The following is a 110,900-nucleotide window of genomic DNA, read 5'->3' as shown; positions in this document are numbered from 1 at the left end:
GCCTTCCGGCTGGCGGCGCTGCTGGACCGCTCGGCGGTCGGCGGCGACCCCGCGGCCACCGGCACCGGCTTCAGCTCGGGGACGCGGTTCCCGGTCGCGCCGGACGACGGCTCGGTGCCCGAGTACGAGGAGTGGTACGAGCGGGCGGCCCGCCAGGGCCACCGGCGCGCCCAGGTGCGCGTCGGCATGCTCGCGGCCGCCAGGGGCGAGGTGGTCGAGGCCGCCCGCTGGTACCGGATGGCCGCCGAGGCGGGCAGCAGCAACGGCGCGTTCAACCTCGGGCTGCTGCTGGCCCGCGAGGGCAGCGAGCCTGAGGCCGCCCTGTGGTGGACGCGCGCGGCCGGGGCCGGGCACGGCCGGGCCGCGCTGCGCCTGGCGCTGCTCGCGGCCCGCCGCGGCGCGCTGGCCGAGGGGCAGCGGTGGTGCGCCCGGGCGGTCGAGCTGGGCCCGGCGGAGGTCGCCGAGCGGGCGGCCCGGCTGCGGGACGCGCTCCAGCAGGAGCTGACCGCGTAGATCCGGGCGAGGACCGGGCGGCGGGGGCGTCGCGGGTGACGTCCGGGTAACCGGTTTGCTCCTGGCGTTGGCCTCGGGTTAAAGTTGTTCCACACCGACGCGGGGTGGAGCAGCTCGGTAGCTCGCTGGGCTCATAACCCAGAGGTCGCAGGTTCAAATCCTGTCCCCGCTACGAGAACGAAGGCCCGGATCTTCCGAGATCCGGGCCTTCGTCATGTCTGATCCGTCGTGTCCGGTCCCGAGAACGAAGAACCCCCGGCAGGCGCCACACGGCACCTCCGGGGGTTCTCTCGGGCCGTCAGGCCGCGCAGTCGGGGCAGATCCCGCGGTACGTCACCTCGGCCGCGGAGACCGCGAAGCCGAAGCGCTCGTGCGCGGGCAGGTCGGCCAGCGGGTCGCCGGCCGGGTGGACGTCGCGGATCGTGCCGCAGCGCGCGCACACCAGGTGCTGGTGCGCATGGTGCGCGTTCGGGTCGTAACGCTTCGCCCGGCCGTCCGTGCTGACCTCGATCACCTCGCCGAGCGAGACCAGCTCGCCGAGGGTGTTGTACACGGTCGCGCGGGAGATCTCGGGCAGCCGCTCGGCCGCCAGGGCGTGAACCTCGTCGGCGGTGTAGTGCACGTGGTCCCCGTCGAGGACCTCGGCGACGACACGCCGCTGCGCGGTCAGCCGCCAGCTACGCCCCCGGAGTCGTTTCAGCAGGTCACTCATGCCATTCACCTATCAGTCAGATAAGGACAGCGTAGCAGTGGCCTGATCCATGACCGGATCGGGTATCAGTCTCCAGATGATCTCGACTTGGACGAAGTCCAAGGTGTGATGTTCGGCATGCGATCGGGGGTCAGGCCAGCGCGGGCTGGGGCGCCGGGGTCCAGCAGCGGATGATGTCGCGCACCGACACCACCCCGACCGGGTCACCCGCCTCCAGCACGATGAGATGGCGGAAGCCGCCCTGGCTCATCGTGCGGGCCGCCTCCTCCAGGGTCCACCCGGGGGTGGCGAAGACGGCGTCGGCGGTGGTGTGGGCGTGCGCGGTCTCGTGGTCCGGGTCCTGGCCCGCGCCGAGGGAGTTGAGGATGTCCCGCTCGGTGAGGATGCCGAGGCCGCTGGTGTCGGGGTCGAGCACGATGGCCGATCCCACTCGGCGGGCGGACATCAGCCGGGCGGCCTGGCGGAGCGTATGGGCGGGGCCGATGGTGAGGACCACCGAGCTCATGGCGTCACGGACGTGCATGGGCATGGGGCACCTTCCTTGGAGGGAATCCGTCGAGCGCGCTCAAGTGAGCGCACTGGGGCGAGCGCACTCGAGAACGGATTCACAAGTTCACAAGGCTCTGGATTCTCATGTTCACATGCTCCGGTGGACACAACAAGGGCGCGCGGAAGCCGATCTTCGGCTCAGCGCGCCCGTACGCTCCGGTTGACAGCCCCTACGGCCGCAGGTAATCCAGCATCGCCCCGTGCAGCAGCCCGTTGGACGCCGCCGCGTCGCCGCTGTTCGGGCCGGGTACGCCGTCGAGTCCGGTGAAGCGGCCGCCCGCCTCCTGGACGATCACCGCGTTGGCCGCCATGTCCCACAGCGACAGTTCCGGTTCGGCGCACAGGTCCACCGACCCCTCGGCGACCATCATGTACGGCCAGAAGTCTCCGTAGCCGCGGGTGCGCCAGCAGGCCCGGCCCAGGTCGAGGAAGCCGTTCAGCATGCCGCGCTCCTCCCAGCCGCTGAGCGAGGAGTAGGCGAACGACGCGTCCTCCAGCGAGGCCACCTTCGAGACGTGCAGCCGGCTCGCCGACGACAGGCTCCGGCCGCTGTACGCCCCGAGCCCCTCGGCGGCCCACCAGCGGCGGCCCAGCGCCGGTGCCGAGACCACGCCGACCACCGGCCGGTCGCCGCCCGCGCCGCGCTCCATGAGTGCGATCAGGGTGGCCCAGACCGGAACCCCGCGCACATAGTTCTTGGTGCCGTCGATCGGGTCGATCACCCAGCGGCGCGGGCCGGTGCCCTCGCTGCCGAATTCCTCGCCGAGCACCGCGTCCCGCGGGCGGGCGCGCTGGAGCTGGGAGCGGATCAGCTCCTCGGCCGCCTTGTCGGCCTCGCTCACCGGCGTCATGTCGGGTTTCGTCTCGACCTTGAGATCGAGCGCCTTGAACCGCTCCATGGTCTGGGCGTCGGCGGCGTCGGCCAATACATGGGCGAAACGCAGGTCATCGTGGTAGTCGGCCATGGCCGAACAGTATCGATCCGCAACCGGGCGATCCACAGGAGGCTCTTGACACCATCTGGCGGGCCGTCAATTCTGTGCACCCACGGGGTCCGGGAGGCGATGATGCCCGCAGCGCGTGAATCCTTGCTCGACGCGGCCCTCGCCGCCCTCGCGCGCCGCCCGTGGCCCAGGATCCGGATGACCGACGTCGCCGCGTCGGCCGGGGTGTCGCGGCAGACCCTCTACAACGAGTTCGGTGGCAAGGACGGCCTCGCGCGCGCCCTGGTGCGGCGCGAGGCCGAGGCGTACCTCGACGGCGTCGAGCGGGCCCTGACCGGGGTGCCGGGCGCCGCCGGGCCCGGTGAGCGGCTGGCGGCGGCGGCCGTGTGGACGGTCCGGACCGGGACCGAGAATCCCCTCGTACGGGCGGTGCTCACCGGATGCTGGAGCGAACGGCTGCCGTCCGCCATGCACCGCCCGGTCCCGCCCGGCGGCCCGCCGCGCTCACGCCGCTCCGCCGTCGTCGAGCCGCTGCCGTCGCCCGGCGACCTGCTGGGCCAGGCGCGGGACCGGGCGGTGCGGCTGCTGGAGGCGGAGTGGCCGCCGGGCGGGCCCGTGGAGCTGGCCCGGGCCTGCGAGACGGCCGCGCGGCTGGCGCTGTCGTACGTCCTGGTGCCCGTGCCCGCCGTGGACGTGGCGAGCGCGGTGCGCGGCGCCCTCGGCACCCAGCCGGTCAGTGCCCCGAGCCGGAGAGCTGGAGGCCCACCACGCCGATGATCACCAGCGTGATGGAGACGATCTTCAGCACGGAGACCAGGTCGTTGAGGAAGACCATGCCGTAGATCGCCGTCCCGGCCGCCCCGATGCCCGTCCACACCGCGTACGCGGGCCCCACGTCGAGCTTCTTCAGGGACAGCGTCAGCAGTCCGAAGCTGCCGAGCGCGAACGCGCAGAACGCGATCGTCGGCCACAGCCTGGTGAAGCCGTGCGAGAGCTTGAGGCAGACGGCGAAGCCCGTTTCCAGGATCCCGGCGACCACGACCAGCAGCCACGCCATGACAGATGTCCTCCCGTACCGCTGACGGCTGCCTTCGCCTGGGTTGCCCTACGCCCGGGTTGTCTCGGTGGTGCGATTATCCCTTTACCTCACCGAGTGGGCGGCAAACGCGGCTTCGGCGGGGCGGCTCAGTCGCCCTCCCGGCGCTCACGGGTGGCGAGCAGCCGCCGCAGGGAGTACAGCCGGGCCGGGTCGGCATGGCCGTCCGTCACCCACTGGTCCAGGGCGCAGTCCGGCTCGTCGTGGCTGCACGCGCGCGGGCAGTCGTCGGTGCCCGGCTCCAGATCGGGGAAGGCGTGGATGACCCGCGTCGGGTCCACATGGTGCAGCCCGAAGGACCGCACGCCCGGCGTGTCGATCACCCATCCCTTGTCGTCCGGAAGGGGCAGCGCGAGCGCCGAGGTGGTGGTGTGGCGGCCGCGGCCGGTGACCGCGTTCACCCGTCCGGTGGCCCGCTTGCGCTCCGGCACCAGGGCGTTGACCAGGGTGGTCTTGCCGACGCCCGAGTGGCCGACGAAGACCGTGATCCGGTCCGTCAGCCGCTCCCGCACCCGGTCCGCTGCCTCCCTGTCGGCCAGTTCCTCGCGGTTGGTGACGACATAGGGCACGCCGAGCGTCCGATAGGTCTCCAACAGACTCTCGGCGGGCGCCAGATCGGACTTGGTGAGGACGAGCAGCGGATCGAGCCCCGCGTCGAACGCGGCCACCAGACAGCGGTCGATCAGCCGCGGCCTCGGCTCGGGGTCGGCCAGCGCGGTGACGATGGCCAGCTGCTCGGCGTTGGCGACGACCACCCGCTCGAACGGGTCGTCGTCATCGGCGGTCCGGCGCAGTACGGAGGACCGCTCCTCGACGCGGACCACGCGGGCCAGGGTGTCCTTGGCGCCGGACAGGTCGCCTACGACCGCGACCCGGTCGCCGACCACGACGCCCTTGCGGCCGAGTTCACGGGCCTTCATGGCGACGATGGTGCGGTCCTCGATGAGGACATGGAGACGGCCGCGGTCGACCGTCAGGACCATGCCCTCGGAGGCGTCCTCGTGTTTGGGGCGGATATGGGTACGCGGACGATTGCCCTTGCGGTTGGGGCGGACCCGTACGTCGTCCTCGTCGGTGTGCTTGCCGTAGCGGCGCATGGCGGAACGCTCTCAGGCTCTCCGCGCCGCGGCCGTTGTCGCGTCGAGCATTCCGGTCCACAGCCCGGGGAAGTCGGGCAGGGTCTTGGCCGTGGTCGCCACGTTCTCGACCTGCACGCCCTCGACGGCCAGGCCCAGGACGGCGGCGGCGGTGGCCAGCCGGTGGTCCTCGTAGGTGTGGAAGATGCCGCCGTGCAGCGGGCGCGGACGGATCCGCAGCCCGTCCTCGGTCTCCGAGACCTCGCCGCCGAGCTCGTTGATCTCCTTGGCGAGCGCGGCCAGCCGGTCGGTCTCGTGGAGCCGCAGATGGGCGATGCCGCGCAGGACGGACTCCGAGTCGGCCAGCGCCGCGACCGCCGCGATCACCGGGGTCAGCTCGCCGACCTCGTGCAGATCGGCGTCGATGCCGGTGATCCGGCCGGTGCCGGTGAAGGTCAGCCCGGCGTCGGTCAGCTCGCAGGAACCGCCCATGTCGGTGAAGATCCGGCGCAGCGCGTCACCGGGCTGGGTGGTGTGCTCCGGCCAGTCAGGGATGGTCACCCGGCCGCCGGTGACCAGGGCGGCGGCCAGGAACGGCGCCGCGTTGGACAGATCGGGCTCGACGACCAGGTCCCGGCCGAGCAGCGCGCTCGGCGCGACCCGCCATACGCCCGGCTCGCCGCCCGCCTCCGGGGTGTCGACCCGCGCGCCCGCCGCGCGCAGCATGTCGACGGTCATCCGGATGTGCGGCAGGGAGGGCAGCGCGGCGCCGATGTGGCGCACCTCGACCCCCTGGTTGAAGCGCGGCGCGGACAGCAGCAGCGCGCTGACGAACTGGGAGGACGCCGAGGCGTCGATGCGGACCGGGCCGCCGTCCAGCGCCCCGCCGCCGTGCACGGTCATCGGCAGCGCGCCGCGGCCGTCGTCGTCGATCCGGGCGCCGAGCGCGCGCAGCGCGTCGATCACGCCGTGCAGCGGCCGCTCGTGCGAGCGCGGGTCGCCGTCGAAGCGGACCGGGCCGTCGGCGAGGGAGGCGACCGGCGGCAGGAAGCGCATCACGGTGCCCGCGTTGCCGACGTCGATCGTGGCCGGGCCGTGCAGTCCGGCGGGGATGACCCGCCAGGCCTCGCCGCCGCCGGAGGAGCCGCCCGCGCCGAAGGCGCTGTCGGAGACCGTCTCCTCGATGCCGACGCCCATCGCGCGCAGCGCGTCGGCCATCAGCAGGGTGTCGCGGGAGCGCAGCGGCCGGCGCAGCCAGCCGGGCTCGGCGGCGAGCGCGGCCAGGATCAGACCGCGGTTGGTGACGGACTTCGATCCGGGCACGGTGACGGTCGCGTCGACCGCCCCGTCGGCGGTCGGGGCGGGCCAGAGGGCGGTGTCGTCGCCCGGGGAAGTCTCAATGCCGGTCATGGCTCTCACTTTAGTGGCTCACCGAGAGTGCGAATCTCGATCAAAAGTGGCGAAACCCAGTCGAAACACAGCGCTGGTACAGGGGTACGGGTCACAGCCGCAGCAGCCAGCGGCCGCCGCCGATGAGCGAGCACAGCGAGACGACGTGGAAGAGCAGCAGCCACACCACGGCCGGGACATTGGTGAGCCGGGCCAGCTGATCGGGGTCGGAGTCGTACGCCCCGCCGCGCCGCCGCTTGCCCTGGAGTTCGAACGGCGGACGGACGCCACCGATCAGCAGGAACCACACCACGCCGTACGCGAACGCCGCCTGGACGTCCGGTTCGGTCAGCCAGGAGACGAGGAAGAAGGCGGCCCCGGCGGTGACGACCGTGAGCATGCCGTACGCGTTGCGGATCATCACCAGCATCGCGGCGAGCAGCGCCGTCGTGCCCCACAGCAGCGCGGTGATGTGGTTCGCGGCCAGCAGCCAGGCGCCGAGCAGCCCGATCAGGGAGGGCGCGGTGTATCCGGCGGCCGCCGTGAGGACCATGCCGATACCGGTGGGCTTGCCGCGCGAGACGGTCAGCCCCGAGGTGTCCGAGTGCAGCCGGATGCCGTCCAGCCGCCGCCCGCTGAGCAGCGCGACCAGTCCGTGACCGCCCTCGTGGGCGATCGTGATCGCGTTGCGGGATATCCGCCAGGAGGTGCGGAAGACGACGACGGCGAGGGCTATCAGCCCGGTGGAGGCCACCAGCCACAGCGTGGGGTCGGGCTGGGCGCCGACGACGCGGTCCCACAGATCGGTGGCGTTCGTGTCCATGTGCGGGCGGCTCCTCGCGTCGGTTTGCGTCGTGGCAGTGTGGCACCTATGTGCGGTCGATACGCAGCGAGCCGGAGACCCGAGGATCTCGTCGGGACGTTCGGAGTGGAGAAGTGGGAGCCGGAGGAGACCCTGGCGCCCGACTGGAACGTCGCGCCCACCAAGGACGTGTACGCGGTGCTGGAACGCCCGCTCAAGGGCCCCGAGGCCGAGGCCGCCGGACCGCGTCCGGTGCGCCAGCTGCGGGCGCTGAAGTGGGGGCTCGTGCCGTCCTGGGCGAAGTCCCCCGAGGGCGGCGCGAAGATGATCAACGCCAGGGCCGAGACCGTGCACGAGAAGCCCTCGTACCGGCGCCCCTTCGCCTCGCGGCGCTGCATCCTGCCCGCCGACGGCTACTACGAGTGGGTCACCGCCTCGGGGGAGCGGCAGCTGGAGGAGAAGGGGAAGCGCAAACGGCCGCGCAAGCAGCCGTACTTCGTGACTCCGGTGGACGGTTCGGTCATGGCGATGGCCGGTCTGTACGAGTTCTGGCGGGACCGCACGCTGCCGGACGAGCATCCGCGCGCCTGGTGGGTGACCTGCACGGTGATCACCACCGAGGCGGAGCAGGAGCCGTTCGCGGGTGGCGCCGAGGGCGAGGGCCCGCGCTCGCTGGCCGAAATCCATCCGCGGATGCCGCTCGTCCTCACCGAGGACCGCTGGGACTCCTGGCTGGATCCGGCCCGTACCGACCCCGACGATCTGCGCCCGCTGCTCGCGCCGCCGCCCGCGGGGCTGCTGCGCGCGTACCCGGTCGCGACCGGGGTGAGCGATGTCCGCAACAACGGACCGGAGCTGCTTACGGAGCTGGAGGCCCCGGAAGAGGGCACCCTGTTCTGATGACGCGCACCCCTACGCCCGGCAGCACGCCCACCACCGAGACCGTGCCGACCCCGGCCGGTGACGCCCGGATCACCTGGCACCACGCCTCCGGCGCGCACACCGTGCTGGCCGTCTCGCACGGCGCGGGCGGCGGCATCGAGGCCCGTGACCTGCGGGCGCTGGCCGTCGAGCTGCCGCCGCGCGGAGTGAGCGTCGCGCTGGTCGAACAGCCGTGGCGGGTGGCGGGCAAGAAGGTCGCGCCCGCACCCAAGACCCTCGACACCGGCTGGCGCGCGCTGTGGCCCGCGCTGGAGCGGCCCGGCCTGCCGGTCGTCGCGGGCGGCCGCAGCGCCGGGGCGCGGGTGGCCTGCCGTACGGGGGCGGAGCTGGGCGCCCGCGCGGTGCTGGCGCTGTCCTTCCCGCTGCATCCGCCGGGCAAGCCGGAGAAGTCCCGCGCCGATGAGCTGCTGGCCACGGGCCTGCCGACGCTGGTCGTCCAGGGCGGCCGCGACCCCTTCGGCCGCCCCGGGGAGTTCCCGGCGCTGCCGGAGTCCACGGAGCTGGTCGAGGTACCCCACGGCGATCACGGCTTCGCCGTGCCGAAGTCGGCGGACATCACCGAACCGGAGGCCCTCGCCGTGATCACCGGAGCCGTCGTGGAGTGGCTGGCGCGGCTCGCGAGCTGAGCGCTGTGGGTGAGATCACGGGAATGCGACCCGGGGGGTCGGTGTTATACGCGTCGTAGGTATCGACCGCGTAAGAGGCACCAGCACGAGGAGAGGGAGTTCCCCGCATGGGTTCGCTTGCTTGCCCGGCCCGCCCGCACGCCGCTGACCTGGACTGGCGTCAGCTGGAGGCGGAGCAGACCGCGAAGATCGAGGCGGCGGGCGGACGGGATCGTCGTCTATTCTCCGATTCGAGCGGGTCCGCATCCGGATCCGTCGCGGAAACGGAGGAGGTGGGTCAGGTCACTGGGACCGACGCAGAGACCGACGGCGTCATCGACGGAGAGCGGGCCGAGCAGCGCCAGGAGACGTCCGCGGAGCGCAACGCGCGCTTCGAGCGGGACGCCCTGACGTTCCTCGACCAGATGTACTCTGCCGCGCTGCGCATGACCCGTAATCCGGCCGACGCAGAGGACCTCGTGCAGGAGACGTACGCGAAGGCGTACGGGTCCTTCCACCAATTCCGCGAGGGCACCAACCTCAAGGCGTGGCTGTACCGCATCCTCACCAACACCTTCATCAACTCGTACCGCAAGAAGCAGCGCGAACCGCAGCGCAGCGCGGCCGAGGAGATCGAGGACTGGCAGCTGGCGCGGGCCGAGTCGCACATGTCGACCGGGCTGCGGTCGGCCGAGTCCCAGGCCCTCGACCACCTTCCCGATTCGGATGTCAAGGAGGCCCTTCAGGCCATTCCCGAGGAGTTCCGGATCGCGGTCTACCTCGCGGATGTCGAGGGGTTTGCGTACAAGGAGATCGCCGACATCATGGGGACACCCATCGGTACGGTGATGTCCCGTCTGCACCGTGGGCGCCGTCAGCTGCGCGAACTGCTGGAGGACTACGCCCGTGGGCGCGGGCTCGTCCCGGCGGGCGCGTCCGGTGCTGCGGCGGACGAGTCGCACGATCGGAAAGGCGCGGACTCATGAGCTGCGGAGAGCCGCACGAGACGGATTGCTCCGAGGTCCTGGACCATCTCTACGAGTTCCTCGACCACGAGATGCCCGACCGCGACTGTGCCAAGTTCGAGGTGCACTTCGACGAGTGCTCCCCGTGCCTGGAGAAGTACGGCCTGGAGAAGGCCGTGAAGAAGCTGGTCAAGCGGTGCTGCGGGCAGGACGACGTGCCCAGTGACCTCCGCTCGAAGGTCATGGGCCGCATCGAGCTGATCCGCTCCGGGCACGCGGTGCCCGAGCGCGAACTCACCGCCGAGCCGGCGGACACCGGCGCGGACGCCGGCGCGCGGACCGCCGAGGCGCACTCGCCCACGACCGCCCAGGAGTAACCCCGGCCCTGGTGGCCGAAGCGGTCCGATCATCACCCGAAGGGGTGCAATCGGGCGGTCCATCCGGTCCCGCCCGCCGCATGCGGCCCTATTCTCCCCAAATCTGACCCGCCCCCGCCGGGGGCGGCGTCCCGATTGCGGATGGGGAGGAGGGCGGGTCGTTGCGGGCACTTCCTCTCGGGGCGCGCGCCTATGTGCTGTGCGCCGTGCTCGCCGGGGCGCTGTGCGCCGCCCCGGTGCTGCGGTCCCAGGCTGCCGTCCCGTGGGCCACGGTGATCCTGCTCGCCGCGGTGTACGCGGTGGGGTCCCGTACGGTGCGGGCCCCGTCCCCCGAATGGTGCAGCCCCGTCCTCCTGGCCGGGGCTTTTCTGCTGCCGCCCGCCGCGGCGGCGCTGGTCGCGGTGCCGGGGGCGCTGCTGGGCCGGGTCGAGCGGCACCCGGCGCCGGTGCGGCGCGCCTGGCGCGCCGCGCAGCTCTCACTGGCCGTCTGGGCCGCCGCGTACGCCTTCCGGGCCCTCGGCGGGGGCCTCGCGCCGCGGGCCGCCGAGAGCCCCGGTGTGCCCGGTTTTCCGGGTGCCCTGGCCGCCGCTCCGGCCGCCGCGCTCGTGCTGGGGCTGGTCACCGCCGTCCTGGAGGCCGGGGTGCTGGTCCTCGCCGAGCGCCGCTCGGCCCGCGCCGCCTGGCGCGGCCGCCACCTGAGCGCGCTGGCGCCCCAGCTGGTCCACGGGCCCGCCGGGCTCGCCATGGCGGTGCTGTGGACCAGCCCGTACGGACCGGCGGCCGCCCTGCTGGTGCTGCTGCCGATGTACGTCTGCGCGTGCGTCTTCGCGCTCTGCCACCGCGAGCGCGCCGCCCACCAGGCCACCATCCGCGCCCTCGTCCAGGCCGTCGACATCAAGGACCGCTACACCCGGGGCCACAGCGAGCGGGTCGGCCGCGCTTCCGTGCTGATCGCCCGCGAGCTGGGCATGAGCGGCGACCGGCTGGAGGCCCTGCGCATCGCGGGCATCCTGCACGACGTCGGCAAGCTCGGCGTCCCCACCCGGCTGCTGCGCAAGAACGGCCCGCTGACCCCCGAGGAGCGCCGCGTCATCGAGCTGCACCCCGAATACGGCCACGAGATGGTGCGCGGCATCCGCTTCCTGGGCGAGGCGCGGACGGCCATCCTGCACCACCACGAGCGGCTGGACGGCAGCGGCTACCCGTACGGGCTGGCCGGGGCGCAGATCCCGGAGTTCGCGCGGGTGGTGGCGGTCGCGGACGCGTTCGACGCGATGACCTCGACGCGTACGTACAGCAGGGCCCGCCCGGTGGAGACGGCGGTCGCGGAGCTGAAGCGGTGCGCGGGCTCGCAGTTCGACCCGCGCATGGTGAGCGCCCTGGCCCGCGCGCTGGACCGGCACGGCTGGCACGCGGCGGTCACCGCGGACGCCCGTACGGAGGTGCTGCCGGACGCCGCCGACGAGCGCGGAAACGTCCCGCCGCCCCCGCTCGTACGCGCCGCCACGGCGCCGGGCGCGGCCGATGGCGCCCCGCCGCCGCTGGACCCCCCACGCCCCGGCGGCGGCGCGTGACCCCCGCCCGGCGCCCCGGCGCACCCGGCCCGGAGGGCCGGGACCGGGACGTCCGGCCGACACGGGCTCACAGCGGTGACGAGTCGGGCCCAGCTGGCCGCCCCGGTCGGACGGCTGACCGGCGGGGAGGCGCGGACGAGGGCGCGCCCACCGGCCCCGGTCCCGGCGCGCCCAGCGGGAACGGTCCGGACGCCGCCCGAGCGTCTGGCGGCGCGGGCCGGGCGCCGGGCGGGGACACGTCCGCGCCTCGACGTGGGGCACAGGCCCCGCGGCCCGGCGGCCCGCCCGGCCCCTCCGTGGGGCGTGAGCCCGGCGGTCCGTTATCGCCGTCCGGCGGGGACCGGGAGCGCCGCGCGGGCCCGCCGCCCGGCCCGGAACTGGACCGGGACCGGAGCGCGGCGGCATGGGCCGCGCAGCGGTCGGGTGGGGGCGTGGAGGCGTCCGGCCGCGTCGACGGGCTGTCCGACGGGCTTCGGCGGCTCGCCGAGGCGCACGCGCGGGCCGTTCGGCGGGCGGGGCGTAGCCGCGGCGCGGGGCCGGGGCCGGTGGCGCGGCGGGGTGGTGGGGGCACCCTCGGGGCGGTGTACGGGGCCGCCGGGGTGCTTGCCGTGGTGGCGCTCGCGTGGACGGAGTGGCACGGGATACGCGAGCCGGGGGCGGCGCTCGCCTTCGGGCTGCTGATCGCCCTCGGGGAAGCCGTCCGGTGCTGCGACGCCCCGGCCGCGCTCCCGCGCGCGAGCGGGGCGCACGAGCAGCGCGGCGAGCCCACGCCCCTCGCCGCCGCGGCCGCCCTCGGCTACGCCCTGCTGGGGCGGCTGGGCGGGGAGCCGACCAGCCATGGGGTGCTCCAGGTCGTCACCGTCGTGGTGGCGGCCTCCCTGACGGGCCTGGTGCCGCGCATGGCGCTCGGGCGCCCGGCCGATCCGGGGCACACCGCCCGCCGCGTGCTGACCGTCGGGTTCGCGGCCACCTGCTTCCAACCGCTGCACCACACCGGCCGGTTGGGGGCCTGGCTGGGGCACGGCCCCGCCCTCGTCGGCTACTTGCTGGCCGTGCTGGCGCTGACCGCGCTGTGCGACGCGGTGCTCGCGGCGGCGCTGGCCCGGGCCCGTACCGGATGGCCGTACGGGCCGCTGCTGCGCGACGAACTGCGGGCGCTGAGCGGCATAGGGTCGGCGATCTGCGCGACCGGGGTGGTGATGGCGCTCACGGTGGCGGTCGCCGGGCTGTGGGCGCTGCCGGTGCTGGCGCTGCCGCCGCTGCTGATCCAGTACTCGTTCCGCCGGTACGCCGCGATCCGCGCCACCTGCCGTCAGACGATCGCCTCCCTGGCCCGTTCGACCGAGATCGCCGGGTATACCCCCGCGGGCCATGCCCGCAAGGTCGCGGGCCTGAGCCGGGCGGTCGGCCGTGAGCTGGGGCTTTCCGAGCCCGCCCTGACTGTGCTGGAATACGCGGCGCTGATGCACGACATCGGGCAGCTGTCCCTGGTGGACCCGGTACCGGCCGGGGCGACCGAGCCGCTGGCCCGCGCCGAGCAGCGGCGGATCGCGCTGCTGGGGGGTGCCGTGGTACGGCAGACGGGGGTGCCCGCGGAGGTCGCGGAGATCGTCGAACAACAGGCGGATCCGTACCGCGAACAGCCCCTGTCCGCGCGTATCGTGCGCGCGGTGAACGCGTACACCGAGGCGGCGGGCGGCCCGGCGGCCGCGGGACAGGGGGGAGCGGCGCCGCTGCGCGCCCTGGAACGGCTGCGGCTGGCCACCGCGCGGGAGTTCGATCCGGCGGTGGTCGAGGCGCTGGCGACGGTGCTGTCCCGCCCGGCGTACGGCCGTCCCCGGTGACGCGTGGGGAACTCGCGGGTAATGAGCGGGTCGCCCAAAAGGCATGGTTGGATGCGAGAGAGGGGTGTCGGGCCGATGGCCGGTGGCAAGGAGGTGTGGTGGGCATCGTCTCCCGGCCGAAGGGTGAGGGGCTGGGCTGAGATGTCCGCGGATGTGTGGCAGGTTGTCTCCCAGGGAGGGCGACGCCGTCCGCGTCAGGCTCTGGTACGGGACTACTTCGATACCGGCAGGCGGGAATCGTGAAGATCTTCGGCAAGGTACGGCACCGGCCGTCCGCCTCATGGCGGCAGGCCACGGACCGTGCGTTCACGCTCATCGGCGACGGCCGGTACGAGGACGCGGGAGCGCTGCTGACCCGCGCCGCCGACCTGGAGCCGTGGCTGTCGGAGTCCTGGTTCAACCTCGCGCTGCTGCACAAGTTCCGGCACGACTGGGAGCAGGCCCGGGCCGCCGGGCTGCGCGCGGTGGCGCTGCTGGACCGCGAGGCGGGCGCCCCCGACTGGTGGAACGTGGGCATCGCCGCGACCGCCCTCCAGGACTGGCCGCTGGCCCGCCGCGCCTGGCAGGCGTACGGGCTGAAGGTGCCCGGGGACGCGTCCGCTTCCGGTGAGCCGCTGGGCATGGAGCTGGGCAGCGCCGCCGTGCGGCTGTCGCCGGAGGGCGAGGCCGAGGTGGTCTGGGGCCGTCGGCTGGATCCGGCCCGGATCGAGGTGCTGTCGATCCCGCTGCCGTCCTCCGGGCGGCGCTGGGGCGAGGTCGTGCTGCACGACGGCGTTCCGCACGGTGAGCGGGTGACCTCCGCTGGCCCGGCCTACCCCGTCTTCGACGAGATCGAGCTGTGGGCGCCGTCCCCGGTGCCGACCTGGGTGGTGCTGCTGGAGGCGGCCACCGAGGCCGACCGGGACGCCCTGGAGCGGCTGGCGGCCGACGCGGGCTTCGCCGCCGAGGACTGGTCGTCGTCGGTGCGGCTGCTGTGCCGCTCCTGTTCGGAGAGCCGGATGCCCAGCGACGAGGGCGAGGGCGAGCACCTGGACCCGCACGACCACAGTGAGCCGGGTCACCCCGGGCCGCTGGGGCACCGCACGGCGGGCTCGGGCTCGCTGTGGGTCGCCGAGCGCGAATGCGGGATCGCCGCCCCCAGCGGTCTTGTGCGGGGGCTGCTGGACGGCTGGGTCGCCGACAGCCCGGACACCCGGGAGTGGCGGGACCTCGAAGAGGTCTGCTGAGGTCCGCTGAGGCCCGGAAAGGGCCACTGATCCCCCTGGCTTTCCGGGCGGGCCGTACCCTGTAGGGCGACGCATCACGGTTACAGGGAAGGCGTACGGCGGACGATGTCGCAGCAAGGGACCACGAAGCAGCAGGCGGACGACGAGTTCGTCGTGGACACGGAGGACTGCGAGGAGCGTGAGCGGGCGTACCGCGAGCGCGGCACCGCCCGCCCGATCACGGTCGTCGGCAACCCGGTGCTCCACAAGGAGTGCCAGGACGTCACGGAGTTCGGCGACGAGCTCGCGGCGCTGATCGACGACATGTTCGCCAGCCAGCGGGCCGCGGAGGGCGTGGGCCTGGCCGCCAACCAGATCGGCGTCGACCTCAAGGTCTTCGTCTACGACTGCATGGACGACGAGGGCGTGCGCCACGTCGGCGTGGTCTGCAACCCGGTGCTGGAGGAGCTGCCCGCCGACCGGCGCGTGCTGGACGACTCCAACGAGGGCTGCCTGTCGGTCCCCACCGCCTACTGCGAGCTGGCCCGCCCGGACTACGCGGTGGTGCGCGGCCAGGACGCCGAGGGCAAGCCGATCACCGTGCGCGGCACCGGCTACTTCGCGCGCTGCCTCCAGCACGAGACCGACCACCTCTACGGCTACCTCTACATCGACCGCCTCTCCAAGCGCGACCGCAAGGACGTCCTCCGGCAGATGGCCGAGGGCACCGCGCGCTACGAGACGGTGCCGAACGACTGACGTCGGCGCGCGCAGTACGGCGAAGGGCCGGACCCCGCCCGGGGTCCGGCCCTTCTTCCGTACGGATGCGCCGGGATCAGAAGTCGTCGTCGAAGGAGACCGAGCCCTCGACCGCGACCTGGTAGGCCGAGGCGCGGCGCTCGAAGAAGTTGGTCAGCTCCTGGACGTCCTGGAGCTCCATGAAGGAGAACGGGTTCTCCGAGCCGAAGACCGCGGGGAAGCCGAGCCGCGCCAGTCGCTGGTCGGCCACGCACTCCAGGTACGCGCGCATCGACTCGGTGTTCATGCCCGGCAGGCCGTCGCCGCACAGGTCGCGGGCGAACTGGAGTTCCGCCTCGACGGCCTCCTTCAGCATGTCGGTGACCTGGCGCTCCAGCTCGTCGTCGAAGAGGTCGGGCTCCTCCTCGCGGACGGTGTCCACGACGGAGAAGGCGAACTCCATGTGCATGGACTCGTCGCGGAACACCCAGTTGGTGCCGGTCGCCAGGCCGTGCAGCAGACCGCGCGAGCGGAACCAGTACACGTACGCGAAGGCGCCGTAGAAGAACAGGCCCTCGATGCACGCCGCGAAGCAGATCAGGTTGAGCAGGAAGCGGCGGCGGTCGGCCTTGGACTCCAGCCGGTCGATCTTCTCCACCGAGTCCATCCAGCGGAAGCAGAACTCCGCCTTCTCCCGGATGGAGGGGATGTTCTCGACCGCCGCGAAGGACGCCGCCCGGTCGTCCGGGTCGGGCAGGTAGGTGTCCAGCAGGGTCAGATAGAACTGGACGTGCACGGCCTCCTCGAAGAGCTGCCGCGACAGGTACAGCCGCGCCTCGGGGGAGTTGATGTGCTTGTAGAGCGTCAGCACCAGGTTGTTGGACACGATCGAGTCGCCGGTCGCGAAGAACGCCACCAGCCGGCTGATCATGTGCTGCTCACCCGGGGAGAGCTTGGCGAGGTCGGCGACGTCCGAGTGGAGGTCGACCTCCTCCACGGTCCAGGTGTTCTTGATCGCGTCCCGGTAGCGGTCGTAGAACTCCGGGTACCGCATCGGCCGCAGGGTCAGCTCGAACCCGGGATCCAGCAGGTTCTTGGCCTGGTCCGGCGCGGTGTTCGCGGTGGTCATCTCGGATGCGGTGGGCATTACTGGCAGGCCTCGCAGGACTCGGGGTTTTCCAGGGAGCAGGCGACCGCGTCGTCGTCGGCGGGCGCCTGCTGGACGGGGACGGTCGCCGTGGCGGCGCCACCGCGGGCGCTCTGGGCGATCCGGGTCGCCGGGCGCGAGCGCAGGTAGTACGTGGTCTTGATGCCGCGCTTCCAGGCGTACGCGTACATCGAGCTGAGCTTGCCGATGGTCGGCGCCGCCATGAAGAGGTTCAGCGACTGGCTCTGGTCGAGGTACGGGGTGCGGGCGGCCGCCATGTCGATCAGGGCGCGCTGCGGCACCTCCCACGCGGTCCGGTACAGGTCGCGGACGTCGGCGGGCACCCAGGAGAAGTCCTGGACCGAGCCGTTGGCCTCGCGCAGCGCGTCCCGGGTCTGGGCGTCCCAGACGCCGAGCTTCTTGAGGTCGTTCACCAGGTAGTTGTTGACCTGGAGGAACTCACCGCTGAGCGTTTCGCGCTTGAAGAGGTTGGAGACCTGCGGCTCGATGCACTCGTACACGCCCGCGATGGAGGCGATGGTGGCGGTCGGCGCGATGGCCAGGAGCAGCGAGTTCCGCATGCCGGTCGTCGCCATCCGCTGCCGCAGCGCCTCCCAGCGCTCGGGCCAGGTGGCGGTCGCGTCGGTGTAGTGGTCCGGGTGGAGCACACCGCGCGCGGTGCGGGTCTCGGCCCAGGCCGGGTGCGGACCGTGGCGCTCGGCGAGGTCGCAGGACGCCTCGTACGCGGCGAGCATGATGCGCTCGGAGATCCGGGTGGACAGCGCCTGCGCCTCGGCCGAGTCGAACGGCAGCCGCAGCCGGAAGAACACGTCCTGGAGGCCCATCAGCCCGAGCCCCACCGGCCGCCAGCGGGAGTTGGAGGCCCCGGCCTCTTCCGTGGGGTAGAAGTTGATGTCCACCACGCGGTCGAGGAAGGTCACGGCGGTGCGGACGGTGCGGTCCAGCCGCTCCCAGTCCATCTCGCCGTCCGCACCGAGGTGCGCGGCCAGGTTGACCGAGCCGAGGTTGCAGACGGCGGTCTCGCCGTCGTCGGTGACCTCCAGGATCTCGGTGCACAGGTTGGAGGAGTGGACGACCCGGCCCGGCTCGGCGGTCTGGTTGGCGGTGCGGTTGGCGGCGTCCTTGAACGTCATCCAGCCGTTGCCGGTCTGCGCGAGGGTGCGCATCATCCGCGCGTACAGCTGGCGCGCCGGGACCTTCTTGAGCGCCCGCCCCTCGGCCTCGAACCGGCGGTACGCGGTCTCGAACTCCTCGCCCCACAGGTCGACCAGCTCGGGCGCGTCCACCGGCGAGAACAGCGACCAGTCGGCGTCCGCCTCGACCCGGCGCATGAACTCGTCCGGGATCCAGTGCGCGATGTTGAGGTTGTGGGTGCGGCGGGCCTCTTCGCCCGTGTTGTCCCGCAGCTCCAGGAACTCCTCGATGTCCGCGTGCCAGGTCTCCAGGTAGACGCAGGCCGCGCCCTTGCGCCGGCCGCCCTGGTTGACGGCCGCCACCGAGGCGTCGAGCGTGCGCAGGAACGGCACGATGCCGTTGGAGTGCCCGTTGGTGCCGCGGATCAGCGAACCGCGGGCGCGGATGCGGGAGTACGACAGACCGATGCCGCCCGCGTGCTTCGAAAGCCGCGCCACCTGGTGGTAGCGGTTGTAGATCGAGTCCAGCTCGTCCAGCGGCGAGTCCAGCAGATAGCAGGACGACATCTGCGGGTGGCGGGTGCCGGAGTTGAACAGCGTGGGGGAGCTGGGCAGGTACGACAGCGTGCTGGTCATCCGGTACAGCTCGGCGACGTCCGCCAGCGCCCGCTCCGACAGGTCCTCGGCGAGCCCGCAGGCCACCCGCAGCAGGAAGTGCTGCGGGGTCTCGATCACCTGACGGGTGATGGGGTGGCGCAGCAGATAGCGGCTGTGCAGGGTGCGCAGCCCGAAGTAGCCGAAGCGGTCGTCGGCGCCGTCGGCCAGCGCCTGGTCCACCAGGCCGTCCAGCCGGGCGGTGTGGGCGGTCACGAACTCGGCGGTGGAGTCGGCGATCAGGCCCTCGCGGTGGCCCACGGCGACGGAGGCCGAGAAGGAGTCCGCGCCCTGCCCGGCCGCCTCCTCGGCGATCGCGCGGGTCAGCAGCCGCGCGGCCAGCTTGGAGTACTCCGGTTCCTCGCCGATGAGCCCGGCCGCCGCCTCGGTCGCCAGCGAGCGCAACTCCGCCTCGTCCGAACCGGGATGGCGGCCGCGCAGGGCGGCGGCCGCGACCTTGCCGGGGTCGGTGGCGGGCAGATCGGCGGTGAGCGCCGTCAGGGTCCGCAGCAGGGCGGTCCCGGGCGCGTCGGCCGCTGCCGCAGTATCCGCTGCCTCTGAAACCGGGTCGGCGGGCGCGATGGTCACTGAAGTGGTCTCCCTCGCTCGGCTGGGGGCCTTTCGAGGGCAGTGCGCGATGGCCGCTCGTGGGCATGCCGATTCCGCTCTACGGCACCCCACGCAGCGTCCATCGACCCACCCCGCGAGGCCCGGACGTATGCAGACGGCCATCGGCAGGTCATCGGACTCACGGGTACGCGAAAGCGCACACGTACACCGTTGCGGGACAGTTCCGGATTCGCACCGGATTCCCCTGCGGCGACAGCGGAGACGAGCATACATCTTGTGTCGCGGTGCGCACGCGCCCCCAGATGTTGTGTCGTCAGCTGGGAGAATTCGCACAGTTGTGCGCGTCGTGTCGGGTCTGGGCAGTGCCGGAATCCCAGGGAAAACTAGCTTCCCGCGCCGCTCCGCCGCCATTCGTCCAGGGCACGGGCGAGGCGGGCGCGGTAGCCCGCGTAGCCGTCCTCGTAGGCGTCGCGCAGCTCGCTCCGGGGCTCGACGGTACGGGACGCCGCGTGCCACCGGGACGCGTCCACGGGGTCGCCGAGCGAGGCCCAGGCGACCGCGACCGCGCCCCGCGCGCCGACCTCCGGCTCTTCGGGCACGACCACCGGCCGGCCCATGACGCTCGCGAAAATCTCCGTCCACGCGGCGGACCGCACGCCCCCGCCGCACAGCGCGAGCCGCCCCGAGAGCCCCGCCGCCTCCAGGCAGTGGCGGGCCGCGTAGGCGATGGCCTCGCACACGGCCCGTACGGAGTCGGCGCGGGTGCTGGCGAGGGTCAGGCCGTCCAACCGCCCCCGGGCGGCGGGCTCCACGAACGGCGCGCGCTCCCCGGCGCCCGACAGGAAGGGCAGCGCGGTCACGCCGTTCGCGCCCGGCGGACTCCCGGAAAGCAGGGTGTCCAGGTCGGCCGTGGTCGTCCCTGTGAGATCGAGCACCCAGTCCAGGGCGGCGGTGCCGACCATAGCGGGCATCGCGCGCAGCCAGCGGTCCGGATCGGGGGTGCACAGCCACATCCCGGCCGGACCGGCGGCCGGGTCCACCTCCGGGCGGTCGGTGAGGACTTGGCAGGCCAGCGTGGTGCCGACGATGAGCAGCCCGTCGCCCACGTCCCGCACCCCGCTGCCGATGGCGCACGCGGGGAGGTCGTACGGACCGGAGACGACGGGCAGTCCGCGCGGCAGCCCGGTCAGCCGGGCCCCTGCGTCGTCCAGCGCGAGGACGGTGCCGGGCGCGGCGGGCGGGGGCAACAGCCGGGCGTAATCGGACAGTCCGCACAGCTCCAGCGCGTCCGGCACATATGTGCGGGTGGTGACGTCGAGGAACGGCAGGGAGGCATCGGAGGCGTCCACGGTGATGACGCCGGTCAGCCGCTGGGCCACCGCGTCCACGCAGTAGCCCGCGACCGCCGCGCGCTCCAGCGCCTTTGGCTCGTGCTCGGCCAGCCAGCGCAGCAGCGGGGCGTGGCAGCCAGGGAACAGCCCCGAGCCGGTGCGGGCGTGGAGGGCGGCGAGCGTGCCGTCCGCGCTCCAGCGGGCGACGGTCCCGCCTCCCCGGCCGTCCAGCCAGGAGATCGGCGGGCGCACCGCCCGGCCCGCCTCGTCGCGCAGCCACAGACCGTCGCCCTGGCCGGTGAGCGCGAGCGCGGCGGGCGGGCCGGGGAGCGCCGCGGCCACCTCGCGGACGACCTCGGCGACCGTGCGCAGCACGTCCTCCAGGTCCTGTTCGACCAGGCCGCCTGGCAGCCGGTCCAGTCGGCTGGGGCGGGCCGCGGAGGCGAGCGCGACCCCGTCGCGGCCGAAGGCCACGGCCTTGGTGACGGAGGTGCCGACATCCACTCCGATGATCACGCGCATGCCCTGCCGCCCTCCGGAACCTCGGTGTCCCATCCCACATCACATGGGCGATGCTAGATTTAACACTCGCGACGTGATCAGGCAATGGCTGACGTACGCGGCTGACGCATATGGCTGGCATATCGAAAGGCCCCGGATGACCGCCCGACTGCTGCTCGTACGGCACGGAGAGACCGTGTGGCACGCGGAGAACCGGTACGCCGGGATCTCGGACATCGCGCTGACCGAGCGCGGCCACCGGCAGGCGCGGGCCCTCGCCCACTGGGTGCGGGGCCGCGGGATCGACGCGGTGGCCTGCTCCCCGCTCGGCCGGGCCCGGCACACCGCGGAACCGGCCGCCGCCGCGCTGTCCCTGGTGCCCGAAGTCGTCGAGGACCTGCGCGAGATGGACTTCGGCTGGGGCGAGGGCCGCACGATCGCCGAGATGGAGGCGGAGGACCCGGCGGCCGTCCGGGCCTTCCGCGCCGACCCCGAGGCCGGGGCCTTCCCCGGCTCGGAGCGCCCCGGCGAGGCCGCGGCCCGCGCCGTCGCCGCCCTGCGCGGGCTGGCCGCCGCGCACCGGGGTGGCACGGTGCTCGTCGTGGCCCACAACAGCCTGCTGCGGACCGCGCTGTGCACCCTGCTCGGCATCCCCGTCGGCCGCTACCGCGCGGTCTTCCCCCGGCTGGACAACGCGGCGGTGACCGAGATCGGGATCGACGGCGACGTCACGGCGCTGCGCTCGCTGAACGTGCCCACCGACGCCGCGACCGGAGGTGCCCGCCCATGACCACGGTCCGTTCGCAGGACGCCCGCAGACAGACCATCACCGACTACGTCCTCGCGCACTCCACCGCCACCGCGGCGGAGCTGGCCGACCTCACCGGCGTCAGCCTGATGACCGTGCACCGGGACCTGGACGAGCTGGCCAGGCTCGGCGTGCTGCGCAAGTTCAGGGGCGGGGTCTCCGCCCTGCCCACGTCGGTCTTCGAGTCCAGCCTCGCCTACCGGATGGGCGCTCACCGGGCCGAGAAGGAGGCGGTGGCCGCGGCCGCGGCGGAGCTGGTCGAGCCCGGGATGTCGCTGATGCTTGACGACTCCACGACCGTCCTCGCGCTCGCCCCGCTGCTGGTGGAGTCCGCCCCGCTGACGGTGGTGACCAACGCCCGGCGGGTGATCGAGGTCTTCGCCGGGGTGCCCCGCATCCGGCTCATCGGGCTCGGCGGGGAGTACTCGCACACCCATGACTCCTTCCTCGGCGTGCCCTGCGCGGAGGCCATCGCGGCGGTCGCGGTGGACCTGGCGCTGGTCAGCACCTCGGCCATGGACGCGTCGACCACGTACCACCAGGAGCAGGACGTGGTGCTGGTCAAGCGCGCCATGCTGGCCGCCGCCGCCCGCACGGCGCTGCTGATGGACGCCTCCAAGACCCGGCGCACGGCGCTGCACCGGCTGTGCCCGCTGGCCGACTTCGACCATCTGGTGGTGGACGGCGCGGCGGACGCCCGGCTGGTGGGGGAGTGGCGGGAGCGCACGGATGTGAGGCTCGCGCCCGGCCCTTCTTAACGCCGCCAGTGTTAATTTAACTCCACGTGTGAGGGGCGTGATCTGTGATGTCCGACCGGGCCGAGGTCGTCGCGGGGATCGACATCGCCACGGCGGCCGTGCGGGTGGTGTGCGCCGACGCGTACGGGCGCGTACGAGCGCGGGGCGGCGCGGAACTCCCGCCCCCGCGCCGGAGCGAGGGCGGCCGCAGCGAGCAGGACGCCTCGGCCTGGTGGCCCGCCGTCGCGGCGGCCCTGCGCCAGGCCACCGGGGCGCTTCCGGCGGGCGGCCGGGAGGTCGTGGCGGTGGCCGTCGCCGCCACCTCCGGCACGATCGTCCTCGCGGACGGCCGCGGCGAACCCCTCGGCCCCGCCCTGATGTACGACGACCGCCGCGCCGCCGGGCTCAACGCCCGCGCCCAGGAGGCGGGCGCCCCGCGCTGGCGGTCCCTCGGCCTGTCGGTCGCCCCGACCGCCGCCCTCGGCCGCATCGCCTGGCTGGCGGGCGACGACGGTACGGCGGCCGGTGGCCGGGGCCGTCATCTGCTCCACACCCCCGACCTCGTCGGATGGCGGCTCACCGGCGGGCCCGTCGCCACCGACTGGTCGCACGCGCTCAAGAGCGGCTACGACGCGCGCGCCGGGGAGTGGCCGGGCGAGGTCTTCGACGCGCTCGGCGTACCGGCCCGGTGGCTGCCGTCCGTCCAGGCACCGGCCACGCCCGTCGGCACGGTGTGCGCGGACGCCGCGGCGGAGACCGGGCTGCCGACCGGCTGCGCGGTCCGCCTCGGCATGACCGATGGCTGCGCCGGACAACTCGCCACCGGGGCCGTGCGGCCCGGGCAGTTCGTGGGGATCCTCGGCACCACGTACGTCCTCAAGGGCGTCACCCGCGACCTGGTCGCCGACCCCTCCGGCGCGCTCTACAGCCACCGCCACCCCGACGGCTGGTGGCTGCCGGGCGGCGCGTCCAACACCGGGGGCGAGGCCCTTGCCCACCTCCCGGCCGACCGCCTGCCCGCGCTCGACCGCGCCGCCGCGGACCGCGGCCCGGCCTCCGTGGTCGCGTATCCGCTGCGCCGTGACGGCGAGCGCTTCCCGTTCGTCAGCGGCGCGGCCCGGGGCTTCGTCCTCGGCGCCCCGGCCGACGACGCCGACCGGCACCGCGCCACGCTGGAGGGCGTGGCCTTCCTGGAACGCCTCGCGCTGGAGCGGGCCGCGGAGCTGGGCGTGACGGTCGAGGGTCCGCTGTGGGCCGCGGGCGGCGGCAGCCGCAGCCCGCTGTGGACCCGCATCCGCGCGACCGCGCTCGGCCGCCCGCTGCGCGTCGCCGACCACGCCGAAACGGCCTTCGGCGCCGCCCTGCTGGCCGCCTCCGGAACCCTCCACCCGGACCTCGCCGCGAGCGCCGCCACGATGGTGCGCCCCGGCCGGGACGTCGCACCGGACGCACGCGAGCACGCCGCCCTCGACGCCTCGTACGCCACGTTCACCGCGGCGCTGTGCGAGCGCGGCTGGCTGGGGTGACGGCGAGCGGCGCCTACAGCCGCACGGCGAACGCCCACAGCGCGATGTCCGGCACCGGCTCCCAGTCCCGCTCCGGCGCGCGCCGGAACCCCAGCCGCTCGTAGAGCCGGTGGGCGGTGGTCATCCTGGGGTGGGTGGACAGCACCATGCCTCCGAGCCCCAGCTCCCGTGTCCGGTCCATACACGCCCGCACCAGCGCCTCGGCCGCCCCGCGCCGCCGCGCCTCGGGCCGCACCGCGAGCATCCGGAACTCGCTCTCGTCCGGCCCGGCCAGCTCCGCATACGTCCCCCCGTGCACGGCGAACGCCAGCGCGCCCAGCACCGTGTCGCTCCCCGCGTCCGCCGCGACCAGCAGCTCCGACCCGGCGGCCCGCTTCCGCGCGTCGCGCAGCTCGTCGAGATACGGGTCCTCGGCCCCGAAGTCCAGCAGCCCGTCGCCGAGGTACACGGCGGCGGTGAACTCCCCGATCTCGTCCAGTTCCTCGTCCCGCGCGCGTCTGATCGTGACATCCATACCCGCAGTCTGCCGCAGGGCACCGACAAGCGGCCGGTCACGGGGTGACGGCGGTGATCACTCCGGCGGAACCGGCGCGCTTGTTGGCCGCCTCGGCCTCCTGAAAGGTCACATAGCGCCGGACCGTGCCGTCCGGCAGCGTCAATTGGTAAACGACGGTTCTTTGCGGCGTTCCGCCACCACAGTTGCAGCCCATGGGCGCTTTCTCCTTTCAGTCGAGCCACCGCGACGCCACACCGGCCAGATAGGAAAGCGTCAGGGCGGTGGCCGGGATGTGGAACCACACGGTGGTGTGCAGCGATTCGGCGTACACGGCGGTGGCCCCGCCCACCCATGTGCTGGTGCACCAGCCGCAGTTGACCAGATAGGTGACCGGAGAGTCGTCGCCGAACCGGTCGGCGATCCACATCCGGAACCCCGCCGCCAGAGTGTCCTTGGTGAGGAAGCGGGTGATACGGCAGGTGGTGCCGAGGGCGAGGAGGAACGCTGCCAGGCTCATGGGGGTCGTTCCCTACCGGTTCGGTCAAGCCAGTGACGGGGAGACGGACTCCGGCCGAGGATGGGCGGCCTCAACTGCCGATACCACTCATTACAAGCGCGACGGACGGCAGCGAGCCATACGCCGAACGAGTGATGACCGCCGCTGGGTCTTGAGTGAAGCGGGGGTGCGTGGATAACTGGAAATGTGGCCGCCGGGTCCGTTCCCTGCCTTGTCGGCCATTTTCAGGAGCCGGGCATTCGCCCCGTTTCTCCGTACCTTTTCCGCGCGCCACTTCCGCGCCCTGATCGGCCGCCCCTCATTTCCTTTCCGGTGTCGGCCCGCATCGTGTGGCGGCCGACGGGTGCGCGTCCCTCACCCCTCTCCGGGAGGAACGACCATGACCTCGACCGATCTCGCGTCCGTTGCCGCATCCACCGGGGGCTGGTGGCCCCCGCCGCCGTGGGGACCGCCGCTGCTGCTGTCCGTGGTGCCCAACTCGGGCCCCACCGCCGGTGGCAACCTCGTCCAGCTGACCGGGGTGAACCTGCACAACGTCATCAGCGTGACCTTCGGCGGCATTCCCGCCACCATCGTCAGCCAGAACGGCAACGACACCGTCGTGGTGCTCGCTCCGCCGCACGCGGCCGGGCCCGTGCAGGTCCTCGTCACCACCACCGCCGGCACCAGCAACAGCCAGCCGTACAACTACGTGGCGCCGCCCCCGCCCACCGCCACCTCCATCACCCCGGCCTTCGGGCCGACCACCGGCGGCACGGTGTTCCTGATCAACGGCACCAACCTGAACACCGTCACCAGCGTCACCTTCGCCAACGTCCCCGCGACCATCGTGGCCGTGAACCCCGCCGGTACCCAGCTGGTCGGCCTCACCCCGGCGCACTCGGCCGGCACCGTCGCCGTGGTCGTCACCGGCCCCGGTGGCAGCGTCTCCATCCCGGGCGGCTTCACCTACTTCGTCGCTCCGCCCGTGCCCGTGGCCACGAACATCGTCCCCAACACCGGACCGGCGGCCGGCGGCACCGCGTTCACCATCAACGGCACCAACCTCGGCACCGTCCTGGCCGTGCTGTTCAACGGCGTTCCCGCCACCGGTGTGACCGCCACCGCCACCACGGTCACCGGCACCACTCCGCCCGGAGTGGCCGGTACCGCGACCGTCACCCTGGTGACGGCCACCGGGACCACCACAGTCCCCGGCGGCTTCCTGTACGTCTGACCCGTACGGCACCGGCAGCCGGGCACCCCGGCTGCCGGTGCCGACGCGTCTCAGGCGACGCCGTGGTGGCCACCGCCCGGGCGGTGGTGGTCGAAGGCCAGCACTTCGCCCGGGGTCACCAGGAACGGCCGCATCATCGCCATGTCCTCGTGCTCCAGGATGTGGCAGTGGTACATGAAGCGGCCTGTCGCGCCGGTGTAGTGGCCGATGACGTTGACCATCTGGCCGCCCGCGACCTGGATGGTGTCCTTCCAGCCCCGCTCGCTCGGCAGCACCTCCAACTCCCCGGAGTAGGCGACCGGCGCGTCCTTGCCGGTGCCGCCCACCGCCGGGTCGAAGCCGCCAGCCGCGTACGCCTGACGGCTCATGGCCTGGAAGCTGATCAGGTGGATGTGCATCGGATGGGTCGGACCGCCCAGGTTGAGGAAGCTCCACTGCTCCCAGGAACCCAGCTCGACGCTGATGCCCATGGCATCGTCGAAGGTACGGGAGATCCGCTGGTAGGTGGCCGTCTCACCCTTGTCGTTCCTGATCTGGACGACCCCGTCGCCCGGGACCGTCACTTCGTCCTCGGCGACCTGCCGCAGCTCCCAGATCTCCGGGTGGCCGTTGCCGCCGACCGTGCCGGGCGGGGTGAGGGCGATGATCCGGTGCCCGTGGGCCGGGGCGTTGGCGTGGGTGATCCGCTGGAACGAGGAGAGCACCTTCGGCAGGACGAAACGGTCGCGGACCGGGTCGCGGTCCACCCGGAACTGCATCATCTGCGGGTACGGAATCCCGCGCGCCTCGTCGGCCTCGCCCGGGTTCTTCCCGTCCGGGGTGTTGACCAGGCGCAGGGTGCGGCCGCGCAGCCGGGAAAAGTCGATCAGCAGGTCGAGCCGCTCGGACGGCGCGATCGACACCGGAGCGTCGAGGTCCACCGGGCGGTCCAGCAGTCCACCGTCCGTCCCGATCTGCTTGACCGCCCCGGTCACCTGCTCACCGGTCTCCTCGTCGACCAGCGCCAGCCGGTAGAAGCGCGCGTTGGACGCGTTGAGCACCCGGAACCGGTACCAGCGCGCCGCCACGTCGAAGTGCGGCCAGATGACCCCGTTGACCAGCGTGTACGGCCCGCTGAACGGAATAGTGACGTTGCGCCCGTCGGCGTCCTCGCCGATGGACTGCACCTTGTGCAGCAGCCGCCCGGTCAACCGCCCGTCGGGGTCCTGGTCGAGGTTGCGGTCCATCAGGACCAGCGGCACCTCGTACTCGTCGCGCGGCAGCCGCAGCGCGTCCTCCTCCTCGTCCCGGACGAGGTACATGCCCGCCAGACCGGTGAACACGTTCCACCGGGTGATGTGCATGGCGTGGTCGTGGTACCAGAGCGCCGTCGCGCGGCAGTCGTTCGGGTACTCGGAGAGCTGGGCGTCACCGGGCGAGACCGCGTTCTGCGCCCATCCGTCGTTACCGGCGCCGGTCGGAGCGCCGTGCAGATGCGTCACCGACCACGGCGGCAGCTCCGCGACCCCCTTGACCTCCTCGGCGCCCGCCTCGTCATGGCCCGGGACGTTGCTCGCGGGCGGGTTGGCGATCGGAACCTCGTACGCGGTCACCGGGTACGCGCCGGACAGCCGGTTCGTCCAGGTCACCCGCAGCCGCTGCTTGCGGCGCACCTCGATGGTGGGTCCGGGGAAGTGCCCCTCGTAGGTCCACACCCGGGTGGGCGGCAACTGAGAGTGCAACCGCACCCAGGTCGCGCGAAGATCGACCGTGACCCCCTCCAGCGCCTCCGCCTTGTCCGGGCGCAGCCGCGGCGGTATGCGCAGGGCGTCCATGAAGGGCACGAGCCCGGCCGCCGGCGGCGAGGCCGGAACGGTCGGCTCCAGTGTGCTGCCCGGGCTCCCCGGACCGGTCTCCTCGAACTCCTCGAAATCGTTTCGGACAAGCGTGTCGGACATCGCCGAACCCCCGTTGTGTTTCCCCCGTGCCGCCTTCGGTGTCCGGCGGCACACTTCTCACTCCTACAGACACGCGGGGGGCGCACAACAGTTGCGAGGAAGGTGGCGAATACGTCAATCCGCGTAGATTGGGCCCAAGGGGCGTGATGCGTCATAGGCCGCCGGCTGTTCGATCCATCTCTCCGAGGGCCCTCGCCGCCGCCGGGCGAGGGCGGCGCACCCGCCACAGTAGGCAGCGGACACCCTGGTCATCAGGGACAGTCACGGCCCGAGATCGTGGGCCACTTCCAGGTGTTACGTTGGAACGCGGTGCCCCGGCACCCCGGACGAGCGCGTCGTACCCGGTCAGGACAAGACGACGTAGTAAGCGTGCCTGTTACTACGTGAGGTTCCTGCCATGGCGTGGATTCTTCTGATGCTGTCCGGTCTGCTGGAGACGGTCTGGGCGGCGGCGCTCTCGGCGTCGCACGGCTTCAGCCGGCTCCGTCCCACCCTGCTGTTCGCCGCTGCCGCCGCGCTGAGCATGGCCGGGCTGTCCTACGCGATGCGCTCCATCCCCATCGGCACCGGCTATGCGGTGTGGGTCGCGATCGGAGCGGTGGGGACCGCGGCCTACGGCATGGTCGCGCTCGGCGACCCGGTGAGCGCCGGGCGCATCGTCTGCCTGGGCCTGATCGTCAGCGGCGTGGTGGGCCTCAAGCTGATGCACTAGCAGTACGAACGGGCCGCCGCCTCCCGTGAGGGAGGCGGCGGCCCGCCTGTGAGGACATCCGGCTCAGTGGCCGCCGGGGGCGCCCGCCGTGGCCGGGGGCAGGTCGGCCTGGACGCCGGGGTCGCCCGCGTCCGCCTTGTAGTCGGCCGGGGACGTCTCGTCCACCCCGTCGGGGGCCTTCAGCGCCCGCAGGACGAACGTCAGCACCACGGTGACCGCGACGTTCAGCACGAAGGCGGTGAAGCCGATGTAGCCGATCTCGCCGATGCCCGGGATCTCGTCCGAGCTGCCGCCGAAGTGCTTCTGGGTCGGGCTGGCCACGCCGTACGCCGCGAGCGTGCCGTAGACCATGCCGACCGCCCAGCCGCCGAGCAGCGCCCACCGGTGGAACCAGCGGGTGAACAGGCCGCCCACCAAGGACGGGAAGGTCTGGAGGATCCAGATACCGCCCAGCAGCTGGAAGTTGATGGCGACGGTCTTGTCCATGGTGAGGACGAAGGCCAGCGCGCCGACCTTCACCAGCAGCGAGGTCAGCTTGGAGACCTTGGTCTCCTGCGCCGGGGTGGCGTCCGGTCGCAGGAAGTCCTTGTAGATGTTGCGGGTGAACAGGTTCGCCGCGGCGATCGACATGATGGCCGCGGGGACGAGCGCGCCGATGCCGATGGCGGCGAAGGCGACCCCGGCGAACCAGTCCGGGAACATGTTCTCGAAGAGCTGGGGGATGGCCAGCTGTCCGTTCTGCACCTTCACGCCCGCCGCGATCGCCATGAAGCCCAGCAGCGCCAGCAGGCCGAGCATCAGCGAGTAGAGCGGCAGGATGGTGGCGTTGCGGCGGATCACCTCGCGGCTGCGGCTGGAGAGCGTGGCGGTGATCGAGTGCGGATACATGAAGAGCGCCAGCGCAGAGCCGAGGGCGAGCGTGGCGTAGCCCCACTGCTGTTTGTCGCCGCTGGCGAGCGCGCCCTTGGGCGCGCCGGTCGGGCCCGGCTGCGACAGCGCGTGGCCCGCCTTGGCGAAGATGTCGTCGAAGCCGCCCAGCTTGATCGGGATGTAGATGATCGCCACCGCGATGACGATGTAGATCAGGGTGTCCTTGACGAAGGCGATGAGCGCGGGGGCGCGCAGCCCGGAGGAGTAGGTGTACGCGGCGAGCACACCGAAGGCGATCAGCAGCGGCAGGTCCTTGATGAACCAGTTGGTGTTCTCGCCGCCGCCCACGCCCATGACGTCCAGCACCGCCTGGATGCCGACGAGCTGGAGGGCGATGTACGGCATGGTGGCGAGGATGCCGGTGATCGCGACGGCCAGCGAGAGCCCCTTGGAGCCGAAGCGGCCGCGGACGAAGTCCGAGGTGGTGACGTACCCGTGCTTGTGGGACACCGACCACAGCCGGGGCAGGAAGGTGAAGATCAGCGGATACACCAGGATGGTGTACGGCACCGCGAAGAACCCGGCCGCGCCCGTCGCGTAGATGGCGGCCGGAACGGCGACGAAGGTGTACGCGGTGTACAGGTCGCCGCCGAGCAGGAACCAGGTGATCCAGGTGCCGAAGCTACGGCCGCCGAGACCCCATTCGTCGAGGTTGTCGGAGTTCTCGGCGGCCCGCCAGCGGGCGGCGAGGAAGCCCATCACCGTGACGGCGAGGAAGAAGAAGATGAAGACGGCGAGCGCGACGCCGTTCACGCCGTCCTTCATGCGGAACCGCCTCCCCTGCGCGCCCGCTGCTCACGGCGGACCAGGATGTACGCGAGTGTCGTCAGCGCGGCCGAGATCGGCACCCAGAGCATCTGGTACCAGTAGAAGAACGGGATGCCGATGAAGGTGGGCTCGATCTTCGCGTACGAGCCGACCCACAGCATCGCCACGAAGGGCGCGATGAGACAGAGCGCGGCCACCACGCGCGAGGGCGTGACGACCGGTCTCCTGTCTTCGGACGTGTCTGACATGGCGGCGGGCTCCCGTCCCCTCGGCGCATCCGTGCTGATCATCGGCGTGCGTCACCGGTGCTGATCATTTGTGCAGTGCGCAGGAATCTAAGCCCGTGGACCGGCAGTCGTCACTACCCGTCCGCATATCGGTATGAGAAAGAAGCGGAGTCGGGCCCTCGCGTCAGCCGTTCGGACGCTGGAGCCGGGCCACGAACTTGTAGCGGTCGCCGCGGTAGACCGAGCGCACCCACTCCACCGGTTCGCCCGCCGCGTCCAGCGAGTGGCGGGAGAGCATCAGCATCGGCAGGCCCACGTCGGTGCCCAGCAGCCCGGCCTCGCGCGGGGTGGCCAGGGAGGTCTCGATGGTCTCCTCGGCCTCGGCCAGGTGCACGTCGTACACCTCGGCCAGCGCGGTGTAGAGCGAGGTGTACTTGACCAGGCTGCGGCGCAGCGCGGGGAAGCGCTTGGCCGACAGATGGGTGGTCTCGATCGCCATCGGCTCGCCGCTGGCCAGCCGCAGCCGCTCGATGCGCAGCACCCGGCCGCCGGTCGCGATGTCCAGCAGCGCGGAGAGCCGGTCGTCGGCGGTGACATAGCCGATGTCCAGCAGCTGGGAGGTGGGTTCCAGGCCCTGGGCCTTCATGTCCTCGGTGTACGAGGTGAGTTGCAGCGCCTGCGACACCTTGGGCTTGGCGACGAAGGTACCCTTGCCCTGGATCCGCTCCAGCCGCCCCTCGACGACCAGTTCCTGGAGCGCCTGCCGCACGGTGGTGCGGGAGGTGTCGAACTCGGCGGCCAGGGTGCGCTCCGGGGGGACCGGGGTGCCGGGCGGCAGGGTTTCGGTCATCTCCAGCAAGTGGCGCTTGAGGTGGTAGTACTTCGGGACGCGCGCGGTGCGCGTCCCGCCGGAGCTGTTGCCGCTCTCGGCGGTGGCCGTCGTGGCCGTCGCCGCCATTGCCCCCTCGGTCTCCATCGCGCCCTTTCCGCCGTCTGGTCCGCCGCCGTCACCGGCCTCTGATGATTTCAGCGCCTCACATCGTGGCACGCCCTGGCCCCGGGGTGGCTGCCCTGCCCGGATGTCGAGAGATGTCGGTCCGGTAACGGAGCCGGAAGCGGCGTTGTCCACTCTTGACACCCCTATAGGTCGAGAGCCACGCTCTGCACTGAAGTGGTCTAAACCATTAAACCTCTCATTCGGCGATGTGGGGAGTAGGACGCCGTGACGTGTGGCCTCGGGGTGGCGACGGGTGTCGCGGCAATGCTGGTGTCGGTGGGCCCGCCGCCGGTGCGGCGGAGGGAAGATCCACGTCCATGACGACCCTCGCGCACGGCTCGGCCACCCTCACCCGGGACGCCCTCACCGTCCTCCAGCCCGGCTTCACCGGCACCTGTGCCCCCGACTGGCTGCTGCGCCGCCTCGGCGAGGGGCTGGCCTCCGTCGGGCTGTTCGGCCGCAACATCGACTCGCCCGAACAGCTCGCCGCGCTCACCGCCCGGCTGCGCGCCGAACGCGACGACGTGCTGGTGGCGATCGACGAAGAAGGCGGCGACGTCACCCGTCTGGAGGTACGCGGCGGCTCCTCCTTCCCCGGCAATCTCGCCCTCGGCGCGGTCGACGACACCGGGCTGACCCACGCCGTCGCCCGCGAACTCGGCCGCAGGCTCGCCGAGTGCGGCGTCAACCTCAACTGGGCGCCGTCCGCCGACGTCAACTCCAATCCGGACAACCCGGTCATCGGCGTCCGCTCCTTCGGCGCCTCGCCCCAGCTCGTCGCCCGGCACACCGCCGCCTGGATCGAGGGGCTCCAGGGCGCCGGGGTCGCCGCCTGCGCCAAGCACTTCCCCGGGCACGGCGACACCGCCGTCGACTCCCACCACGCCCTGCCGCGCATCGACGCGGACCCCGGGACCCTGGCCGCCCGCGAGCTGGTGCCCTTCCGGGCGGCCGTCGCCGCCGGGACCAAGGCCGTGATGAGCGCGCACATCCTGCTGCCCGCGCTCGACCCGGTCCTGCCCGCCACCCTCAGCCCCGCCGCCCTGCACGGGCTGCTGCGCGCCCCGGCCGCCGAGGGCGGGCTAGGTTTCGACGGCCTGATCGTCACCGACGGCATCGAGATGCGGGCCGTCGCCGACGCGTACGGCATCGAGCGGGGCAGCGTCCTGGCGATCGCCGCCGGGGCCGACGCGATCTGCGTCGGCGGCGGCCTCGCCGACGAGGACACCGTGCTGCGGCTGCGCGACGCGCTGGTCGCGGCCGTGACGGACGGGCGGCTCCCCGAGGAGCGGCTGGCCGAGGCCGCGGCGCGGGTCCGGGCCCTGGGGGAGTGGGCCAGGGCCACCGGAGGGCCGGCCGCGGCGCGGCGTACCGCGCCCGCCCCGGAGGTGGGGCTCACCGCCGCCCGCCGCGCCCTGCGGATCACGCCCGCGGCGGGCGCCCCCGCGTACCGGCCGCCGGCCGGGCCCGTCTTCGTCGCCGCCCTCACCCCGGTGGCCAGCATCGCCGTCGGCGACCGGACCCCCTGGGGCGTCGCCGCCGAACTGGCCCAGGCGCTGCCCGGCACCACGACCGCCGCCTACGGCCCCGAGGACACCGCGGTCCGGGGCGCGTCCGGCGTGGTCGCACAGATGCTCGACGCCGCGGCGGACCGTAGGATCGTCGCTGTGGTACGCGACACCCACCGCCACGGCTGGATGGCGGGCGTCCTGGACGCCCTGCTCACCGCCCGGGCGGACACGGTCGTCGTCGAGATGGGGGTGCCCCAGGCACCGCCCCGCGGGGCCCCGCACATCGCGACCCACGGCGCCGCCCGGGTCTGCGGGCGGGCGGCCGCGGACGTCATCACCGGCGTCACCACCGGCAACGAGGCCGGGCACTGACACCTCACGCACAACCGGCACAGCCCTCTGGAGGCACCCAGGATGTCCGCCACGACGAAGGACCCGAGCAACGATCAGCCGGGCCGGATCATGTCCGGCGAGATGAACGAGCAGCCCGCGGTGCTGCGCCGCATTCTCGACCAGGGCGCTCCGAAGATCCGCGAGACCGCCGAGCTGATCGCCGCGCGCGCCCCGCGCTTCGTCCTGCTCACCGCCCGGGGCACCTCCGACAACGCGGCGCTGTACGCCAAGTACCTGCTGGAGGTGCTGCTGGGCAAGCCGTGCGGCCTGACCTCCATGTCCACCACCACCGCGTACGGCGCGCGGCAGGACCTCACCGATGTGCTGGTGATCACCGTCAGCCAGTCCGGCGGCTCCCCGGACCTGGTCGCCTCCACCGAGGCCGCCCGCGCGGCCGGGGCGATCACCCTCGCGGTCACCAACAACGCGGACTCCCCGCTGGCCGGGGCTGCCGAGTTCCACATCGACGTGCTGGCCGGGCCCGAGAAGGCGCTGCCCGCCACCAAGACCTACACCGCCGAACTCCTCGCCCTCTACCTCTTCGTCGAGGGGCTGCGCGGCGGCGACGGCGCGGCCGCCAAGGCGCTGCCCGACCTCGCCCAGCAGATCCTGGACCGGCAGGGCGAGGTGAAGCAGCTCGCGGGCCGCTACCGGTTCGCCGAGCGGATGGTCCTCACCTCCCGGGGCTACGGCTATCCCACCGCCAAGGAAGCGGCCCTGAAGCTGATGGAGACCAGCTACATCCCGGCCCTCTCCTACTCCGGCGCCGATCTGCTGCACGGCCCGCTGGCCATGGTCGACAACATTTCGCCGGTGATCGCGATCGTCACCGAGGGCAAGGGCGGCCAGGCGCTCCAGCCCGTCCTGGAACGGCTGCGCGGCCGCGGCGCGGACCTCGTGGTGATCGGCAGCCAGGCCGAGGTGGACCGCGCGTCCGCCGGATTCGCGCTGCCCACCGAGGGGGTCGCGGAGGAGGTCCAGCCGATCCTGGAGATCCTGCCGCTCCAGATGCTGGCGTACGAGGTGACCATCGCCCGCGGGCAGGACCCGGACGCGCCGCGCGCGCTGGCCAAGGTCACCGAGACCCGCTGAGCCTTCACGGGCGACGGACCCCCGGAAACACCCGCGGGCCGCGGCGCCGGGGCGGGACCCTCAACCCACCCGGCACCGCAGCCCGGAGCTCGTCGGCCGAGCAGCCGACCTGAAGAGGCGTACGGAGCGGTCAGGGCAGAGCGCGCCGTGTGCCTCCGATCCACCCTCCTGTGCGGGGAGGGCGGAAGATCGCATCGTTGGCCATTCTGGACTAGACCAGTACCGTCTGTCCACGCTTATGTGCGAATCGGCTCATCGCTTGTCCGGGTAGGCTCGCCATGTGCCCTCCATGAACGATCTCGTACACCAGCACACCGCCCTCGACGAATCCGATCTCGAGTGGCTTCACCTGCTGGTATCGGAGTGGCAGCTGCTCTCCGACCTCTCCTTCGCCGACCTCGTGCTGTGGGTGCCCACCAGCGACGGCACCCGCTATGTCTCGGTGGCGCAGATGCGGCCCAACACCGGGCCCACCTCCTATCAGGACGACATGGTCGGCCATCTCGTTCCCCGTGGCCGCCGACCCATGCTCGATGCCGCGCTCGACGAGGGCCGGATCGTCCGCGAGGGCGACCCCGAGTGGCGCGAGGAGGTCCCGGTCCGGGTGGAGTCCATCCCGGTCCGCCGGGAGAGCCGGGTCCTCGGCGTGATCGCCCGCAACACCAATCTGCTGACCGTACGGACGCCCAGCCGGCTGGAGCTGACCTATCTCCAGAGCGCGTCCGACCTGGCCCAGATGATCGCCGCCGGGGCGTTTCCCTTCCCCGGCCAGCAGGTCGACATGGACGCCTCACCGCGCGTCGGCGACGGGCTGATCCGGCTCGACGCGGACGGCGTGGTCCAGTACGCCAGCCCCAACGCGCTCTCCGCCTACCACCGGCTCGGGCTCGCCGCCGACCTCGTCGGCCACCACCTGGGCGAGACCACCGCCGAACTGGCCCCGGCGCGCGGCCCGGTGGACGAGGCGCTGGTCAAGCTCGCCAGCGGCTGGGCGCCCCGCGAGTTCGAGGTCGAGAGCGGTGAGAACGGCGTCATCCAGCTGCGGGCCATCCCGCTCAAGCCCAAGGGCCTGCACATCGGCTCGCTCGTCCTGCTCCGGGACGTCACCGAACTGCGCCGCCGCGAACGGGAGCTGATCACCAAGGACGCCACCATCCGGGAGATCCACCACCGGGTGAAGAACAACCTCCAGACGGTGGCCGCGCTACTGCGGCTCCAGGCCCGCCGGATGGACTCCGCCCAGGGGCGGGAGGCGCTCAACGAGGCGGTGCGCCGGGTCGGTTCGATCGCCATCGTCCACGAGACCCTGTCCCAGACGCTGGACGAGCGGGTCGAGTTCGACGACATAGCCGACCGGGTGCTGGCGATGGTGGCCGAGATAGCGCCCGGCAAGGTCACCGGCCGCCGCACCGGACGGTTCGGCATCCTCGACGCCGAGGTGGCCACCCCGCTGTCCATGGTCCTCACCGAGGTGCTGCAGAACGCGCTGGAGCACGGCTTCGGGCCGGGGGAGCAGGGCACGGTCGAGGTCTCCGCGGTGCGCGGCGGCACCGGTGAGGAGAGCCGGCTGAAGGTGGTCGTCCAGGACGACGGGCGCGGGCTGCCCGAGGGCTTCGACCCCCAGCGCGCCGGAAACCTCGGCCTCCAGATCGTCCGCACCCTGGTGGAGGGCGAACTGGGTGGCACCTTCGACATGGTGCCCGCTCCGGAGCGCGGCACGCGTGTGGTCCTCGACATACCGGTGGATGCCGAGAAGACCTGAGCATCTTCACGGCTTTCTCACAGAAGTCATCGGCAACGCACTGAGCCCCGGACCGTGATGGTCCGGGGCTCAAAAGCTCACGTTGCTGTGCGCATCGGGGCTACTGCGCGCTGCGGCTCGGGGGCCACGGGGCGAATCAGGGTCAGGCGCTGGCGTTCCGCGCCCGGTTCCGAGCGGCACGGCGCTTCATGGCGCGGCGCTCGTCCTCGCTGAGTCCACCCCAGACGCCGGAGTCCTGGCCGGACTCAAGCGCCCACTGCAGACACTGCTCCATGACGGGGCAGCGACGGCAGACGGCCTTGGCTTCCTCGATCTGCAGCAGCGCAGGACCGGTGTTGCCGATGGGGAAGAACAGCTCGGGGTCTTCCTCGCGGCAAACGGCGTTGTGACGCCAGTCCATGGCTGCTCCATCTCCTCGTATTGCGGGCTTGTTGCTTGTGAATGTGAACGCTTTCACGAATCCCTCGACAAGGACAGGGAGGCTGCCAGTTTGGGGACTGGTGCGATCCCGGTTGGGTTTGAGGAGGGGGTTCGGGCTCTCAAGGGGGCCTTTCGTCCGGCCGTCCCGATCGCCAAGAAGAGATTCGCAAACCTCGGCGGCGGATACAACCCCTTCCGGAAAGTTTTTTTTGATTCCTTGGTGTCGGCTGTATCACAGCCGTACTTCCGGGGGGTGGATCCCAGCCTAAACGTTCGACTACAAGGACTTTATGGGGTCTGACTCACACAATCACACGCAGTGCACGGCGTACGCCTGTGAACGTCACGCTCGTACGCAGTCCCAGGTGGTCACCGTCCATCTGGAACGGCAGTGGCGCCTGGGATTGCAAGGTGAAGTCCGTCAGATCGTGGAGCCCCACCACATGCTTGCCGTGCGGCCCCCGCTCGGGCGTCGACGTCAGCAGCTGGGTCGCGTAGCGGGTCATCGCCGGTGCCGACAGCTTGGCGAGTCCCAGCACGTCAAGGGCGGTGTCGAAGGACGCGCGCGGCGCCGCGTAGATCGGGCGGTTGCCCAGATACGTCCACGGGGAGGTGTTGCAGACTATGGACAGCGCCAGCTCCTCCACCGGGTCCTGGCCGGGCCGCCCGAGCGTGATGGTGCCCTGCCGCCGGTTCTGCTCCCCGAAGAACTGGCGCATCATCTGCCGTATGTAGAGGGCATGGGTCGAACGCTTGCCGCGTTCCCGCTGCTGCTCGACCCGGCCGATCACGCTCGCGTCGAAGCCGAAGCCCGCGCAGAAGGTGAACCAGCGGGCGGGCACCGACTCGTCCGCGGTGCCCGGGGTCCCGGCCGCGAGCCCGAGGCCCACGGTGCGCTCCGTGCCGTCCCGCAGCGCGTCCAGCAGGGCGCCGGTCGCCTCGACGGCGTCGTTGGGCAGCCCCAGGGCGCGGGCGAACACATTGGTGGAGCCGCCGGGGACCACCGCGAGGCGCGGCAGTTCACCCGGTGCGGGGCCTTCGTGCAGCAGTCCGTTGACGACCTCGTTGACCGTGCCGTCGCCGCCCAGCGCCACGACCAGCTCATGGGTGCCGCCGTCGACCGCGCGACGGGCCAGATCGCGCGCGTGCCCCCGGTACTCCGTGGTCGCCACGTCGAGCTTCAGATCGCTGGCGAGCGCGTGGATCAGGACGTCACGAGTGCGGGCACTGGTGGTGGTTGCTGCCGGATTGACCACAAGGAGTGCGCGCATGGGCGCCAGCCTACCGACCCGCCGGGGCGTTCCCCGAACCCCGGCCCCGCCCACCCGGGTCCACCGGCGGCTACGCTGCTGGGGTGAGCAGGAAGAAGCCCGCCCCCGCCAAGACGGCCGCCAAGGCTGCCCAGTCCGCCGCGAAGGCCGCCACCGCCAAGCCTGCCGACGCCGCCAAGGCCGCCGACGCGCCCGAGGGGCCGCGTCCGGCCCGGCTGACCGTGGCCGCCGCGCTGGCCGCCGTCGAGGGCCTGGTGCTCGTGGGGTTCGGCGTCTACGTCCTGATCATGGGTCTTGCCGGGAACCCGGAGAGCCCGGAGCAGGCGGAGACGCTCGGGATCACCGTGCTCGCCCTGGCCCTGCTGCCGCTGCTGGCGGCCCGCGGGCTGTGGCTGCGGCGCCGCTGGAGCCGCGGCCCCGCGATGATCACCCAGCTGATGGCGCTGCCGGTGGCCTGGACGCTCGTGCAGAACGGCGGCGCGCTGATCATCGCCGGTGTGCTGACCGCCATCGCGGCCGTCGCCGTCCTGGGCCTGCTGATCAACCCGACCGCGACGGAAGCCCTGGGTATCGGCCCGCGCGACGCCTAGGAGTGCCCGGGGCTGGCCCCGGGCACCGGGCGGGTCCGCTCGCTACTCCTCGACCAGCAGGCGGTCCCGCAGCTGGGCGAGGGTGCGGGCCAGCAGGCGTGAGACGTGCATCTGGGAGATGCCGACCTCCTGCGCGATCTGCGACTGCGTCATGTTGCCGAAGAAGCGCAGCAGCAGGATCTTCTTCTCGCGCGGCGGCAGATCCTCCAGCAGCGGCTTGAGGGATTCGCGGTACTCGACGCCCTCCAGCGCCTCGTCCTCCGCGCCGAGGGTGTCCGCCACCGCCGGGGACTCGTCGTCCGTGTCCGGCACGTCCAGCGAGAGGGTGCTGTACGCGTTGGCGGACTCCAGGCCCTCCAGCACCTCCTCCTCGGAGATGGCCAGATGCTCGGCCAGCTCATGGACGGTCGGGGCGCGCCCGTGCCGCTGGGACAGCTCGGCGGTGGCCGTGGTCAGCGAGAGCCGCAGCTCCTGGAGCCGGCGCGGCACCCGCACCGCCCAGCCCTTGTCGCGGAAGTGCCGCTTGATCTCGCCGACGACCGTGGGGGTCGCGTAGGTCGAGAACTCCACACCGCGGTCCGGGTCGAACCGGTCCACGGACTTGATCAGTCCGATGGTGGCCACCTGGGTCAGGTCGTCCAGCGGCTCGCCGCGGTTGCGGAAGCGCCGGGCCAGGTGCTCGACCAGGGGCAGGTGCATTCGCACGAGGTTGTTGCGCAGCTCGGCCCGCTCCGTGGAGCCCTCTGGGAGGCCCCGCAGCTCGACGAACATCGCCCGCGCGCCGCTCCGGTCGTGCGGATCGTGCTCCTGATGCACCTGCTCCTGCTCGTGCTGATCCATGTGGTCCGCCCGCTCTGGTCGGTCTCCTGCCGCCTCCGCGTCCGCGGGATGCGGTCGGGCCGGCGGGTGCGGGATGGCCGGGGTATGTACTCCCCGCGATGATGCAGTGCTCACGGAGCCCCCTTTGTCCGTCACGGCTGTCCGGGGCCGGCGCCGCGCTCCTTGTACAGACTGATGCTGACCGTGCGGTCCTCGGCGACGGTCGAATCCACCTTGCCCGCCAGTGCGGAGAGCACCGTCCAGGCGAAGGTGTCGCGCTCGGGAGCGCGGCCGTCGGTGGTCGGAGCCGCCACGGTCACCTGAAGTGCGTCGTCGATCAGTCGGAAGACGCAGCTCAGCACACTGCCGGGGACGGCTTGCTGCAACAGGATCGCGCAGGCCTCGTCGACCGCGATGCGCAGATCCTCGATTTCGTCGAGGGTGAAGTCCAAGCGGGCTGCCAGGCCGGCGGTCGCCGTACGCAGCACCGACAGATAGGCCCCCGCAGCGGGCAGCCGGACTTCCACGAAGTCCTGGGTCCCGGGCTCGCCTGCGATCTGGGACACCCTCACCTCCAAGGTGACACAAGCTGTTTGAGCTGAGCTGATTGGAGCGTCGGCCATATGCCCTTATGGTGGAGGGATAACGGACCGGCGCGATGTGCGGTTCGGCTGCGACGCTATCGCGATCTGCCACTCGGTGTCGCCCGGACGAAGCACGGCCCCCGTCACGGGTGAACCCCTGAGATGAACATTCCCGATATCACTCATAGTAAGCATATGAGTACGCAGCGTGGCTAGGGGTTTGCGGTCTCAATTCGAAAGAGATGTCGCCTCACTCAACGAACCGCTGGTCGGAGCTATGCCCGGAGCCTGGGCGGCCAGCGCCCGCAGCGGCTCTCCCGACAGCCTCCGCACGGTCCATTCGTCCATCGCCTCCGCGCCGATGGACGCGTAGAAGCCGATCGCCGGTTCGTTCCAGTCCAGCACCGACCATTCGAAGCGGGCATAACCCCGCTCCGCGCAGATCCGTGCCAGCTCGGCCAGCAGCGCCTTGCCGTGGCCGCCGCCGCGGGCTCTCGGTGTGACGTACAGATCCTCCAGGTACACCCCGTGGGTGCCCGTCCAGGTGGAGAAGTTACGGAACCACAGGGCGAATCCGACCGGCTCGGCCGCTCCGCCGCCGACCTCCTCGGCGATCAGCGCGAAAACCGCCGGATGCTCGCCGAAGAGCGCGGTGTGCAACTGCTCCTCGGTGGCCCTGGCCTCCTGCGGTGCCCGCTCGTACGCGGCCAGCTCGCGGATCATCGCGAGGATGGCCGGGACGTCGGACGGCTTCGCTGATCGGATCATGTGGTGAAGGCTAGCTCGCCGCACCGACAACGTGGCAGTGGATTCCCCCGCGCGGCACGGCACCCGCTACACGATCAGCAGGTCCACATAGCACCAGCGCCAGTCCTCGCCCGGTTCGAAGCTGCGCATCACCGGATGTCCGGTCTTCTCGAAGTGCCCGGTGGAGTGTCGATAAGGCGATGAATCGCAGCACCCCACATAGCCGCATTCCAGGCAGATCCGCAGTTGCACCGGATGGCTGCCGAGCGTCAGGCACTCCGGACAGGTGGTGGCCTGTGGGTCCGGTTCGGGGCGCGGCAGGGCCGGAACATGCGGGCACTCCTTCATGATTGCCAGACTAAACCGCTGCGCGCCGACGAAACGACGACGAACGGCGATGGACGCCGACGAACGGCGATGGACGCCGACGAACGCCAATGAACGGGGACGGGCCGGGGCATGGATGTCACTCCGCTGTTGATGCTGGTCGCGGGCAGTGCCGCGGTCGCGGGCGCGGCCCGGCGCACCCCCGTGCCCGCGCCGCTGCTGCTGGTCGCGGCCGGGCTGCTGGTCTCGTATCTGCCGGGGGTGCCGGACTACACCCTGGACCCGGCGATCGTGCTGCCCCTGGTGCTGCCGCCGCTGCTGCACACCGCCGCGCTCGACAGCTCCTATCTGGATCTGCGCGCCAATCTGCGGCCGGTGGCGCTGCTGTCGTTCGGCTATGTGCTGTTCGCCACCCTCGCCGTCGGCTGGCTCACCCATCTGCTGGTGCCCGATCTGCCGCTGACCGCCGCCCTGGTGCTGGGTGCGGTGATCGCCCCGCCGGACGCGGTGGCGGCCACCGCCATCGCCCGCCGGGTCGGGCTGCCGTCCCGGCTGACGACCATCCTGCGCGGCGAGTCCCTGGCCAACGACGCGACCGCGATCACCGCCTACCGGGTGGCGCTCGCCGCGGCGGTGGGGGAGGGCGCCACCTGGTCCCACGCCATCGGGGAGTTCCTGCTCGCGGCCGTGGGCGGCATCGCCGTCGGTCTGATCCTGATGGTGCCGCTGCACTGGCTGCGCACCCGGCTGCGCGAACCGCTGCTCCAGAACACCCTCTCGCTGCTGATCCCGTACACCGCCTACGCGACCGCCGAGCAGGTCGGGGCGTCGGGCGTGCTGGCGGTCGTGGTGGTCGCGCTCTACCTCGGCCACCGCTCCTGGCAGGTCGACTTCGCGACCCGGCTCCAGGAGGCGGCCGTCTGGAAGATGATCGCCTTCATCCTGGAGTCCGCCGTGTTCGCGCTGATCGGGCTGCAACTGCGGCTCGTGGTGGGCGGCCTCGGGAAGTACGGGGCGGGCGAGGCGGCCTGGTACGCGGCCGCCGTCTTCCTGGCCGTGGTGGCCGTGCGGTTCCTCTGGGTCTTCCCCGCCACCTTCGTACCGCGCTGGCTCTTCGCCAGGATCCGGGAGCGGGAGCCCGGCGTCGACTGGCGGGCGCCCGTCATCATCGGCTGGGCCGGGATGCGCGGAGTGGTGTCCCTGGCCATCGCCTTCTCGATCCCGGAGACCGTGCACGGCGGAGCCCCCTTCCCGGCCCGCGCCCTGATCCTCTTCCTGGCCTTCACCACCGTCATCGGGACGCTGGTCCTTCAGGGGCTCACCCTGCCCGCCCTGATCCGGGCGCTGCGCATGCCGGGACGCGACGTCCAGGCCGAGACGCTCGCCGAGGCACAGGCGCAGGCCGAGGCGTCGCGCGCCGCCGAGCAGCGGCTGGACGAACTCCTCGCCGACGAGCGCAACGCGCTGCCGCCGCCGCTGGCCGACCGGCTGCGCCTGGTGCTGGAGCGGCGCCGCAACGCGGTGTGGGAACGGCTCGGCACGGTCAACGAGGTGACGGGGGAGTCGGCGGACGACACCTACCGCAGGCTGGCGCGTGAGGTGATCGGCAGCGAGCGCGAGGTGTTCGTGAAGCTGCGGGACGCGCGCCGGATCGACGACGAGATGCTGCGTACGCTGCTGCGCCGACTGGATCTGGAGGAGGCGGCCGCCTACCGGGAGGAAACCGCGGAGGGCGGGCCCTGACCTCTCCGGCCGGGGCCCGCCCACCGCGGGTGGCCGCTACTTCAGCAGCTCATGGATGCGGGCGCGCATCCAGTCCATCGTGAATCCCCGGGGGTCGATCTTGCCCGGCTGCCATTCGAGATGGCCGATCACCGACCGCTCGGTCCAGCCGTGACGGCGGCAGATCGCCGCCGCCGCCCGGGCGATGGCGTCCAGTTGGGCCTCGGGCCACGGGTCCTTCCCGTCGCCGAGGTTTTCGCATTCGAAGCCGTAGAAGGCGCGATTGCCGTCCGTGTTGGCCTCGTTGTCGGGCGGGAGGGCCTTCTCCGCGATCACGGCGCGCAGGACGTCGTCGTCGCCGAGCCCCGCGTGGTTGGCGCGGCCGTAGCCGACGAGATGCACCGCGCCGTCCTTGGCGATCACGCCGTGGCACAGCGGGCCGGGCAGCTCCTCGTAGCCGTCCCGGCAGATCTCGACGGTGAGGTCGGTGCCGGAGGTGACGGTGTGGTGGATCATCACACCGTGGACTCCGCCCCACGGCCCCTTGTGGTTCCGGTTGTGGTTCTGCCAGTCGCCGACCTGCACCACGCGCAGGCCCTCGTCCTTCAGCGCCGCCAGGAAGTCCCCCGCGGACATGGGTGACGACATGACCGCCTCCGTTCTGATCGTGCGGCGGGCGCCGGTCGCGGCCCACCTGTATCACCGTATGCTTACCCAAAAACACGGTGGGTCATCGAGTCCTGGTTGAGGGGCGGTTGAGAGCGGCCGTTATGGTGCGTCTGATCCGCCCGACGACGCGCAGGAGAACCGCCGCACCATGCACTACCAGGACGTACTCGACGAGGTCGCAGCCCATGTGGCGCCCCACATCGGCCGGGGTCAGGTGGCCCAGTACATCCCCGCGCTCGCGGCGGTCGACCCGGCGCACTTCGGTATCGCCCTCGCGGACGCCGACGGCAATGTCACCGGCGTCGGCGACTGGGAGCGGCCGTTCTCCGTGCAGTCGATCTCCAAGGCGTTCGGCCTCGCGCTCGTCCTCGCGCAGGACGGGGAGAAGCTGTGGCGGCGGGTCGGCCGGGAGCCCTCGGGCAACCCGTTCAACTCCCTGGTGCAGCTGGAGCACGAGAACGGCATCCCGCGCAATCCGTTCATCAACGCCGGTGCGCTGGTCGTCACCGACCGGCTGCACAGCCTCACCGGCGACGCCAGCACCACCATGCTGGACTTCCTGCGCGCCGAGAGCGGCAACCCCGACCTGTCCTTCGACCCGGTCGTCGCCGAGTCCGAGTCCGGCCACGGCGACCGCAATGCCGCCCTCGCGCACTTCATGGCGAGCTACGGCAACCTCGACAACCCCGTGCCGACCGTCCTCGAACACTACTTCTGGCAGTGCTCGATCGAGATGAGCTGCCGCGACCTGGCCCTCGCGGGCGGCTTCCTGGCCCGCCACGGACTGCGCGCGGACGGCTCCCGGCTGCTGTCGCGGCGCGAGGCGAAGCGGGTCAACGCGGTCATGCTCACCTGCGGGACGTACGACGCGGCGGGCGACTTCGCGTACCGCGTCGGGCTGCCCGGCAAGAGCGGGGTGGGCGGCGGGATCATCGCCGTGATCCCGGGGCGCTGCACGCTGTGCGTGTGGAGCCCCGGCCTGGACGCCCGCGGCAACTCGGTGGCCGGGGTGGCGGCGCTGGACCACTTCACCACGGTGACGGGGTGGTCGGTCTTCTAGTCGTTTTCCACAGGGGGGGGCGTCCAGGGTGGCGCCGGGCCGGTGGCGGCGGGAGCATGGTGGTGTAGCAGGAGGTGTGGCGCCATGCAGCACGAGATGCGCGCGGAGTACGAGGAAGGCAGCTCCGGGCGGGTGGCGGGCGCGCCGGTCAAGATCTGGCACATGGTCCGGGGGAACGGCACGACCGCGATGTGCGGCCGCGAGCTGGCCTCGGACGCCGAGACGCAGGCGGCGGACCTGTGGGCCACGGGCGACTCCGGGCCCTTCTGCCATTCCTGCGGCGCGATGTATCTGCGCGAGGTCCCTTGAGCGACGGCGGAGGCGACTACCGGGAGCGGGCGTCGCGGCTCGGCGGCGGCGCGGTGGTGTGGTCCCGCACCCTCGGGGCCGGACCGCAGCGGGTCCTGCCGGACGGCTGTACGGACCTGATCTGGGTCGGTGGCGGGCTGCTGGTCGCCGGGCCCGACACCCATGCGCACCTGGCCGGCGGTGGGCCCGCGGGGACGCGCGCCGTGGGGCTGCGCTTCGCCCCGGGCACGGGGCCCGGGGTGCTGGGCGTACCGGCGAGTGAACTGCGTGATCAGCGGGTGCCGTTGGCCGCGCTCTGGCCGGAGGCCGAGGTGCGCGGACTGGCGGAGCGGGCCTTCTACGGGGCTTCCGACGGGGCCTTCGGCGGGCAGGTGGGGCGGGTGCTGGAGGCCGCCGCGCTGGACCGGCTGCGGGACACGGAGCCCGCCGATCCGGTGGTGGGCGAGGTGGTCGCGGGGCTCTCGGGCGGGCGGAGCGTGGCGGAGGTGGCCCGGGCGGTGGGCCTGGGCGCGCGGCAGCTGCACCGGCGGTCGCTGGCGGCCTTCGGCTACGGGCCCAAGACGCTGGGGCGGGTGCTGCGGCTGAACCGGGCGCTGGAGCTGGCGCGCGGCGGGCTGCCGTACGCGGAGGTGGCGGTGGTGGCCGGATACGCGGACCAGGCGCATCTGGCGCGGGAGGTGCGGGGGCTGGCGGGCGTACCGCTGGGCGGGCTGCTGCGGTAGCCCGCCGCGGGGCTCGCGGGGCCGTCAGCCGGGGAGCGGGGCGAACAGGGCGACGTTGTTGCCGTCCGGGTCCAGGAGGACCGCGTAGCGCTGGCCCCAGAAGGCGTCCCAGGGCTCCTTGGCGCCCCGTACGCCCGCTTCCAGGAGCTTGGCGTACAGGGCGTCCACCTCGGCCGGGCCGTCGCACAGGAAGGCCAGTTCCATCCGGCCGGGGCCGCCCGGCGGTGGGGTCTCGGCCCGGTCCCACATCAGGCGCAGCCCGCCCGGCAGGGTGGCCTCGGCGTGCGGCGCGGTGTCGGCCTCGGCGGGGATGTCCAGGCCGAGCATGCGGTAGAAGGCGAGGGCGGCGGCCATGTCCGCGGTGGCCAGGCCGATCGCGTCGAATCGTGGTGTCATGCGGGCAGCGTAGGCAGCCCGTGACCCGCCGGTCTTGAACGAATCGGACACCGCGCGGGCGGCGCTCACGGGCAGTGGATGACCTGGCCGCCGTACGACAGGTTGCCGCCGAAGCCGAACAGCAGCACCGAGCCCCCGGAGGGGATCTCGCCGCGTTCGACCAGCTTGGACAGGGCCAGCGGGATGCTGGCCGCGGAGGTGTTCCCGGAGTCCACGACATCGCGTGCGATCACCGCGTTGACCGCGCCGAGCTTGCGGGCGACCGGTTCGATGATCCGCAGGTTGGCCTGGTGGAGCACGACACCGGCCAGGTCCGCCGGTTCGATCCCGGCGCGGGCGCACACGTCGCGGGCGATGGGCGGCAGCTGGGTGGTGGCCCAGCGGTACACGGACTGGCCCTCCTGCGCGAAACGCGGCGGGGTGCCCTCGATACGGACGGCGTTGCCCATCTCGGGCACCGAACCCCACACCACCGGCCCGATGCCCGGTTCCTCGGCCGCCGTCACCACGGCCGCGCCCGCGCCGTCGCCCAGCAGGACGCAGGTGGAGCGGTCGGTCCAGTCGGCGGCTTCGGTGAACTTGTCGGCGCCTATGACCAGCGCGGCGGTGGCCGATCCGGCCCGTATCGCGTGGTCGGCGGTGGCCAGGGCGTGGGTGAATCCCGCGCACACCACGTTGATGTCCAGGGCGGCGGGGCAGTTCAGGCCCAGCCGGGCCGCGACGCGGGCGGCCATGTTGGGGCTGCGGTCGATGGCGGTGGACGTGGCGACGAGCACCATGTCGATGTCGGTGGAGGCGAGACCGCTGTGGGCGAGGGCCTTGGCGGCGGCGGCCGCGGCCATCTCGTCCACCGTCTCGTCGGGGCGTGCCACATGGCGGGTGCGGATCCCGACCCGGGCGCGGATCCACTCGTCGCTGGTGTCGACCATGGCGGCGAGATCGTCGTTGGTGAGCACCTTGGCGGGCTGGTAGTGGCCGAGCGCCCGTACGCGTGAACCGGTCATCGGTCCAGTCTTGGGGGCCGAGGCCCCGTCCGGGGCATGGGCAGCCGCCAACGAATCACCCCGAGATCTGGAGCTTTCGGCCTTCCCAGGCGCCGGCGGCGGCCTTCCGGTGTATGGCCGCCACCGCGCTCGGACCTCCTGGGGTCAGGACAGCTGGCCGTCGTAGTCCGGGAGCTTGAAGGTCTTCTCGGCGTGGCCGCCGACCAGGTCGGTCGGGCTGTTGCCGATGTTCGCGATGATCGTGTAGCCCTTCTTCTCGATCTCCGCGCGCTTGGCCGTCTTGTACGCGCTGACCTCGGTGAAGAGGTCGGGGAGGCCGCGTACGTACAGCCCGGCCACGGGGTAACCCACGGTCTCCAGGTTGTACTTGGTGGGCAGGGTGAGGATGTCCGGGCGCGCGGTGACGAAGAAGAGGTCCACGCCGCGGGTGTGGGCGTAGGTGGCGAGCTGGAGGACCGGCTGCACGGGGGGTGCCGGGTAGGCGAACTTGAAGTCCGACTCCAGCGAGGTGTTGTCGATGTCGAGGACGATGGCCTGCTTCTGGCCCCCGGGGTTCTGGGTGCGCTGCTCGACGTAGGGCCGGGCCTGGTCGATGACGGCCTGCACATCGCGCTTCCAGGTCTCGTAGTCGACCTTCGCGGCGGCGGTTGTGGCGGTGCCGGTGCCGGTGGCGGTGGTGGTGGTGGCGGCGGTGGCGCTCGACGTGGCGTCCGAGGCGGTCGCGGTGGTGGCCGTACCGCCCAGGCCGATGGCGATGGCCACGGCCACCGTCGTCACGCCGAGCCGCCGTGATCGCACGCGTGCTTCAGTCATGGGTTCCGTCCCTCGTCGTCGTGTCGAAGTGTGTGCCCGGGGGGCATGCTCACGTTTGACGGTGGACATGAGAAGGCCGCTGCGTTTACTGATGAGTAACGATTCGCGCGCGGTGGGCTTTCCGGGCCGGAAATAGGCCAACGACACGTGCCGTGCCGTTCTTTGACTGGTCAGCCGATAGATGGGTATGTCATGTACTGAAGGGCCGGCCTGGATCCCCGGCGGTGCACGCACCCCGCCCGGACGTCGTGTCACCCCCAGAGCTCCGGTGTCGCGCGCCTCCACCCTGCCGAGGAGGCTTGCATGTTCGATGATCGGCCCGCCTTCGGCGTCCGTGTGCGTGTGCTGGGCGGTGTCACGGTCGCTGAGATCGCGGGAGAGCTGGACATCTTCGCCGCGGGACGGATCTCCGCACGGCTCGATTCCCTTGCCCGTACGGGATGTCCCGATCTGGTGCTGGATCTGCGGCGGGTCACCTTCCTGGACTGCGCCGGGCTGTCGTTACTGTGCCGGCTGCGCAACCGTGTACTGGAGCGGGAAGGGCGGTTGCGGCTGGTCATCGTCGATCCGCGGTTCCTGCGGCTGCTGCGGATGGTCCGGCTGGAGGACGCCTTCGAGGTGCTGGAGGATCTGTCACCGGCGGTCGCGGGCGCGGGGAACGCGACGGCGGGCGGGAGCGGCGACGTTCTTGCCTAGGAAGCGTAAAAGGCGCTGGTACGCCCCCGTTGCGCGCCTGACAAGACGTCAATAGGAAGAAAAGAATTTCACTCGAACGAGGGTTTTTCCCTTGGGAAATGGCGCGTCCCTCTCTCTGTAACCGACGGTCACCCCCTTACGCTCGCCTGCACGTCACCCAGGGCCCGGCGGAACCGCACCCGATGCTCCACTCTGCCCGCTTCCGGGAGTCCGAGGACGGTGAAAGGGGGGCAGTGTGCCGTTCCGAGGGGAATTCGTGATGTCGCAGCAAGGCGCTCCCCGTGGCGCACGCATGCCGCAGGGGACGTCGGAGGCGACGCCGGACGCCGCGCCGGGCTCCGACGCGGCCGCCGGTGACTTATGCCGTCTGCCGGACCCGGGTCCGGCCCCGTACGCCCTTACCTCCCGGGCCGGTGGTTGCACGGTCGTGGCGCTGCACGGCGAGATCGACATCGCCGGTCTCGCGGAGGTCGGCCCGGCGCTGGACGCCGCCACCGGGGCCCGCGCGCCGGAGGTCGTGGTCGATCTGCGGCCGACGACGTTCTTCGACTGCTCGGGTCTTGGGCTGCTGTCCCGCGCCCATCGGCGGGTGGCCGAGCGCGGCGGCAGGCTGCGGCTGGTGTGCGACGACCCCCTGATCCTGCGCACCCTGCGGGTGGGCGGGCTGCTCGACGTGCTCGGCCCGGTGGCCACGCTGGAGGACGCGATCGGCGAGGAGTGACGCGGCGCGGGCGGGGAGCGGCGCCTCGACAGGGGGTGACACCTCAGACGCGCGGTGGCGCCACGCCGTGGCTCCGGTGCGGCCGCCCGCGGCCCCAGCCGTGGCGGCGGGAGCGGGGACGGTGGCGGGACGGGAGGTCGCTGTGGCGATCGGGCGCGACCTTGTTGCCGGTCTGGGCGTTGAGCCGGTGGATGACCAGCACGCCCACGGCGATCATCGCCAGGATCACGGCCACGGTGACGACGGTCTCCATGGTGTTCCCTCCCTGGGGCCGGGCCCCGGCCTGGAGGAATTTCCGGCCGAAATGCGCGAAACCTTGGTGAATACACCGTACCTCCGCACGGTGGCGAGAGCGCCCCGCGTGCGGCGGCCGATCCGCGCGTACCGTCCCCGGGAAACACCGGCCGCCCGCACCGGCGTCGGGGACCGGGTGCGGGCGGCGGGGCCTGATCAGTGGCTCAGGGGCGTGGGCGGTGGCTCGGCGCTCAGTGGGCCTTGGCGAGGTCCTTCTTCGCCAGGGCGGCCAGGCCGTTGGCCCACAGCTGGTTCACGCGGCTGATCTCGGCGGAGTTCGGCTGCGAGTTCTTGCAGGAGGTCCCCGGGCCGCCACCGGACATCAGCTCGCTGCACGGACCCGAGTAGTGGTCCGGCAGACCGAGCACATGGCCGGTCTCGTGCGCGACGATCCGCGTCTGGTCGTACTGCTGGCTCTGTGCGTAGTCGATGAAGACATAGCCGCGGCCGTGTCCGTCGGTGCTCGCGTACGAACCGCTGGAGCTGTTGCCCTCGCGGTAGGTGAAGTCCGGGCTGCTGCCTTCCCGCAGCTTCACATTGGTCACCGCCGCGTTCCATATCGCGGTGCTTCTCGCTATCACCGACTTGTAGGTCGGCGCCGAGCTCGCGCTGTAGGTGACGGTGACCGCGGCGGTCAGGCTGGGCGACTTCGCCCGCTTGGCCAGCGCCGACTTCATCACGGCCTGGATGAAGGCGTCAGTGTCGGCCTTGTTCTCGGCGCCTGGGACATAACCGGCGGTCGCGGTGGTGGAGCGGGTGTTGTGGTCGGGCGTGGCCGCCGACGCGGGCACGGCGGCGAGGCTCGCCGCCAGACCGAGGCCGAGGGTCGCGGACAGCGCCAGCTTGGGAAGTGTCACGTGGGGGGCTCCTCATCGTCCTCGGGCCCCGGCCGCCGTGTGGGGTGCGGCGACGGGAGCCCTGGGATGAACTCTTGGTGCCGCAGAGTCTTGAGGAGAACCGGCGTGGCGCGGAGATGCCAACCGGCGATAGGTCCACGGCATATCCCCCGACAGAGCGTGACGATGCCCCATGATCGCCGACTCGCCCCCTAGAAAGGGGAATTGGCGCGGTTTCAGTGTCTGGTGTGACGCGCGAGAGCGTGGTTATGCTCCCGCCGTGGAGCTCGAGGTGAGGCACCTTCGTGCGCTGTGCGCCATCGCCGACACCGGCAGCCTACGGAAGGCGGCGCGGCAGCTGGGCATGAGCCAGCCCTCTTTGACGACACAGCTCCGGCGCATCGAGAACACCGTCGGCGGCCGGTTGTTCTCGCGCGAGGTCACCGGCAGCCGCCCCACTCCGCTCGGACGGTCCCTGCTGAACCGGGCCCGGCCCATCGTGGCCGAGATGAACGCCCTGGTCAGCGAAGTCCGGCTGGAGGTCGGGCAGACCGCGGGCGAAGCCCTGCGGATCGGCAGCACCGGCAGCCGGGCCGTGGTCGGATGGCTGCGCAGGCTCCGTGCCCGCTTCCCGGACACCGACACCACCATCCACATGGACGTGTCCGCGAACGCGCTGCTGGAGATGGTCGCCGCGCGGCAGCTCGACGCCGCCTTCGTCCACGAGGTCGAGGGCGCCCCGCTGCGGATGCCCGAGGGGGTGCGGCGCCGGCTGCTGCTGGCCCGCGAACCGCAGTTCGTGGCCCTCGCCGAGACGCATCCGGCCGCCGCCGCACCGGTGGTGCGGCTCGGCGACCTCGCCGACGACCAGTGGATGGTCGACCCGGCGGGGGACGGCGAGGGGCTCGGGCTGCGCCGGGTCCTCACCGCCGCCGGGCTGAACCCGCGGGTGGTGTACGGGGACTATCTGACCGCCGCCGACCTGGTCGCCTCCGGGGAGGTCGTCGCCCCCTGCCAGCCCACCGCCCGGTCGCGCCCGGGCATGGTGGTACGACCGCTGCACGGCGACCCGCTGGCGGTCGGGCTGTATCTGGCCTCGCGCGCGCCGGACGCGGGTGCTCCGGCCGTCTCCGCCGATGTCGACGCGCTCTTCGCCGACCTGGAGACCGCGTACCTGGAGATCGCCTGGGGGAGCGACGCCTACCGCCAGTGGCTGCTGCGCAACGACAGCCCGCTGGTGAGGATTCGGGACGCCCGTACGCCGGTCCCGCTGGCCGGAATCGGCCTCGCGGGCCCGTCGGACGGTGCGTGAGGCTTCGCCGCCTCAGTCGTCGATCGCCTGGTAGGCCAGCGTATAGAAGTCGAGATACACCGGGGAGAACAGCGGGAACTGCGCGCGCTGGGTCAGCAGGACCGCCACCATCTCCTCCGCGGGGTCCGTGGCCCATGACGTGCCGAGCCCGCCGTCCCAGCCGAACCGCCCCGGCACCGCCGCGACGCCGTCCCGCCCGGTGACCACCGATACCCCGAACCCCCAGCCCATGTTGTCCCACGCCCCGGGGAGGAGGCCGGACACGGCCTTCTGGGCGGGCGTCAGCTGATCGGTCGTCATCAGCTCCACGGACGGCCGGGACAGGATGCGCCCGCCGTCGCCGCACCGCCCCCGGTCCAGCATCATCCGGCCGAACGCCAGGAAGTCGTCCACCGTGGAGACCAGGCCCCCGCCGCCGTCCGGGAACGCGGGCGGGGCGGCCCACCGGCTGCCCTCGGCCCCGTCGTACCGCTCCAGCTTCCCCGTGCCGGGGTCGGCCAGATAGGAGGTGGCCAGGCGGCCGAGCTTCTCCGGCGGTACGTGGAAGCCGGTGTCCGCCATGCCCAGCGGCTCGAAGATCCGCTCCCGCAGGAACTCCTCCAGCGGGCGGCCGGTGGCCCGCGCGATGAGCACCCCCAGCACCTGCGAGCCGGTGTGGTACAGCCACTTCTCGCCCGGCTGGTGCATCAGCGGAAGGGTGCCCAGGCGCCGCATCCACTCGTCGGGGTCCGGTGCCGCGGCCGGGTCCGGCATCCCCACGCCGACCCCCAGCTCCTGGATGGCGCGCGCCACCGGACAGCTCTCCTCCGGGCCCATCAGCAGACCGAAGCCCAGCCGGAAGGTGAGCAGATCGCGCAGGGTGATCGGGCGGACCGCCGGAACGGTGTCCTCCAGCGGTCCGTCGATCCGGCGCAGCACCCGGCGGTCGGCCAGCTCGGGCAGCAGCCGGTCCACCGGGTCGTCCAGCCGCAGCACACACTCCTCGACCAGGATCATCGCCGCGGCCGCGACGACCGGCTTGGTCATCGAGGCGATCCGGAAGATGGTGTCCCGGCGCATCGGATCCTCCGCGCCGACCGCCTTCGTACCGATCACATCGACATGCGTCTCGCCGCGCCTGCTGAGCGCCGTGACGAGCCCGGGCGCCTCGCCCCGGTCGACATGGCGGGCCATGACGTCGTGCATGCGGCCCAGCCGCGCGGTCGAGAATCCTCCGGTGCCCATGAGCGTCCCCGTTTCGTCCGGTGAGAGTTCACCCGGTGCGTTCGTCCGGTGAGAGCTGCCCGTGAAGACTCCCACAGGGCACTGACAACGCCCGGCGGGCGGCGGATCAGCCGAGGTCGGGAGGCGCGCCGGGCAGCGGCTGCTCCGCCCAGATCGTCTTGCCGTCCGCGGTCTGCCGACTGCCCCAGCGGCGGCTGAGCTGGGCGACCAGCAGCAGCCCGCGGCCGCCCTCGTCGAAGGTGCGGGCGCGGCGCAGATGCGGGGCGGTGTTGCTGGCGTCGGACACCTCGCAGATCAGCGAGTGGTCGTGGATCAGGCGCAGCTGGATGGGCGGGATCGCGTGCCGGATGGCGTTGGTGACCAGCTCGCTGACGACCAGTTCGGTGGTGAACACCGCCTCGTCGAGGCCCCAGTCGGTCAGCCGCTCGGTGACGTCCCGGCGGGACCGGGCGACACAGGCCGGGTCGGCGGGCACGTCCCAGGTGGCCACGTGCGCCGCGTCCAGGGCGTGGGTCCGGGCGAGCAGCAGGGCGACATCGTCCAGCACGCCGTGCTCGGGCAGCAGCGTGCGCAGTACGGAGTCGCAGGTGCCCTCCAGCGAGGCGGCGGGGTGCGCCAGCGCCTCGGACAGCAGCACGCGCCCCTCGTCCACGTCCCGGTCCCAGCCGCCCAGCAGGCCGTTGGTGTAGAGGGCGAGCACGGTGTCCTCGGGCAGTTCGAGGTCCATCACCTCGAACGGCAGCCCGCCCACCCCGAGCGGCGGACCCACCGGCAGGGGCACGAACTCCACCGGGCCGCCGGGGGTGACCACGGCCGGTGCGGGATGTCCGGCCGCGGCCATGGCGCAGTGGTGCGACACCGGGTCGTAGACCGCGTACAGGCAGGTGGCGCCGACGTCCCCGGCGGTCTCCTCGTCCCCGGCCTCCGCGGACAGATGGATCACGAGGTCGTCGAGGTGGGTGAGGAGTTCGTCCGGCGGCAGATCCACATCGGCGAGGGTGCGCACAGCGGTGCGCAGCCGCCCCATGGTGGCCGACGCCTGGATGCCGTGGCCGACCACATCGCCCACCACCAGGGCGACCCGCGCCCCGGACAGCGGGATCACGTCGAACCAGTCCCCGCCCGCCGCCGTGTACGGCCCGGCGGGCAGATAGCGGGACGCCACCTCCACCGCCGACGGCCGGAGCACCGCCTGCGGCAGCAGGCTGCGCTGGAGGGCCAGCGCGGTGTCGCGCTCCCGGGTGAAGCGGCGGGCGTTGTCCACACAGACCGCGGCCCGGGTGGTGATCTCCTCGGCCAGCAGCACATCGTCCTGGGTGAACGGTTCGGGACGGCGATGGCGGCTGAACACGGCCACCCCGAGGGTCGTTCCCCTGGCCCGGATCGGCACCGACATGATCGAGTGGACGCCGAACTCCCGGATCTTGGCGCCGCGGGCCGGCTTGAGGGCGACCCATGCGGTGAAGACGGGGTCGTCGGTGGTGTAGATGATGGGCCGCCCGGCGACCAGGCACCCGGCCATCGGTGAGATCTCCGGATAGGTGTCCACCTGTCCCGGCTCGATCACCGCCTCCGGGCACCCCTCCAGGACCGACCTCCGGGCGGCGCGGCGCAGCACGATCGGGCCGGTGAGCGGGCCGGGCGGCAGCTCCTCGTCCTGGTCGAGCCGGTCCAGCAGATCGACGGTCACGAAGTCGGCCAGCCGCGGTACGCACACATCGGCCAGCTCCTGCGCGGTGCGGGTGGTGTCGAGGGTGCTGCCGATCCGTACGCTGGCCTCGCTCAGCAGCAGCAGCCGCTGCCGGGCCCGGTACTGCTCGGTGATGTCGTGCGCGGCCAGGCAGACGCCGTGCACCTGGCCGTCCTTGGTCTTCAGCGGCGCGAAGTGGGCCGACCAGGCGTGCTCGCGCTCCTCGCCGCCGGTGCGCGGATACGTCTCCACGTGGCGCCGCTCGCCGGTGCGCAGCACATGCCGCATCAGCGCCTCCAGCCCCTCGCTGCGCAGCGTCCCGGCGACGTCCGCGAGCCGCAGCCCGTGGAGGTCGCCCTCGGGGAGGCCGATGACGCGCGCCATCTCGGCGTTCACCTTGCGCAGCCGCAGCTCGGTGTCGTAGATCGCCATGGGGCACGGCGACTGGGCGTACGCCCAGGTCAGGAGCGTCGCTTCGGAGGGTGCCGAGGCGTCGTCGGCGGGCAGCGGGGCGACCAGGAGCCAGTCGCCGCCGGTGCGGTGGGCCAGCAGCCTCACCTCCAGCCGCCGCCCGTCGCGGTGGCGCAGCGCCAGCGTGCCGTGCCAGCGCATCCGCACCGCCCGGGCCCGCTCGGCCACGCCCTCGGCGGGCTCGGCGAGCAGCGTTGCGGCGGGCCGCCCCACCACCTCCGACGGCCGATAACCGAGCAGCCGCCGGGCGCCGTCGTTCCAGCCGGTCACCGTGGCGTCACCGCTGACGGTGACCCGCGCCGCGCGCGCTTCGTCCACGTGTCCCAGTATGGCCGTTAAAGGAAGACCGCACCCGTAACAGCCGCACTCGTAAAAGAAGACCGCACCCGGCCGCGGTGGCGGTCCGGGTGCGGGCGGTGGGGCCTGTGGGCCCCGTGGCCGGGTCAGGCCTTCTTGGTCTCCCAGAAGATCTTGTCGATCTGGGCGATGTAGTCCAGGGCCTTCTGGCCCGTGGCCGGGTCGGTGGAGCCCTTGGCGGCGCTGAGCGCCTTCAGGGTCTCGTTGACCAGCTGGTGCAGCTCCGGGTACTTCTCGAAGTGCGGGGGCTTGAAGTAGTCGCTCCACAGCACCGAGACGTGGTGCTTCGCCAGCTCCGCGCGCTCTTCCTTGATGACAGTGGCGCGGGCACGGAAGTGCGGGTCCTCGTTGGCCTGGAACTTCTCCTGGACGGCCTTGACGGACTCGGCCTCGATGCGGGCCTGGGCCGGGTCGTACACGCCGCACGGCAGGTCGCAGTGCGCGCTGACCTGAACCTTGGGGGCGAACAGGCGGGAGAGCATAGAGCTGTCCTTCCATTCGTGATCGTCTTCTCAGGTGCGAGATTACTCCGTGTGGGAAGGCTTTTCTCGGGCGGGCCGGGGGGCTTAGGTCAAAAGTCCGGTGACACTCCGGGGGCCCTGGCGGCCTGACCTGGGATGGTGGGGCGGATGACGGAGTACGGACCGGAGGTGCCGTGATGCAGGAGCAGCTGCACGATCGCGGGCAGGAGAAGGACCGCGAGCAGCACGGACTGCTGCGGATGGGGCTGGCCGAGGTGTACAACCCGTCGATGCAGCCGTCGCTGTACCCGGGCGACCAGTTGGTGGTGCGCTACGGGGTCTCCGTGCGGCAGGGGGACGTGGTGGTGCTCCGGCATCCCTTCCGGCAGGACCTGCTCATCGTCAAGCGCGCGGTGGAGCGCCGCGAGGGCGGCTGGTGGGTGATGGGGGACAACCCGGACGTGGAGAACGACAGCCGGGAGTTCGGCGTCGTACCGGACGAGCTGGTGGTGGCCCGGGCGTGGCTGCGGGTGCGGCCGCTGCCGGGGCGGTCCGGGGGCCGGGGGCAGTCGTCCCGGCGGTCTCAGCGGTCGATGGCGGGGCTGCTGTCGTGGGCGCTGTCGGCGGTGCGGCCCGTGCGGTCGCGGTCGCGGGCCAGGGGCGCCGTGCTCGCCTCGGGCGGGGAGGCGGCCGGTCGGCCCGCGTCGAGGCGTTTACGGGCGCGGTAGGCGGCGACGTTGGCGCGGGTGGCGCAGCGGTCCGAGCAGTAGCGCCGGGATCGATTTGTCGACGTATCGAGGTAGGCGTTGCGGCAGGGCGGGGCCTCGCAGATGCCCAGCCGGTCCGCGCCCAGTTCGGTGAGGTGGAACGCGAGCCCCATGGAGGCGGTCGCGGCGAATCCGGCGCTGGCGTTGGCGGCGTAGTCGGCGATGTGCATGTGCCAGTTGGGGCGGCCGTCCTCGTCCCGTAGCTCATGGCCGGAAATCTGCGGGCTCACCGGGAACTCGATGAGCAGCGCGTTGAGCAGGTCCACCGCCAGCACCTCGTCCCCGTCCGCCGCCGCCTCGAAGACCGCGCGCAGCCGGGCCCGGACCGACCGCAGCCGGGTGACATCGGCGTCCGTGGCGCGCCGGGCCGACTGCTGGCTCTCGCCGAAGAGGGTGCGTACGGCGTCGACCGAGGTGAGCGCGTCGGTGCCGCGTGCGGGCTCCTCGCTGTTGACCAGGCGCACGGCGAGATCCGAGTAATAAGCCAGTTCCACTTGTGGTCCTTACGAGGGCGGTCTAGGGTCGGTCCGGTCAGGTCGGGTAATGGGCGCTCTATGCGCCAGGGTATTACGGACTACGGCTTGGAGGAGCGCGATGACGGACACCCTCGCCGCGGCGGACTGGCAGGCGTGGCAACGGAGCTGGGACCGGCAGCAGGAGTGGTACCTCCCCGATCGTGAGGAGCGGTTCCGGGCGATGCTCGACGCGGTCGAGGCGCTGGCGGGACCGGAGCCGAGAATCCTCGACCTCGCGTGCGGCACGGGCAGTATCTCGGATCGGGCCCTGCGCCGCTTCCCCGGCGCCACCAGCACCGGCGTCGACCTGGACCCCGCGCTGCTGGCCATCGCGCGCGGGTACTTCGCGGGCGACGGCCGCATCACCTTCGTCAGCGTGGACCTGCGCGACCCGGAGTGGACCGGGCGGCTGCCGCACCCCCGTTACGACGCGGTGCTCACCGCCACCGCCCTCCACTGGCTGCGCTCGGACGAACTCCGGACGCTGTACGGCCAGGTGGCGGGCGTGCTCCGGGACGGCGGGGTGTTCCTGAACGCCGACCACATGCCGGACCCGGACACGCCCCGGCTCAACGACGCGGACCGCACGTACCGCAAGGAGCGGCAGGCCCGGGCCAAGGCCGAGGGCGCCCAGGACTGGGTGGACTGGTGGGCCGCCGCCGCGGCGGACCCGGTGCTCGCGGAGCCCGCCGCCGAGCGCTTCACGATCTTCGGTGATCCGGCGGACGGCGACCACGCGGACGGCGAGGTGCAGTCCGCGAGCTGGCACGCGGACGCGCTGCGCGAGGCCGGGTTCGGTGAGGCGCGGCCGGTGTGGTGCTCGGTCTCGGACGCGATGGTGCTGGGGCTCAAGTAGACGGCGCTCAGGTGGACGGCGCTCAGGTGGACGGCGCTCGCGGAACGGCGCGAGGGCGGTACGGAGCCCGGAAGCTCCGTACCGCCCTCGCATCGTTTCCCTACAGCACCTTCGACAGGAACGACTTCGTCCGCTCGTGCTGCGGATTGGTCAGCACCTCGCGCGGGAGCCCGGACTCCACGACCACGCCGTCGTCCATGAAGACGACCGAGTCCCCGACCTCCCGGGCGAAGCCCATCTCATGGGTGACGACGATCATCGTCATGCCGTCCTCCGCGAGCCCGCGCATCACATCGAGGACGTCCCCGACCAGCTCGGGGTCGAGCGCCGAGGTCGGCTCGTCGAAGAGCATCAGCTTCGGCTCCATGGCCAGCGCCCGAGCGATCGCGACCCGCTGCTGCTGGCCGCCGGAGAGCTGCGAGGGGTAGTTGCCCGCCTTGTCGGCGAGGCCGACCCGGTCCAGCAGCTTCAGCGCGCGCTCCCGGGCGACCGCCTTGGTCTCCCGCTTGACCTGCACCGGCGCCTCGATCACGTTCTCCAGCGCGGTCATGTGCGGAAAGAGGTTGAAGCGCTGGAAGACCATGCCGATGTCGCGGCGCTTCGCGGCGACCTCGCGGTCCTTCAGCTCGTAGAGCTTGTCGCCCTTCTGCCGGTAGCCGACCAGGTCGCCGTCCACGTACAGCCGCCCGGAATTGATCTTCTCCAGGTGGTTGATGCAGCGCAGGAAGGTGGACTTCCCGGAGCCGGACGGGCCGATCAGACAGAACACCTCGCGGGGCGCGACCTCCAGGTCGATGCCCTTGAGGACCTGCACGGCGCCGAAGGACTTGTGGACGCCCTCGGCCTTCACCATGGCGTTCATGCGCTCACGCCTCCCTGGCGGTTGGAACCGGACAGCAGGTTGACCCGGATGCGCTGCAGCGGCGTCGCGGGCAGGTTCCGGGAGGTGCCGCGCGCGTAGTAGCGCTCCAGGTAGTACTGGCCCACGCTGAGCACCGAGGTGAGGATCAGGTACCAGGCGGCGGCGAGGAAGAGCATCTCCGCGGTGGCGCCGGAGTTCTGGCCGACCTCCGAGGTGGCCTGGAGCAGGTCCCAGTACTGGACCGCGATCACCAGCGAGGTGGTCTTGAGCATGTTGATGAACTCGTTGCCGGTCGGCGGCACGATCACCCGCATGGCCTGCGGCAGCACGACCCGGCGGAGGGTCTTGGCGTGGCTCATGCCCAGCGCCTGGGCGGCCTCGGTCTGGCCCTCGTCCACGGACTGGATGCCCGCGCGGCAGATCTCCGCCATGTACGCGGCCTCGTTCAGCCCGAGGCCCAGCAGGGCGGCCAGGAACGGGGTCATGAAGTCCGACCACTCGTCCTTGTAGATCGGCATGATGTTGATGTAATGGAAGACCAGCCCCAGGTTGAACCACACCAGCAGCTGCACGTACACCGGGGTGCCGCGGAAGAACCAGATGTAGCCCCAGGCGATGGAGGACGTCACCGGGTTCTTCGACAGCCGCATCACGGCCAGGACGATGCCCAGGGCCACACCGAGCACCATCGACAGGATGGTGATCCAGATGGTGTTGCGGACCCCCTTGAGGACTTCACTGTCGAAGAAGTAGTCCGGGATGGCGGCCCAGTTCACATCGCCCTTGGCGAAGGCGTAGATGAGCGCCGCCAGCAGGGCGATGGCGACGACCGCGGAGACCCAGCGGCCGTAGTGCCGCACCGGGATGGCCTTGATGTCCTCCGGCGCGGGAGACGGGGTGCCGACGGGCCCCGCCTTGTCGATCTTCGTTGTCACGGATGAGTGCCTTTCAGCGCGAGCGCGCGAGCTTCAGGGTCGGCCGGGATCACTTGCCGCCGTTGATGATGGCCTTGGCGACCGCGCCGTCCTTGACGCCCCACTTCGCGACGATCTTGTCGTACTCGCCGTTCGCGATGAGGAGGGCGAGCGCCTGCTTGAGGGCGTCGCGCAGCTCGGTGTTGTCCTTGGAGACGGCGATGCCGTACGGAGCGGCGTCCACCTGGTCGCCGACCAGCTGGAAGTCCTTGCCGCCGCCGGAGGTCTTCACCGCGTACGCGGCCACGGGGAAGTCGCTGGACCCCGCGGCGGCGCCGCCGCCGCGCAGCCGGGTCTGGGCCTCGGTGTCATTGCCGAACGCCTCGACCCCGATCGCCTTCTTGCCGCTCTTCTCGCACTTCTTCGACTCCGCCTTGGCCAGGTCGTGCGAGACGGTGCCGCGCTGCACCACGATCTTCTTGCCGCAGAGGTCGTCCCAGGTCTTGATGGACTGGTCGGCGCCCTTCTTGGTGTAGATCGAGACACCGGCGGTCAGATAGTCGACGAAGTCGACGCCCTCGCCAGCCTTCTTGCCGGTGTCGGGGTCGACGCCCTGCTGACGGCCCTTGTTGTCGGTCATGGCCGACATGGCGATGTCGTAGCGCTTCGAGCGCAGACCGGAGAGCAGGGTGTCGAACGTGGCGTTGTTGAACTCGAACTTGACGCCGAGCACCTTGCCGAGCGCGTCGGCCAGGTCCGGGTCCAGGCCCATGACCTTGCCGTTCTTCTTGAATTCGACCGGCGGGTAGTTGATGTCGGAGCCGACCTTGACCACGCCCGCGTCCTGGATCTTCTGCGGCAGCTTGCTGAAGAGCGGGCCCTTCTCGGCGGCGTTGCCGGAACCTCCCGTTTTCGCCTTGTCGGTCTGGTCGCCACAGCCCGTCAGCAGGAGGGCGCCCACGACCGCGACGGCGCCGACAGCGGCCGTCCGGGACTTCGTGGTGACCCGACGGCGCGTGAAGCTGGCGGTCATGCTGGTTCCTCCGGCAGGGTGAGAGGTTGTCCGAGGGTCGCCGAACACGCGTGTGGGTGCCGCGATCTCGTGTGATTGGGGCATCTTGCCATCCGGACGGGCACGACCGTGCGGCGTTCCATGTCAAAATCGGATAACGGGCGATCCCCGTGGTGCACAGGAAACGGACACCGGGCTGTACAGCCCAGGTGTGAAGAGCGGTACGAAATTGTGATCATGTGGCGAATGCCGCGTGACGGCAGCATGCATATTCAAGGCTGCTTCGACCGCTTCCGACGGATATGAGAAGTTTCCGAACACCACCGCAACGGAAGCCGTTCGTTCTGGGCACATGCTTCCGGTAGAACAGACGGCTACACCCCTCATCCGGGGCTCAGGACGCGAGTGCGACGCGTCCGGCGTCCGTATGTGAGTGCGCGTGGCAGGTATCTGCCCCGCGGCACCGGACGCGGTGCCCGCCCGCTCCCAACCTGGGGCGGTTACCCTCGACAGAAAACGACAAAGGGGTCAAAACAGTGGCAGCGGAGATGGTGAATCCTCGCAGCGACCATGCAGGCGACAGCGGCGAAGGAGCCGACGGAGTGACCGACGGAGAGCCCTTCGATCCCGCGTTCGCGCTGCACCGCGGCGGCAAGATGGCCGTCCAGGCGACCGTGCCCGTGCGCGACCGGGACGATCTGTCCCTCGCCTACACGCCGGGCGTCGCGAAGGTGTGCAGCGCGATCGCCGAACAGCCCGAGCTCGTCCATGACTACACCTGGAAGTCCCAGGTCGTGGCCGTGGTGACGGACGGCAGCGCGGTCCTCGGGCTCGGCGACATCGGCCCGGAGGCGTCCCTGCCGGTGATGGAGGGCAAGGCGATCCTCTTCAAGCAGTTCGGCGGCGTGGACGCGGTGCCCATCGCGCTCGACTGCCGGGACGTGGACGAGATCGTCGAGACCGTCGTCCGGCTCGCGCCCTCGTTCGGCGGCGTCAACCTGGAGGACATCTCCGCGCCCCGCTGCTTCGAGATCGAGCGCAAGCTCCAGGAGCGCGTCGACATCCCGATCTTCCACGACGACCAGCACGGCACGGCGGTCGTCACGCTGGCCGCGCTGCGCAACGCGGCCAAGCTGACCGACCGGGCCCTCGGCCAGCTGCGCGCCGTCATCTCCGGCGCGGGCGCCGCCGGTGTGGCCATCGCCCGGATCCTCACCGAGGCGGGCATCGGAGACGTCGCGGTCTGCGACCGCAAGGGCGTCGTCTCCCCGGACCGCGAGGACCTCACCGACGTCAAGCGCGAGCTGGCCGGGTTCACCAACAAGGCCGGGCTGACCGGTTCGCTGGAGACCGCGCTGGACGGCGCCGACGTCTTCATCGGCGTCAGCGGTGGCACGGTGCCGGAGGAAGCGGTGGCGAAGATGGCGCCCGGCGCCTTCATCTTCGCGATGGCCAACCCCAACCCGGAGATCCACCCCGAGGTCGCGCACCAGCACGCGGCCGTCGTCGCCACCGGGCGCAGCGACTTCCCGAACCAGATCAACAACGTGCTCGCCTTCCCCGGCATCTTCGCCGGTGCCCTCCAGGTCCGGGCCTCCCGGATCACCGAGGGCATGAAGCTCGCCGCCGCCGAGGCGCTGGCCTCCGTCGTGGCCGACGAGCTGAGCGCGGACAAGGTCATCCCCTCGCCGTTCGACGAGCGGGTCGCCCCGGCCGTGACCGCGGCCGTGGCCGCCGCCGCCCGCGCGGAGGGCGTGGCGCGCCGCTGAGCCAATGGGGTCCGGTCAGCCGACCGGCGTAACGGGGCCGGGTCGTCCAGAGGGCGGCCCGGCTCCGCCGTTTTCGGGCGGATGTTTCGGGGCGGTCGTTTTCGCGAGCGGCGCGGTGTGACTCACATCGCGGCGTGGTTCCGTCGTCCGCCGCCGCGTCCTAAGGTCGGGATCATGTTCGCTGCCTACGCCGCACGTATCGACCGCGACCAGCCGCTCAGCGGCCTCGAACTGGGCGAGCGCCCCGAGCCGGAGGCCCGTCCCGGCTGGACGACCGTCAGCGTCAAGGCCGCCTCGCTCAACCACCACGACCTGTGGTCGCTGCGCGGGATCGGGCTCGGCGAGGAGTCGCTGCCGATGATCCTCGGCTGCGACGCGGCCGGAACCGACGAGGACGGCAACGAGGTCGTCCTCCACTCGGTCATCGGCCAGAGCGGTCACGGCGTGGGGCCGCGTGAGCCGCGCACCATCCTCACCGAGCGCTACCAGGGCACCTTCGCGGAGAAGGTCACCGTCCCCAGCTGGAATCTGCTGCCCAAGCCCAAGGAGCTGTCCTTCGAGGAGGCCGCGTGCCTCCCGACGGCCTGGCTGACCGCCTACCGCATGCTGTTCACCAACGCGGGTGTCCGGCCCGGTGACAGCGTGCTGGTGCAGGGTGCGGGCGGCGGCGTGGCCACCGCCGCGATCGTGCTGGGCGCCGCCGCCGGGCTGCGGATGTTCGCCACCAGCCGGGACGAGGCCAAGCGCAAGCGGGCGGTCGAACTCGGCGCCGAGGGGGCGTACGAGCCGGGGGAGCGGCTGCCGCGGCGGGTGGACGCGGTGATCGAGACGGTCGGCGCCGCGACCTGGTCGCATTCGGTGAAGTCCCTCAAGCCGGGCGGCACGCTCGTCATCTCGGGCGCCACCAGCGGCCCCAACCCGCAGGCCACCGAGCTGAACAGGATCTTCTTCCTGGAGCTGAAGGTTGTCGGGTCGACGATGGGGAGCAAGGACGAGCTGGAGGACCTGCTGAGCTTCTGCGCCGCCCGGGGGGTGCGGCCGGTGATCGACTCGGTGCTGCCGCTGGACCGGGCCCGCGAGGGGTTCGAGAAGATGGCGGGCGGTGACTTGTTCGGCAAGGTCGTGCTGAGCGTCTGAGAGGGCTGGTGGCCTGACTGACGGTCACATCCGGCACAGTTTGCACTCCTGTTCGATCCTTCATGGTCAGGAGTGACGAATTGCCATCACTCTCGGTAAAGGGTCTGGTGCTCTCTGGAATCGGCGCGAATAATCGTGTCCGGGGGGATGCACATGACTGCTTCAGTACCGCCTTTGCCGAAAATCGAGTTGCTCATCGACGCGCTCGAACAGCTCGTCACCCTGCCGCCGGGCCACCGCGGTCCGGCGCCGCAGATCCTGCTCACCCAGCTGACCGAGGGGCCCGAGGCCGGGCGGATCGCGGACGGCCTGTGCGCGCGCTTGAGCGCGGGCGGCCGCGCCCGCGTTCCGTTCGCACAGGTGGCGGGTGAGCCCGAGGCCCCGCGTCAGGAGCGGGTGGGGGCGACGTTCCAGAAGATCGAGGAGGAGCTGCTGCGCAACCGGCCCGGCGGCTTCGGCCGACTGAGGCTGCCCCAGTTCCGGCTGATGTGCGGCATCGTCGAGGCCGATCTCGCCGGATGCCCGTCCGGCGCCCAGGCCATGGAGTTGCGCAACCGGAGTTACGAGGCGCACTGCGCCCGCTCGGTCTTCCTGCGCACCCTCCAGGCCGTGAGCGGCGGGGAGCAGCCACCGCCGAGTATCCCGGGCACCGCCTGGTACTGGCTGCGCAGACCGCTGTTCGGCCTGCTGCCGCGCTGGTGGTTCGGGCGGCGCCACGGCCGCCGGATGACCCGTAAGGGCAGCTGGTACCGCAGCTGGGCCGAACTGCCCGAGGGCGGGCCCGGCTTCTTCGCCGACGCCTGCCGCCTGACCGTGGGCGCGCCCGCCGCCGCGCGGCGCGAGCCGATCGTCGATGTGCTGCTGCGGGCGCTCCTCGCCGATCTGGAGCGCGCGTTCCGCCACCCCCGGCTCTCGCCCTGGGGGCGGCGCCGCCGCCATCGCGTCGTGCTGGTCTTCCCGCAGCCCCCGGCCATCGGCGACGACACCGGCAGGCTGCTGGAGCAGTTCCCGCGGGCGGTCGAGCAGACGGGATGCACCGGGGTGATGCTGGCGGCCGCGGTGCGCCCGGGCCGGGAGCGCACGGAGAGCTTCGCCGAGGCCGCCATCACGCTGAAGTCCTGGATCGGAACCACCGGCGCGGGCGGCGCCAGGGTGGTGCGGGTGGGCGTCGAGCCGCATGCGGACGACGAGGACGCGGCCCGCTGGCTGGGCCGCTATCCGGAGATCGCCGTCGGCAGAAGCCGTTCCGACGCCGCGCCGCGGGTGGAGGCCGCCGTCGCGGCGGTGGCGGGCGTCACCGCGCTCGGGCTGCTCGGCGGCTATGCCGTGACCGTGGTGACAGAGCACAGCGACACCGCCTGCCTCGGCGGCAGCGGCGCCTCGGCGTCCCCGGCCGTGTCCGGGAAAGGGGGCGACGGCGGCGGGCGGAGCCGACCGCCGAAGCGGAGCCCGCGGGCCGTCTATGGGGACGCGGTGACCGCCATCACCCGGCAGAACGAGCGGGCCGACAAGGCGGCCAGGTCCGGCGCCGTGGTCCGCACGGTCGGCTATCTGGGGGTGCCGGTGACCGCGGGCGACTGGGACGAGGCCAAGTACAGCGGCGCCATCCCCGAGGTGCGCGGCATCGCACTGGCCCAGGAGGAGATCAACGAACAGGCGGCCCAGCAGAAGAGCAGCAAGGTCTGGCTCAAGATTCGCCTGATGGACGCGGGCGATCGCTTCTCCCGGGCGCCCGCGGCGGCCAAGGCGCTGGCGAAGGAGGTCAAGGCCGCCGAGCGCGCCGGGGACGGTGAGCGGTTCCTGGGCGTGGTCGGTCTCGGCCAGAGCCGCCCGGGCACGCTGAGCGCCCGGAACACCCTCGCCGGGGCCGGGCTGCCCATGATCGGCACCGCCGCGACCTCGGAGGAGATGCAGCGCTCGCCCATGTACCGTCAGGTCGCCCCCGACAACCACCGGGAGGCGCGCGTCGCGGCGAACTTCGCGCGGCACGCCAATATCGTGCAGACCGCACCCGGTACCTGCGCCCCCGCCAAGAAGGCCGTGGTCATCGGGGACCCGACCGACATCTACAGCGCGAATCTGAGCGACCGGTTCGCGGAGGCGTTCAAGGACGTCCACCGCATCTGGTACCCGATCGAGCGGCCCTCGGCCGCGCCGCCCCCGAAACGCAAGGGCGAGGGGGACGAATGGGTCTCCCATACCTCCCAGATGGCCGACAGCATATGCCGGTGGCTCAAGGAGGAACCGCGCACGGTGGTGTACTGGGCGGCCCGCGCCCATGAATTCGAGAATTTCCTCGACGACTTCGACCGCCGCACCGGCTGCAACGGCCAATCGACCGTGCTCGGCGGCAATGACCTCGACAACGCGGTGGTCGAGCAGCAGCGCCCCAGCGAGAAGCACCGCAGGCTGCGGCTGTACTACGCGGCGATGGCCCTGGCGAAGGACCACCCGCCCAATGTGAAGGGAGACGACTTCCGCCGGAGGTACGCCGCCGCCTACGGGAGCGATCTGTGGAGCAACGACGCCCGGGTGCCGCTCGCCTGGGATGCGCTCGGGGTGCTGTCCGAGGGGATCAACGCGGCGTACCAGAGCGCGGGCACGGCACCGTTCGGGCGGGGCGGGGTGCAGGCGGCGCTGGAGCAGGGCGTGGGCGGAGCGGAGGGGCTGCGCGGGGCCACCGGGTCGCTGATCTACGGCGAGGGCGACAAGGTGCCCGTCGACAAGCGGCTGCTCATCCTGCACGACACCACGGGTGGGCCACCGGAGATCGCGCTGGAGTGCGGGATACGGGACAGCGGTGACGAGGCGACGACCTGGGGTCCCCGGAGCGCGTTCGACTGTCCGCGGGATGAGGACGATCAGGAGGGCGGGAGCGAGGCGGGGGCAGGGGGAGACGGCTGATCAGCGGTCAGCCATCAGTTCTGGTCGGGCTCGGCGTACGCCCAGCCCGACCAGCGGGTGACCTCGACGGCGATCACCGGTCCGCGCGGGGGCCGGTCGGCGTACTGCGGGTACTTGGCGACCAGCCGCCGCACCGGGTCCGCCCGTTCGGCCGCCGCCTCGGCCGGGACGATCCGCGCCCGGCCGTCGGCCCGCACCCACCACAGCCGGCGCCAGTCCTCGTCGTAGTGGTCGACCAGGAGGCAGACCGCCGGGTGGGCGTGGATGTTGCGCAGCCGCTTCAGGTCCTGGTGCCGCTTGGGCTTGTGGTCCACCGCGGTGACGACGGTGTCCCCGCCGTCCTCCGGGGCGGCGGTGAGCGCGAAGGTGGCGGGCACGAGATGAGGCAGTCCGTCCTCGTCGGTAGTGGCCAGCCGCAGCACCCGGGCGGCGGCGAAGCGCCGCCGCGCCTCGGGGGTCTCCAGTCGCATACCGGCGAGGCTACTGCGGCGCTTCGTCCCCCGGCCGGGCGAAGCGCCGTCGCCGCCGGGCACGCGCCCTGGGCTACTCCTTGGCGGGGCCGCGCAGGCGGCTGGTGATCCGGGCCGCCGTCGCCGCCAGTCGGCGGTGGGCGTCGGCCAGTTGGTCGTCGGTCACCCCGTGGTCCCGGGCGGTGTCGCGGATGCCGTCGCGGAAGCGGTCGAGCAGCCGGTCCAGATCGCGGGCGGGGTCGCCGGACGGGGTGAACTCCCGGGCCCATGCGGGCTCGGCCGGGGCGCCGCCGTCAGCGTCGGCTCCGGCGTTGCCATCTGTGCCGTTGCCGCCTCCGCTGTTGCCGCCGTCGCCGCCGTGGTGGTCATGCCGGGCGGCGGCGGGCGGCGGTTCGGGGGCGGGCGGCGGTTCGGGGGCGTCCGTGCGCGGGGCGCTGGGCTTCGTACCCTCGTCCGGGCTCGGCCACCCCGAGGGGGCCATGCCCTGCTTGGAGATGCGGCCCATGCTGCGCGACACCTCGGCCAGCCCGTCCCGCACCGCGCGCTGCCAGTCGCCCGCCCGGATGTGCTCCTGCGTCTGCTCCTGGACGCGCCGGGCGACCCGCTGGACCTCTTCGAGCGCGAACTCCTGGGCGTCCTTGGCCTGCTTACGGGCGCGCTGGGCGTCCTGCCGGGCGCGGCGGCTCTCCTCCTTCGCGCGGCGGGCCTGTTCCTTCCACTCGTCCTTGGCGCGCCGCAGCTCCTCCTTCGCCTGCCGCCAGCCCTCGCTGTTGTCCCACGGGCCCTCCCAGGGGCCGCCCTTGCTCTCGCCGGTGCCGGAGGTGCGGGCCTGCTGCGCGGCCTCCCGCATCTCCCGCCGCAGATCGTCGGCGGAGCCGCGCACATCCTCGCGGATCTCGGCGGCGAGCTCGGCCACCGATTCGCGGATCTCCAGCTCCAGGTCGGCCAGTTCGCCGCTGCGGTCGGCGAGTTCGGCGCGTCCGGCGTCGGTGATGGAGTAGACCTTGCGGCCGCCCTCGGTGGTGTGGGTGACCAGCCCCTCGGCCTCCAGCTTGGCCAGGCGCGGGTAGACGGTGCCCGCCGAGGGCGCGTACAGCCCCTGGAAGCGCTCCTCCAGCAGCCGGATGACCTCGTAGCCGTGGCGCGGGGCCTCGTCGAGCAGCTTGAGCAGGTAGAGGCGGAGTCGGCCGTGGGCGAATACGGGGGGCATCAGAGGACCTTTCCCTGCGAGCCGCCGGTGCCGCTGCTGCTGTCGGCCGGGCTGTCCGACGTGCTGTCGGTGCCGCCGGGCGCGTCATCGCCGTATCCGGCGCCGCCCTCGTCGGCGGGCGGGCGGCGCAGCAGCGCTATCGCGCCGGAGACGGTGGTGGCCTTGAGGCTGCCCCGGCCCGCGCCCAGGTTGCCGGTGATCCGCTTGGCGCCCCACTGGCCGCTGACCCGCAGATCCTCGAAGGCGTTGGAGACGGGCCCGCTCGCGGTGTTGGCCTCGATCCGGGCGTCGGCGGGGCTCGGCAGCCGGATGGCGATCTCCCCGGAGACGGTGGTGAGGCTGATGTTCGCGCGCTCCGCGGTGGGCGCGAGGTCGAGCACCATGTTGCCGCTGACGGAGTCGGCCTTGACGACCCGGCCCGAGCCCTCGATTACGGTGAGGTCGCCGGAGACGGAGTTGAAGCGCAGATCGCCGGTGACGGCCTGGGCCTCGACCCGCCCGGAGACGGTGTCCGCGCGCACCGGACCGGTCAGTCCGACGAGGGTGGCGTCGCCCGCCACGCCGCGCAGATCCGTACGGCCGCCGAGCCCCGAGGCGACGGCGGAGGCGCCCACCACCCCGATCGAGGTGGCGGTGCCGGTGGGCACGGCGAGGGTGACATGGACCGCGCGGTGGAAGCCTTTGCGGTCGAGCCAGGTGAGCAGGCCCTTCCAGGGGAGGTCGTCGTACGCCACGCTCAGGGTGCCGTCCTCCAGGGTCACTTTCAGCGGCGGGCCCTCGATCTCGGAGAGCTCCAGCCGGGCCGGGCCGCCGTCGGTCCCGACCACGTTGACCGTACCGTCCACGATGCGTACGTGGAGCGCCGAGACGGGCTCGTCGAAGGTGAGCTTCTGTGGTTCGCCGAACGACCACTCTGACCGGCCTGACATCCCTGGCCTCCCTGGCTGGATGCGGTCACGCAACATATCGTGTCTTGCTCAACACGATATATCGTGGATCGCTGGAGTCAAGCCCCTCCCCGGGGCTGGAGTCAGCCCTCGCCCCGGGGTGGGGCAAGGCCCTCGGCTGGACGCCTTTGTCGTGTGAAGCTCTCCGAATTTCCGCTAGAGCATTGCTAGAGCACCGATAGAGCGTCATGGAGTACGAATGTTCGAGGCTGTTACCTTCGTGCCCCCAGAATCGGGAAAGAAAGAGGGCAGTGAAGGTTATGGCGTCACAACCCTTGAAAAGCTCGGTGCCAAACGATTCTCAGGATCTGCGCTCCGTTGCCCAGTTGCTCTTGCGGGCAGCGCGCAACTACCCCGATTCCGGGGTACGTTACGTGGCAGCCGAGGCGGAGGTGGACGCAACACGCCAGTCCTATCCGGAACTTCTGAGATCCGCGCGGCAACTCCTCGCGCCGCTCCGCGAGTACGGGCTGCGGCCGGGCGACACTGTGGCCCTGCTGCTGGACGGCCAGCGGGAATTCCTGACCGTCTTCTGGGCCTGTCTGCTGGGCGGGTTCGTGCCGTGCCCGATGGTGCCGATCCCCGGTGACCCGGCCCGCTGGGCCGCCCAGCTCTCCCATGTCAACCGGCTGTTGGGCGGTCCGCTGCTGGTCACCACCGAGGCGATGGGCGCCGACCTGCCCGGCGTACCCGGGCTCGCCGTCGCCACCGTGGAGCACCTGCGGGACGCGGGCGGCACACCCCCCGCCGATGCCATGGACGGCGGGGCGGAGCCCGAGACGCACATCGCCGCGCCCGAGGACCTTGCCCTGCTGGTGCTGACCTCCGGCTCCACCGGGAATGCCAAAGCGGTCATGCTCACCCACGGAAACATTCTCGCGGCCATGGCGGGAAAGGCCGGAAAGCAGCGGCTCACGGATGCCGACACCACCTTCAATTGGATTTCCTACGACCATGTCGCCGCGCTCCTGGAAGCGCATATGCTGCCGCTGTGTGTCGGCGCCGAACAATTGCATGCGGAGGCGTCGGTGGTTCTCGAAGAACCGCTGAATTTCCTCCGTATCATCTCCCGTCACCGGGTCACGATGACCTTCACTCCGAACTTCCTCCTCGGCCCCCTCAACGCATCGGTGCGCGATCTGGCCGACGAGATATCGGCGGGCGGGGAACCGCTCGACCTCACCTCGTTGCGCCATATCGTGAGCGGCGGCGAGGCCAACGTCGTCGCCACCGGCGAGGCGTTCCTCGCCCACTACGCCCCGTACGGGCTGCGCCCCACCGCCCTCTGGCCCGCCTTCGGGATGACCGAAACCTGCGCCGGGTCCCTCTACAACCGTGCCTTTCCCGTCACCGACGCGGGCCAGGAGTTCGCCAACCTCGGCACCCCCGTCGAGGGGCTGAGCATCCGCGTCGCCGACGACGACCACCGGGCGCTGCCCGCGGGCGAGGTCGGGGAACTCCAGCTCAGCGGGTCGATGATCACCAGCGGCTACTACCACGACGAGGTCGCCACCAAGGAGGCGTTCACCCCCGACGGCTGGTTCCGCAGCGGTGACCTCGGCCGCATCGACGACGGGCGGCTGACCCTCGTCGGACGCAGCAAGGACAGCATCATCGTCAACGGCGTCAACTACTTCAGCCATGAGCTGGAGGCCGCGCTGGAACAGCTCGACGGGGTGGCGGGCGGCTATGTCGCGGCGTTCCCCACCCGCCGTCCGGGCAGCGACACCGAACAGCTGGTGATCGCCGTCCACCCCGAACTCCCCGACGGCGACGAACCCGGACTGCACCGTCTGATCACGGCCGTGCGCTCCACCGTGGTGATCCACTGGGGCTTCCGGCCGTTCCTCATCCTGCCGCTGCCCAAGGACGCGTTCCCCAAGACCAGCCTCGGCAAGACGCTGCGCCAGCGGATGCGGAAGCGGCTGGAGTCCGGCGGCTTCGACGACGTCATCGCGCGGGTCGCGGAGCTGACCACCCGGCGGCTGGGCGGCCACACCCCGCCGGAGGGCGAGACGGAACGTACCCTCACCGAGATCTACGCCGAGATGTTCGACACCGCCCCGGAACGGATCAGCGCGACGGCGAGCTTCTTCGACCTCGGCGGCACCTCACTGGACATCCTGCGGCTGCGCCGCCAGGTCATCCGGCGGCTCGGCGTCGCGGACCTGCCGATCATCACCGTGCTCACGGCGTCCTCGGTGCGGCAGCTCGCCGCCCGGCTGACCGGGGGCGGCGCGCCCGAGGCGTACGACCCGATCGTGCCGCTCCAGACGGGCGGCGCGAAGACCCCGCTGTTCTGTGTGCACCCGGGCGTCGGCGAGGTCCTGGTCTTCGTCAACCTCGCCAAGTACTTCGTCGGCGACCGGCCGTTCTACGCGCTGCGCGCCCGCGGGTTCAACGAGGGGGAGAAGCCGTTCGAGAGCTTCCAGGAGATGGTGGACGCTTACGTACGGGCCATCCGTGCCCAGCAGCCGCACGGCCCGTACGCGGTCGCCGGGTATTCGTACGGCGGCGCCGTGGCCTTCGAGATCGCCAAGGCGCTGGAGGCGCTGGGCGAGCGCGTCGACTTCACCGGCAGCTTCAATCTGCCGCCGCACATCAAGTACCGCATGGACGAACTCGACTTCATCGCGACCGCCGTCAACCTGGCCTTCTTCCTCGACCTGATCAACAAGAAGCAGTCCCTTGACCTCCCGGGCGAGCTGCGCCCCCTGCCCCGGCGGGAACAGCTCGCGCGGCTGCTGCGGATCGCCCCGCAGGACCGGCTGGCCGAACTCGACCTGAACGGGGAGAAGTTCGCCGCCTGGGCGGAGCTGGCCCACGGCCTCACCAGCCTGGGCCGCAGCTACCGGCCGAGCGGCACCACCCGGTCCATGTCGGTCTTCTACGCCATCCCGCTGCGCGGCACCAAGGAGGACTGGCTGAACAAGGAGCTACGCCGCTGGGACGAGCACACCACGGAGCCCAACCGGTATATCGACGTACCCGGTGAGCACTACACGCTCATGGGTCCCCAGCACGTCCCGGCCTTCCAGGCCGTCCTCCGCAAGGAGCTGGACCGCGCGCTGGGCGACGGATGAACACGGCAGAGGAGAAGAGCACGGTGGAAGGCAAGAAGATCCTGGTCACCGGCGGCACCGGGCAGGTCGCCCGGCCGGTGGCGGAGTCGCTGGCGGCACACAACGAGGTGTGGTGCCTGGGCCGCTTCGGCGCTCCCGGCGTCGAGGAGGAGCTGCGCGCCCGGGGCATCACCACCTTCCGCTGGGACATGAACGACCTGGGGGCATCCGGCTACGAGGGGCTGCCGGACGACTTCACCCATGTCTTCCACTCGGCGGTGCGGCGCGGCGAGGACGGCGACTACAACGCGGCCGTCGAGGTCAACTCGCTCGCCTGCGGACGGCTGATGAGCCACTGCCGCACCGCCGAATCGTTCCTGTTCGTCTCGACCGGCGCGCTCTACAAGCGGCAGACCCTCGACCATCCGTACGCCGAGGACGACCCCGTCGACGGCGTGGCCGACTGGCTGCCCTGCTACCCCGTGGGCAAGATCGCCGCCGAGGGCGCGGTGCGGGCGTTCGCCGGGGTGCTGAACCTGCCGACCACCATCGCCCGGCTCAACATCGCTTACGGCCCGGGCGGTTACGGCGGGGTGCCGATGCTGTACTTCAAGCGGATGCTCGCGGGCGAGCCGATCCCGGTGCCCGTCGAGGGCCAGAACTGGTGCTCACTGCTGCACACCGACGACCTGGTCGCCCAGGTGCCCGCGCTGTGGGCGGCCGCTGCGTCCCCCGCGACCCTGGTCAACTGGGGCGGCGACGAGCCGGTCGGGATCACCGATCTGGTGCGGTATCTGGAGGAGCTGAGCGGGATCGAGGCGCGGCTCGTACCCAGTGAGGTGACGAGGGAGACGTACCAGTTCGCCCCCACCCGCCGCCGGGAGATCACCGGGCCCTGCCGGGTGCCGTGGCGCGAGGGCGTACGCAGCACGCTCCAGGCCCTGTACCCCGAGCACATCAAGCAGCGGTAGAACCGCCCGAGAAGGGACGAAGACCGTGGCATCACACAACATCGAGGCCATCCGCGCCGCCTACGCGGGATTCCGGGACCGCGACATCGAGGGAATCCTGTCCGCCATGCACCCGGACGTCGAGTGGGTCCACCCGGCCGGGATGGCGAAGTACGGCCTCGGCGGTACCAAGCTGGGCCACGCGGGGATCAAGAAGTTCCTGGCGCACGTACCGAGCGTGCTGGGCGGGATGAGACTCGCGCCGCGGGAGTTCATCGAGCAGGGCGACCGGGTGGTGGTGTTCGGCACCCGGGAGGTGACGTCGCGCGGTGGCCGCACCACGACCCTGGACTTCGTCCACTCGTGGACGATGCGGGACGGCAGGGCGACGCGGATGGAGGACATCTTCGACACCGTGGCGTTCCACGACCTGATCGAGAGCTGACCCCTGCTGCGATGTCCCCAGGCCGCCCGCCCCCGTTGCCGCGAGGACGGGCGGCCCGCCTGTGGGGGTCCCGGGACGAGCTCAGACCGTGGTGACGACCTCGTCGTACGCCAGCCGCGGCAGCCGCTCCATCCAGGCGTCCGGGCCCGGCTTGCCGATGTTGACGACGCAGATCGCCTGGTGGCGGCCGTCGCTGAAGAACTCCTTCGACACGGCGGCGTGATCGAAGCCGATCATGGGTCCGGCAGCCAGCCCGGCCGCGCGCACCCCGAGGACGAAGTAGCCGACCTGGATCGCGGTGTTGAACCGCGCCGAGTGCTCCCGGGAGACCGGGTCGGCGAAGATGTTCTGCGGGTTCTCGATGAACGGCACCAGCCGGGGCAGCTCCTCGTGGAAGTCCAGGTCAGCGGCGAGGATGGCCACGAGCGGCGCCTGCGCCGTCTTCCCCCGGTTGTTCCCCGCCATGTGCTCCACCAGGCGGCCGCGGGCCTCCTCCGAGCGCACCATGACGATGCGCAGCGGCTGCTGGTTCAGCGAGGTGGGCGCGTACTTCACCAGCTCGTAGATGGCGCGGACCTGCTCCTCGGTCACCGGCTCGTCGGTGAAGGTGTTGGCCGTACGGGCCTCCAGGAACAGCTGGTTCTGCGCCTCCGGCGCCAGGGTGAGGTGCCGCAGGGCGTCGCTGTTCTCCGCTGCGCTCATGGAGCTCTCTCCTCGTGACTCGTACGCGATGGTGAATTAAATGGACTGGACGGGCTAGTCCATCGCAGTGAGGGAAGGCTAGACTCACAGGCCACCGAGGGCAAGACCGGCCCACAGCAAGGAGGTTGGACCGTTGCGGACGGACAACGGTCCGCGGCGCGGTGCCGCGGGACGGCCGGCGGGCCCGCAGCCCGCCAAGCGCCAGGCGATCCTGGAGGCGGCCGTCGCCGTCTTCCTGAGCGAGGGCTACACCCGGGCCGGTGTCGACGCCATCGCGGATCAGGCGCGGGTCTCCAAGCAGACCGTCTACAACCACTTCGGCGACAAGGAACGGCTGTTCCTCGCCGCCGTCGACGGCGAACGGGAGCGGGTCGCCGCGGGCTTCGCCCCCGCATCACTGCACACCCCCTCCGCGGAGGACGACGCGGCCGACGTACGCACCGCCCTCACCGCCTTCGGCCACCGCGTCCTCGGCGTACTCCTCGACGAACGCGCCTCCGCGCTGCGCCGCCTGATCATCGCCGAGGTCGCCCGCCACCCCGCGCTGCGCCCGGCCTGCGCCGAGGGCGAGCCCCAGCAGCTGGTGAAGTACCTGGCCGAGCTGCTCGGCCGCCGCACCGACAGCGGTGAGCTGGACGTTCCCGATCCCGCCTCCGCCGCCCAGCAGTTCGTGGCCCTGATCGTTCAGCAGGGTCTGTACCAGTCGATGTACGGCACCCGCCCGATCGCCGCCGTCGACGCCTCGGCCATCTGTGAGAAGGCCGCCGACCTGATAGTCCGCGCGTACCGCACATGACGTGCGAGGAGGTGGCACCCATGCGTGCGAACGTTCTCGGACCGCTGACCCTGCGCCACGGCGCTCTGTCCGGAGTCCCCAGCGCGATGAAGCCGCGCAAAGTCCTGTCCCTGCTGCTCCTCAGCGACGGCCGCATGGTGCCGGTGCAGACGCTGATGGCCGAGCTGTGGGGCGATCAGCCGCCGCGCACCGGGCTCACCACCCTCCAGACGTACATCCTGCACCTGCGCAAACTCCTCGCCAAGGTGCTCGGCACGTCCTCCGCCGCGGTCACCCGTGACGTCCTCCAGACCCGGCCCGGCGGCTACGCGTTAGCGCTGGCCCCCGGCGAGCTCGACGTCCACGACTACCGCGCCCTCGTCGCCCGGGCCGAATGCGCCCTGGAGGTCGGCGACGAACGGGCCGCCGACGCGGCCTACCGGCAGGCCCTCGCCCTCTGGCAGGGCCCCGCCCTGGTCGACGTCGCCCCGCACGGCCGCCCGCTCCAGGCCGAGGTCGCCCGGCTGGAACAGTCCCGGCTCACCGCCACCGAGCGCGGCATCGAGACCCGGCTGCGGCTCGGCGGCCATCTGGAGGTGCTGAGCGACCTCGCCTCGCTCGTCGTCGAGCACCGCTTCCACGAGGGCCTCCACAGCCAGTACATGCTGGCCCTCCACCGCTCCGGCCAGCGCACCCGCGCCCTCGGCGTCTACCAGCGGCTGCGCACGGCCATGGCCGAGGAACTCGGCCTCGAACCCTCGGCCAAGCTCCAGCGCCTCCAACAGGCCGTCCTGGTCTCCGACCCCCGCCTCGACCACGAGGCGGGCACCCCGGGACGCGGTCCGGTGGTGGCGTAACGGCTACGCCGTTTCCTGTTCCCAGGGCAGCCGGATCAGGGCCAGCTCCGCGAGCCGTTCCAGATCGGCGCGGGAGGCGCCGTACGCGGCCTGGACGGCGATCCCCTCGGTGAGCGCGAGGACATAGCGCGCCGCGTCCTGCGGCTCGACGGCCCCGGGTAGATCGCCGGACCGCCGGGCGTCGGCGAAGCGCTCGGTCAGCATGACCTCCCCCGCCCGGCGGCGGGTGCGCATCTCCGCCTTCGCCTCGCTCGCCGCGTCCCCGGTGGCCAGCGCGCCGTGGACCATCAGGCACCCGGCCGGGGTGTCGGCACCGGTCGTGGCCTCGACCGCGCCCTCCAGCCACCGCCGCACGACCTCCCGTACGCTCCCGGCCTCCAGGGCCGTCGGGCCGTACGCGAAGACGGTGCGGGTGTAGTGGTCGACGACCTGCCCGAACAGGCCCGCCTTCGAGCCGAACGCGCCGTAGATGCTGCCCGGCTTCAGTCCGGTGGCGGCGGACAGATCCGCCATCGTGGCGCCCTCGTATCCCTTGGCCCAGAAGACGCCGAGCGCCGCCGACAGGGCCTGCTCGACGTCGAATTCGCGGGGCCGTCCCTTCGCCATGCCGGGTCCTCCTGGTTTTTTTAGTGTGCGTTCAAGATAACAGTTGCGCGGTGGCGGTCCGCATGACATCTTGAGTGAGCATTCAATAAATGAGGGAGAGCATCATGCTGAACGGCAAGGTCGCGCTGGTCACGGGCGGTTCGCGGGGAATCGGCGAGGGCATCGCCCGCCGTCTCGCCCGGGAGGGGGCCGCGGTCGCGGTCACCTACAACGCCTCCGCGGACCGCGCGGAAGCCCTGGTGAAGGAGATCGTCGCGGACGGAGGACAGGCGCTGGCCGTCCAGGCCGACGCCGCGGACCGCGCGTCCCTCCGGGCGGCCGTCACGGAGGTCGCCGACCGGCTCGGACGGCTCGACATCCTGGTCAACAACGCGGGAGTCGGCGTCATGGGCCCCATCGAGGACCTGACCGACGCGGACTACGACCACGTCGCCGCCGTGAACCTGCGCGGCGTCTTCGCCGCCACCCAGGAGGCCCTGCGCCATATCGGCGACGGCGGACGCATCATCACGATCGGCAGCATCAACGCCGACCGCGTCACCTTCGCCGGCGGCAGCCTCTACGCGCTGACCAAGGCAGGCGTGACCGGGTTCACCCGCGCCCTGGCCCGCGAGGTCGGCGGCCGCGGCATCACCGTCAACACCGTCCAGCCCGGCCCCGTCGACACCGACATGAACCCGGCCGACGGCCCGATGGCGGCATCCGTCCTCCCGCACCTCGCGGTGCACCGCTACGGCACGGCCGACGAGGTGGCGGGCCTCGTCGCCTACCTGGCGAGCCCCGACGCCGCGTACGTCACGGGCACCACCCTCGACGTGGACGGCGGCTACGCGGCCTGAGGCCGCCCGTACCCCTGGTCAGATGTCGTCGTCCTCGTCATCGAGCCGGGCCAGCCAGGTCGCCAGCCGCTCCACCGGAACCTCGAAGTCCGGGTTCAGGTCGACGAACGTCCGCAGCTGCTCGGCGAGCCACTCGAAGGTGACCTCCTCCTCGCCGCGTCGCCGCGCCAGCTCCTCGATGCCGCGGTCGGTGAAGTACAAGGGTCGCTCCGGGGGTGGATGAGGCGAATCTACCGCCCCAGGATATGCGTCCCTGCCCGGACGCTCAGCCGCAGCCGCCCAGCGCGTCGATCAGATCCCGCGCCCGGGGCGCCCCGCGCCGGAGGAGCAGCGCGGCGGTGGTGTGCAACTCGTTCCAGGCGTGGGGCCGGCCCACGTCCGACGCGTCGGCGGCGCAGCCGAGCGCGGTGTGCGCGGCCGCGTCGGCATGACCGGCTGCGGCGAGCGCGTGCGCGAGGCACGCACTGAACCAGGCTCGATCGCGTCGGTACGAGGCGGGAAGGGCGTCGATGCCGGTGCGGGCGATGAGGTGTTGTGCCTCATCAAGGAGACGGTGGGCCGCGTCGGCCTCGCCGCTCAGCGCGTATCCGCGGGCCTCCATCTGGGCCGCCATGCCCTGCACGCCCCGTGACGTCCCGGGCCCGCCTGGGATGCGTAAGGCATCGGCGATCTGCGTGATCTTCTCGTACGTCGTGATCGAACCCTCGCCCCGGGCCAACTTGCCCACCCGTTCCGGCTTGATGTCGCAGGCAGCCGCGATCTTCGAGAAGCTGATCCCGCCCCATTGCCGGGCCAGTTTGAAGACGGCCCCGAAATCATGGCGCTCCAGAGCCCTCCGTACGTCGGATCGTTCAAGGACGTGGGGAGGAAGCGCGGCGGGCGAGAGGTAGCTGGACATGTGATTACCGAGGTTCGGTGACAAGAAGGGGATATCAGCAGTCTCAAGCCGGATTGTACCCATCATGGGGATACCTCTGATGGGGAATCGGGACCTTCCCCTGCGGCGGCACGCTGGTGACACGGGACAGACGAAGGGAACCAACTCCATGGGCAATCACGGGAAGCCGTCGGCGCCGAACCCGCAGCCTCAGCCACCGTCGCCACGGGACAGCGACGGTCAGCATCCGGATGTGTCGAAGCCCGGAGGTGGGACGCACCGGAAATGAGCCCCGAGGAGTTGCGGGCACAAGCCGCCGAGGCGCTCGACGAATTGGAAGGGTTCGCCGAGCCGTGGATGCGGGAGGCTTTTCTCAAGGTGCCGCGTCACGCGTTCGTTCCCGACATGGTGTGGGTCTGGCGGGACGATGCCTATCGCCCGCTGCGCGCCGCCGACGACCCCGGCGCCTGGGCCGCGCTGGTCCACGATCCGCTGGCGTCTGTCGTCACCCAGGTCGACGACGGGGCGGCCCGGACCGAGGGCACCCTGCCGACCAGCTCCATCAGCGCTCCCGACGCCGTGTTCACCATGCTCGCCGCGGCTGATGTGCGCCCCGGCATGCGGGTGTTGGAAATCGGCACCGGCACCGGCTACAACGCCGCCCTGCTGTGCGAGCGCGCCGGGGCGGTGCACGTGACGTCCGTAGAGGTGGACGCCGGGCTCGCCGAGGCGGCCACCCGGCGGCTGACCGAGGCCGGGTATCACCCCCGTGTGGTGGCCGCGGACGGGGAGGGCGGCTGGCCGCCCGGGGCCCCGTACGACCGGGTGCTGTGCACGGCCTCGCTCCAGCGCGTCCCCTTCGCCTGGGTGGAACAGACCCGCCCCGGCGGGCTCATCGTCACGCCGTGGAAGACGACGCTCCAGCCGCATGGGATGGTGTGCCTCCGTGTCGCCGACGACGGCGCCTCGGCGTATGGCCACTTCGATCAGCCGATGTCGTTCATGGATCTGCGCGGCCAGCGCCGGCCGGAGTCGCCGCTCGGTGCGGTGTACTCCGCCGCGTCCTGGGAAGAGAGCCGCGACAGCCGGACTGACCTCGACCTGTCCTTCCTGGACACGGACTTCCACGCGCGCTTCGCCCTGGGGCTCCGGCTGCCCGGCGTCCACTGGGACGGCGACGGATGGCTCGCCACCACCGACTCCTGGGCGTATGTGTGGGAGGGCGGTGTCTATCAATGGGGGCCCCGCGACCTGTTCCACGAACTGGAGCGTGCGTATCAGTGGTGGCGGGAGGCCGGTTCGCCGGAGCTGTACGACTTCGGCCTCACCGTCACCGCCGACCGCCAGACCGTCTGGCTCGGCAGCCCCGACGCGGTCATTCCGTCGTTCGGCTGAGGAGCCAGGACACCACCGCCCGCACGGCGCCGGTGAGGGCGGCAGCGGTCAGGGTGAGGAGGGTGGTGGGGTGGCGGTTCGGCATCGTTGACCTGCTTTCGTGAGACCGGCGAGGGCGCCGGGCGATACCTTCACCTTGTGCGGGGCCTGGGGTGTTGCGGCAGGCCGCACGCGTTGCAGGCGGCCGCAACGGGGGAGGGGCCATGACGGACGAGTTGGTCGGCGGTGAGCTGGTGCCCGAGGAGCCGCGCATCGGGGATCTGAAGCCGATCCCCGAGCAGGTGAAGCCCGAGTGCCGGGAGCTGGCCCGGAGCCTGCGGGAGCTGTTCGGGGCGGTGGGGGTCTCGCTGCGGGTCTTCGCCGTACGGGTGCATTACGACGCGGGCACCGTCTCCCGCTACCTCAACGGGACCGTCGTACCGCCCGCCGAGTTCGTGGACCGGCTGCTCACGCACGCGGCCAAGGCCACCGGGCGGGCCTCCTCTGCGGAGGTGATGGCCCATGTGCACACCCTGCAACGGCGGGCGTTGCAGGTCACCAACAAGGTCGGATGGGAGCTCCAGCGGCTCCGTGACCAGCTCGCCGACGCCGACCGGCAGCGGCAGCAGGCCGAGGTGCGGGCGGAGGCGCTGTCGGAGGCGTTGCTGGTACGGAAACAGCGCATCGCCGAGATGGAGGTCGACCAGCGGCAGATAGCGGTCTCGGTGTCGCTGGAGCGCGATGAACGGGAGGCGGAGGTCGATCGGTTACGGGAGGAGCACGACGGGTTACGGACCGAACGGGACCGGCTGCGCGAGGAAGTCGCCCGATTGCAAGGTGAGTTGACGCAGGCGCGGCGGCAGGCACTGGACGCCGAGCGGCGGTGCGAGGCGCTGGAGCATCAGCTGCAGACGGAGGAAGAGGCCGCAGCGGAACACGCCGAGCCCGAGGATCCGGCGGCGCTGCGGCTCGCGTATGACTGGGCGCGGCAGCTGGAGCGGGAGCTGATGGAGCTGCGGGCCCGGGAGGAGGCCGCCCGTTCCGGGGCACCGCTTCCGCGGGCTCCCCGCGCCTTCGCCGTCGTCCACGCGGCCGAGGACCGCCTCTGGGCGGACTGGATCGCGCACGTGCTGCGGTCGAACGGACAGCGGGTCGTGGCGGGCGGCTGGGATCCCGCGCATCCCGGGGATGTGGAGCAGGGCTCCGGCGATGAGGTCAGCCAGATCCTGCTGTTCAGCAAGTACTTCTTCGCCGCCGGAACCCGCTCGGGCATCGACTGGGAGGCGACCATCGCCACCCTGCGCCGCGGCGCCCACCTCCCCATGGCCGTGGTCACGGGGGACTGTGGGCTTCCCTCCGCCGTGGACCGGATCCCAACCCTCGATCTGCGGCGGCTGGGCGCGGACGCGGCCGAGCGGGCCCTGCTGCGCTGGTTGGACGCGGTGCCCCTGCCCGGTGGTTCCGGGGGCGCCGCCTACAGCCCGCGCTTCCCCGGCAGCGTGCCCGCCGTCTGGGACGGAGTGCCGCGCCGCAACCCGCGCTTCACCGGGCGCGACGCCCTGCTCGTCGCGGTGCACGACCGTCTGGAGGCTGTTCCGGGGGACACCGCGGTGGTCGCGCTCGTCGGGCTGCCGGGCATCGGCAAGACGCAGCTCGCCGCCGAGTACGCCCACCGATTCGCGGGTCGGTACGACATGGTCTGGTGGGCCTCCGGGAGCGACCTGACCACGCTGGAGGGGCGCCTTGCCATGCTTGCCCCGGACGGTTCGGTCCGGGGCGCGCTGGACGCCCTGCGGCGGGGCGATCCGTACGAACGCTGGCTGCTGGTCCTCGACGGTGCCGGCGACCCGGAGGCCATCGCCGACCTGCTGCCCGCCGGGCGCGGCCATGTGCTGATCACCTCCCGCAACCGGGCCTGGGCCGACCACTACGCCGAGCTGCTGGACGTCCCGCCGCTGAGCCGAGAGGAGAGCGTCGCGTTCGTACGCCGCCGGGCGCCCCGCATCGGGGCGGAGGACGCGGACCGGCTGGCGGCGGCCGTCGAGGACCTGCCGCTGCCGATGGACCAGACGGCGGGCTGGCTGGACGGCTCGACGACAGCGGTGGCGGAGTACGTGGGCATGGTGCGCGACGGCGAGCCGACCCCGGTGCGGGCCGCGGCGGACTACCCGATGCCGTATCACGCGGCCTTCAAGGACCTGATCACCCAGCTGCGGGAGACCACGAAGGCCGCGGCCGAACTGCTGAGCCTGTGCGCCCTCTTCGACCCCGGCCCGGTCCCGCTCGCCCTGCTGCGCGCCGTCCCGGCGGACCAGGTCTCCCCGGCGGTGGCGGCGCTCCTGGACAACCCGAGCCAGCTGGACCTGGCCGCGGGCAAGCTGGTGCAGCGGTCGGTGGTGCGGGTGGCGGACGACGCCGTGTGGATGAGTCGCTTCGTACGGGACGCGGTGCGGCGGCGGGCGCCGCGGGAGCGGGCGGCCAAGGACGCCCGGATGGTGCGTACGGCACTGGCCATGGCGGATCCGGGCCGCCCCGAGGACCCCGCCGCATGGCCGCGGTACGCCGCACTCCTGCCGCATCTGGAGTCGTCGGGCGCCACACCACGTCGACTCGTCCTCGGATTCGTGCAGTATCTGACTCTCAGCGGCGACTACGAGAGGGGCATGCGCCTTGCCGAACGCGTCGTGGGCGACGATCACGACCTGACGGCGCACCGCGCCACGCTGCTGCGCGAGACCGGCGATTACGCCGCGGCCGAGGCGCTGGACCGCTCGGTGCTGGTGGACCTCGTCGAGGCCGATGCGCCTGGCGCACCCCTCGCCATGGCCCGGCTCGCCGGTGACCTGCGGGGGCTTGGCCGCTACGACGAGGCCCACACGCTGGCCTGCCAGCAGCGCGACCTGTGCGCCGTGCGCTTCCCGGACGAGGGTCCGGAAGCGCTGAACGCCCAGCGGAGCATGTCGCGTTCGCTGCGGCTGCTCGGCCGCTACGCCGAGGCCGCGGAGCTGTCCCGCAGGACCGTGGAGAGCGCCCGGGAGACGCTGGGCCCGATGGCGCTGTCGACCCTGTCGTCCGAGACCGATCTCGCCTACGACCTGCGGCTGTCCGGCCACTACGAGAACGCCCTGACGCTGCAGGCGGCCAGCGCCCAGCGGCATCGCGAGGTCCTGGGCGACGACCACCCCTGGACGCTGGTGGCCTCGTATCACCACGGGATGTGTGAATGGTGGGACGGAGCCACGGAATCCGGCCTGGAGCGGATCCGCGAGGCGTGGCAGAGCGCGGAACGTGTGCTCGGCGAGAAGGCCCCGCCGTCCCTGATGATCGCCTCGGGGTTCGCCCGAGCTCTGCGGCGGTCTGGGGGACCGTCGTGGGCGGCGAAGATCACCGAGCGGCTGGCGGTCCGTTACTGGCTCGGGGCCCGGCATCCCTACACCGTCGGGGCCAAGGCGAACCACGCGCTCAGCCTGGGGCTGGCGGGGACGCACAGGGCGGCACGGAAGCTGCAGGAGGCCCTGGCGGACATGACCGCCGCGCTCGGCCCGCGCCACCCCTGGACGCTGGGCATCGCTCTCAACGCGTCGGCGGTCCAGGAGCCCACGGAGGCCGCCGCGCTGAGCCGGGAGACCGCGCGGCTGGCTGCCAAGGTACTGGGGGAGAGGCATCCGCTGACCCTGTTGGCCCAAGTCGCGCTGGCCGTCGATCTGCGCGCGATCCGTGGCGGAGGGGATGAGGCGGATGTGATCGAGGAGGCGGCGGTGCGCGCGTTGGCCGCCGTTCTGGGGCCGGACCACCCCGAGACCGTGGCGGCCCGCAACCGTACGCGGCCCGTCTGGGACTTTGAGCCGCTGCCCATCTGAACCCCTTGCCCCGACGCCGGAAAGCCCGGCCCCGCGCGATGCGGGAGCCGGGCCTTCCGGTACGGAACGAACGGGACCTCAGATCTCGAACGCCTCGCTCACCAGCGCCTGCTGCTCCGTCTGGTGCCGCTTGTTCGACCCCACCGCGGGCGAGGACGAGTGCGAGCGCGACACGCGGACCAGTCGCTCGGCCGCCGGGACGTCGGCGCCGACCGCCAGCTCCAGGTGGTCGATCAGGTTGAGCGCCATGAACGGCCAGCCGCCCTGGTTGGCCGGTTCCTCCTGCGCCCAGACGAACTTCTCGACGCCCGAGTACTTGGCGATCTCGGCCTGGACCTCGGCGCCCGGCAGCGGGTACAGCCGCTCCAGCCGGATGATGGCCGTGTCCTTCGCGCCGCGCTTCTCGCGCTCCGCATCCAGGTCGTAGTAGACCTTGCCGGAGCAGAAGATCACCTTGCGGACGCCCGCCGGGTCCACCGACTCGTCGCCGATGACGGGGCGGAACGCGCCGGAGGTGAACTCCTCGGTCTTCGACGCCGCGGCCTTCAGGCGCAGCATCGACTTCGGGGTGAAGACGACCAGCGGCCTGTGGTGCGGGTTGTGGACCTGCCAGCGCAGCAGGTGGAAGTAGTTCGACGGCAGCGTCGGCATGGCGACCGTCATGTTGTTCTGCGCGCACAGCTGGAGGAAGCGCTCGATGCGGGCGGACGAGTGGTCAGGACCCTGGCCCTCGTAGCCGTGCGGCAGCAGCAGGGTGACGCCGGAGGTCTGGCCCCACTTCTGCTCGGCGGACGAGATGAACTCGTCGACGATGGTCTGCGCGCCGTTGACGAAGTCGCCGAACTGCGCCTCCCACAGGACCAGCGACTCCGGGCGGGCCAGCGAGTAGCCGTACTCGAAGCCCATCGCCGCGTACTCGCTGAGCAGCGAGTCGTAGACGTTGTAGCGGGCCTGGTCGTCGGAGAGGTAGAGCAGCGGGGTGTAGTCGTCGCCGGTCTCGCGGTCCACCAGCACCGCGTGGCGCTGGCCGAAGGTGCCGCGGCGGGAGTCCTGGCCGGCGAGCCGGACCGGGGTGCCCTCCATGAGCAGCGAGCCGATGGCGAGGGTCTCGCCCATGCCCCAGTCGATCGTGTCGTCCTCGATCATCGCCGCGCGCCGCTGGAGCTGCGGGAACAGCCGCGGGTGGACGGTGATCCGGTCGGGGGTGTTGACCTGGGACTCGGCGATCCGCTTGACGACCTCCTGGGAGACGGCCGTCTGCACCGCGACCGGGAACTCCGGCTGCGGTTCGGGGACCGCGGGCTGCGCCGGGGTGGACACCGCGTCGCGGACCTCGGTGAAGACCTTCTCCAGCTGGCCCTGGAAGTCCTGGAGCGCCTGCTCGGCCTCTTCGAGGGTGATGTCGCCGCGCCCGATCAGCGACTCGGTGTAGAGCTTGCGCACCGAGCGCTTCTTGTCGATCAGGTCGTACATCAGCGGCTGGGTGAAACCGGGGTTGTCGGTCTCGTTGTGGCCGCGGCGGCGGTAGCAGATGAGGTCGATGACCACGTCCTTGTTGAACGCCTGGCGGAACTCGAAGGCCAGCCGGGCGACGCGGACGACGGCCTCGGGGTCGTCGCCGTTGACGTGGAAGATCGGCGCCTCGATCATGCGCGCCACGTCGGTGGCGTACATCGAGGAGCGGGACGCGGCCGGGGCGGCGGTGAAGCCGACCTGGTTGTTGATGACGATGTGCACGGTGCCGCCGGTGCGGTAGCCGCGCAGCTGCGACATGTTCAGCGTCTCGGCGACCACGCCCTGACCGGCGAACGCGGCGTCGCCGTGGAGGGCGACGGGCAGCACGGTGAAGTCGGTGCCGGCCTTGCCGATGATGTCCTGCTTGGCGCGGGCGACGCCCTCCAGGACCGGGTCCACCGCCTCCAGGTGGGAGGGGTTGGCGGTCAGCGAGACCTGGATCTGCTCACCGTCGAGGCCGGTGAAGGTGCCCTCGGCGCCCAGGTGGTACTTGACGTCGCCGGAGCCGTGCATCGACTTCGGGTCGAGGTTGCCCTCGAACTCGCGGAAGATCTGCGCGTACGACTTGCCGACGATGTTGGCGAGGACGTTGAGCCGGCCGCGGTGGGCCATGCCGATGACGACCTCGTCCAGGCGCGACTCGGCGGCCGCGTCCAGCACGGCGTCCAGCAGCGGGATGACGGACTCGCCGCCCTCCAGGGAGAACCGCTTCTGGCCGACGTACTTCGTCTGGAGGAAGGTCTCGAACGCCTCCGCCGCGTTGAGCCGCCGCAGGATGCGCAGCTGCTCCTCGCGCTCCGGCTTGTCGTGGCTGCGCTCGACCCGGTCCTGGATCCACTTGCGCTGCTTCGGGTCCTGGATGTGCATGAACTCGATGCCGGTGGTGCGGCAGTACGAGTCGCGCAGCACGCCCAGGATGTCGCGCAGCTTCATCATGGACTTGCCCGCGAAGCCGCCGACCGCGAACTCGCGCTCCAGGTCCCACAGGGTGAGCCCGTGCTCGATGATGTCGAGGTCGGGGTGCTTGCGCTGGCGGTACTCCAGCGGGTCGGTGTCGGCCATGACGTGGCCGCGGACCCGGTAGGCGTGGATCAGGTCGAAGACCCGGGCCGCCTTGGTGACGTCGTCGTCGTGGCTGACGTCGATGTCCTTGAGCCAGCGGACCGGCTCGTAGGGGATGCGCAGCGCCTTGAAGATCTCGTCGTAGAAGTCGTTCTCGCCGAGCAGCAGCTGGTTCATGATCCGCAGGAACTCGCCGGAGGCGGCGCCCTGGATCACCCGGTGGTCATAGGTGCTGGTCAGCGTCATGACCTTGGAGACGCCCAGCTTGTTCAGGGTGTCCTGCGAGGTGCCCTGGAACTCGGCCGGGTACTCCATCGCGCCGACGCCCACGATCAGGCCCTGGCCGGGCATCAGCCGCGGCACGGAGTGCACGGTGCCGATGCCGCCGGGGTTGGTGAGGGAGGCGGTGACGCCGGTGAAGTCCTCCATCGTCAGCTTGTTCGCGCGGGCGCGGCGGACGATGTCCTCGTAGGCCTGCCAGAACTCGAAGAAGTTCAGCGTCTCGGCCTTCTTGATCGCCGCGACGACGAGCTGGCGGTCGCCGTTGGGCTTGACCAGGTCGATGGCGAGGCCGAGGTTGATGTGCTCCGGCTTGACCAGGGTCGGCTTGCCGTCCTTCTCGGTGAACGAGTAGTTCATCGAGGGCATCGCCTTCAGCGCCTGCACCATGGCGTAGCCGATGAGGTGCGTGAAGGACACCTTGCCGCCGCGGGCGCGCTTGAGGTGGTTGTTGATCACGATGCGCTGGTCGAACAGCAGCTTCACCGGGACCGCGCGGACCGAGGTGGCCGTCGGCAGCTCCAGCGACGCGTTCATGTTCTTCGCGACCGCGGCGGACGGGCCGCGCAGCGTGACCAGCTCGGGCCCGGCGGCGGGCTCGGCCTTCGCGGGCTTCGCGGAGGCCGTGGGCTCGGCGGGGGTCGGCTTGGCCGGTGCGGGCTTGGCCGGGGCCGGAGCCTTCGCGGCCGGAGCCGCGGCGGGCTTCGCGGGCGCCGGAGCGGCCGCGGCCGGCTTGGCGTCCGCGGGCTTGGCGGCCGGAGCCGCGTCCGCGGGCTTGGCCGGGGCCGGGGCCTTGGCGGGCTGCGCGGCAGCGGGAGCCGGGGCAGCGCCTCCGGTCACTCCCTGTGGTGGCGCGGCCACCGCCGAGCCGGTGTCCTGGCCCGGCTTGTAGTCGGCGAAGAAGTCCCACCAGGCTCGGTCGACCGAGTTCGGGTCCTGGAGGTACTGCTGGTAGATCTCGTCGACGAGCCACTCATTGGGGCCGAAGGCAGCGGCAGGGCTAGTTCCCTGCCCGTCCTGCTCGTCGGTCGAGACGCTCGAGGTGTTGGGGGACTGTGGCGACACGGCGGTAACCGCCCTCTTCCGCTTCACAAGGTGGTGGACAGCGGGAATAAAGGCTACGCCCCTTGACCCCTTACGTGCAGGCCGCACTGGTCAACGTCGTCTAAGTCACACTCATCGGCGGGTTTCAGCGCATGACGTGGCGGGAAACACACGGGGTTCCGTTGAAACCGTCCAGCATGTGGGAACGCAAAAGTGCACCCACACCGCTCAGATGTGCGCTTCCGGTACCGACTTTACGTCAATTTTGATCTCTGGACGTCCCCCGGAAGGGTGACTTTGATCCGGCAGCCCCGAGAGGATTCGGCCACCCCGATGCGTCCGCCGTGCAGATCGACCGCCCAGCGCGCGATGGCCAGACCCAGGCCGGTCCCTCCGTCGCTGCCCTGACCGGGCCGCGGGCGGGCACCGGGCGCCGGGCCTGCCGGGTTCGGTGAGAGGCTGCCCCGGTTGAAGCGTTCGAACACCCGGTGCCGCTCCGCCTCCGGGATGCCCGGGCCCTCGTCCTGCACCTCCAGCTCCAGGCTCCCCGGCCCCTCGCCGCGCCGCGCCCGGATGCTGACCCGGCCGTGCGCCGGGCTGTGCTTCATCGCGTTGTCGATCAGGTTGGCCATGACCTGGTGCAGCCGCTCGGCGTCCGCGAACGCGGACAGCTCCGGCGGCGAGACGTCTAGGTCGAGGTGGACGTCCTTACGGGTGTGCTTGCCCGAACCGGCGTCCGCACCCTTGGCCATGCTGGCCTCCTTGAGGATCCCGGCCAGATACGGCCAGACCTCGAAGGTGCGGGCGTGCAGCGGCACCACCCCGTTGTCCAGCCGCGACAGATCCAGCAGCTGTTCGACCAGGCGGCCGAGGCGCTCGGTCTGGCGCAGCGCGACCCGCATCGTCTCCGGATCCGCCTCCGAGACGCCGTCCACGACGTTCTCCAGCACCGCCCGCAGCGCCGCGATCGGCGTGCGCAGCTCGTGCGAGACGTTGGCGACCAGCTCCTTGCGGTGGGTGTCCACCGCCTCCAGGTCGGCCGCCATCCGGTTGAACGAACTCGCCAGGTCGCCGAACTCGTCCCGGCGCTGGGCCGCCCGTACCCGCTGGGTGTAGTCGCCGTGCGCCATCGCCTTGGTGACCAGGGTCATCTCGTCCAGCGGGGCGGTCAGCCCGTGCGCCACGAACTGGGTGATCAGCAGCGAGGCGATGATCGAGAAGACCGTGATCACGCGCAGCTCGGTGTCCGAGTGCATCGCCGCGAACACCAGGAGGGTCGTGATGATGACCGACCCGATGACCAGCGCGCCGAGCGCCGCCTTGACCGAGCGGTACGGGTCGAACGGCCGCAGCGCCTTCCACACCCGGCTCCACGTGGCGCGGATCCGTTCGCTCCTGGGGAGGCTCCGGACCCGCCGGAGGTGCCGGTCCAGAGCCCACGGTGTCCCGGGAGGCTTCTTCATGCCGCGGGCGTCTCCAGGGCGTAGCCGACGCCGTGCACCGTTCGGATGCGCTCCGCGCCGATCTTCCGGCGCAGCGCCTTGATGTGGCTGTCCACGGTCCGGGTGCCGGAGGCGTCCGCCCAGTCCCACACCTCTGCCAGCAGCTGCTCCCGCGAGAGCACCGCGCGCGGGGTGTTCGCCAGACAGACCAGCAGGTCGAACTCGGTCGGCGTCAGATGGACGTCCGAGCCGCGCACCCGCACCCGGCGCTGCGCGTGGTCGATCTCCAGCTCGCCCAGCCGCAGAATCCCGCTGCGCGGGGTGTTCGCGGCCAGTGCCGCCCGCTCGACCCGGCGCAGCAGCACGTGCACCCGGGCCGCCACCTCGCGCATCGAGAACGGCTTGGTCATGTAGTCGTCGGCGCCGACCCCGAGCCCCACCAGCATGTCGGTCTCGTCGTCCCGCGCGGTCAGCATCAGGACCGGCACCGGCCGCCGCGCCTGCACCCGGCGGCAGACCTCCAGGCCGTCGAAGCCCGGCAGCATCACGTCGAGGACCAGCAGATCGGGCTGCCACGCCTCGGCCGTGTCCACGGCCGCGGGGCCGTCCGCGGCCGTCTGCACCTGAAATCCTTCGGCGCGCAACCGGGCCGCGATGGCGTCCACTATGGTCGGGTCATCCTCGACGACGAGGATCCGGCGTTGCGCGCCCGGGGTGGTCGTGGCGCCCCCGTTGTGGCCGTTGTGCATCTGCTCCATACGCCCGCCCCTGCGTCGTTCCCATGAATCCGCGGCCGCCTACTGTCACACGTGTGCCGAAACCCACGGCTCCGCGCATGGTCATGGCCTGGCCACTTTTCGTAGGCAAGCAAGCGTAAGGGCAGCCTACGCGCCCCGGCTACGCGCCTCGAATCCCGAGATGCACCACGTCGGGCACACCCCGGGCAACGGCGATCTCTTCCGTACGCACCCCCGTGAACCCGGCATTCCGGAGAGCCCGCTCGAATGCGGGCGACGGCTGGGCCGACCATACGGCCAGCACCCCGCCGGGGGTGAGGCGGTCCGCGCAGGCGTCGAGCCCGGCGGGGGAGTACAGCCCTTCGTTGTCCTCGGTGACGGTCCAGTCGGGGCCGTTGTCGATGTCCAGACACAGCGCGTCGTACGGCTCGGCGCCCTCCGCGCCGTCCCGCAGATGCGCCACCAGATCGGCCTGAACGATCTCCGCCCGCGGATCGGCCAGCGCCTCCCCGGACACCGCGGCCAGCGGCCCGTCGCGGTGCCAGTCGATCACCGCGGCCTCCCGCTCGACCACCGCGATCCGCCCCCACCGCGGCTCCGACACCGCCTCGACCAGCGAAAACCCGACGCCGAGCCCGCCGATGAGCAGCGCGGGCGAGGGGCGGCCGGGCGGCAGCGCGTCGAGCGCGGCACGGATCAGCAGCCGCTCGGAGCGGCCGTCGGACGTGTCCATGAGGAAGCACCCATTGGCGATGATCTCGAAGACGCCCCCGTCTCCCCGCTCCCCCTCGCCGCTCCCTCCGCGCCGCCGCAGCACGACCTCGCCATACGGCCCCTCCCGGCGGTCCACGGTCACCGGCCGGTCGTCGGCGATGTCATACGGCGACTGCATGGGACGGGTCCTCCCGGGCTTCCTCGGCTGAGCTGACGGCCCCATCCTCCCGCCGCCGCGCCCCGCCGGTCCAACCAATAGCCGGGCCGGACGGATGTGGCGGCCTTCACATCGCGTCGGCCGGTGAGATGACTCACCGGCCGACGGTTGTTGAGGGACTTGCGTGGATATACGCCGCGTACGCGCGAGACGAGGAAAGGGGCCCGTGGTGACGGCACCAGTGGAACGGCCCGGCGTGCGGGCCGAAGCGACGCCCGCCCCGGGCGTGCCCGCCGCGCCGCCCCGTGTCGGCGCGCGAGCCGCCGTGCCGCCCCCTTCCAGTGCGCCCGCCGCCGTACCGCCGCCCTCCGGCCGTCCAGCGGTCCGCCACCCGGCCGCCTCCGCCCCCAGCCCAGTCGCCCCCGACGTCGGCACGCCGCGGATACCGGCCCGCGCATCCCGCCGCGCCCTCCGCTGGTCCCGGCTCCGGGGCTGGTTGCCCACCCTCACCGGGACGCCGTTCGCCCTCTGCTACTCGCTGATCCTCCTCGGCACCGGCCTCTACGCGCACCTCGGCGACCCCCGTACCGTCCACGACCTGCTCACCGTCTCCAGCACCGATGTGTCCAACCTGTCCCAGCGGCCCCTGCTGACCCTCCTGGCCAGCGCCCTGTGGGTGGTGGGCGGCATCACCTCGCCCTACCTCGTCGCCTTCCTCCTCGTGCTCAGCGCGCTGGAGCGGCGCGTCGGCGGCCTGCGCACCGCCGCGGTCTTCCTGCTGGGCCACGTCCTCGCGACCCTGCTCACCGAGATCCCGGTCGCCGCCTCCGTCGCCGTCGGCCAGCTTCCCGACAGCTCGCTGCGCCGCCTCGACTACGGCGTCAGCTACGGCCTGATCGCCTGCGCGGGCGCCCTCGCCGGACTCCTTCCGCCCCGCCCCCGCTGGGCCCTGACCGGCGGGATCGGCGCGGCGCTGATCGCCGGAAGCCTGGTGGACTTCGACCCCCTCACCGACTGGGGCCACGCCCTGGCCCTGCTGATCGGTGTCGCGTGCTGGCCCCTCATACGCCGCGTCGCTCAGCGGCGCGGAGGTGGCCCCTCCGGGCGGGCACCCCGTAGCGCGTAGACGACCCCGCCCACCGCGAACACCACGCCCGCCGTCCACCACGCCGCCCGCTCGGGGCCGGGCTGCACCGACCAGGCCCAGACCGCCCGCCAGCCACCCGGATCGCGTCCCGCCGTCAGATAGACCGCGCTGGTGTGCGCCAGCACCGGCAGCCAGCTCAGCCGCGCGCCGATCAGGACGGCGGCGAGGGCCGTCACCCCCGTCGCGGCCATGGTGTTGCGGACCATCGCCGGTACCCCGAACAGCTCCGGGTGGCCCCGCACCCCCGCGGCGAACAGCGCCGCCGCCAGCGCCGTGAGCAGCAGCAACTGGCAGAGGCGGCGCGGCCACCAGGGGCGTACGGCGGTGCGGTCCAGCTCCTCGGAGTGGGTGTACAGGCTCGCCCCGATCGCCGCCGAGGCGAGCAGCGGCGCGAGGACGACGACCGGCAGCCGCGCCTGCGCGCCGAACTCGGGCCGGGACGTCAGCCAGTCGGCGCACCAGGCGCTCACCGCGGCGGCCGCGGTCAGGGCGGCGGCGGTCAGCGGCAGGGCCCGCGACCGTGCGTACAGCAGCACGCTCATGGGGCCGTCACCCGTTCGAGGCGGCAGGAGTGGGCCGCGGCCAGGTAGTCGCCGAGCCAGCGGGTGCGGTCCCGGTCGGGCATGGTCCGCAGCCTGGTGAGGGTGCGGGTGTAGAGCTGCGGGGGCGGCCCGAAGATCGGGTCGTCCCGTCCAGGCAACGGCGCCAGCCAGTCGACGACTGCCGAACTGATGTCGTCGGACCGGGGGCGGGTGCGGGTGTCGGGAGTCGGGCAGAAGAAGGCGGGATCCGCCACGGCCGCGGCCGCGTTGTACGCGAAGAACTCCGGCTGGGCGGCCCGGTCGGGGCGGAAGTAGGTGTCCCAGCCGGACACCCGTGCGTCGGTCTTGCGGTTCGCCGAGGACTCGCTCTCGACCACGCGGGCCGGGGCGTTCGGCACGCCCCGCAGTTTCGCCGACAGGCCCGCCACCGCCGCCGACGCACCGGGCAGCATCCGGGCGTGTACCCGTGCCGCGCACACCTGGGGCGTTCCGTCGTCGCACACGAGCGCGGCGGCTGCCGGGTCGGGCCGCCACGGGCCCTCGGTGCCCAGCTGCGTCAGCAGCGCCGCGGCGGTGGCGGCAGCGGCGAGCGGCACGAGCGCGGTGACGCGGCGGCGGGCGGCGTACGCCAGCAGGGCCGCCCCCGCCAGCCCGGCCGTCCACATCATGGAGACCGGGGCGAACCACCACAGCGGGCGTTCCCAGGTGTGGAAGCCCTGGAGGGCGGGGGACAGCCAGGTGGTGGCGGACTCGGAGTACGTGGGCAGGCCCAGAGCGAGATACGTGCCCACGGCCACCAGGGGCGGGGCGAGCCGCCACGGGACGACGCGGCCCGTGAGGAAGCCGAGCACACCAAGGGCACCGAGCGCCGTCGCGTCCGCCACCATCAGGGACACCCAGGGGCGGCCGTAGCTCGCGTACTGCCAGGTCGCGACCAGGCAGACGGCCGCGGTGAGCAGATACCCGGCGACCGGCCACAGGATGGTCGGCGCGGCGGCGAGCAGGGCCCGGCGCAGGGGCGTACGGGGCATGGTGGCGAGCAGGTCCCGGGTGCCCCGCCGCCGCTCGCGCCCGCCCTGCCAGCACGCGGCCGCGGCGGTCAGCGAACCACCGACCAGTAACCCGGCCGTTCGCAGGTAGTCGGCGGTGGAGATCCAGGCGTCGAGCCAGAGGTGCGCTTTCCCGGCCATGGCGAACAGCAGCGCGACCAGCACGGTCGCGCCCACCACGGGCCCGAACCAGCGGGTGAGTTCGGCCCGCAGCGGCCCCCGGAAGGGACGCTGCCACCGCGTCGCATGGCCGGACGGCGTGGGCGGGGCATCGGCGGCCCGGACCGGGCCGTCCGCTCCGGCCTGCGGGTCCGCCGACCCCTGTACGGCGGACACTTCCTGCCGCTTCCCGCCGGTCATCGGGCCACCGCCGTCCCCGGGCCGGCCACCGTGCCGTCCCCGGCGCGATGACGCCGCAGGACCGTGGCGTAGCCGCGTTCGATGGGGTTGTCGCCGATGTCCTCCGCCTCCGCCGCGTCGCCCAGCTCCGCCAGCGAGGCGGGGGTGCCCCGGTAGGCCACCCGGCCGGACTCCATCAGCGTCACCTCCGTACACGCCGCGGCGACGTCCTCCACCAGGTGGGTGGAGACGATCACCGTGGAGGCAGTGCCCAACTCGCGCAGCAGGGCCCGGAAGTCCACCCGCTGCTCGGGGTCGAGCCCGGCCGTGGGCTCGTCGAGCAGCAGTACGTCCGGTTCGTTGACGATGGCCTGGGCGATGCCCACGCGCCGCACCATGCCGCCGGACAGGCGGCGCACCTTGGTATCGATGCGGTCGGCCAGCCCGACCCGGTTGACGGCCCGTTCGACCGCCGCGGCGGCGGCCGTGCCGGACATCTCCTTCAGCCAGGCCACGTACCCCACGAACTCGCGCACCGTGAAGCCCGGGTAGTGGCCGAACTCCTGGGGCAGATAGCCGAGCCGACGCCGCACGGCGGTGCGGCCCGTGTGCCCGGCCACGTCGTGGCCGAGCAGCTCCACCCGGCCCTCGGTGGGCGCGGCGACGGTCGCCAGGACGCGGATCAGGGAGGTCTTGCCCGCCCCGTTGGGGCCGAGCAGGCCGTGTACCCCGGTGCCGAAGCCGAGGTCGACGGCGTCGAGGGCGGTGGTCCGGCGATGCCGGACCGTCAGCCCGTCGACGGACACGGTGGTCGTCATATGCGCTCCAAGTGGTCGAAGGAGGTGCGGCGCAGCGCCAGCAGCCCGGCGCATCCGGCCGCGGCGGCGGCCCAGCAGCCCTGTGCGGCGGGGCCGGACAGGACGGTGGCCAGGGAGTCGGCCAGGGCGTCGGCGGGCAGGCGGCCCGGCGGCCCGCCGGGCGCCGCCGCCGGTGCGCCGACGGCGAGCAGCCAGCCGATGGAGACCGCGCCGGTGGCGGCGCGGCAGCCGACGTACGAGCCGAGGGCGAGCGCGGCGAGCGTCAGCGCGAGGCCCGGCAGCAGCCAGGCCGCGGCCCCGGGCCCCCCGGCGGTGGCGGGGAGCAGCAGTCCGGCGAGGGTGAGCAGCGGTACGGACACGGTGAGCACCGCGGCCGTACGGATCAGCAGCAGCCGCAGCCCGCCGGACGGGGTGGAGGCGACGATCTCGTGCATCGGGTCGGCGTGCCGCCCGTACGACACGGCGACGCCGAGGGACGGCAGGACGGGAGCGAGCAGCAGCAGGAAGGGCCGTACGCCGCCGAACCCGGTGGCCCGCGCGGCGCACACCGCCCCGACGGCCATGACGAGCAGCGAGAGCAGCCAGGGCCCCCGCAGCGCGGGTCCCGCCGCCCACGCGAGCCGCCCGTGCACGGCGGCGCGGCGTCCCCCGCGGTGCCGGGCCGCGACGGCGCGCCACCCCGCCGCCGGGCCCGCCCCTGCCGGTGCGCCGGGGCCGCCGACTGTCCCCGCGCCCACGTGGCAGTCGCCGCCCCCGGCGGGCACGCGGGGTGTGCCGGGGCCGCCGGTCTCCGGGGCGCCCTGTCGGGCGCCGCCCCCGGAGGCACCCGCGCGGGCGGGCGCGGCCGGGGGTGCCCCCTGTGCCGACCGGCGGAGGCGCGGGCCGTGGCCGGGAGTCGCCCCCTCCGGGGCCGTCGCGGTGGCCAGCAGAGAGGCCCGTACCGCCGCCAGCGTCGGGGCCGCCGCGCCCGCGCGGGCGGCGGCCGAGACGCGGGCGGCGCAGGGCGTACACGCCTCCAGATGCTTCTCGACCGACCAGGCGTCGAGCTCCGGCAGCGAGCCGTCGGCGTACGACGCCGCCTGGGCGGGGGTCACATGCCAGGCATGGGTCATGGGGTGCCTCCCAGCGGGTGCGGCGTGGGCAGCGGGGACAGCTGGGCGAGTACGGAGCGCAGCTCGCTGCGGGCGCGCCGGGCCCGCGACTTGACGGTGCCCTCGGGGATGCCGAGGAGCTGCGCCGCCTCGCGCGTGGTGAGCCCGTCCACCACCGTGGCGCGCAGGACGGCGCGCAGCTCGGGGGAGAGCCGGTCCAGGGCGGCGCCGACGGTGCCGTACTCCAGCGCGTCGAGCACCCGGTCCTCCGCCGAGGGCGCGGTCGTGTGCGCCGCGCCCGGGTCGTGGAGCGCGTGCGCGGACTGCGCCTCGGCCGTGCGGACGGCGGTGCGCCGGGCGTCGACGAGGCGGCGGGCGGCGATGGTCCACAGCCAGCCGCCCGCCTCGCCGCCGCGGTGCGAGGCCGCGGACCGCCAGACGGTGACGAAGGTGTCCTGGAGGACTTCCTGCACGGTCTCGGGGTCGGCGCAGCGCCGGGTGAGCCGGGCGTGCAGCCAGCCGCCGTGCCGGTCGTACAGCGCGGCCAGCGCGTCGGCGTCGCCTCGCGCGACCGCGCGCAGCAGCTCCGCGTCGCTCGGGTGGGCCCCCAGGGGGCGTAACGGTCTCACGCTTCCTCTATCGCTCGGGAGCCCTCCTGCGGTTCACGGCGGGCACCGCGGCTGATCGCTCACAGCGAACACGGGGTCGGGAACACCTGGGGCCTCACAGGCATTGAGTCTGCATAGCTCAACTTGCCTGCCGAAGGGGAGATCATGGCTTCGCTGTCTACACCGCTCACCCTGCCCGTCCTGCCTCTGGACGACGAGGTCGTGCTGCCCGGCATGGTCGTGCCGCTGGACCTTTCCGATGCCGATGTGCGTGCCGCGGTGGAGGCCGCCCAGGCGGCCGCGCGGGCCGATGGCGGGAAGCCTCGGGTGCTGCTGGTGCCGCGGGTCGACGGGACGTACGCGGGAATCGGGACGCTGGGCACCGTCGAGCAGGTGGGGCGGTTGTCCGACGGGGATCCCGGGGCGCTCATCCGCGGGGTGCGGCGCGTGCGGGTCGGGGCCGGGACGACCGGGCCCGGGGCCGCGCTGTGGATCGAGGGGACCACGGTCGAGGAGATCGTGCCCGATCCGCTGCCGGGGGCCGTCACCGAGCTGATGACGGAGTACAAGGCGCTGGCCACCAGCTGGCTGCGCAAGCGCGGCGCCTGGCAGGTCGTGGACCGGGTGCAGCAGATCGACGACGTGTCGCAGCTCGCGGACAACGCCGGATACTCGCCGTTCCTGAGCGTCGCCCAGCGCGTGGAGCTGCTGGAGACGGCCGATCCGGTGGCCCGGCTCAAGCTGGCCGTCACCTGGCTGAGCGATCACCTGGCCGAGCAGGACGTGGCCGAGTCGATCGCCAAGGACGTCCAGGAGGGCGTGGACAAGCAGCAGCGCGAGTTCCTGCTGCGGCGGCAGCTGGAGGCCGTGCGCAAGGAACTGGCCGAGCTGAACGGTGACCCCGAGGACGAGTCGGACGACTACCGGGCCCGGGTCGAGGCCGCCGATCTGCCCGAGAAGGTGCGCGAGGCGGCGCTGAAGGAGGTCGACAAGCTGGAGCGGGCCAGCGACCAGAGTCCCGAGGGCAGCTGGATCCGCACCTGGCTGGACACCGTCCTGGAGCTGCCGTGGAACGAGCGCACCGAGGACGCGTACGACATCCCCGGCGCGCAGGCGGTGCTCGACGCCGACCACGCGGGTCTGGCGGACGTGAAGGAGCGGATCACCGAGTACCTGGCGGTGCGCAAGCGCCGCGCCGACCGCGGGCTCGGGGTCGTGGGCGGGCGGCGCGGCGGGGCCGTGCTGGCGCTCGTCGGCCCGCCCGGCGTCGGGAAGACCAGCCTCGGCGAGAGCGTGGCCCGCGCGATGGGGCGGAAGTTCGTCCGGGTCGCGCTCGGCGGCGTCCGCGACGAGGCGGAGATCCGCGGCCACCGGCGTACGTACGTGGGCGCGCTGCCCGGCCGGGTCGTACGGGCCGTCAAGGAGGCGGGCTCGATGAACCCGGTGGTCCTCCTGGACGAGATCGACAAGGTCGGCTCCGACTTCCGCGGCGACCCGGCCGCGGCCCTGCTGGAGGTCCTGGACCCGGCGCAGAACCACACCTTCCGTGACCATTACCTGGAGGTCGAACTCGACCTGTCCGACGTGGTCTTCCTGGCCACGGCCAACGTCCTGGAGGCCATCCCGGAGGCGCTGCTGGACCGCATGGAGCTGGTGCGGCTCGACGGGTACACCGAGGACGAGAAGGTCACCATCGCCCGCGACCACCTGCTGCCCCGGCAGCTGGAGCGCGCCGGTCTGGAGCCGGGCGAGGTCGGCGTGGCGGACGAGGCGCTGCGCAAGCTCGCCGGGGAGTACACCCGGGAGGCGGGCGTACGGACCCTGGAGCGCTCGATCGCGCGGCTGCTGCGCAAGGTGGCGGCCCAGCACGAGCTGGGTGAGCGGGAGCTGCCGTTCACCGTCGGGGTGGAGGAGCTGCGCCCGCTGATCGGGCGGCCGCACCACACCCCGGAGTCCGCGCAGGACCCGGCCGAGCGCCGCACCTCCGTGCCGGGCGTGGCGACCGGGCTCGCGGTGACGGGCGCGGGCGGCGACGTGCTGTACGTGGAGGCGTCGCTCGCGGACGCCGAGACGGGCGGCGCTGGGCTGACCCTGACCGGCCAGCTGGGCGACGTCATGAAGGAGTCCGCCCAGATCGCCCTGTCCTTCCTGCGCAGCCACGGCGCGGAGCTGGAGCTTCCGGTCGGCGACCTGAAGGAGCGCGGCATCCACCTCCACGTCCCGGCGGGCGCGGTGCCCAAGGACGGCCCGAGCGCGGGCATCACGATGACCACCGCCCTGGCCTCGCTGCTGTCGGGCCGCCAGGTGCGGCCGGAGGTGGCGATGACGGGCGAGGTCTCGCTGACCGGGCGGGTGCTGCCGATCGGCGGCGTCAAGCAGAAGCTGCTGGCGGCGCACCGGGCCGGGGTGACCACCGTGATCATCCCCAAGCGGAACGAGCCGGACCTGGACGATGTGCCCGCCGAGGTCCTGGCGAAGCTCGACGTCCACCCGGTCTCGGACGTCCGCCAGGTCCTGGAGCTGGCCCTCCAGACCGCCTCGGCGAGCGCCCCGGAGGTCCCGGTGGCGGCGTGAGGACGCGGTAACGGGTAGAGCGATAGCGAGTAGACAGGTCTGTCTGGTAGCGTCTCCGGCGTACCAGACAGACCTGTCTGTTCGTTTGCCGTTCTCGCCCCCCATGTCGCCCTCGCGGAGGAAAGCCGTGCGCACTCTCGTCGTCCTCGCCCATCCCGACCTCGCCGCCTCCCGCGTCAACGCCGCCCTCGCCGAGGCCGCCCGGCCGGTGGACGGCGTCACGCTGCACGATCTGTACGCCGCCTATCCGGACCTGGTCGTCGACGTCGAGCGGGAGCAGCGGCTGCTGCTGGAGCACGACCGGATCGTGCTCCAGTTCCCCTTCTACTGGTACTCGGCGCCGCCGCTGCTGAAGAAGTGGCTGGACGAGGTGTTCCTGCGCGGCTTCGCGTACGGCTCGAACGGCACGTCGCTGCGCGGCAAGGCGCTGCTCGTCGCGACCACGGCGGGGGCGTCGGAGGAGATGTACCGGCCCGAGGGGTTCAAGCGCTTCACGGTCGCCGACCTGCTGGTGCCCTTCGACGCGACCGCGAACATCACCGGGATGCGTTACGAGGAGCCGTTCGTCGTCCACGGCACGCACGGGATGGAGGGCGCGGCGCTCGCCGCGCATCAGGAGCGCTACCGCGCGCTGCTCGCGTCCGGGGTGCTGCGGGAGCGCGACCTCGCCGTCGCGTGACACAAGGGGAAGGGCCCGGCCGCCTCGCGCGCGGCCGGGCCCTTCGCCGTGTCCGGGGAGCTACACCCGCGCCGGGCACGCCTCCGCGATCAGCGCCCGCGTCGCCTCCCGCGCCGCCTCCGCGAACTCCGGCCGGGGCTCCAGCGCTGCCGCGGCCATCGTGCCGTCGATGAGGAGCGAGATCCGCAGGGCGAGCTGTTCGGGGTCGGCGGCCCCGGCCGCCCGGGCCAGCTCGGTCAGCCAGGCCCGTACGGCGCGCTTGTGCTCGACGGTCGCGGCGTGCGCGTCGCTGCCCGGCTCCGTCTCGCCCGCGGTCCTGGTGAACGCGCAGCCGCGGAAGCCGTCCCGCAGGATCGCCGCGCCCAGCCCGTCGAAGAGGCCGGTGAGCTGGTCGCGCGCATCGGGTCCGGCCGCCTCGGCGGCCCGGGTCAGCGTGCCGCGCCAGCGGACGTCCGACTCCCGCAGATAGGCCAGGACGAGGTCGTCCTTGCAGCGGAAGTGGGAGTACAGCGTCGCCTTGGCCACGCCCGACTCGGCGATGATCCGGTCCACTCCGACGCCCCGTACGCCGTGGGCGTTGAACAGTCCGTACGCCGTGTCCAGGATCCGCTCGCGGGCGGGGGGCCGGGCGCTGCTCATGGTCTCGCTCCTCGGGTGGGCCGGGGTGGCCGGAGGAAACGGCCGGTGCCCTCCAGCGTACAGACAGACCTGTCCGTGCACCGGAGGGCGAGGAGCGCCGTGGGGGGTGGTGGTGCGGCTCAGCCGCTGGCGAGCGCCTTCAGCCGGTCCAGCGCGCCGTTGAAGAGGTTGTGGTCGCCGACCGTCGGGCCGGAGGAGGTGTACTGCCAGATGGTGTGGAAGTCCCAGCCCGCAGGCAGCTCGCCGACGGAGGAGCCGTAGCGCGGGATCCACAGCGGGTTGACGCTGCCGAAGGCGCTGGAGTTGCCGGTGCAGCTCTTCCACCAGCTGGTGGAGGTGTAGATCACCGGGTCGCGGCCGGTGCGCGACTTGTAGGTGCTGGTGAAGTCCTTGACCCAGCTGACCATCGCGCTGGCGCTCTTGCCGTAACAGGTGGCGCCGTAGGGGTTGTACTCCATGTCCAGCGCGCCCGGGAGCGTCTTGCCGTCCTTGCTCCAGCCGCCGCCGTGGTCGACGAAGTAGTTGGCCTGGGCGGCGCCGGAGGAGTTGTCCGGCAGGGCGAAGTGGTAGGCGCCGCGGATCATGCCGGCGTCGTACGAGCCGTTGTACTGCTGGGCGAAGTACGGGTTGGTGTAGCTGGTGCCCTCGGTCGCCTTGACGTACGCGAACTTGACCCCGCTGCTCCAGAGGGTCGACCAGGCGACGTTGCCCTGGTGGCTGCTGACGTCGACGCCTTCGACGGTGGCGAGCAGACCGGACGGCGGTTCGCCGGTCGTGGAGCCGCCCTCGTGTTTGAGAATCTGTGACCCCGCCCAGTCGTCCTCGGGGTGGGGGATGGTCTTCGTGCCGCCGTCCACGGCCGGGTCGTCCACGACCGGGTCGTCATCGGCGGACGCGGGGCCGGACAGCGCGAAGGACGCGGCGAGGAGGGCGGACAGGAGGGTGGCGAGCAGGCCGATCAGCGTGCGCGGGGTGCGCCGGGTGGGGCCGGGTCTGTGGACAGGCATGGCGTGCCTCCGAAGCTTCGGTGGGGGGAGCGGGGAAGACATGCGGTTGGAATGGCCATGTCATAAGAACGCTACGGGCGTAGATAGCAACGGGGAAGAGTCGGAGCGGGCTGCCGTTGGTCTAATCCTGCGAAATACTGATGGAGCTGCGGTAACAGCCGTGCGTGCAAGAAACTTTCACGATGTGAAAACCCGGAGAGGGCTCTGACGTGCACAACAACGGGGCAACGCCCCCCGAGGAGGGCGAGGGCGGCACCGTGGGCGGAATTGGTGTGGACCATGCGTTCCTGTCGCTGGAGCGCGAATTGGCGGTCTTCCTCCGCCGGGCCCGCGCCTCCTCGGGCGAATTGGCCCGCGAGGTCCACCCCGACCTGGAATCCGCCGCGTACGGGCTGCTGATGCGCCTGGAGGACGCGGGGGAGCAGCGCGCGACGGACCTCGCGGCCTACATCGGCGTGGGCAAGGCGACGATGAGCCGGCAGCTGCGCGCGCTGGAGGGGCTCGGGCTGGTGACCCGGGCGCCCGACCCGGCGGACGGCCGGGCCTTCCTGGTGCAGCTGACGGACGAGGGCCGGGCCCGCTTCCGGCGGGTACGGGGCGCCCGGCGCGCGCGGTACGCCCGCCGGCTCGCCGCCTGGGAGCGCAGCGAGGTCGCCGAACTCGCGCGGCTGCTGCACCGGTTGAACAGCACGCAGGAAGCCGACGAGCCCGGGCAGGCGGCCCGCGCGGAGCGGGACCAGTAGGGCGCTCATGTACGTCAGGATCGGCGAGCCGCGCCGATCCGGCGACGTGGGTGTGGCGACTGCGGTACCCGGCCCTCGAATGAGTGAGTGTCAGGCTCCTGTAACGACCACTACGGCTCGACCAGCACGGCCGCCGCGTCGTCGTGGGTCTTGCCGCGCGGGAAGGCCGCCCCGTCCGGGTCGGCCCGCTCCACCGCCCGCACCCGGTCGATGAGCGCCTGCGGCCCCTCCTTGCGCAGCAGTCCCAGGCAGGCGGCCCAGTCGCCCTCGTGGAACCGCTCGACCCAGCGCGACGCCCCGTCGGTGAGGGCCGCCAGGGCCCGTACCTCCCCGCGCGGCAGGCTGCCGGTGACGGCCTTGGCGGTGACCGCCGGATCGGCCGCAGCGGTGAAGAAGCCGCCCTCGACGTTGCGCAGCGGGGCGACCCGCCGCCCCTCGGCGCGCAGCCGGTCGATGCGGTCGTCCAGCACGGCCGTCACCCCGCCCCCGGTCCGCTCGATGAGCAGGACGGAGTCGGAGAGCACCAGGTATTCGGCCCGGTCGGCGCCCCAGCGCGCGGCGACCACGGTCGCCTGAGGGGTGAGCGGGTGAGAAAGGTCACATGTTGAACCATGTGCCTCGGCGGTGCGCGCGATCGCGTACGCGAGGCAGTCGGCCAGCGGCGTGTCCGGCCGCGCACCTGCGAGTTCGAGGAGCGCGCCGCCGAGCCGGGCGGTGTACCAGGGCACGCCGTGGACGCATCCGGCGTCGCCCTCGGGCGGGGTCACCCCGTCCAGCACCACGAGCGCGCCGCCGTGTCCCGACGCGGGCAGGGCCACGGACGCGTAGTCCTCGTTGGGGCGCCGCGGGTCGCCGGGGTCGGTCGCGAGTTCGATGCGCATGGCGTCAGTCTGCCGGACGGCCGTCCCCCGCTCCCGTTCCCGCGCTCCCGATTTCAGGTGCGGGCGGGACGGTGGGCAGGGGGAATGCGCATCCTGCCAGGACGGGCAAGCGTTTTCCAGCCCGTGAAAATCGGCCCCCGGGTATGGTCCGGAAGCAAAGTTGGTGCTCAACTACGCAATGCGGTTCACTCGTTCGGGTGGGCCGAGTGGGTGATGCGTATCCGCTCCGGAGCCGTCCCTGGAAGGGTCGGATTCCCCACCGGGGGTGGGGAATCGCAATTGTTGATCCGTCGTCACCTCTGGAACCACAGCGGTCTGGAACCACAGCGGTCGGGCGAGAAAAGATGGTGAGCACCGGTGCGGAAGAAGCGGCTTCGGGGCACCAAGCGCGAGCACATCGGCGAACCCCGCGATCAGCGTGAGCAGCGCGAGCAGGGGAGCTCGGAGGGGGCCTCGCCGGAGTCCCCGCCGGACACCCCGGCGTTACAGCCGCCACGGGGGCGCCCCGCACGCGTCCGCAACCGGCTGACCGCCTCCGTCGCCCTCGTCTCCGTCGCCGTCCTCGCCGCCGGTGCCCCCGCGGTCCTCAGCGCCCTCGACGACGCCACCGGCACCCAGAAGCTGGTCGACCTCGCCGAGGCCAACCGCGGCACGGTGGCCCTCGCGCACTCCCTCGCCGACGAGCGCGACGCCATGACCGCGTTCGTCGCCGCGGGCCGCACCACCTCCGCGGGCGACGGCGTCTCCGAGGACCAGCGCGCCCGCGTCGACCGGCAGGTCCAGGAGGTGCGCGGACAGGTCCCGGCCGCCCTCGGCGCGCTGCTGGACACCCTCCCCGAGATCCGTCAGCAGGCCCTGACCGGCAAGGGCTCCTCGCTCGATGTCTTCGACGCGTACACCGAGGCCGTCCAGGCGCTGAACCGGGTCGCCGACACCCTCGCCCGCACCCTTCCGGCCGATACCGACACCGGCCCCGCCCCCGCGCTCGCCCCGCTCGGCCGGGCCGTGGAGGAGGCGTCCGCCACCCGCGGGCTGCTGCTCGCCGCGTTCGCCGACCGCGGCGGCCGGAACCGGCTGACCGCGGCCGCCCAGCGCACCCAGGTGCGCGAGCAGTCCGCGCTCGCCGACTTCCACCAGCTCGCCCCGGCCTCCGCGCGCGACGCCTACGGCCGCACCGTCAACGGCACCGAGGTCGCCACAGCCGAGCGCTACCTCGACCGGCTCACCGATCAGCCCCGGCTCTCCGGCCAGGAGCTGGCCATCGACAAGAGCCGTCTCGCCGCCGCCCTGACCGCCCGCATCGACCGGATGCGCGGCGCCGAGTCCGCGCTCGCCTCCGCCGAGATCACCCGGCTCGGGCAGCTGCGCGACGACGACGTCACCGCACTCGAAGTCAGCATCGCCCTCGCCGGTGCCTGTCTGCTGCTCGCCCTCGGCACCAGCATCCACAGCGCCCGCTCGATGACCCGCCCGCTGTCCGCGCTGCGGCGCGGCGCCCGCCGGGTCGCCGCCGACCCGGCCGTCGAGGGGCCGATCGCCTTCAAGGGCCGCAACGACGAGTTCGCCGACGCCGTACGGGCCGTCAACGAACTCCACCAGGCCGCGCTGCGCCAGAGCGAGCGGCTCACCCAGCTCGACGGCGAACGCGTCCGGCTGGCCGATCAGCGGCGGCAGCTCGCCGACGAGGCGGCCGGGCTGCGCGCCGAACGGGACGCGGTCGCCACCCGGCTGGAGGGGCTGCGCGCCCGGGTCCACAGCAGCTTCGTCAACCTGGCGCTGCGCAGCCTCGGGCTGATCGAGCGCCAACTGGCGATCATCGAGTCCATGGAGGAGCAGGAGCAGGACCCGGACCGGCTCGAAACCCTCTTCCAGCTCGACCACCTCGCCACCGGCATGCGCCGCTACGGCGAGAACCTGCTGATCGTCGCGGGCTCCGAGCACCAGGCGAACCACCCGGGCCCGGTGCCGCTGCTGGACGTGCTGCGCGCCTCGATCAGCGAGGTCGAGCGGTACGACCGGGTGCACCTCCAGTCGCTGCCGCCGCACGCCCAGGTCGCCGGGTTCGCGGCCGACAGCGTCAGCCATCTGATCGCCGAACTGCTGGAGAACGCCACGGCGTTCTCGCCGCCGGACGCCGCGGTGCAGGTGTCCGGCTGGCTGCTGGAGAGCGGCGAGGTCATGCTCTCCGTCCAGGACGAGGGCATCGGCATGACGCCCGAGCGCATGACGGAGCTGAACGAGCGGCTGGCCGACCCGGTCCCCGAGTACTGCCAGGGCCCGCAGCCGGACGATCCGCTGGGGCTCGGCCTGTACGTGGTGACCCGGCTGGCCGCGCGGCACGGCGTACGGGTGTCGCTGCGCGAGCAGCCGCCGGGCGGGATCGCCGCCGTCGTCGTCCTGCCCACCAAGATCCTCCCGGCGGGCCCGCCGGGGGCCGGGCTCCCGCCCGCCCCACCGGCCGCCGCGACCGGCCTGCCCGCCTTCCCCGGCGCCGCCGCCGAGGCCAACGGCAACGCCCTCCCGTCCCAGGACCGCCCGGGGTCCGTCGGCTCCGGCGCAGGCGTACCGGGCCAGCGCCGTCCGGCGGCCGCGGCGCCGGAACTCCCCGACGAGCCGGACCCGGCGCCCGAGGCGGGACCCGAGACGGTGTCGTGGGCGACCCCCGCCTCCGGCGAGGCATGGGCGGGCGCCGCGGACGAGGACCCGTATCCGATGGAGCCCACGCCGCCGCGCGGGCATCCGGCCCCCGGCTCGGGGGAGGAGCTGCCGGTCCTTCCGAAGCGCACCCCGAAGACGACGACTCCGGCCGCCGACGGTCCCGACCAGCCCGCCGATCACGCGGTGTCCGACGAGCCCACCGTGCCTCCCGCCGAGCGCACGATGGAGCTGACCGTGCCCGGCGCCGAGCCGCCGTTCGACAGCCGCGCCGTACGGCCCGCCGGGGCGGACGCGTGGGGCCCCGCGGGTCCGGCCGATCCGTACGCGATCGGCCCCGACGAGCACTCCCACGCCGCGGAGTCGACCGGCGAACTGCACCGCACCGACAAGGGACTTCCCAAGCGGACCCCGCGGAACGTGGCCCGCCGCGACCTCGACCCGCAGGAGCGCACGGGGTCGGTGAACGCGGAGGAATTGCGGCGTAGGCTGGGCGGGTTTCAGCGCGGTGCGCGGGACGGCCGCCGGGACGCGGAGGCCGAGTTCGCCGCACGCGGCACGGACGCACAGCAGGGCACGGACGCACAGCAGGGCACAGCCGGACAGCGCGGCACGGACGGACAGCAGGGCACGGCTGGGCAGCCGGGCACGGCCGGGCAGCGTGGCACGGCGCAAACGGGGGCGCAGGACGGGGGCGGCACGGTTGAGGAGGCACGCGGGTGAATGCGCCGAGTAGTACCTACGGGTTGAGTTCCGAGGCCCGTAATCTGCACTGGCTGCTGTCGAGCCTGGTCGAGGAGGTGCCGGGCGTCCGCTCGGTGGCCGTCGTCTCGTCCGACGGGCTGATGCTGCTGTCCTCCGACGGGCGGCACGCCGCCGCCCCCGCGGGCCCGGCCACCCAGGACGGCCCGAAGGGCTCCACCGCGGACCTCGCGACGATCGTGTCGGGTCTCGGCAGTCTGACGCTCGGCGCGGCGAAGCTGATGGACGGCGGCGGCGTCAAGCAGACCATGGTGGCGATGGACGAGGGCACGCTCTTCGTCATGTCGATCAGCGACGGTTCGCTGCTGGGGGTGCACGCCACCCCGGACTGCGACATGGCCGTCGTCGCGTACCACATGGCGCTGTTCGTGGGCCGGGCCGGGCATGTGCTCACCCCCGAACTGCGCTCCGAACTACGGAGGTCGCTGGAGTCGGCGCAGTGACGGCAGGGTCCGGCCGGGCCGCGCGCAGACCGGCCCGGGTGCGTCCGTACTCGCTCACCGGCGGCCGCACCCGCTCGGGACACGTGCTGCTGGTGGAGACGTTCGTGGCGTCGCTGGAGCCCGCGGAAGGGCCGGTGGACGGACCGCTGGACGGGCTCGCGGACCCGGTGCCGAGCGGTACTCCGGGCGCGCGGATGCTGCCGGAGATACGGGCCATCATCGAGCTGTGCCGCAGGATGCGCTCGGTCGCGGAGGTCTCCGCGATGCTCAAGATTCCGCTGGGCGTGGTGCGCGTCCTGCTCAGCGACCTCGCCGATCAGGGAAAGATCCGTGTGTACGGCACCGGGCGGGGCCCCGGACAGCCGGATCGCGCGTTGCTCGAAAGGGTGCTCGTTGGACTTCACAGACTCTGAGACGATGACGGTGACGCCGCCGCATGTGTCGGAGATACCCGGTGCCGGTATACCTGGCGCCGAAGAACGGCTTCAGAGCTGGCAGACGGACCGCTCACGGGCGCCCATCGCCACCAAGATAGTGATAGCGGGGGGTTTCGGCGTCGGGAAGACGACGTTCGTGGGTTCGGTCTCGGAGATCACCCCGCTCCAGACCGAGGCCCTGATGACGCAGGCCAGCGAGGAAGTGGACGACCTCGGCGCGACGCCCGAGAAGCTGACCACGACCGTCGCGATGGACTTCGGGCGGATCACGCTCGCATCCGATCTGGTGCTCTATCTCTTCGGCACCCCGGGCCAGCAGCGGTTCTGGTTCATGTGGGACGACCTGATGCGCGGGGCGATCGGGGCGGTCGTGATGGTCGACACCCGGCGGCTGGAGGAAAGCTTCCCGGCGCTGGACTACTTCGAAAGCCTCGGCCTGCCGTACGTGGTGGCGGTCAACCACTTCGAGGGGACCCCGCTCTACGGGCCGGACGACGTCCGGGACGCGCTCTCCGTGAAGCCCGAGGTACCGGTGGTGACCATGGACGCGCGGCAGCGGGTCACGGTGGTGGAGGCGCTGCTGGCCTTGGTGGGCCACGCCGTTGACGTGTCACCCGAGTGAACTAACCTCGGCTCCGCTCGCGGAATGGAATGCCCCGTTCCTCTTCCTGTCCTGAGCCTGAGAGAGAGCCACGGTCATGCGGAAAATACTCATCGTCGGAGCCGGCCAGTCCGGCCTCCAACTCGCCCTCGGTCTCCAGGCGGAGGGCTACGAGGTCACCCTGATCTCCAACCGCACGGCTGACGAGATCCGCTCCGGGCGCGTCATGTCCACGCAAGTCATGTTCGGCACCGCGCTCCAGCACGAGCGCGACCTGTCGCTCAACTTCTGGGAGGAGCAGACGCCGCGCATCGAGGGCCTCGGCGTGTCCATCGCCGGACCGCCGACGCCCGAGGGGCCGCACTCCCGCGCCGTCGACTGGGTCGGGCGGCTCGACGGGCACGCCCAGTCCGTCGACCAGCGCATCAAGATGGCGGGCTGGGTGGAGCTGTTCGAACAGCGTGGCGGCCGACTCGTCATCCACGGCGTGTCCGTCTCCGACCTGGAATTCTTCACCCAGAGCCACGATCTGGTGCTGGTGGCCGCCGGCAAGGGCGAACTGGTCTCGCTCTTCGGCCGCGACGCCGCCCGCTCCCCGTACGACACCCCGCAGCGCGCCCTGGCCGTCTCCTATGTGCACGGCCTCGGCCCGCGCCCCGAGCACCCCGAGTTCGACGCGGTGCGCTGCAACCTCGTCCCCGGGGTCGGCGAGCTGTTCGTCATGCCGACCCTCACCACCAGCGGGCGCGCCGACATCCTCTTCTGGGAGGGCGTCCCCGGCGGCCCGGCCGATGCCTTCCAGGGCGTCACCGACCCGTCCGACCACCTGGCCACCACGTTGGAGCTGATGGAGCGGTTCACCCCCTGGGAGTACGCGCGGGCCACCAAGGTCGAGCTGACCGACGCGGGCGGCACGCTCGCCGGGCGGTACGCCCCGACCGTACGCAACCCGATCGGCGAACTGCCCGGCGGCGGCCTGGTGCTCGGCGTCGCCGACGTCGTGGTCGCCAACGACCCGATCACCGGCCAGGGTTCCAACTCGGCGGCCAAATGCGCCGCCTCCTACCTGGAGAGCATCGTCGCCCATGGCGACCGGCCGTTCGACGCCGCGTGGATGCGGGACACCTTCGAGCGCTACTGGGCGACCGCCCGGCACGTCACCAAGTGGACGAACGCGATGCTCGCCCCGCCGCCCGGGCACATCGTGGAACTGCTCGGCGCGGCGGGCGGCCTGCCGCCGGTGGCCGACCGGATCGCCAACGGCTTCGACGATCCGTCCGACTTCGAGCACTTCTTCTACGAGCCCGAGAAGGCGGCGGCGTATCTGGCTTCCGTGGATTCGTAGCTTCTGTGGATTCCTAGCGCGCGCCCGGACGGACCACGCCCTGCACCGGATTGGACGCGAGCGGGGAGAGCCGCACCGTGGTGCCCGGCCGGGGCGCCTGCACCACCTGGCCGCCGCCCGCGTAGATCGCCACATGGCTCGCGCCCTTGTTGTAGATCACCAGGTCACCGGGGCGGATCTGGCTGAGCGAGATGCGCGGCAGGCGGCGCCACTGCTCCTGGCTGGTGCGCGGAATGGTCCGTCCGGCGTGCGCCCACGCCTGGGAGGTCAGCCCCGAACAGTCGAAGGAGTTCGGCCCCTCGGCGCCCCACACGTACGGCTTGCCGATCTGGTTGAGCGCCCACCGCAGCGCCCGCTGCCCGGCCCCAGCCGTGGCCGTCGGGAGCCGCCCGGGGGTCTTCGGCACCGCGGGAGTGGTGGCCGTGCCGCCGCCTGTGCCCCCGGCCGGGTTGCTCCCCGTGCCCCCGGCCGGGTTGTTCGGGGCCTGCCCGGCGCCCTGATCGCCGCCGCCTCCCTGGTCCGAGCCCGTACCCGTGCCCTGGGCCGCGGCGCCGGGGTCCGGGTCGGGCGGCGGCGGGGCGGCGCTCTGGGGACGGCGGGTGGCGTTGCCCAGCGCGCCGGAGGCGATCAGCTTGCGCTGCCGCTTCTCGGTCTCCTCGCGCTCCTTCTCCGCCACCTGGGTGATCTGGCGGGCGGTCAGCGAGGCGAGCTTTTTCTCGATCTTCGTGAGCCGCTTCTTGACCTTGTCGCGCTGCTTCTTCTTCTTCGCGCTCAGCGACAGCTGCTTGTCCAGGGCGCTCCTGGCCCGGGTCGCGAGGGCGTCGGCGTGCCGCTCGCCCTTGGTCAGCCGCTCCACCACGGCGGCCTCCCGGTCCGCCGCCCGGCCCAGCTCGCGCGCCTGGTCGGCGGCCTCCTCCGGATGCGGGGTGAGCAGCGTCAGCAGGAAGGTGTACGTGGAGAGCGGGGTGTGACCCTGGTACTGCTGGCGGGCCAGCCGCCCCGCGTCGTCCCGGCTGGCGGCCAGGTCGGTGCGGCTGCGGGCGAGGTCGTCGGTCAGCCTCCGGGTCTTCGACCGCTGCTTGCGCAGCTTCTCCTCGGTGGCGTTGTACGCCTCGGTCGCCTCCTCCGCCTTCCGGTACAGCGTCTTGAGCTGGGTGAGCAGCCCGGCGACCGACTGGTCGGCGGGGCGGGTGGAGGGCTTGGCAGGGGCGGCCGTCGCCGCCGGTACGGGCGGGACGAGCGCGGCGGCCGCGGTGATCGCCGCCGCGCAGACCGAGCCTACGATCCGTCCTGACACGGTCTCACACCTCCGGCTGCGGGAACGGGGTCCGACGACCACCTCAGCAGGAACGCGGCGTGACAGTCGTATCTTCTGGGGATTGATGGGCGAGTCGGCCCAATACGGTCACCCGTCCGGAGGGTGTTCGCGGGTGCGGGAGGGGCCTTCGGAGGCGCCTCGGCCCGGGCCTTCGGCGCGGCTCGCCAAGGGCGGTCGTATCGGCACGCCTCAGCGCGGCTTGGACCACGGCCACTTCGGGCCGCCGCCCGGCCTGCCCTCCGGGTCGTACTCGTAAGCCCAGCCCCGGATCAGCCCCAGGCGCCGCGTCGTGCCCGCCGGGACGCGGCGGTATACGTGCACGGTCGGCGGCCCGCCGTCCTCGTCCGGGACCGGGACCTCGTACGTCTTCGGCGGCTGGCCCGTGGCGCCGACCAGCACCGACAGCACCCGGCCGTCCAGCGGCCCGCCGACGAACGGTGTCTCCTCGCTTCTCACCGCGGCCCCTCCGGCCGCGTCCAGGGCCTCACAGCAGGTGCCGCGCCGCGCCGAACACCGGCGCCACGCGCCGCGCCAGCGTGCCCACCGGGCCGTGCGCGGGCTCCGCGGCGAGCGCCGCCCGGATCACCCGGGCCGCCTGCGGATCGGTCGCCGCGGTGGCGGTCAGCAGCGCCACGAAGTGGTCCACCAGCCAGTCCCGCAGCTCCCCGGCCGACGGCTGCTTGTTCTCGTCCAGCCAGATCAGCGAAGCCGCCTCGACCGCCGTGATCCA

General features: G+C 72.2%; 104 protein-coding genes, 1 tRNA gene, 1 pseudogene and 2 riboswitches (2 of these 108 running past the window's edge). Of the genes and pseudogenes, 49 read left to right on the top strand and 57 right to left on the bottom strand.

Annotated elements, in window-relative coordinates:
* Together ACH4TL_RS02775 and ACH4TL_RS02770 are read left to right on the top strand one after the other, a co-directional pair.
* Positions 1-513, top strand: the 3' portion of a protein-coding gene (locus ACH4TL_RS02775) for a tetratricopeptide repeat protein (RefSeq protein WP_398313130.1). It extends 1,305 nt beyond the left edge of the window; only the last 513 of its 1,818 coding nucleotides appear in the window; its start codon lies beyond the left edge, outside the window; the stop codon is at positions 511-513.
* A 98-nt stretch (positions 514-611) separates the two neighbouring features.
* Positions 612-685, top strand: a tRNA-Met gene (locus ACH4TL_RS02770).
* 126 nt (positions 686-811) lie between these two features.
* Here ACH4TL_RS02770 and ACH4TL_RS02765 read toward each other — a convergent pair.
* From ACH4TL_RS02765 to hisN, 3 genes are all read right to left on the bottom strand, one after another.
* Positions 812-1,225, bottom strand: a complete 414-nt coding sequence (locus ACH4TL_RS02765; RefSeq protein WP_398313132.1) for a Fur family transcriptional regulator — start codon at positions 1,223-1,225, stop codon at positions 812-814.
* Between the two features lie 130 nt (positions 1,226-1,355).
* Complete coding sequence (locus ACH4TL_RS02760) at positions 1,356-1,748, bottom strand: cyclic nucleotide-binding/CBS domain-containing protein (RefSeq protein ID WP_398313708.1); 393 nt, start codon at positions 1,746-1,748, stop codon at positions 1,356-1,358.
* A 196-nt stretch (positions 1,749-1,944) separates the two neighbouring features.
* Positions 1,945-2,739: a histidinol-phosphatase gene (hisN, locus tag ACH4TL_RS02755; RefSeq protein WP_398313134.1), complete on the bottom strand. Its 795-nt coding sequence runs from the start codon at positions 2,737-2,739 to the stop codon at positions 1,945-1,947.
* Between the two features lie 102 nt (positions 2,740-2,841).
* Here hisN and ACH4TL_RS02750 point away from each other — a divergent pair, with 102 nt between their 5' ends.
* The gene (locus ACH4TL_RS02750; protein ID WP_398313136.1) at positions 2,842-3,495 is read left to right on the top strand and encodes a TetR/AcrR family transcriptional regulator; all 654 of its coding nucleotides are present in this window, start codon (positions 2,842-2,844) and stop codon (positions 3,493-3,495) included.
* Here the strand turns inward: ACH4TL_RS02750 and ACH4TL_RS02745 are convergent.
* From ACH4TL_RS02745 to ACH4TL_RS02730, 4 genes are all read right to left on the bottom strand, one after another.
* A complete protein-coding gene (locus ACH4TL_RS02745) occupies positions 3,452-3,775 on the bottom strand; it encodes a DMT family transporter (protein ID WP_398313138.1) in 324 nt (107 codons plus the stop codon). The genes ACH4TL_RS02750 and ACH4TL_RS02745 overlap by 44 nt on opposite strands.
* Before the next feature lie 128 nt (positions 3,776-3,903).
* The gene (rsgA, locus tag ACH4TL_RS02740) at positions 3,904-4,911 is read right to left on the bottom strand and encodes a ribosome small subunit-dependent GTPase A (protein ID WP_398313140.1); all 1,008 of its coding nucleotides are present in this window, start codon (positions 4,909-4,911) and stop codon (positions 3,904-3,906) included.
* Positions 4,912-4,923: 12 nt separating this feature from the next.
* The gene (gene aroA / locus ACH4TL_RS02735) at positions 4,924-6,300 is read right to left on the bottom strand and encodes a 3-phosphoshikimate 1-carboxyvinyltransferase (RefSeq protein ID WP_398313142.1); all 1,377 of its coding nucleotides are present in this window, start codon (positions 6,298-6,300) and stop codon (positions 4,924-4,926) included.
* Between the two features lie 91 nt (positions 6,301-6,391).
* Positions 6,392-7,102, bottom strand: coding sequence for a M50 family metallopeptidase (locus ACH4TL_RS02730; protein ID WP_398313144.1), 711 nt, complete (start codon positions 7,100-7,102; stop codon positions 6,392-6,394).
* Positions 7,103-7,150: 48 nt separating this feature from the next.
* On the opposite strand from ACH4TL_RS02730, the gene ACH4TL_RS02725 reads away from it, so the two are divergent.
* From ACH4TL_RS02725 to def, 8 genes are all read left to right on the top strand, one after another.
* Complete coding sequence (locus ACH4TL_RS02725) at positions 7,151-7,981, top strand: SOS response-associated peptidase (protein WP_398313146.1); 831 nt, start codon at positions 7,151-7,153, stop codon at positions 7,979-7,981.
* Positions 7,981-8,649 (top strand): alpha/beta family hydrolase, encoded by a 669-nt coding sequence (locus ACH4TL_RS02720; protein ID WP_398313148.1) that lies wholly within the window; start codon positions 7,981-7,983, stop codon positions 8,647-8,649. Before ACH4TL_RS02725 ends, ACH4TL_RS02720 begins: the two co-directional genes overlap by 1 nt.
* A 272-nt stretch (positions 8,650-8,921) precedes the next feature.
* On the top strand, positions 8,922-9,614 hold the full coding sequence (locus ACH4TL_RS02715) for a sigma-70 family RNA polymerase sigma factor (protein WP_398313710.1): 693 nt from the start codon (positions 8,922-8,924) through the stop codon (positions 9,612-9,614).
* Positions 9,611-9,970, top strand: coding sequence for a mycothiol system anti-sigma-R factor (rsrA, locus tag ACH4TL_RS02710; RefSeq protein WP_398313150.1), 360 nt, complete (start codon positions 9,611-9,613; stop codon positions 9,968-9,970). The genes ACH4TL_RS02715 and rsrA overlap by 4 nt, the downstream gene beginning before the upstream one ends.
* Positions 9,971-10,131: 161 nt before the next feature.
* Entirely contained in the window at positions 10,132-11,544 is a 1,413-nt protein-coding gene (locus tag ACH4TL_RS02705) for an HD-GYP domain-containing protein (protein WP_398313152.1), read from the top strand.
* Between the two features lie 581 nt (positions 11,545-12,125).
* Positions 12,126-13,388 carry an HD-GYP domain-containing protein gene (locus ACH4TL_RS02700; RefSeq protein ID WP_398313712.1) on the top strand — a complete coding sequence of 421 codons (1,263 nt, stop codon included), beginning with the start codon at positions 12,126-12,128 and terminating at the stop codon, positions 13,386-13,388.
* Positions 13,389-13,627: 239 nt separating this feature from the next.
* Positions 13,628-14,614, top strand: coding sequence for a tetratricopeptide repeat protein (locus tag ACH4TL_RS02695; protein ID WP_398313154.1), 987 nt, complete (start codon positions 13,628-13,630; stop codon positions 14,612-14,614).
* 105 nt (positions 14,615-14,719) lie between these two features.
* On the top strand, positions 14,720-15,352 hold the full coding sequence (gene def, locus ACH4TL_RS02690; RefSeq protein ID WP_398313156.1) for a peptide deformylase: 633 nt from the start codon (positions 14,720-14,722) through the stop codon (positions 15,350-15,352).
* Between the two features lie 76 nt (positions 15,353-15,428).
* Here the strand turns inward: def and ACH4TL_RS02685 are convergent, their stop codons facing one another.
* The 3 genes from ACH4TL_RS02685 to ACH4TL_RS02675 all read right to left on the bottom strand — a co-directional run bounded on the left by ACH4TL_RS02685 (position 15,429) and on the right by ACH4TL_RS02675 (position 20,709).
* Positions 15,429-16,460: a ribonucleotide-diphosphate reductase subunit beta gene (locus ACH4TL_RS02685; protein WP_398313158.1), complete on the bottom strand. Its 1,032-nt coding sequence runs from the start codon at positions 16,458-16,460 to the stop codon at positions 15,429-15,431.
* 17 nt (positions 16,461-16,477) lie between these two features.
* The gene (locus ACH4TL_RS02680) at positions 16,478-18,874 is read right to left on the bottom strand and encodes a ribonucleoside-diphosphate reductase subunit alpha (protein WP_398313160.1); all 2,397 of its coding nucleotides are present in this window, start codon (positions 18,872-18,874) and stop codon (positions 16,478-16,480) included.
* A 127-nt stretch (positions 18,875-19,001) separates the two neighbouring features.
* Positions 19,002-19,142: riboswitch (cobalamin riboswitch) on the bottom strand.
* Between the two features lie 97 nt (positions 19,143-19,239).
* Complete coding sequence (locus tag ACH4TL_RS02675; RefSeq protein ID WP_398313162.1) at positions 19,240-20,709, bottom strand: FGGY family carbohydrate kinase; 1,470 nt, start codon at positions 20,707-20,709, stop codon at positions 19,240-19,242.
* A gap of 136 nt (positions 20,710-20,845) precedes the next feature.
* Between ACH4TL_RS02675 and ACH4TL_RS02670 the strand changes: the two genes are divergently transcribed.
* Genes ACH4TL_RS02670 through ACH4TL_RS02660 form a run of 3 tightly spaced genes read left to right on the top strand, consistent with a single transcriptional unit; the run spans position 20,846 to position 23,759 of the window.
* Positions 20,846-21,478, top strand: coding sequence for a histidine phosphatase family protein (locus tag ACH4TL_RS02670; protein ID WP_398313164.1), 633 nt, complete (start codon positions 20,846-20,848; stop codon positions 21,476-21,478).
* A complete protein-coding gene (locus tag ACH4TL_RS02665; RefSeq protein WP_398313168.1) occupies positions 21,475-22,254 on the top strand; it encodes a DeoR/GlpR family DNA-binding transcription regulator in 780 nt (259 codons plus the stop codon). Before ACH4TL_RS02670 ends, ACH4TL_RS02665 begins: the two co-directional genes overlap by 4 nt.
* 47 nt (positions 22,255-22,301) lie before the next feature.
* Positions 22,302-23,759, top strand: coding sequence for an FGGY-family carbohydrate kinase (locus ACH4TL_RS02660; protein WP_398313170.1), 1,458 nt, complete (start codon positions 22,302-22,304; stop codon positions 23,757-23,759).
* A 13-nt stretch (positions 23,760-23,772) separates the two neighbouring features.
* Here the strand turns inward: ACH4TL_RS02660 and ACH4TL_RS02655 are convergent, their stop codons facing one another.
* Both ACH4TL_RS02655 and ACH4TL_RS02650 read right to left on the bottom strand, forming a co-directional pair.
* Positions 23,773-24,273: a GNAT family N-acetyltransferase gene (locus ACH4TL_RS02655; protein WP_398313172.1), complete on the bottom strand. Its 501-nt coding sequence runs from the start codon at positions 24,271-24,273 to the stop codon at positions 23,773-23,775.
* Between the two features lie 211 nt (positions 24,274-24,484).
* Positions 24,485-24,772, bottom strand: coding sequence for a hypothetical protein (locus tag ACH4TL_RS02650; protein WP_398313174.1), 288 nt, complete (start codon positions 24,770-24,772; stop codon positions 24,485-24,487).
* A 379-nt stretch (positions 24,773-25,151) separates the two neighbouring features.
* On the opposite strand from ACH4TL_RS02650, the gene ACH4TL_RS02645 reads away from it, so the two are divergent.
* The gene (locus tag ACH4TL_RS02645; protein WP_398313176.1) at positions 25,152-25,988 is read left to right on the top strand and encodes an IPT/TIG domain-containing protein; all 837 of its coding nucleotides are present in this window, start codon (positions 25,152-25,154) and stop codon (positions 25,986-25,988) included.
* Between the two features lie 50 nt (positions 25,989-26,038).
* On the opposite strand, the gene phsA is transcribed toward ACH4TL_RS02645, so the two are convergent.
* The gene (phsA, locus tag ACH4TL_RS02640; protein WP_398313177.1) at positions 26,039-27,925 is read right to left on the bottom strand and encodes an O-aminophenol oxidase PhsA; all 1,887 of its coding nucleotides are present in this window, start codon (positions 27,923-27,925) and stop codon (positions 26,039-26,041) included.
* Positions 27,926-28,231: 306 nt separating this feature from the next.
* Positions 28,232-28,290: riboswitch (guanidine-III (ykkC-III) riboswitch) on the top strand.
* A gap of 32 nt (positions 28,291-28,322) precedes the next feature.
* Between phsA and ACH4TL_RS02635 the strand changes: the two genes are divergently transcribed.
* Positions 28,323-28,637 (top strand): DMT family transporter, encoded by a 315-nt coding sequence (locus ACH4TL_RS02635; RefSeq protein WP_398313179.1) that lies wholly within the window; start codon positions 28,323-28,325, stop codon positions 28,635-28,637.
* A 63-nt stretch (positions 28,638-28,700) separates the two neighbouring features.
* Here ACH4TL_RS02635 and mctP read toward each other — a convergent pair whose 3' ends face one another.
* The 3 genes from mctP to ACH4TL_RS02620 all read right to left on the bottom strand — a co-directional run bounded on the left by mctP (position 28,701) and on the right by ACH4TL_RS02620 (position 31,538).
* A complete protein-coding gene (gene mctP, locus ACH4TL_RS02630) occupies positions 28,701-30,332 on the bottom strand; it encodes a monocarboxylate uptake permease MctP (protein WP_398313181.1) in 1,632 nt (543 codons plus the stop codon).
* Positions 30,329-30,583 carry a DUF3311 domain-containing protein gene (locus ACH4TL_RS02625; RefSeq protein WP_398313183.1) on the bottom strand — a complete coding sequence of 85 codons (255 nt, stop codon included), beginning with the start codon at positions 30,581-30,583 and terminating at the stop codon, positions 30,329-30,331. Before ACH4TL_RS02625 ends, mctP begins: the two co-directional genes overlap by 4 nt.
* A gap of 163 nt (positions 30,584-30,746) precedes the next feature.
* Entirely contained in the window at positions 30,747-31,538 is a 792-nt protein-coding gene (locus ACH4TL_RS02620) for a GntR family transcriptional regulator (RefSeq protein WP_398313185.1), read from the bottom strand.
* Between the two features lie 338 nt (positions 31,539-31,876).
* On the opposite strand from ACH4TL_RS02620, the gene ACH4TL_RS02615 reads away from it, so the two are divergent.
* From ACH4TL_RS02615 to ACH4TL_RS02605, 3 genes are all read left to right on the top strand, one after another.
* Positions 31,877-33,442, top strand: coding sequence for a glycoside hydrolase family 3 protein (locus ACH4TL_RS02615; protein WP_398313187.1), 1,566 nt, complete (start codon positions 31,877-31,879; stop codon positions 33,440-33,442).
* Between the two features lie 42 nt (positions 33,443-33,484).
* Positions 33,485-34,555 (top strand): SIS domain-containing protein, encoded by a 1,071-nt coding sequence (locus ACH4TL_RS02610; RefSeq protein WP_398313189.1) that lies wholly within the window; start codon positions 33,485-33,487, stop codon positions 34,553-34,555.
* Positions 34,556-34,844: 289 nt separating this feature from the next.
* Positions 34,845-36,317 (top strand): sensor histidine kinase, encoded by a 1,473-nt coding sequence (locus tag ACH4TL_RS02605; protein ID WP_398313191.1) that lies wholly within the window; start codon positions 34,845-34,847, stop codon positions 36,315-36,317.
* Positions 36,318-36,459: 142 nt separating this feature from the next.
* On the opposite strand, the gene ACH4TL_RS02600 is transcribed toward ACH4TL_RS02605, so the two are convergent.
* The gene (locus tag ACH4TL_RS02600; protein ID WP_003953983.1) at positions 36,460-36,717 is read right to left on the bottom strand and encodes a WhiB family transcriptional regulator; all 258 of its coding nucleotides are present in this window, start codon (positions 36,715-36,717) and stop codon (positions 36,460-36,462) included.
* A gap of 322 nt (positions 36,718-37,039) precedes the next feature.
* Positions 37,040-38,008, bottom strand: a complete 969-nt coding sequence (locus ACH4TL_RS02595) for a diacylglycerol/lipid kinase family protein (protein ID WP_398313193.1) — start codon at positions 38,006-38,008, stop codon at positions 37,040-37,042.
* An 83-nt stretch (positions 38,009-38,091) separates the two neighbouring features.
* Between ACH4TL_RS02595 and ACH4TL_RS02590 the strand changes: the two genes are divergently transcribed.
* Complete coding sequence (locus tag ACH4TL_RS02590; RefSeq protein WP_398313195.1) at positions 38,092-38,598, top strand: hypothetical protein; 507 nt, start codon at positions 38,092-38,094, stop codon at positions 38,596-38,598.
* Positions 38,599-38,640: 42 nt separating this feature from the next.
* Here ACH4TL_RS02590 and ACH4TL_RS02585 read toward each other — a convergent pair whose 3' ends face one another.
* The 4 genes from ACH4TL_RS02585 to ACH4TL_RS02570 all read right to left on the bottom strand — a co-directional run bounded on the left by ACH4TL_RS02585 (position 38,641) and on the right by ACH4TL_RS02570 (position 41,096).
* Positions 38,641-39,552, bottom strand: a complete 912-nt coding sequence (locus ACH4TL_RS02585) for an RNA polymerase sigma factor SigF (RefSeq protein ID WP_398313197.1) — start codon at positions 39,550-39,552, stop codon at positions 38,641-38,643.
* A gap of 17 nt (positions 39,553-39,569) precedes the next feature.
* A complete protein-coding gene (locus ACH4TL_RS02580) occupies positions 39,570-39,983 on the bottom strand; it encodes an anti-sigma regulatory factor (RefSeq protein WP_009715155.1) in 414 nt (137 codons plus the stop codon).
* Between the two features lie 246 nt (positions 39,984-40,229).
* Complete coding sequence (locus ACH4TL_RS02575; protein WP_398313199.1) at positions 40,230-40,769, bottom strand: GNAT family N-acetyltransferase; 540 nt, start codon at positions 40,767-40,769, stop codon at positions 40,230-40,232.
* Positions 40,770-40,835: 66 nt separating this feature from the next.
* Entirely contained in the window at positions 40,836-41,096 is a 261-nt protein-coding gene (locus ACH4TL_RS02570) for a UBP-type zinc finger domain-containing protein (protein ID WP_398313714.1), read from the bottom strand.
* Positions 41,097-41,207: 111 nt separating this feature from the next.
* Between ACH4TL_RS02570 and ACH4TL_RS02565 the strand changes: the two genes are divergently transcribed.
* Positions 41,208-42,818 (top strand): Na+/H+ antiporter, encoded by a 1,611-nt coding sequence (locus tag ACH4TL_RS02565; protein WP_398313201.1) that lies wholly within the window; start codon positions 41,208-41,210, stop codon positions 42,816-42,818.
* A 36-nt stretch (positions 42,819-42,854) separates the two neighbouring features.
* Here ACH4TL_RS02565 and ACH4TL_RS02560 read toward each other — a convergent pair whose 3' ends face one another.
* The gene (locus ACH4TL_RS02560; RefSeq protein WP_398313203.1) at positions 42,855-43,445 is read right to left on the bottom strand and encodes an N-acetylmuramoyl-L-alanine amidase; all 591 of its coding nucleotides are present in this window, start codon (positions 43,443-43,445) and stop codon (positions 42,855-42,857) included.
* Positions 43,446-43,614: 169 nt separating this feature from the next.
* Here ACH4TL_RS02560 and ACH4TL_RS02555 point away from each other — a divergent pair, with 169 nt between their 5' ends.
* From ACH4TL_RS02555 to ACH4TL_RS02545, 3 genes are all read left to right on the top strand, one after another.
* Complete coding sequence (locus tag ACH4TL_RS02555; protein WP_398313205.1) at positions 43,615-44,526, top strand: glutaminase; 912 nt, start codon at positions 43,615-43,617, stop codon at positions 44,524-44,526.
* A gap of 84 nt (positions 44,527-44,610) precedes the next feature.
* Positions 44,611-44,835: a hypothetical protein gene (locus ACH4TL_RS02550; RefSeq protein WP_398313207.1), complete on the top strand. Its 225-nt coding sequence runs from the start codon at positions 44,611-44,613 to the stop codon at positions 44,833-44,835.
* Positions 44,832-45,557 (top strand): helix-turn-helix domain-containing protein, encoded by a 726-nt coding sequence (locus ACH4TL_RS02545; RefSeq protein ID WP_398313209.1) that lies wholly within the window; start codon positions 44,832-44,834, stop codon positions 45,555-45,557. The genes ACH4TL_RS02550 and ACH4TL_RS02545 overlap by 4 nt, the downstream gene beginning before the upstream one ends.
* 24 nt (positions 45,558-45,581) lie before the next feature.
* Here the strand turns inward: ACH4TL_RS02545 and ACH4TL_RS02540 are convergent, their stop codons facing one another.
* From ACH4TL_RS02540 to ACH4TL_RS02530, 3 genes are all read right to left on the bottom strand, one after another.
* Positions 45,582-45,953 (bottom strand): VOC family protein, encoded by a 372-nt coding sequence (locus ACH4TL_RS02540; protein WP_398313211.1) that lies wholly within the window; start codon positions 45,951-45,953, stop codon positions 45,582-45,584.
* Positions 45,954-46,018: 65 nt separating this feature from the next.
* On the bottom strand, positions 46,019-46,957 hold the full coding sequence (locus ACH4TL_RS02535) for a beta-ketoacyl-ACP synthase III (RefSeq protein WP_398313213.1): 939 nt from the start codon (positions 46,955-46,957) through the stop codon (positions 46,019-46,021).
* Positions 46,958-47,101: 144 nt separating this feature from the next.
* A complete protein-coding gene (locus tag ACH4TL_RS02530) occupies positions 47,102-47,770 on the bottom strand; it encodes an HAD family acid phosphatase (RefSeq protein ID WP_398313215.1) in 669 nt (222 codons plus the stop codon).
* Between the two features lie 303 nt (positions 47,771-48,073).
* Here ACH4TL_RS02530 and ACH4TL_RS02525 point away from each other — a divergent pair, with 303 nt between their 5' ends.
* Together ACH4TL_RS02525 and ACH4TL_RS02520 are read left to right on the top strand one after the other, a co-directional pair.
* Positions 48,074-48,466 carry an STAS domain-containing protein gene (locus ACH4TL_RS02525; RefSeq protein WP_398313217.1) on the top strand — a complete coding sequence of 131 codons (393 nt, stop codon included), beginning with the start codon at positions 48,074-48,076 and terminating at the stop codon, positions 48,464-48,466.
* Between the two features lie 259 nt (positions 48,467-48,725).
* Complete coding sequence (locus ACH4TL_RS02520) at positions 48,726-49,187, top strand: STAS domain-containing protein (RefSeq protein WP_398313219.1); 462 nt, start codon at positions 48,726-48,728, stop codon at positions 49,185-49,187.
* 43 nt (positions 49,188-49,230) lie between these two features.
* Here the strand turns inward: ACH4TL_RS02520 and ACH4TL_RS02515 are convergent, their stop codons facing one another.
* Both ACH4TL_RS02515 and snpA read right to left on the bottom strand, forming a co-directional pair.
* Complete coding sequence (locus ACH4TL_RS02515; RefSeq protein ID WP_398313221.1) at positions 49,231-49,440, bottom strand: hypothetical protein; 210 nt, start codon at positions 49,438-49,440, stop codon at positions 49,231-49,233.
* Positions 49,441-49,672: 232 nt separating this feature from the next.
* Positions 49,673-50,338, bottom strand: a complete 666-nt coding sequence (gene snpA / locus ACH4TL_RS02510) for a snapalysin (RefSeq protein ID WP_398313223.1) — start codon at positions 50,336-50,338, stop codon at positions 49,673-49,675.
* Between the two features lie 259 nt (positions 50,339-50,597).
* Between snpA and ACH4TL_RS02505 the strand changes: the two genes are divergently transcribed.
* Positions 50,598-51,629, top strand: coding sequence for a LysR family transcriptional regulator (locus ACH4TL_RS02505; protein WP_398313225.1), 1,032 nt, complete (start codon positions 50,598-50,600; stop codon positions 51,627-51,629).
* Between the two features lie 12 nt (positions 51,630-51,641).
* Here the strand turns inward: ACH4TL_RS02505 and ACH4TL_RS02500 are convergent, their stop codons facing one another.
* The 3 genes from ACH4TL_RS02500 to sodN form a co-directional block, all read right to left on the bottom strand.
* Positions 51,642-52,853 (bottom strand): serine hydrolase domain-containing protein, encoded by a 1,212-nt coding sequence (locus tag ACH4TL_RS02500; RefSeq protein WP_398313227.1) that lies wholly within the window; start codon positions 52,851-52,853, stop codon positions 51,642-51,644.
* A gap of 106 nt (positions 52,854-52,959) precedes the next feature.
* On the bottom strand, positions 52,960-55,341 hold the full coding sequence (locus ACH4TL_RS02495; protein ID WP_398313716.1) for a SpoIIE family protein phosphatase: 2,382 nt from the start codon (positions 55,339-55,341) through the stop codon (positions 52,960-52,962).
* Positions 55,342-55,457: 116 nt separating this feature from the next.
* Positions 55,458-55,853: a superoxide dismutase, Ni gene (gene sodN / locus ACH4TL_RS02490; protein ID WP_009715136.1), complete on the bottom strand. Its 396-nt coding sequence runs from the start codon at positions 55,851-55,853 to the stop codon at positions 55,458-55,460.
* Positions 55,854-56,029: 176 nt separating this feature from the next.
* Between sodN and sodX the strand changes: the two are divergent.
* Positions 56,030-56,491, top strand: a pseudogene (sodX, locus tag ACH4TL_RS02485) (nickel-type superoxide dismutase maturation protease); the annotation flags it as partial.
* Here sodX and ACH4TL_RS02480 read toward each other — a convergent pair.
* Entirely contained in the window at positions 56,416-57,093 is a 678-nt protein-coding gene (locus ACH4TL_RS02480; protein WP_398313229.1) for a CGNR zinc finger domain-containing protein, read from the bottom strand. The pseudogene sodX and the gene ACH4TL_RS02480 sit on opposite strands and share 76 nt — an antisense overlap.
* Before the next feature lie 100 nt (positions 57,094-57,193).
* On the opposite strand from ACH4TL_RS02480, the gene ACH4TL_RS02475 reads away from it, so the two are divergent.
* The gene (locus tag ACH4TL_RS02475) at positions 57,194-57,970 is read left to right on the top strand and encodes a class I SAM-dependent methyltransferase (protein WP_398313231.1); all 777 of its coding nucleotides are present in this window, start codon (positions 57,194-57,196) and stop codon (positions 57,968-57,970) included.
* A 100-nt stretch (positions 57,971-58,070) separates the two neighbouring features.
* Here ACH4TL_RS02475 and ACH4TL_RS02470 read toward each other — a convergent pair whose 3' ends face one another.
* The 3 genes from ACH4TL_RS02470 to ACH4TL_RS02460 are packed head-to-tail and all read right to left on the bottom strand — an operon-like array spanning position 58,071 to position 60,779.
* The gene (locus ACH4TL_RS02470; RefSeq protein WP_398313233.1) at positions 58,071-58,832 is read right to left on the bottom strand and encodes an amino acid ABC transporter ATP-binding protein; all 762 of its coding nucleotides are present in this window, start codon (positions 58,830-58,832) and stop codon (positions 58,071-58,073) included.
* Positions 58,829-59,767 carry an amino acid ABC transporter permease gene (locus tag ACH4TL_RS02465; protein ID WP_398313235.1) on the bottom strand — a complete coding sequence of 313 codons (939 nt, stop codon included), beginning with the start codon at positions 59,765-59,767 and terminating at the stop codon, positions 58,829-58,831. Before ACH4TL_RS02465 ends, ACH4TL_RS02470 begins: the two co-directional genes overlap by 4 nt.
* A 49-nt stretch (positions 59,768-59,816) precedes the next feature.
* Positions 59,817-60,779, bottom strand: coding sequence for an ABC transporter substrate-binding protein (locus ACH4TL_RS02460; RefSeq protein ID WP_398313237.1), 963 nt, complete (start codon positions 60,777-60,779; stop codon positions 59,817-59,819).
* A 515-nt stretch (positions 60,780-61,294) separates the two neighbouring features.
* On the opposite strand from ACH4TL_RS02460, the gene ACH4TL_RS02455 reads away from it, so the two are divergent.
* From ACH4TL_RS02455 to ACH4TL_RS02445, 3 genes are all read left to right on the top strand, one after another.
* Positions 61,295-62,527 carry an NADP-dependent malic enzyme gene (locus tag ACH4TL_RS02455; RefSeq protein WP_398313239.1) on the top strand — a complete coding sequence of 411 codons (1,233 nt, stop codon included), beginning with the start codon at positions 61,295-61,297 and terminating at the stop codon, positions 62,525-62,527.
* Positions 62,528-62,701: 174 nt separating this feature from the next.
* Positions 62,702-63,664, top strand: a complete 963-nt coding sequence (locus tag ACH4TL_RS02450; RefSeq protein ID WP_398313241.1) for a zinc-binding dehydrogenase — start codon at positions 62,702-62,704, stop codon at positions 63,662-63,664.
* Positions 63,665-63,817: 153 nt separating this feature from the next.
* On the top strand, positions 63,818-66,568 hold the full coding sequence (locus ACH4TL_RS02445) for a hypothetical protein (protein ID WP_398313243.1): 2,751 nt from the start codon (positions 63,818-63,820) through the stop codon (positions 66,566-66,568).
* A 14-nt stretch (positions 66,569-66,582) separates the two neighbouring features.
* Here the strand turns inward: ACH4TL_RS02445 and ACH4TL_RS02440 are convergent, their stop codons facing one another.
* The 3 genes from ACH4TL_RS02440 to ACH4TL_RS02430 all read right to left on the bottom strand — a co-directional run bounded on the left by ACH4TL_RS02440 (position 66,583) and on the right by ACH4TL_RS02430 (position 69,177).
* A complete protein-coding gene (locus ACH4TL_RS02440) occupies positions 66,583-67,038 on the bottom strand; it encodes a TIGR03668 family PPOX class F420-dependent oxidoreductase (RefSeq protein WP_398313245.1) in 456 nt (151 codons plus the stop codon).
* A 73-nt stretch (positions 67,039-67,111) separates the two neighbouring features.
* Complete coding sequence (locus tag ACH4TL_RS02435) at positions 67,112-68,248, bottom strand: helix-turn-helix transcriptional regulator (RefSeq protein WP_398313247.1); 1,137 nt, start codon at positions 68,246-68,248, stop codon at positions 67,112-67,114.
* On the bottom strand, positions 68,248-69,177 hold the full coding sequence (locus tag ACH4TL_RS02430) for a DUF4097 family beta strand repeat-containing protein (protein ID WP_398313249.1): 930 nt from the start codon (positions 69,175-69,177) through the stop codon (positions 68,248-68,250). The genes ACH4TL_RS02435 and ACH4TL_RS02430 overlap by 1 nt, the downstream gene beginning before the upstream one ends.
* A 278-nt stretch (positions 69,178-69,455) precedes the next feature.
* Between ACH4TL_RS02430 and ACH4TL_RS02425 the strand changes: the two genes are divergently transcribed.
* From ACH4TL_RS02425 to ACH4TL_RS02415, 3 genes are read left to right on the top strand one after another with little or no spacing between them, the layout of a single operon-like run.
* Entirely contained in the window at positions 69,456-72,278 is a 2,823-nt protein-coding gene (locus tag ACH4TL_RS02425) for an AMP-binding protein (RefSeq protein ID WP_398313251.1), read from the top strand.
* Positions 72,275-73,228, top strand: a complete 954-nt coding sequence (locus ACH4TL_RS02420) for an NAD-dependent epimerase/dehydratase family protein (RefSeq protein WP_398313252.1) — start codon at positions 72,275-72,277, stop codon at positions 73,226-73,228. Before ACH4TL_RS02425 ends, ACH4TL_RS02420 begins: the two co-directional genes overlap by 4 nt.
* Before the next feature lie 25 nt (positions 73,229-73,253).
* A complete protein-coding gene (locus tag ACH4TL_RS02415) occupies positions 73,254-73,652 on the top strand; it encodes a nuclear transport factor 2 family protein (protein ID WP_398313254.1) in 399 nt (132 codons plus the stop codon).
* A gap of 81 nt (positions 73,653-73,733) precedes the next feature.
* On the opposite strand, the gene ACH4TL_RS02410 is transcribed toward ACH4TL_RS02415, so the two are convergent.
* Positions 73,734-74,354 carry a malonic semialdehyde reductase gene (locus ACH4TL_RS02410; protein ID WP_398313256.1) on the bottom strand — a complete coding sequence of 207 codons (621 nt, stop codon included), beginning with the start codon at positions 74,352-74,354 and terminating at the stop codon, positions 73,734-73,736.
* A 133-nt stretch (positions 74,355-74,487) separates the two neighbouring features.
* On the opposite strand from ACH4TL_RS02410, the gene ACH4TL_RS02405 reads away from it, so the two are divergent.
* Both ACH4TL_RS02405 and ACH4TL_RS02400 read left to right on the top strand, forming a co-directional pair.
* Positions 74,488-75,150 (top strand): TetR/AcrR family transcriptional regulator, encoded by a 663-nt coding sequence (locus ACH4TL_RS02405; protein WP_398313258.1) that lies wholly within the window; start codon positions 74,488-74,490, stop codon positions 75,148-75,150.
* A gap of 20 nt (positions 75,151-75,170) precedes the next feature.
* Positions 75,171-75,986, top strand: a complete 816-nt coding sequence (locus ACH4TL_RS02400) for a BTAD domain-containing putative transcriptional regulator (protein ID WP_398313260.1) — start codon at positions 75,171-75,173, stop codon at positions 75,984-75,986.
* Positions 75,987-75,989: 3 nt separating this feature from the next.
* Here the strand turns inward: ACH4TL_RS02400 and ACH4TL_RS02395 are convergent, their stop codons facing one another.
* Positions 75,990-76,592, bottom strand: a complete 603-nt coding sequence (locus tag ACH4TL_RS02395; protein ID WP_398313262.1) for a TetR/AcrR family transcriptional regulator — start codon at positions 76,590-76,592, stop codon at positions 75,990-75,992.
* Between the two features lie 89 nt (positions 76,593-76,681).
* Between ACH4TL_RS02395 and ACH4TL_RS02390 the strand changes: the two genes are divergently transcribed.
* Positions 76,682-77,431: a 3-oxoacyl-ACP reductase family protein gene (locus ACH4TL_RS02390; RefSeq protein ID WP_398313264.1), complete on the top strand. Its 750-nt coding sequence runs from the start codon at positions 76,682-76,684 to the stop codon at positions 77,429-77,431.
* A gap of 18 nt (positions 77,432-77,449) precedes the next feature.
* Here the strand turns inward: ACH4TL_RS02390 and ACH4TL_RS02385 are convergent, their stop codons facing one another.
* On the bottom strand, positions 77,450-77,632 hold the full coding sequence (locus ACH4TL_RS02385; RefSeq protein ID WP_398313266.1) for a DUF6104 family protein: 183 nt from the start codon (positions 77,630-77,632) through the stop codon (positions 77,450-77,452).
* A gap of 64 nt (positions 77,633-77,696) precedes the next feature.
* On the bottom strand, positions 77,697-78,329 hold the full coding sequence (locus ACH4TL_RS02380; protein ID WP_398313268.1) for a hypothetical protein: 633 nt from the start codon (positions 78,327-78,329) through the stop codon (positions 77,697-77,699).
* 264 nt (positions 78,330-78,593) lie between these two features.
* Here ACH4TL_RS02380 and ACH4TL_RS02375 point away from each other — a divergent pair, with 264 nt between their 5' ends.
* Entirely contained in the window at positions 78,594-79,703 is a 1,110-nt protein-coding gene (locus ACH4TL_RS02375) for a methyltransferase domain-containing protein (RefSeq protein ID WP_398313270.1), read from the top strand.
* Positions 79,704-79,906: 203 nt separating this feature from the next.
* A complete protein-coding gene (fxsT, locus tag ACH4TL_RS02370) occupies positions 79,907-83,542 on the top strand; it encodes an FxSxx-COOH system tetratricopeptide repeat protein (protein ID WP_398313272.1) in 3,636 nt (1,211 codons plus the stop codon).
* A gap of 78 nt (positions 83,543-83,620) precedes the next feature.
* Here fxsT and ACH4TL_RS02365 read toward each other — a convergent pair whose 3' ends face one another.
* The 4 genes from ACH4TL_RS02365 to ACH4TL_RS02350 form a co-directional block, all read right to left on the bottom strand.
* On the bottom strand, positions 83,621-87,463 hold the full coding sequence (locus ACH4TL_RS02365) for a multifunctional oxoglutarate decarboxylase/oxoglutarate dehydrogenase thiamine pyrophosphate-binding subunit/dihydrolipoyllysine-residue succinyltransferase subunit (protein ID WP_398313274.1): 3,843 nt from the start codon (positions 87,461-87,463) through the stop codon (positions 83,621-83,623).
* A gap of 233 nt (positions 87,464-87,696) precedes the next feature.
* Positions 87,697-88,905 carry a sensor histidine kinase gene (locus ACH4TL_RS02360; RefSeq protein ID WP_398313276.1) on the bottom strand — a complete coding sequence of 403 codons (1,209 nt, stop codon included), beginning with the start codon at positions 88,903-88,905 and terminating at the stop codon, positions 87,697-87,699.
* The gene (locus ACH4TL_RS02355; RefSeq protein WP_358623761.1) at positions 88,902-89,642 is read right to left on the bottom strand and encodes a response regulator transcription factor; all 741 of its coding nucleotides are present in this window, start codon (positions 89,640-89,642) and stop codon (positions 88,902-88,904) included. Before ACH4TL_RS02355 ends, ACH4TL_RS02360 begins: the two co-directional genes overlap by 4 nt.
* Before the next feature lie 139 nt (positions 89,643-89,781).
* Positions 89,782-90,513: a spermidine synthase gene (locus ACH4TL_RS02350; RefSeq protein ID WP_398313278.1), complete on the bottom strand. Its 732-nt coding sequence runs from the start codon at positions 90,511-90,513 to the stop codon at positions 89,782-89,784.
* Positions 90,514-90,721: 208 nt separating this feature from the next.
* On the opposite strand from ACH4TL_RS02350, the gene ACH4TL_RS02345 reads away from it, so the two are divergent.
* Positions 90,722-91,618 carry a rhomboid-like protein gene (locus tag ACH4TL_RS02345; protein WP_398313280.1) on the top strand — a complete coding sequence of 299 codons (897 nt, stop codon included), beginning with the start codon at positions 90,722-90,724 and terminating at the stop codon, positions 91,616-91,618.
* Here the strand turns inward: ACH4TL_RS02345 and ACH4TL_RS02340 are convergent.
* Genes ACH4TL_RS02340 through ACH4TL_RS02320 form a run of 5 tightly spaced genes read right to left on the bottom strand, consistent with a single transcriptional unit; the run spans position 91,570 to position 96,107 of the window.
* Positions 91,570-92,181, bottom strand: coding sequence for a hypothetical protein (locus tag ACH4TL_RS02340; protein ID WP_398313281.1), 612 nt, complete (start codon positions 92,179-92,181; stop codon positions 91,570-91,572). The two genes, ACH4TL_RS02345 and ACH4TL_RS02340, sit on opposite strands and share 49 nt — an antisense overlap.
* Positions 92,178-93,590, bottom strand: a complete 1,413-nt coding sequence (locus tag ACH4TL_RS02335) for a hypothetical protein (protein WP_398313283.1) — start codon at positions 93,588-93,590, stop codon at positions 92,178-92,180. Before ACH4TL_RS02335 ends, ACH4TL_RS02340 begins: the two co-directional genes overlap by 4 nt.
* Entirely contained in the window at positions 93,587-94,387 is an 801-nt protein-coding gene (locus ACH4TL_RS02330) for an ABC transporter ATP-binding protein (protein ID WP_398313285.1), read from the bottom strand. The genes ACH4TL_RS02335 and ACH4TL_RS02330 overlap by 4 nt, the downstream gene beginning before the upstream one ends.
* Positions 94,384-95,499 (bottom strand): zf-HC2 domain-containing protein, encoded by a 1,116-nt coding sequence (locus tag ACH4TL_RS02325; protein ID WP_398313287.1) that lies wholly within the window; start codon positions 95,497-95,499, stop codon positions 94,384-94,386. Before ACH4TL_RS02325 ends, ACH4TL_RS02330 begins: the two co-directional genes overlap by 4 nt.
* Positions 95,496-96,107 (bottom strand): RNA polymerase sigma factor, encoded by a 612-nt coding sequence (locus tag ACH4TL_RS02320; protein ID WP_398313289.1) that lies wholly within the window; start codon positions 96,105-96,107, stop codon positions 95,496-95,498. The genes ACH4TL_RS02325 and ACH4TL_RS02320 overlap by 4 nt, the downstream gene beginning before the upstream one ends.
* Before the next feature lie 144 nt (positions 96,108-96,251).
* On the opposite strand from ACH4TL_RS02320, the gene lon reads away from it, so the two are divergent.
* Together lon and ACH4TL_RS02310 are read left to right on the top strand one after the other, a co-directional pair.
* Positions 96,252-98,660: an endopeptidase La gene (gene lon / locus ACH4TL_RS02315; protein ID WP_398313291.1), complete on the top strand. Its 2,409-nt coding sequence runs from the start codon at positions 96,252-96,254 to the stop codon at positions 98,658-98,660.
* Positions 98,661-98,787: 127 nt separating this feature from the next.
* Entirely contained in the window at positions 98,788-99,339 is a 552-nt protein-coding gene (locus ACH4TL_RS02310) for an NAD(P)H-dependent oxidoreductase (protein WP_398313293.1), read from the top strand.
* 60 nt (positions 99,340-99,399) lie between these two features.
* On the opposite strand, the gene ACH4TL_RS02305 is transcribed toward ACH4TL_RS02310, so the two are convergent.
* On the bottom strand, positions 99,400-99,978 hold the full coding sequence (locus tag ACH4TL_RS02305) for a TetR/AcrR family transcriptional regulator (RefSeq protein ID WP_398313295.1): 579 nt from the start codon (positions 99,976-99,978) through the stop codon (positions 99,400-99,402).
* Between the two features lie 119 nt (positions 99,979-100,097).
* The gene (locus ACH4TL_RS02300; RefSeq protein WP_398313297.1) at positions 100,098-100,985 is read right to left on the bottom strand and encodes a lysozyme; all 888 of its coding nucleotides are present in this window, start codon (positions 100,983-100,985) and stop codon (positions 100,098-100,100) included.
* Between the two features lie 209 nt (positions 100,986-101,194).
* Here ACH4TL_RS02300 and ACH4TL_RS02295 point away from each other — a divergent pair, with 209 nt between their 5' ends.
* Positions 101,195-101,728, top strand: a complete 534-nt coding sequence (locus tag ACH4TL_RS02295) for a MarR family winged helix-turn-helix transcriptional regulator (protein ID WP_398313299.1) — start codon at positions 101,195-101,197, stop codon at positions 101,726-101,728.
* 110 nt (positions 101,729-101,838) lie between these two features.
* On the opposite strand, the gene ACH4TL_RS02290 is transcribed toward ACH4TL_RS02295, so the two are convergent.
* Positions 101,839-102,609, bottom strand: coding sequence for a hypothetical protein (locus ACH4TL_RS02290; RefSeq protein ID WP_398313300.1), 771 nt, complete (start codon positions 102,607-102,609; stop codon positions 101,839-101,841).
* A gap of 357 nt (positions 102,610-102,966) precedes the next feature.
* Between ACH4TL_RS02290 and ACH4TL_RS02285 the strand changes: the two genes are divergently transcribed.
* From ACH4TL_RS02285 to ACH4TL_RS02265, 5 genes are all read left to right on the top strand, one after another.
* Positions 102,967-105,987: a nitrate- and nitrite sensing domain-containing protein gene (locus tag ACH4TL_RS02285; RefSeq protein WP_398313302.1), complete on the top strand. Its 3,021-nt coding sequence runs from the start codon at positions 102,967-102,969 to the stop codon at positions 105,985-105,987.
* Positions 105,984-106,469, top strand: coding sequence for a roadblock/LC7 domain-containing protein (locus ACH4TL_RS02280; RefSeq protein ID WP_398313304.1), 486 nt, complete (start codon positions 105,984-105,986; stop codon positions 106,467-106,469). Before ACH4TL_RS02285 ends, ACH4TL_RS02280 begins: the two co-directional genes overlap by 4 nt.
* The gene (locus ACH4TL_RS02275) at positions 106,466-106,882 is read left to right on the top strand and encodes a DUF742 domain-containing protein (RefSeq protein WP_398313306.1); all 417 of its coding nucleotides are present in this window, start codon (positions 106,466-106,468) and stop codon (positions 106,880-106,882) included. Before ACH4TL_RS02280 ends, ACH4TL_RS02275 begins: the two co-directional genes overlap by 4 nt.
* Before the next feature lie 4 nt (positions 106,883-106,886).
* Complete coding sequence (locus ACH4TL_RS02270) at positions 106,887-107,528, top strand: GTP-binding protein (RefSeq protein WP_398313308.1); 642 nt, start codon at positions 106,887-106,889, stop codon at positions 107,526-107,528.
* Positions 107,529-107,604: 76 nt separating this feature from the next.
* Positions 107,605-108,852, top strand: coding sequence for a styrene monooxygenase/indole monooxygenase family protein (locus tag ACH4TL_RS02265; protein ID WP_398313310.1), 1,248 nt, complete (start codon positions 107,605-107,607; stop codon positions 108,850-108,852).
* Positions 108,853-108,865: 13 nt separating this feature from the next.
* On the opposite strand, the gene ACH4TL_RS02260 is transcribed toward ACH4TL_RS02265, so the two are convergent.
* From ACH4TL_RS02260 to ACH4TL_RS02250, 3 genes are all read right to left on the bottom strand, one after another.
* Entirely contained in the window at positions 108,866-110,149 is a 1,284-nt protein-coding gene (locus ACH4TL_RS02260) for an NlpC/P60 family protein (protein WP_398313312.1), read from the bottom strand.
* Between the two features lie 210 nt (positions 110,150-110,359).
* Positions 110,360-110,626, bottom strand: coding sequence for a hypothetical protein (locus ACH4TL_RS02255; RefSeq protein WP_398313314.1), 267 nt, complete (start codon positions 110,624-110,626; stop codon positions 110,360-110,362).
* A 28-nt stretch (positions 110,627-110,654) separates the two neighbouring features.
* A protein-coding gene (locus tag ACH4TL_RS02250) for a TetR/AcrR family transcriptional regulator (protein WP_398313316.1) crosses the window boundary here: on the bottom strand, positions 110,655-110,900 show its 3' portion. 543 nt of this gene lie beyond the right edge of the window; only the last 246 of its 789 coding nucleotides appear in the window; its start codon lies beyond the right edge, outside the window — the gene reads right to left on this strand; the stop codon is at positions 110,655-110,657.

It is taken from the genome of Streptomyces sp. NPDC021115 (genome assembly GCF_044333065.1).
Classification (GTDB): domain Bacteria; phylum Actinomycetota; class Actinomycetes; order Streptomycetales; family Streptomycetaceae; genus Streptomyces.
The sequence above is the reverse complement of the archived record's forward strand: the minus strand, read 5'-3'. Positions and strand labels throughout refer to the sequence as shown.

Coding starts and splice junctions, on each gene's coding strand:
- ACH4TL_RS02515 (WP_398313221.1), bottom strand. CDS start 49,440: ATGGAGACCGTCGTCACCGTGGCCGTGATCCTGGCGATGATCGCCGTG.
- sodN (WP_009715136.1), bottom strand. CDS start 55,853: ATGCTCTCCCGCCTGTTCGCCCCCAAGGTTCAGGTCAGCGCGCACTGC.
- ACH4TL_RS02395 (WP_398313262.1), bottom strand. CDS start 76,592: ATGGCGAAGGGACGGCCCCGCGAATTCGACGTCGAGCAGGCCCTGTCG.
- ACH4TL_RS02760 (WP_398313708.1), bottom strand. CDS start 1,748: ATGCACGTCCGTGACGCCATGAGCTCGGTGGTCCTCACCATCGGCCCC.
- ACH4TL_RS02540 (WP_398313211.1), bottom strand. CDS start 45,953: ATGACACCACGATTCGACGCGATCGGCCTGGCCACCGCGGACATGGCC.
- ACH4TL_RS02765 (WP_398313132.1), bottom strand. CDS start 1,225: ATGAGTGACCTGCTGAAACGACTCCGGGGGCGTAGCTGGCGGCTGACC.
- ACH4TL_RS02400 (WP_398313260.1), top strand. CDS start 75,171: ATGCGTGCGAACGTTCTCGGACCGCTGACCCTGCGCCACGGCGCTCTG.
- ACH4TL_RS02725 (WP_398313146.1), top strand. CDS start 7,151: ATGTGCGGTCGATACGCAGCGAGCCGGAGACCCGAGGATCTCGTCGGG.
- ACH4TL_RS02745 (WP_398313138.1), bottom strand. CDS start 3,775: ATGGCGTGGCTGCTGGTCGTGGTCGCCGGGATCCTGGAAACGGGCTTC.
- rsgA (WP_398313140.1), bottom strand. CDS start 4,911: ATGCGCCGCTACGGCAAGCACACCGACGAGGACGACGTACGGGTCCGC.
- ACH4TL_RS02335 (WP_398313283.1), bottom strand. CDS start 93,590: ATGACCGGCGGGAAGCGGCAGGAAGTGTCCGCCGTACAGGGGTCGGCG.
- ACH4TL_RS02425 (WP_398313251.1), top strand. CDS start 69,456: ATGGCGTCACAACCCTTGAAAAGCTCGGTGCCAAACGATTCTCAGGAT.
- ACH4TL_RS02355 (WP_358623761.1), bottom strand. CDS start 89,642: ATGGAGCAGATGCACAACGGCCACAACGGGGGCGCCACGACCACCCCG.
- ACH4TL_RS02605 (WP_398313191.1), top strand. CDS start 34,845: ATGAACGATCTCGTACACCAGCACACCGCCCTCGACGAATCCGATCTC.
- ACH4TL_RS02530 (WP_398313215.1), bottom strand. CDS start 47,770: ATGACTGAAGCACGCGTGCGATCACGGCGGCTCGGCGTGACGACGGTG.
- def (WP_398313156.1), top strand. CDS start 14,720: ATGTCGCAGCAAGGGACCACGAAGCAGCAGGCGGACGACGAGTTCGTC.
- ACH4TL_RS02575 (WP_398313199.1), bottom strand. CDS start 40,769: ATGATCCGATCAGCGAAGCCGTCCGACGTCCCGGCCATCCTCGCGATG.
- ACH4TL_RS02380 (WP_398313268.1), bottom strand. CDS start 78,329: ATGTCCAGCTACCTCTCGCCCGCCGCGCTTCCTCCCCACGTCCTTGAA.
- ACH4TL_RS02615 (WP_398313187.1), top strand. CDS start 31,877: ATGACGACCCTCGCGCACGGCTCGGCCACCCTCACCCGGGACGCCCTC.
- fxsT (WP_398313272.1), top strand. CDS start 79,907: ATGACGGACGAGTTGGTCGGCGGTGAGCTGGTGCCCGAGGAGCCGCGC.
- phsA (WP_398313177.1), bottom strand. CDS start 27,925: ATGTCCGACACGCTTGTCCGAAACGATTTCGAGGAGTTCGAGGAGACC.
- ACH4TL_RS02535 (WP_398313213.1), bottom strand. CDS start 46,957: ATGACCGGTTCACGCGTACGGGCGCTCGGCCACTACCAGCCCGCCAAG.
- ACH4TL_RS02360 (WP_398313276.1), bottom strand. CDS start 88,905: ATGAAGAAGCCTCCCGGGACACCGTGGGCTCTGGACCGGCACCTCCGG.
- ACH4TL_RS02685 (WP_398313158.1), bottom strand. CDS start 16,460: ATGACCACCGCGAACACCGCGCCGGACCAGGCCAAGAACCTGCTGGAT.
- ACH4TL_RS02650 (WP_398313174.1), bottom strand. CDS start 24,772: ATGAGCCTGGCAGCGTTCCTCCTCGCCCTCGGCACCACCTGCCGTATC.
- ACH4TL_RS02610 (WP_398313189.1), top strand. CDS start 33,485: ATGTCCGCCACGACGAAGGACCCGAGCAACGATCAGCCGGGCCGGATC.
- ACH4TL_RS02470 (WP_398313233.1), bottom strand. CDS start 58,832: ATGAACGCCATGGTGAAGGCCGAGGGCGTCCACAAGTCCTTCGGCGCC.
- hisN (WP_398313134.1), bottom strand. CDS start 2,739: ATGGCCGACTACCACGATGACCTGCGTTTCGCCCATGTATTGGCCGAC.
- ACH4TL_RS02620 (WP_398313185.1), bottom strand. CDS start 31,538: ATGGAGACCGAGGGGGCAATGGCGGCGACGGCCACGACGGCCACCGCC.
- ACH4TL_RS02445 (WP_398313243.1), top strand. CDS start 63,818: ATGACTGCTTCAGTACCGCCTTTGCCGAAAATCGAGTTGCTCATCGAC.
- ACH4TL_RS02435 (WP_398313247.1), bottom strand. CDS start 68,248: ATGCCCCCCGTATTCGCCCACGGCCGACTCCGCCTCTACCTGCTCAAG.
- ACH4TL_RS02665 (WP_398313168.1), top strand. CDS start 21,475: ATGACCACGGTCCGTTCGCAGGACGCCCGCAGACAGACCATCACCGAC.
- ACH4TL_RS02525 (WP_398313217.1), top strand. CDS start 48,074: ATGTTCGATGATCGGCCCGCCTTCGGCGTCCGTGTGCGTGTGCTGGGC.
- ACH4TL_RS02375 (WP_398313270.1), top strand. CDS start 78,594: ATGAGCCCCGAGGAGTTGCGGGCACAAGCCGCCGAGGCGCTCGACGAA.
- ACH4TL_RS02430 (WP_398313249.1), bottom strand. CDS start 69,177: ATGTCAGGCCGGTCAGAGTGGTCGTTCGGCGAACCACAGAAGCTCACC.
- ACH4TL_RS02520 (WP_398313219.1), top strand. CDS start 48,726: ATGTCGCAGCAAGGCGCTCCCCGTGGCGCACGCATGCCGCAGGGGACG.
- ACH4TL_RS02565 (WP_398313201.1), top strand. CDS start 41,208: ATGGATGTCACTCCGCTGTTGATGCTGGTCGCGGGCAGTGCCGCGGTC.
- ACH4TL_RS02500 (WP_398313227.1), bottom strand. CDS start 52,853: ATGGGCACCGGAGGATTCTCGACCGCGCGGCTGGGCCGCATGCACGAC.
- ACH4TL_RS02410 (WP_398313256.1), bottom strand. CDS start 74,354: ATGAGCGCAGCGGAGAACAGCGACGCCCTGCGGCACCTCACCCTGGCG.
- ACH4TL_RS02290 (WP_398313300.1), bottom strand. CDS start 102,609: ATGCGCATCGAACTCGCGACCGACCCCGGCGACCCGCGGCGCCCCAAC.
- lon (WP_398313291.1), top strand. CDS start 96,252: ATGGCTTCGCTGTCTACACCGCTCACCCTGCCCGTCCTGCCTCTGGAC.
- ACH4TL_RS02300 (WP_398313297.1), bottom strand. CDS start 100,985: ATGCCTGTCCACAGACCCGGCCCCACCCGGCGCACCCCGCGCACGCTG.
- ACH4TL_RS02265 (WP_398313310.1), top strand. CDS start 107,605: ATGCGGAAAATACTCATCGTCGGAGCCGGCCAGTCCGGCCTCCAACTC.
- aroA (WP_398313142.1), bottom strand. CDS start 6,300: ATGACCGGCATTGAGACTTCCCCGGGCGACGACACCGCCCTCTGGCCC.
- ACH4TL_RS02450 (WP_398313241.1), top strand. CDS start 62,702: ATGTTCGCTGCCTACGCCGCACGTATCGACCGCGACCAGCCGCTCAGC.
- ACH4TL_RS02270 (WP_398313308.1), top strand. CDS start 106,887: ATGACGGTGACGCCGCCGCATGTGTCGGAGATACCCGGTGCCGGTATA.
- ACH4TL_RS02750 (WP_398313136.1), top strand. CDS start 2,842: ATGCCCGCAGCGCGTGAATCCTTGCTCGACGCGGCCCTCGCCGCCCTC.
- ACH4TL_RS02645 (WP_398313176.1), top strand. CDS start 25,152: ATGACCTCGACCGATCTCGCGTCCGTTGCCGCATCCACCGGGGGCTGG.
- ACH4TL_RS02635 (WP_398313179.1), top strand. CDS start 28,323: ATGGCGTGGATTCTTCTGATGCTGTCCGGTCTGCTGGAGACGGTCTGG.
- ACH4TL_RS02730 (WP_398313144.1), bottom strand. CDS start 7,102: ATGGACACGAACGCCACCGATCTGTGGGACCGCGTCGTCGGCGCCCAG.
- ACH4TL_RS02555 (WP_398313205.1), top strand. CDS start 43,615: ATGCACTACCAGGACGTACTCGACGAGGTCGCAGCCCATGTGGCGCCC.
- ACH4TL_RS02675 (WP_398313162.1), bottom strand. CDS start 20,709: ATGCGCGTGATCATCGGAGTGGATGTCGGCACCTCCGTCACCAAGGCC.
- ACH4TL_RS02420 (WP_398313252.1), top strand. CDS start 72,275: ATGAACACGGCAGAGGAGAAGAGCACGGTGGAAGGCAAGAAGATCCTG.
- ACH4TL_RS02570 (WP_398313714.1), bottom strand. CDS start 41,096: ATGAAGGAGTGCCCGCATGTTCCGGCCCTGCCGCGCCCCGAACCGGAC.
- ACH4TL_RS02460 (WP_398313237.1), bottom strand. CDS start 60,779: ATGACCGCCAGCTTCACGCGCCGTCGGGTCACCACGAAGTCCCGGACG.
- ACH4TL_RS02440 (WP_398313245.1), bottom strand. CDS start 67,038: ATGCGACTGGAGACCCCCGAGGCGCGGCGGCGCTTCGCCGCCGCCCGG.
- ACH4TL_RS02325 (WP_398313287.1), bottom strand. CDS start 95,499: ATGACCCATGCCTGGCATGTGACCCCCGCCCAGGCGGCGTCGTACGCC.
- ACH4TL_RS02340 (WP_398313281.1), bottom strand. CDS start 92,181: ATGAGCGTGCTGCTGTACGCACGGTCGCGGGCCCTGCCGCTGACCGCC.
- ACH4TL_RS02350 (WP_398313278.1), bottom strand. CDS start 90,513: ATGCAGTCGCCGTATGACATCGCCGACGACCGGCCGGTGACCGTGGAC.
- rsrA (WP_398313150.1), top strand. CDS start 9,611: ATGAGCTGCGGAGAGCCGCACGAGACGGATTGCTCCGAGGTCCTGGAC.
- ACH4TL_RS02475 (WP_398313231.1), top strand. CDS start 57,194: ATGACGGACACCCTCGCCGCGGCGGACTGGCAGGCGTGGCAACGGAGC.
- ACH4TL_RS02600 (WP_003953983.1), bottom strand. CDS start 36,717: ATGGACTGGCGTCACAACGCCGTTTGCCGCGAGGAAGACCCCGAGCTG.
- ACH4TL_RS02560 (WP_398313203.1), bottom strand. CDS start 43,445: ATGTCGTCACCCATGTCCGCGGGGGACTTCCTGGCGGCGCTGAAGGAC.
- ACH4TL_RS02305 (WP_398313295.1), bottom strand. CDS start 99,978: ATGAGCAGCGCCCGGCCCCCCGCCCGCGAGCGGATCCTGGACACGGCG.
- ACH4TL_RS02390 (WP_398313264.1), top strand. CDS start 76,682: ATGAGGGAGAGCATCATGCTGAACGGCAAGGTCGCGCTGGTCACGGGC.
- ACH4TL_RS02720 (WP_398313148.1), top strand. CDS start 7,981: ATGACGCGCACCCCTACGCCCGGCAGCACGCCCACCACCGAGACCGTG.
- ACH4TL_RS02670 (WP_398313164.1), top strand. CDS start 20,846: ATGACCGCCCGACTGCTGCTCGTACGGCACGGAGAGACCGTGTGGCAC.
- ACH4TL_RS02330 (WP_398313285.1), bottom strand. CDS start 94,387: ATGACGACCACCGTGTCCGTCGACGGGCTGACGGTCCGGCATCGCCGG.
- ACH4TL_RS02625 (WP_398313183.1), bottom strand. CDS start 30,583: ATGTCAGACACGTCCGAAGACAGGAGACCGGTCGTCACGCCCTCGCGC.
- ACH4TL_RS02550 (WP_398313207.1), top strand. CDS start 44,611: ATGCAGCACGAGATGCGCGCGGAGTACGAGGAAGGCAGCTCCGGGCGG.
- ACH4TL_RS02595 (WP_398313193.1), bottom strand. CDS start 38,008: ATGCGCGCACTCCTTGTGGTCAATCCGGCAGCAACCACCACCAGTGCC.
- ACH4TL_RS02660 (WP_398313170.1), top strand. CDS start 22,302: ATGTCCGACCGGGCCGAGGTCGTCGCGGGGATCGACATCGCCACGGCG.
- mctP (WP_398313181.1), bottom strand. CDS start 30,332: ATGAAGGACGGCGTGAACGGCGTCGCGCTCGCCGTCTTCATCTTCTTC.
- ACH4TL_RS02655 (WP_398313172.1), bottom strand. CDS start 24,273: ATGGATGTCACGATCAGACGCGCGCGGGACGAGGAACTGGACGAGATC.